This window comes from Acinetobacter sp. YH12241 (assembly GCF_013417535.1).
GTDB lineage: Bacteria > Pseudomonadota > Gammaproteobacteria > Pseudomonadales > Moraxellaceae > Acinetobacter.
Genome location: NZ_VPDQ01000004.1, coordinates 1 through 115,343, shown reverse-complemented (window position 1 = coordinate 115,343; position 115,343 = coordinate 1). Strand labels below are relative to the sequence as shown.

The following is a 115,343-nucleotide window of genomic DNA, read 5'->3' as shown; positions in this document are numbered from 1 at the left end:
AATAATATCTTTGGGGTTGGAGATCCCCACCAGAAAACCGGTTCGGAAGCCACCCTGTACTGGCTGCAAGCCTTGTGAACTGGTTGAACCCTGCCCTTGCCAGACTTCCCGGAAAATCTGGATTCCCAGCCAGGCAATATATAAACAGCCAAGCAGCTTGATGCCATTCAGCCAGTTTTCATTAATGACCAATAAGCCTTTTAAGCTAAAAATAGATAAGGTGATCAATACCAGAGAAGCAAAATTCGTCCCGAAAATGGTCTGCAAAGCATGCTTATAGCCACCTTTCAGTCCAGCACTAGCGACCAGCAACATCACAGGCCCAGGTGTGGCAATCATGATAACGACGGCCAGACAATAGAGAATATATTCACTGATATTCATGCCATTTCCTCAGCTATCATGATTTTACTAAATAAAAAAGAGGACTTAGTCCTCTTCCTGCATATGAATCAAATGCTGACTGATCCCATCCGCCCGTAAAAAAGCCAGGTCATAACTGGCTTTGGCGAGTGCCAGTACCCGACGTTCGAATTCATCCCAAAGCGGGCGCACCTGTTTGTAATGAATGCCTAAACCGCTTTCATCAGTAAAATGACGATTCTTTTCACAGAGTTTTAAGGCATGGTAAAGCTTACGACCTTTAGTCGCATCTTCACGTAGACGCACCCGTTTAGACAGGACAAATGTTTCCACTTTGGCCAGATTCGCCATCGGCAGCATCGGGACCAAAATCTGATCTAGCTGTGCATCCAGCCGCTGCCAGACCGCAGTATGTTGATCTGCGTTATAACTATTCCAGTGAATCACTTCATGATTAAAACGGCGGCAACCACGACAGACCGCATCACCAAATACGGTTGAGCAACGCCCTGCGCAAGGGGTCAAAGATGCAATACGACGATCCGAACTCAAAACTTACTCCAACTGTGCTGCAACTTCCAGCATCTGCATCATTGCATCAAAATCCTGGGTCGGCATGACTATACACGCTCTCCCTATCGATTTGAAGTCCGTTAAAACCCGGCCTTTTACTCGCTTATTCATTCAAATCACGTTAAAATATGCGCCTTTCAAATTATCATGCTACGTTGGAGTATTCCATGAACGCTACTGTAGAACAGCTTGCACCTGTAGAACAGCAAGCGACGACTGGTTGGGTTGTTGCCGCACTTTATCAATTCAAAGAAGTTCAAGATCCTGCGGGTCTGCAACAACGTCTTTTAGAGTTGGTAAAAACCATCAACCTTTGCGGTACTCTAATTGTGGCAGGTGAAGGCATTAACGGGACTGTTGCGGGTAACCGTGAAGCCATCGACAAAGTACATCAGTTTCTGCTTGATGAAGGCTTCAACGAAATGGAATACAAAGAGTCGCATAGCTCTGACAAACCATTCCGTAAAATGAAGATCAAGCTGAAAAAAGAGATTGTGACTTTAGGTGTACCGGTTAAGCCACGTGATCTGGTTGGCCATTATCTTGATCCTAAAGAATGGAACGAGCTGATTGCACGTGATGATGTGATTCTGGTTGATACCCGTAATGATTACGAGTACAAAGCTGGTACCTTCAAAGGCGCAATCGATCCAAAAACTGAAACTTTCCGTGAATTCCCTGAATATGTGAAAAAGAACCTGGAACAGCACAAGGATAAGAAAATTGCCATGTTCTGTACCGGTGGTATTCGTTGTGAAAAATCAACTTCTTTATTGCTTCAGGAAGGCTTTAAAGAGGTGTATCACCTGAAAGGCGGTATTCTGAAATACCTAGAAGAAACTCCAGCTGAAGAAAGTCTTTGGGAAGGTGAATGTTTCGTATTTGATGGCCGTACTGCAGTTACACATGGTGTGGAAGAAGGTCAAAATACCAAATGTCATGCGTGTGGCTGGCCATTAACGCCTGAAGAGGCAGCGCTGCCAAGTTATGAACACGGCGTATCTTGTGTGTACTGCATCGATAAAACTACCGAGAAACAAAAAGAAGGTTTCCGTATGCGTCAATCGCAAATTCTGGCTGCAAAACGTAAACGTCTCTAATTCCAGTTTTGTAACTAAAAATATCTAAGCCCTCTTCGGAGGGCTTTTTGTTTACATAAGCATTACATCTGCAATAAAAAACTTACCAATCCCTTACCAAGAACAGCATATTTTTACAGCTAAGCTTGATAGTCTTTATATCACATTACTTTGTTACCATAAGTCTTTCATTATTAATTAATTTTTTAAATGAAAAGGAAAACAAAATGGCCAATTCACTTGCTCGGGATCCAGATAATATTGTTAGATTCCAACCTAAAGAAAATACAAAACTGGAACGTATTACCCAACTGACAGATGAGCTAGAAGCAGAATCACATCTGTTTATTGTGATCTTGGGAACTATCATTGGTGCCATTCTTGCCCTGTTTATTGGCTACCATATTGAGGCTACAGCAGCACACTATTTACTGCTCAGTGCTCTGCCAGTTTGCCTGGCTTACAGCTTACGTAAAGTTTACATTTATACCTTAACCCATAGTTAATCCACACTTGGCCATTTATATAACTTAACTTTACCCTCTTAAAAATACTGCTTAGGATACAAGCAGTATTTTTTATTTTGCCAATTTTATGAATCTGACTGAATGGATTATTTCTGTCATGGAACAGCTGGGCTACTGGGGCATTGCCTTGCTCATGTTTCTTGACAATGTCTTTCCCCCGATCCCCTCTGAAATTATTATGCCTTCTGCCGGCTATTCCGCATCTCAAGGAGAATTACTGCTGGTTGGAGTCATTATTGCAGGCAGTATCGGTTCGTTATTGGCAGCGGCATTGCTCTATTGGATTGGCTATAAATTTAACCACGACAGTATTTTCAGATTCATAGACCGATATGGAAAATTCTTGTTTATCAAATCTGAAGACGTGAAAAAATCTCTGGAATGGTTCGAGCAGTATGGACACCGGATTGTATTCTTTGGCCGGATGGTTCCGGCAGTACGTTCCCTCATCAGTATCCCGGCTGGCATGAGCCATATGCCTTTCTGGAAATTCATGTTCTATAGTGGACTAGGTACTGTTATCTGGACCACGTTCCTGGCCTGTGTCGGTTTTTATTTTGGTGAAAATCAGGAATTGATGCACAAAATCTTCAGTCAGGTCAGTTATGTGATTATTGCGATTGTCGTGATCATCATGGGCTGGGTTTTATACCGTAGACATCAACGTAAAAATCGTCCATCCTGAAGAGACCTCAGCATAAGGAGGCTAAAACGATGTCGCACTATCTTAAATATTTTGCCACCGTTTATCTGACTCTGGTCTTAATAGTCGGCATACTCATCTACGTGTTCAATCTGGGCGCCATTCTGCTGATTCCTGCCCTGATTGCCTCCGCCTTTCTCAGCGCCCGATACTTTGTGAAAAAAGAACTCCGACTACCCACCCAGGAAGAGAAAAGCAGACTGGTCTGGGGTTCCACGATTATTGCCATGACCTTTGGATTTATCTTTTTGTTTATAGTGATCTGGCTGCATCCACAGACGGAGGAAATCTATAGAAGGATGCCTTATACAGGACGCGGGCCAAATTCGTTTCTGGTAGCTGCAAGTATTGCCTTACATGCCTTGCTGTTGCATATCGCCTACAATGGCTATGCGCGTTATAGCTTGAGCAAGCGTACGGGTGCCGATCATAAACCTTAGACTAGGTAATTAACTAGTCCAAACGTTGTACAAAACACCTGAGCTAAAAAAAGCACCTGACGGTGCTTTTTCATGGCGGGGCATGACTTATTCTGGTGTGTGGTACATCAGATATAATTCATTCAAGTTTTCTGGAATCTCTTCTGCAAGCTCATCCATTAACTGACCATTGCGACGGAAAGATTCCATTTGCGGATCTTCTTCATCGATGCCACTGAATACCATAATTGGCAGCGTTAAATCGACCAACTGTTCTTCAAATTCTTCTGTAAACCAGGCTTCTTCGTTCAGGAACATGGCATCTACAAAGCCCACACTCCAGTCACCTAGACTTGATTCGGTATCTGCTTCTTCAATTTCAAATGGGAAAGTGATCCCTTCTTCATTGGCCAAGCTTTGACGGATTGACTCTAACCATGCTTTAACCTGATTGATGATTTCTGCAGGCACTTTTTTCTGGTTGCCTTCAAAAAGTTCATCCATCCATTTGTCAAATTGCGGGCCTACTGCGATAGCACATAAGAAACCATGAGTTGCCGCAAAATCCAGACCATACTCATTTTGGTCGCCGTCCAGATATTCACTCAACAGGTCTAAATCTAAAGCACTCATTTAACATCCAAACTTAGAAAACCGAAAGGATTAGCATAGCATTTATTCAGGCTATGCTAAATCTGAATTCGTTAATCTTCGTCGTCAAAGTCGTCATCATCGTCGAAGTCATAATCAAAATCTTTGAGTTCGCGTTCCAGACGGCGTTGCGAGAGCAGATCATCAATTAAACGACGTTTTTCCAACGACTCTTTCGCACTTAGCTTACTCGATGCCTCATCGAAATTAACATCATCATCACCGTAGCTATCATCTAGTTCAAAATCTGTCGAAGACACTAAAACTACCTCGTAGTGAAAAATGTAAATGGGTCTAGGCGCTATTTATCTTGCCTTTAAAAACTTGTCAAGTTTTATTTATATATTTTGTATGTTTATACTAGTTAGCTCTTGTTTTTCTACAGCATAATTGTGTATTTATTAGCTGGTTAGATAGTGAACGCTTTTTATCCCATGGATGAGGGACGTTTCTAAAATTAGATTGGGAAATACACTTGAAAAGATAAACTTAGACCCAATATCGATATTCAATTGTTATTCAAACATATTTATAAAATCATGCTTGACTGATCAATTCCAAAACTATTTCAGGTGAATTGTGCTATCATGCACGGTTTTTCACTGCCACAGATTCAACGAAGAGTAAGCAAAGATGAGCGATATGACTTCCCCTACTTCTCAAGTAGCGGCTCTGATTAGCCGAGGCAAAGAACAAGGTTACTTAACCTTCGCTGAGGTTAACGATCATCTCCCGGACTCCATCACAGAAAGCGAACAGATTGAAGATATCATTCAAATGCTGAATGATGTGGGTATTCCTGTCCATGATCGTGCGCCTGAATCTGATGATGCAATGTTCGAGGATACTGCAGAAGCTGCTGATGAAGTTGCAGAAGAAGAAGCTGCGGCTGTACTTGCATCTGTAGAAAACGAACCAGGTCGTACGACTGACCCTGTACGTATGTACATGCGTGAAATGGGTACCGTTGAACTTTTAACGCGTGAAGGCGAAATTAGCATTGCAAAACGCATTGAAGAAGGTATCCGAGACGTTCTTCACTCTATTGCTTACTGGCCGAATGCTGTAGAAGTTGTACTACAAGAATACAAAGATTATGAAGCTGGCGAACGCCGCCTTGCTGACATTCTGTCAGGTTATTTAGACCCTGAATCAGATGAAGAAATTCCAGAAGTGCTGGAAGAAGTCGCTGAAATCGAAGAAGATGAAGAAGCAACGACCAAGTCAACCAAAGATGTAAAACTGGATGATGACGAGGAAGATGAAGAGTCTGATAGCGATGACGATTCTGAAGGTGACTCAGGCCCAGATCCAGAAATTGCCAAAGTTCGTTTTGCCGAACTTTCAGATGCCTGGAAAAATACCAAAGCGGTACTGGAAAAACACGGCCGTAACAGCAAAGAAGCAGAAGAAGCACTTCAAGCGCTTGCAACTGTGTTCATGATGTTCAAGTTCACGCCGCGTTTGTTCGATATCATTTCTGAAATGATTCGTGGTACACATGACCAGATCCGTGGTGCAGAACGTGAAGTGATGCGTTATGCCGTCCGTCGTGGCCGTATGGACCGTACCCAGTTCCGTACTACTTTCCCGGGTCAGGAATCGAATCCAGCCTGGTTAGATGAGCAAATTGCGAAAGCGACTGCTGATCAGAAAGCTTATCTGGAAAAAGTACGTCCTGACGTATTGGCCTTCCAGCAAAAAATTGCAGATATCGAAAAAGATCTTGATCTTAAAGTTCGTGACATCAAAGACATTGCCAAACGTATGGCAGTCGGTGAAGCGAAAGCGCGTCGTGCCAAGAAAGAGATGGTTGAAGCAAACTTACGTCTGGTGATTTCGATCGCGAAGAAATATACCAACCGTGGTCTGCAGTTCCTAGATCTGATTCAGGAAGGTAACATCGGTCTGATGAAAGCGGTAGACAAGTTTGAATACCGTCGTGGTTACAAGTTCTCGACTTATGCCACCTGGTGGATTCGTCAGGCGATCACCCGTTCAATCGCGGATCAGGCACGTACCATTCGTATTCCAGTGCATATGATTGAAACGATTAACAAGATCAATCGTGTATCTCGTCAATTGCTTCAGGAAATGGGCCGTGAACCGACACCGGAAGAACTGGGCGAACGTCTGGAAATGGACGAAGTGAAGGTTCGTAAAGTACTGAAAATCGCTAAAGAACCGATTTCGATGGAAACACCGATCGGTGATGATGAAGATTCGCATTTGGGTGACTTCATTGAAGACAGCAACATCACTTCACCAGTGGATGCTGCTACTTCAGAAGGCCTGAAAGAAGCGACTCGCGAAGTACTGGAAAACCTGACTGAACGTGAAGCGAAAGTCCTGAAAATGCGTTTCGGTATCGACATGCCAACGGATCATACTTTAGAAGAAGTCGGCAAACAGTTCGACGTAACCCGTGAACGTATCCGTCAGATTGAAGCGAAAGCACTGCGTAAGTTACGTCACCCTTCCCGTTCTGAACACCTGCGTTCATTCCTGGAAAATGATTAAGATTTAATACAATTTTGGAGACTTGAAATTTCATCTCTCGTCTCCATTTTGTATTGCAATACACCCAAACGCCTGCGCTATGCAGGCGTTTCGAATAGGGGGACTACATGTTAGACCGCACACCATCTCGTGAACTCCGCGAAGATCTTTGGGTTTTTCCAATGGATTACCCAATCAAACTCATTGGCCTTGCAGGTGAAGAACTGCTGAATGCGGTCGTTGAGATTTTCACCAAACATTTTCCTGACTTTGATGGCGATAGCGTAAGCATCACTCCATCCCGTACTGGTAAATATCATTCGATCACTGCTCAGCTACGCTTCCTTGAACTGGAACAGGTGCATGCCGTATATGCTGATCTTGCAGCTTGCCCACTAATCAAGACTGCACTTTAAGATTATTCTGCTCCAACCTTGGCAAATTAAAAAACACGCTTTCGGGCGTGTTTTTTATGTGTGTGACTAGCTCACCAACAATTACTACGAATCTCTCCCCTATCTATTGCTGAAATCATTATAATTATTTGCAGTATGATCTAATTTTCTAAGGACGCACACTGTGACAGCTGCGGTTCAAAAACCCTCCCTGATTATCCGTCAATATAATAACCTGACTCCCTACGAAGACCGTTTTCTGGAAATGAAAAGCTTCACGGAAAACCGTGATGAAAATACGCCTGATGAGTTATGGATTTTGCAGCACCATGATGTACTGACCCAAGGTCAGGCCGGTAAACCGGAACATATCCTGATTCCAACTGATATTCCTGTCATTCAAACCGACCGTGGTGGTCAAGTCACCTGGCATGGTCCTGGTCAGCTCGTCGCATACTTTATGTTTGACCTGAACCGTCTGGGCTGGAATGTCCGTACATTGGTGTCTTATGCCGAAAACCTGATGATTGAACTACTTAAAAAGCATGAGATTGAAGCCTATGCCAAACCCGATGCTCCGGGCGTCTATGTGAATGAACGTAAAATTGGTTCTCTCGGCTTTAAAATCCGTAAAGGCCGTAGCTATCATGGCTTATCTTTAAATATTGATTGCGACCTGACTGGTTTCCATACCATCAACCCGTGCGGCTATGCAGGCCTGGAAATGGTGCGAATTAATGACCTCGTCAGCAACCCGCCAAAGTTTAATGACTTGTGTGTTGAAATTATTGAAACTTTAAGCAGCAGCGGTTACTTTAAGCAGGTGAACGTCGAGCAAAGATAAAGCCTTTGCATTTTAACAATAAATAAATTAGAGTAATTACTCTAAACCAATAATATCAAGATAGGGATCATCACGTGATTGCGACAAAATCCGTAAAACCCGCTTTGCAGCTTGCCTATGTCAAACTGATGATGGATATCATTGGCCGTGGCCTGGTCATGGCAAGTCAGGTAGACCCAGAAATCAAACAGGAAGTTGCCCAGTTTCCCGCCAATTTTAGGCTTTCAATGAATGTTTTTCCACATGGCCCGGCCTTCGTTGCCCGGGTCACGGAACAACATCAGCTGGAACTGGTCAAAGAAAGCAATATCAAGCCAGACCTGACCATTACCTTTAAGCATCTGCATCATGCCTTTCTGGTGTTTTCCTTTCAGGAAAGCACGTCTCAGGCCTTTGCCAATGACCGCATGATTGCCGATGGTGATATTTCCTATGCGATCCGTCTGGTACGTTGCCTGAACAAAATGGAAGCGCTGATCTTGCCGAAAATGGTGGCGCAACTGGCAGTAAAAGAATACCCGAATAATCTGGGACTCAAAGATAAAATCATGGAAGCGAGCAGCATCTACTTAAAAGTCGCTCAATCTTATTTGAAACGGAGTGTATAACATGGCAAAACCTTATTATGAATTTTTCTGCCCAGTCAAAGTAATTGCTGGTCATGCCGCGTTAGAACACATTCCTTTTGAATTGGCCACTTTAGGTGCCAAACGTCCACTGATCATTACCGATAAAGGTGTACGTGCCAATAACCTGCTGGCGCCGATTGAAGCTGCTTTTGAATCGACCGATGCCAAAATTGCAGCGATTTTCGATGATGTACCGCCAGATTCCAGTTTAGGTACAGTGCGCAGCGCAGCACAGCTTTATCGTGATCATGATTGCGATGCCATTATTGCTGTTGGCGGCGGTTCAGTGATTGATACCTCAAAAGCGACCAATATTTTGGTCTCTGAAGGTGGTGACGACTTACTCAAATATTTTGGTGCGCATAACCTGCCTAAACCGCTGAAGCCATTTTTCGTAATTCCTACGACTTCTGGTACCGGTTCTGAAGTGACCATGGTTGCTGTGGTATCGGATACCGAAAAGAATGTGAAAATGCCATTCGCATCTTATTATCTGATGCCGCATGCAGCGATTCTGGATCCACGTATGACTCAGACCCTGCCACCGCATCTGACTGCCATGACAGCCATGGATGCGATGACACATGCTGTAGAAGCCTACACCTGTATGGCAGCCAATCCAATTTCAGATGCTTATGCCACAGCTGCCGTGAAAAAGGTCAGTGCCAACCTGTTTAACGTACTCGACAACCCAACTGATGCCCAAGGTCGTCTGGAGCTGGCTCAGGCCTCTACCATGGCCGGAATTGCCTTCTCCAATTCAATGGTGGGTCTGGTGCACTCCCTTGGACATGCTCTAGGTGCAGTCGCGCATTTGCCGCATGGCCTATGTATGAATCTGTTCCTGCCTTATGTACTGGAATACAACAAGGAAGTGAATGGCGACAAGATTGCCGAGCTGCTGCTGCCATTGGCGGGTGCAGACATCTATGCACAAACACCAGCACACTTACGTGCAGACAAGACCATTGCTACAATTTTAACCATGCGTGATCGAATCTATAGCTTGACCAAATTACCGCGCACATTAAGTGAAACAGGTAAGATTTCTGAAGCACAGCTGGATGAAGTTGCTGAAAAAGCATTAAATGATGGTTCCATCATTTACAACCCAAAAGAAGCCAGTTTGGAAGATTTGAAATCTATCTTAAAAAAGGCTTGGTAATTACTGAAAAATAAGCCAATATAGCGAAAAATTTAAGCCTGATGTTTTTTTAGACATCGGGCTTTTATCTTGCAGGAAATCGCCGTTTTTTGCTTCGAATGGCACATTTCGTGCAGGCCTAAATTCAAAAAATAGCTAGTAAAAGCCGTAATTTTAAAGTAGATTGGCGCGCTTTTATAGAAAATTGTAGGGGGGATCGTTCGTCTCAAACGATCCTTATTAAATATGACTGATCCTTGATCAACGATTAAGAGGATAACGCCGTTGACAAATTTCTCTGGGACTCAATCGGCAGCTAAACTGCAAAAAACGCTAGGGCTCTGGCACATCATTATTATTGGTTTAGCTTACATTCAACCAATGACCTTATTTGATACTTTTGGTTTGGTATCTGAAGAAAGTCATTTGCATGTTCCTACTTCTTACATCATTGCCCTAATTGCAATTTTGTTTACATCGATCAGCTATGGTCACATGATTCGCCGCTACCCTTCTTCGGGTTCGGCCTATACCTATGCCCAAAAATCGATTCACCCGAATATTGGCTTCATGGTGGGCTGGTCTTCCTGGCTGGATTATCTGTTATCACCAATGGTGAACATCATCCTGGCAGTGATCTATCTTGAAGCACTGTTTCCTGATGTGAACCACTGGGTCTGGGTAATCGTGCTGACTGCCTTCATGACCGGGGTAAACCTGCGCGGTGCACGCTTCGTGGCAAACTTTAACAGTTTGATCGTACTGGTACAGTTACTGGTGATCGGTATCTTTACCTGGATGGTCTTTACCAAACTGCAGGCCGGTTTCAATGCTGATGGTCCGATTACAGCTGAACAGCGTTACCAGCTTTGGAGTCTTGAACCGTTCTGGAATGAACTGACTTCGGTAGGCGCCCTGATTACTGGTGCGACCTTACTGTGCTTCTCATTCACCGGTTTTGACTCTTTAAGCTCTCTGGCAGAAGAAACCAAAGATACTGAAAACACCTTGCCTAAAGCGATTTTCTTGACTGCTTTAATCGCTGGTGTGATTTTCATTATCAGCACTTATTTCATGCAGCTGTACTTCCCTTCTACACCGGGTTCTTACTTCAAGAATATTGCTGAAACTCAGCCAGAAATTCTGCTTCTTGTAGGCGGCTCACTGTTCCAGTCTTATGTTCTGACTTTTGCGATCATTACCGTAATGGCGTCTGGTATCTCTGCTCATGCAGGTGTATCTCGTCTGATGTATGTCATGGGTCGTGATGGCGTGATCAACAAGAAAATCTTTGGTCATATCAGTCCGAAAAGCTATACGCCAAACTACAACATTCTGATTGTAGGTGCAGTGGCCTTAACTGCTGGCTTCATGGATCTGGATATCGTGATTTCGATGATCAGCTTCGGTGCCTTGACTGCGTTTACATTCGTGAACCTTTCAGTAATTTCACGTTATGCACTGCGTGATGGCCGTACTAAAACTGCGAAAGATATTTTCAGCTTTGTGGTCATCCCGATGCTTGGTTTTATCAGTATCTTTGCGATGTGGTTGGAAATTGAAGAAACTGCACTGAAATACGGTTTATGGTGGGCGATGTTCGGTATTTTGTACCTCGGTTATAAAACCAAGGGCTTTAAGCACCCTGCTCCACAACATAACGAGTTTGAATAATCGATATTGTTCATACCTAAAAAGGCGCTTTATGCGCCTTTTTTTATTTTCTTGGATAATAGACTGAGCTTATTGTAGGCGACAATCAAAACCCATCTGGGTATTTACCCGGTTATTCTGAAAGCCCAGTTTTTCAATAAACAGATCACGATTGGATAATAGTTTCTGATCTTCCGGACTGAGTCGAGCCTTGTTTTTCACTGCCATTTGATACATTTCATTCACCACGCCCTGAAAAATATCGCAAACTTCCTGACGTTTGGCAGGTTTCATCTGACGTCCACGCCAAGTCCACTCGAAATCATCACGGCTAAGGGTTTTACCCCACTGCTCAATGCGGCTATTCAAGCGCTGTTGCATCGCTGCCAGCCCTTGGCGGATTTCTTCCTGAGTAATGGGCTGAACTGTATCTTGTAATGATACTAATTGCTGTGGCGCTTCTTGAGCCTGTGTCATCATGCTGGCCAGCAACAACGTACTACAGCCTGCTAGAATCCATCCTATTTTCACATCTTGTTCCTTTTTTCTACATTCTCAAGAGCTTATCTGCTAGATTACCTGAAAGAACAAATATGTACCTGCATCTGTTACATAAAATAAAAAAGCTGCCCTTAGGCAGCTTTTTAAATCGGTACGATGAACTTAAAGCGGTTTAAAATCCTGCTGACGCCATGCTTCATAGACAATCACAGCAGTCGCATTAGACAAGTTTAAGCTGCGTGAATTCTCTGCCATTGGCAGACGAATCCAATGCTCTTTCGGGAACATCATACGGACATTTTCTGGCAAGCCACGAGTTTCTGGTCCCATCAACAAGGCTACAGAACGATTTAGATCTGAGGTATGCGGGGTTTCAAAACCTTTGGTGGTCAGCGGATAAACTGCATCTACACCTACGCCCTTAGTAGCCAGATCGGCCAGACAGTCATCAATATTTTCCCAAATCTGCATATTGGCATATTCATGATAATCGAGACCGGCACGTCTTAGTTTTTTATCATCCAGTTCAAAGCCAAGTGGCTTGACCAAATGTAACTGTGCTCCCGTATTTGCGCATAGGCGAATAATATTACCTGTATTGGCAGGAATTTCAGGTTCATATAAAACAACATGGATCACAGCTTTTCTCTACTTTTGGGAGTCCAATGGCCGTTTAGGACCACTTCAATTTTTCACGTAAACGCACCACTTCACCAATAATGGTCAAGGTTGGTGCCTGAATATGGTGCTCATTCACTTTCGATGCAATATCTTGGAGCGTTCCCACCACGACTTTTTGCTCTGGTGTGGTGCCTTTTGAGACTAGGGCTACTGGCATATCTGGACGCTGACCATGCTCAATCAATTGTGCACAGATTTTTTCCAGTCCAACCAGTCCCATATACAGTACTAAGGTCTGGTTTTCATAGACCAGTTCATTCCAAGGCAGCTCTGGTGAACCTTCTTTTAAATGACCTGTCAGGAAGCGCACGCTTTGCGCATAATCACGATGAGTGAGCGGAATACCAGCATAAGCTGAACAGCCTGAAGCTGCAGTAATGCCAGGCACGACCTGAAAGGCCACGCCAGCAGCAAACAGCTCTTCAATCTCTTCACCGCCACGGCCAAAGATAAACGGATCACCGCCTTTTAGACGACAAACGCGCTTGCCTTCGCTGGCATATTTCACCAGTAAGGCATTAATTCCTTCTTGTGGCACTGCATGATTAGACCGCGCCTTACCGACATAGATCTTCTCTGCATCACGGCGACAGAGATCCATGATTGGTGCAGAGACCAAACGGTCATAGATCACCACATCGGCTTGTTGCATCAAACGTAAGGCTTTTAGCGTCAATAACTCTGGATCACCCGGTCCAGCACCGACCAGATAAACCTCACCTTTTGGCTTTTGCCATTCATTTAAAGCTTGTTCAATCAGACGGTCAGCTTCAGCCAGATTGTCATTAAATACCTGTTCTTTCAAAGGACTGGCATATAAATCTTCCCAGAAGATACGGCGTTCATCGGGATTAGTGATCTTGGCTTTAACTGCACTACGCCACTTACCAGAGAACTCAGCCAGTTTACCCATACCATGCGGAATGGTAGCTTCAAGCTGAGTACGGATCTGACGGGACAATACCGGTGAAGTACCGTTACTCGCGACTGAAATAATCAGTGGTGAGCGGTCGATAATCGCTGGTACCATGAAACGGCAATGTGGTGGATCATCAACACTGTTGACCAGCACATTTTCAGCTTCACAGTCTTCAAACACCTGACGGTTGACTCGAGCATCATTGGTCGCTGCAATCACCAGACGGTAGGAACGTAGAGGAATTTCAGAATTGAAAGGTGCCTGAACATATTGACCGGCGGTCGCTTGAACAATCTCAAGCAGACTCGCTTCGATCTCAGGGGCAACCACCGAAATGACTGCCCCTGCTTTCTGTAGCAATACCGCTTTACGGTATGCAATATGTCCACCACCGACAATCAGACAAGGTTGCTGTTGCAACTTTAACGAGATTGGAAAGATATCCACAAAATGCCTCAAAAAGTTTTAAATCTGACTGTCTAAGCAATTTTCATGCACATTTTGGTGCATACACCGACATTTAGTCGATATAAGTTGCACCACCCATATACGGACGCAGTACTTCAGGGATCTCAATTGAACCATCAGCACGTTGATAGTTTTCCATGACCGCCAGTAAAGTACGACCTACAGCCAGGCCTGAACCATTCAACGTATGCACGAATTCAGTTTTTTTCTGGTCAGCACGGTAACGCGCTTTCATACGGCGTGCCTGAAAGTCCCACATATTTGAGCAAGATGAAATTTCACGATACGTATTTTGACTTGGCACCCAGACTTCAAGGTCATAGGTTTTGCATGCACCAAAGCCCATATCACCACCACACAGAATGATTTTACGGTATGGCAGACCTAATGCCTGCAAAATACCTTCTGCATGACCAGTCAACTCTTCCAGTGCCTGCATAGAGTCTTCAGGTTTTACAATCTGCACCATCTCAACTTTGTCAAACTGGTGCTGACGGATCAAACCACGGGTATCACGGCCATAAGAGCCAGCTTCACTACGGAAACATGGGGTATGTGCTGCATATTTTAGTGGCAGACGGTCAGCATCAATGATTTCATCACGCACGAAGTTGGTTACAGGCACTTCAGCCGTAGGGATCAGGTAGAATTCTTTCTCACCTTGCAGCTTGAACAGGTCTTCTTCAAATTTTGGTAATTGACCAGTACCACGTAGAGAATCTGCATTCACCAAATAAGGAACATAGGCTTCGGTATAGCCATTTTTAGTGGTATGCGTATCCAGCATAAACTGGGTAATCGCACGTTGCAGACGCGCTAAAGGACCTTTCAGAACGCTGAAACGTGAACCGGTCAGTTTGGTCGCAGTTTCAAATTCCAGACCGCCCATCATTTCGCCCAAGTCAGTATGGTCTTTGATTTCAAAATCAAATTCGCGTGGTGTACCCCATTTCAGGACTTCCACATTGTCATTTTCATCTTTACCTTCAGGTACAGATTCATCTGGAAGGTTTGGAATAGACAGTGATTTTTCTTCCAGTTCAGCTTGCAGTTCAGCCAGAGCAGCTTCAGCAGCCTTAATTTCATCACCAATCGCAGACATGCGTGCCATAATTTCAGAGGCATCGCCACCTGCTTTTTTGATCTGACCCACTTGCTTGGCACCGGCATTACGCTCAGCTTGCAAGGATTCAGTTTTGGATTGAATCTCTTTACGTCGAGCTTCTAATGATGCCCACTCCTCAACATTCAGTTGAACACCACGTTTTGCCAAGGCTAAATTTACAGCCTCAATATTATTTCTAAGTAATTTCGGGTCGATCATAGCCAATCTTTGGATAAGAAAAAAACTGGCTATAGTGTAAGCTCTTAACGTCAAAAAATACAGTGACTGACCTACCGGCTGGAGTTTATTAGCGCAATATTTAAAGGCTTGTTTGAGGCAGAAGCGATAAATATTCAGGCCGGATGATCTCGCTTAATGCTGTATAAGGTACTTTTAATTCTGCCATGTCACTGATTGGCTTACTCAACTCACCTGCCGGATAAACCAGTACCAAGCCCTGACCGTCAAAATAATAATTGTCGCTCAATGCTAATTTCTGCTGGGTGATTTGATAGCGATCTAGCCAGTCTTTATTTGCTTGATATAGAGCCTGTTTCAGTTTTTCATCTGTATTACCGCGCACAACCTGATGAAGAGCTAGACGTTTCTTCTGTTTTATATCTAGATTGACATATTCACTATGAGATTGTGACTGGGCACGTTCAGGCTGATGAGTAGTTTTGAAGATAAAAGTAGCTAGATGAGCATGCTGATTCAGGTAACTCACCTGAATGGAACGCTGATCAATAAATTTCGGCTCATCCTTTGCTTTAATTTTATTACTGGTCACTTTGCTAAAAGCGACCGGCTCAGTACGCTGGATCCGCTCCATAAAATACTGATCAATCCAGCTGATATTGGTATCTACAGTCTGCAAATCAAAACGCACACAACCTTCGATTTCACACACGACCTGATTAGCATCTTTAACCGGAATTGTTTTGGACTGAATTTGCCCCGTGTCTTCTGATTGCGCGGATGTAGTGACTGAAGAGGTTTGAGGCTGACAGGCAAATAGCCCAAGATTCAGACATAAGATACAATCGATCCAGCCTATTTTACATGAAGTCATTTTCATCCTGAGCTCCTAAAATTTTGCAATTTCATTGACTCAACTTTTGTTTATTCTAAAACGCCCGAACTTCCAGATATACGCTAACCTTGTAATGACTCCAAATCCATCCCGATCAGGAACAAAAAAAAGCAACCCGAAGGTTGCTTTTTTATTTAGGGTGTATTGATGCTTACTGATCAATAATGTCTGTGCCCTTTGGCGGAGTAAAGTTAAACGTAGATGCCGGAATCGTGGTATTCAGTTTTACATTACTAAATTTAATATTCGTAGTCTGGCCTAAGGAATCTTGCAAAATCATCAAGCTAGGCGCTTTGTTCGCACCAAAACTAATAGTCAGGCTTTCAAACACCCCATCGGTATTTTTCGGATAAAGCGTGTAATAGGTTTTAGCTTTATTCGGCTGAGTTACGCGATAAGATTGCATAATCTGGCTGGTATTGCCGGACAATAATAATGCCGGTGTATTTGCCACTTGATCGTCTAGACTCTGACGCACTGCTTGCTGCAAGTCTGGATCATAGATCCATACGGTTTTACCTGTAGTGGCAATGGTCTGTTTAGATGGACTAGAAGTTTCCCAGTAGAATTTACCTGGACGCGCCACCTTCATCACACCTTTAAAGGTCTGGTTCATGTGCTGGGCGGTTAAGCCTTTTTTCTGGGTCGCTTTCGGATTCGTGACTTTAGTGGTTTGTTCAAAATTTGCAGTTAAGCTACGGATATTGCTGAGCTGTTTCACCAGATTCGCAGTAGCTTGCTGCTCCGTCGCTGCAGTTGCGGCAAATACAGTCGTGCTCATGACAGGTGCCAGTGTCGCCGTACCGATTGTTATGGCACATACAGTTTTACGAAGCATACTCATAATCTCACCTTTTTGTATTTGCATATTGCTATTTATCTAATGGCTCATATTAAACCAATTTCTCGAACTAAGATGATAGAAAATAAGAAGTTTTGTATTGTTATTAATGCAGAATTCCTGTTTTTATTCATCATGATGAAGATTCAATAGTGATATTTACATTCGCTGTCACAGCTTTATAAGCCGATAAATCTTCATGCATAAAAAAACCCACAGAAACTGTGGGTCTTTTTTCTATTTCAGCAAATTATGCTTCAACAGATACGTAGCGACGGCCAAATTGACCTTTCACTTCGAATTTTACTACGCCATCAGCAGTAGCAAATAATGTATGGTCACGGCCCATACCTACGTTTTGACCAGCGTGGAATTCAGTACCACGTTGACGAACGATGATGTTACCTGCAGTTACAGTTTGGCCACCGTAAACTTTAACACCTAACATCTTAGGATTCGAATCACGACCGTTCTTAGTCGAACCACCGGCTTTTTTAGTTGCCATGTCTATTTACTCCTAGTAATTAGCCTGAGATACCAGTAATTTTCAACTCAGTGAACCATTGACGGTGACCTTGTTGTTTACGGTAGTGCTTACGACGACGCATTTTGATGATGCGGATTTTGTCGTGACGACCATGGCTAACTACTTCTGCAGTTACTTTAGCGCCAGCTACAACTGGAGCACCGATTTGAATGCTATCACCGTTTACAAGCATAAGTACGTCATCAAACGTAATTGTTGAACCAGTTTCAGCTTTCAATAATTCAACTTTAAGGGTTTCACCCTCAACTACACGGTGCTGTTTACCACCGCTTTGGATTACTGCGTACATAATGTACTCCAAACATGCCCGTGTCGACGTGCCGATAAAGGAATATATCGATCTTAAAACGCGCGCCACTGGGGGTTATACAAGGGCAAAGATTTTAAGGGATATTATAAGAAACAACAAGCCATTTTAAGGAAATAATCATGAACTCCATTACAAAGCCTATAAATCATTAAATTATTCATTCAAAATCAAAGATTAATACCGGATATACTGACCAAAAAACGCTGCTCAATTCCGAGTTTTCCAGCTGCCTGAGAATGTTTAGAAAAAAACTTTAGCGGAAAGATATTGTTCATTTTTTAAATGTCAAAATTTAGGCTAAACTCAAAGAAGTGCTATAAAAAGCTGATTTTTAGTGGAGTTTGTGCTTTTCTTAGCTTTCACTCATGTTATAAATTGTTAAACTACCCGCTGCGATTTACCAAACTAGAGGTTTTCTTTCACATGGCCATCGACTTTAAGCAAGATATTCTCGCTCCTGTTGCTAACGACTTTGCTGCGATGGACACATTCATTAACGAAGGAATTACCTCAAAAGTAGCGCTGGTGATGGCGGTCAGCAAGCATGTGGTTGAAGCTGGCGGCAAGCGTATGCGCCCCATCATGTGCCTGTTGGCAGCAAAAGCCTGTGGTGCCGTAGAACTGGAACAACATCGCAAACTGGCCGCCATTATCGAAATGTTGCATACGGCAACTCTAGTTCATGATGATGTTGTGGATGAGTCAGGCTTACGCCGTGGCCGTCCAACCGCTAATGCCACCTGGAACAATCAGACAGCTGTGCTAGTGGGTGATTTCCTAATTTCGCGTGCCTTTGATTTGTTGGTCGACCTTAACAATATGACCCTGCTCAAAGACTTCTCTACGGGTACCTGCGAAATTGCCGAAGGCGAAGTTCTGCAACTGCAATCGCAACATCAGCCAGAAACCTCAGAAGAAACCTATTTGAGCATTATTCATGGCAAGACTTCTCGCCTGTTTGAACTGGCGACCGAAGGTGCCGCTATTCTTTCCGACAAGACTGAGTTCCGTGAACCGTTACGTAAATTCGCCGGTCACTTCGGTAATGCTTTCCAGATTATTGATGACATTCTGGACTATACATCTGATGCTGAAACCCTAGGTAAAAACATCGGTGATGACCTGATGGAAGGCAAACCGACCCTGCCATTGATTGCTGCCATGAAGAATACTACAGGTGAATCACATGAAATTATCCGTCGCAGTATTGCAACGGGCGGAACAGATCATTTGGCAGAAGTCATCAAGATCGTAAATGATTCTGGCGCCTTGGATTATTGCCGCCAGCGTGCAACTGAAGAAACAGAAATTGCAATTCAAGCCTTGAATGCACTACCCGATTCAGAGTATCGTCAGGCCCTCGTTAATCTAGCCAAACTGGCTCTTCACCGGATTCAATAGCCGCTTACCTCGCCTATGCATATTAATTTTCTTGATATTTTTCAAAGCATGCAGCACCAGCTTGAACAACCACAAGCGGTGCTGGATGAGAATCTGCTCATCCAACTTGTAGAACGTATACGCCCAGAAGACAGCAGAAATACAGAAGAAATCGAAACAAAATTTAATGCATTTATCCGGGCTTTACTGCTCACTCCCAATGCAGTCTTAACCTTACAAAGTTTCACTTTAAGAGTTATCAATCGTTATAAACAAGCCAGCCTGTTTTCCGATACCGGGATTCTTTCTTTGGATGGTTTCTGGAACCAGCTGAATCAGCGAATCGGAGCGCATATCCTGCCGGTGATTCCAGATCATCTGCAGCTTCAGGAATTGTTCCGCAAAATTTTCTATTTACGCACCGATAAATACTGGCTGGATTATTTTGATGAAGCGGATTGGCAGCGACTTTTTGCTGTTGTGAATCAGGGTCATTCTAATCAGGTAGAAAAAACCCGAATCAAAGATCAGATCATTAAAGCACTAACCATTCTGTCCTACCGCGTGAGTGGGATCGGTTTGCATCCTGAATTTATCAATGCCCAGCCTGAGCTCATGGAATATGAATCACCTTTTCTGGTGCAAAACCGTGAGATTATTGAATTTATCCAGGAATATAAAAAACGCTATAACACTGTAGAACTGGTGGATGCGATTACACCGCCAGATGCCTCGCAAGCCCTGGTGATGCTGGAGCAGTGTCATGATGTTGTTGCCAAAATTCGCCGCTCTACCAAACGGATTGGGGTCAGTGTCAGCCTGACCTATATGCTGGCCTTGCTGGAACAGTGTCTGGAACGGATTGAAATCCTGCTGAATATGGTGCTGGATGACGATGACCTGCGTTACCAGTCCATTGGTCTGTTTATCGCAGATATTACCGAAGCGATTTATAGCGAACGCAGTGTACGTGCCTTACTGACTACCAATAGTGAACTCCTGGCTTTGCAGGTAACTGAAAATGCCAGTAAGACTGGTGAACATTACGTAAGTACCGACAAGCAAGGCTTTCTGGCCATGTACAAATCGGCAGCCGGTGCCGGTGTCATCATTGCTTTTATGGCTTCGCTGAAAGTTTTAATGGCGCGTGTCACCATGGCACCTTTAATGCAAGCCTTTAGCTATAGCATGAACTATTCGCTCGGTTTTATGCTCATTCATGTGCTGCACTTTACCGTTGCAACCAAACAGCCGGCGATGACCGCAGCTGCACTGGCTTCTACCGTACAACAGCGTAAGGGTTCGAAAACCGCCCAGATTGCTGAACTGGCTGCACTGATCGTGAATATCATTCGGACCCAGTTTGTCGCGATTCTTGGGAACATTTCAATCGCAATCCCGGTTGCAGCACTGATTGCCCTGATGTGGGAGTTTGCCCTACATGAGCCATTAATGACGCATGCCAAAGCAGCTAAAACCTTATATGACCTGAATCCATTTACTTCTTTGGCAATTCCTCATGCAGCAGTGGCTGGAGTATGTTTGTTCCTGTCAGGCCTATTAGCCGGTTATTTCGATAATATGGCAGTGTATCGGAAGGTTGGTCCTCGTCTGAGAGCTCATGTGCGCCTGTCGCAACTGATGGGACAAGAACGTTTACATCGATTTGCCGATTATATTGAACGTAATCTGGGTGCACTGGCGGGTAATTTTATTTTTGGGGTTATGCTGGGCAGTATGGGTACCATCGGTTTCATTCTCGGTCTGCCTTTAGATATTCGTCATATTGCCTTTGCCTCTGCCAACTTTATCCAAGGACTGATCAATATCAATGGTCCAGATATTGGACTCATCATTATCTCTTTCTTGGGTGTTCTGCTGATTGGCCTGACTAACCTTTTTGTAAGTTTTAGCCTGACCATTATTGTGGCATTACGCGCACGACGGGTGCGTTTCGAACAATGGAAACCGCTCGCTAAACTGGTCATGACCCACTTTCTTACTCGCCCAAGTGAGTTTTTCTGGCCGCCGAAGCAAACCATTGAAATTGACGAAAATCATACATCCACAAAACTGTAAAATTGCGAGAATATTTGGGCATTTAGGTACAAAATCCCATAAATAAAAAATGGAATTTGCATAAAATACGCACTCTTGAAAAAAAGTGTACTGGCAAGTACACTTTAGCGCAGACAGTTAACCGGTTGAATAACGGTTAAAAGGACAAGGATTTTTGGCATGCATTACTTGTTACTTATTGTCGGAATTTTATTTTTAATTTTCAGTGTGTTATTTCTTGATATTGCAACTTTAAGCCAGTTAGATGTGCTTGCAATAGAATGGATTAGCGGCTATCGCACAGAATTTTTAAATCAAATTAATCAGTCCTTATCAGTGATAGGTGGCATGCCATTTGTATTATTTTTATCCACACTATGGTGTATTTTTCTACTGTGGTATAAAAAGTATGCAAGCGTAATTTTTATATGTATCGGAATTATCGGAGGAATTCTCCTAGGCTGGCTTTTAAAATTCAGTATTGCCCGACCTCGACCAGCAGAGTCTTTTCATCTGGTTGAAAGCTATGGAAGCTCCTTCCCGAGTGCCCATAGCGTCTATGCAGCCTGTCTCGGCTGTCTGGCAATATTCATATATCGGCAACATCCCCGACATACCATCATCTGGATGGGTGCAGGTGCATGGATGCTGATTATGGGTATTTCAAGAGTTTATCTAGGTGTACATTTTCCTTCAGATGTCATATCCGGCTGGAGTATAAGTTTTATTTGGATTTCGTTGTGGTATATGGTCTGGATCAGATATTGCACGGCTCACAAATAAAAAAATTTAGATAAGAATCCAATTGAGGTGGAACAATGATGTCTGCAAAGCTTTGGGCACCCGCCCTGACTGCTTGCGCATTAGCAACAAGTCTTGCACTTGTTGGTTGTAGCAAAGATCCTAAAGAGGGCCAGCAAGCTGGTGCTCAGCAGCAAATGCCACCGACTGAAGTCGGTATTCTTGTTGCACAGCCACAAAGTGTCGAGCAGTCTGTAGAGCTCTCAGGTCGTACAACAGCATTTGAGATTTCTGAAGTACGTCCACAGGCTAGTGGTGTGGTGCTTAAACGCTTATTCACTGAAGGTAGCTATGTCCGTGAAGGTCAGGCACTGTATGAAATCGATTCAAGCACTAACCGTACTACTGTCGATAATGCTCGTGCTGCGATTGCCCGTGCTGAAGCGAATCTAGGTGTATTGCGTGTTAAAGAAGGCCGTTACCGTCAACTGGTCGGTACCAATGCCATTTCTAAACAGGAATACGATGACATTGCAGCACAGGTCAAACTGGCTGAAGCTGATTTGAATGCAAACCGTGCAACTTTACGTAATGCTGAAATCAACCTGGGCTATTCAACCGTACGTGCCCCGATTTCTGGTCAAACTAACCGTTCTTCGATTACGGCGGGTGCGTTAGTGACTGCAAATCAGACAGAACCACTGGTTACGATTCAGCGTCTAGATCCAATCTATGTAGATATCAACCAATCCAGTGCTGAACTGCTGCGCCTGCGTCAACAGCTAAGCAAAGGCAACCTCAACAGCTCAAACAACACCAAAGTGAAGTTAAAGCTTGAAGATGGCAGCATCTACCCTGTCGAAGGCCGTCTTGCATTCTCGGATGCCAGCGTGAACCCTGAAACAGGTACTGTGACTTTACGTGCAGTATTCCCGAACAAGAACCATTTACTTCTGCCAGGTATGTTTGCCACAGCGCAAATCGTACAGGGTGAAATTCCAAATGCCTTCATGATTCCACAAGCGGCGTTAACCCGTACGCCTACTGGTCAAGCCATGGCGATGCTGGTGGGTGCTGATAATAAAGTGACTCCACGTCCAGTAACGACAGTCGGGACTCAAGGCAGCAACTGGATCGTAACCGAAGGTCTTAATCCGGGTGATAAAGTGATTGTTGACGGTATTGCTAAGGTAAAACCTGAACAGCAAGTGGTGCCTAAACCTTATCAACCTCAAGCGGCTGCCCCACAAGGTGCTGCTCAACCAGCTGCACAGCAACCTGCAGCAGATGCAAAAAAGGCAGATGATGCAAAGAAACAACCTGAACAAAAACCTGCTGCAAATGCATAAGGAGTAATGGTTCATGGCTCAATTCTTTATCCATCGCCCGATTTTTGCATGGGTGATTGCATTGGTAATTATGCTGGCGGGTATTTTGACCATCAGCAAAATGCCAATTGCTCAATATCCGACGATCGCGCCACCGACAGTCACCATTTCTGCGACTTATCCGGGTGCATCTGCAGCGACTGTAGAAAATACAGTAACGCAGATCATCGAGCAGCAGATGAACGGTCTGGATGGCTTGCGTTATATTTCTTCGAACAGTGCCGGTAACGGTCAGGCATCCATCGCCTTAAACTTTGAACAGGGTGTCGATCCTGATATCGCACAGGTACAGGTACAAAACAAGTTACAGTCAGCGACTGCACTTTTGCCTGATGATGTACAACGTCAGGGTGTACGTGTTACCAAATCTGGTGCCAGCTTCCTTCAGGTATTAGCTTTCTATTCGCCTGATGGCAGCCTGACTGCAGATGACATTAAAGACTATGTGAACTCAAATATTTCTGAACCTTTAAGCCGTGTGGCCGGGGTTGGTGAAGTTCAGGTCTTTGGTGGTTCTTATGCAATGCGTATCTGGCTGGATCCAGCCAAAATGGCTAGTCTGCAAGTGACTCCAAGTGATGTGGCTCAGGCAATCCGTACCCAGAACGCTCAGGTGGCTGTCGGTCAATTAGGTGGTGCGCCACAGATTGAAGGTCAGGTGCTGAATGCGACGGTGAATGCGCAAAGTCTGCTGCAAACACCTGAACAGTTCGAAAACATCTTCTTGAAAAATACCACTTCAGGTGCTCAAGTCCGTCTGGGCGATGTCGCACGTGTAGAACTGGGTGCAGACAACTACCAGTTTGATTCTAAATTTAACGGTAAACCAGCTGGCGGTGTTGCGATTAAACTTGCAACTGGTGCCAATGCGCTGGATACCGCTGAAGCAGTTGAAGAGCGTTTAAAACAGTTACGTCCGAACTATCCTCAAGGGATGGTAGATACACTGGCATTTGATACCACACCATTCATTCAGTTATCGATTGAATCGGTGGTTCATACTCTCATTGAAGCGGTCATTCTGGTCTTCATCGTAATGTTCCTGTTCTTGCAGAACTGGCGTGCAACGATTATTCCAACCATGGCCGTTCCAGTGGTTGTATTAGGTACTTTTGCAATCATTAATATCTTCGGCTTCTCGATCAATACCTTGACCATGTTTGCGATGGTTCTTGCAATTGGTCTGTTAGTCGATGATGCGATCGTTGTGGTTGAAAACGTTGAACGTGTCATGGCTGAAGAGCATCTTGATCCTGTGAGCGCGACTGCAAAGTCGATGAAACAGATCTCTGGTGCGCTGATCGGTATTACCTCTGTACTGTCTGCAGTATTCGTACCAATGGCATTCTTTGGTGGTTCTACAGGGGTTATCTATCGCCAGTTCTCAATCACGCTGGTCACAGCAATGGTTCTGTCTCTGGTGGTGGCCTTAACCTTTACCCCTGCCCTGTGTGCGACCATTCTGAAACAGCATGATCCGAACAAGCCGCAAAGCAACAACCCGGCTGCGCGTTTCTTCCGCTGGTTTAACCATAGCTTTGACCGTGTTTCTGTGAAATATCAGGGCGGTGTCAATCGTATGACCCACCACAAGATTTTCTCCGGTATCATCTATGCGGTGGTGATCGGGATTATTGTGCTGATCTTCCAGAAACTTCCTTCTTCATTCTTACCTGATGAAGACCAAGGTGTCGTGATGACGCTGGTACAGTTGCCACCAAATGCAACCCTAGAACGTACCGATAAGGTCATCAATACCATGACCGGTTACTTCCTGGAAAATGAAAAAGATCATGTCCAATCTGTCTTCAGTGTGGCTGGTTTCTCATTCACAGGTGTAGGTCAAAACGCTGGTCTGGCATTTATTAAACTAAAAGACTGGTCTGAACGTACCACACCAGAATCACAGGTCGGTGCAATTATCCAACGTGGTATGGCACTGAACATGATTGTGAAAGATGCGTCTTACATCATGCCGTTACAATTGCCAGCGATGCCTGAACTGGGTGTGTCTGCCGGCTTTAACATGCAGTTAAAAGCAGCAAGTGGTCAAAGCCATGAGCAACTTTTAGCAGCGCGTAATACTGTTCTGGGTCTGGCTGCACAAGACAAACGTCTTGCAGGTGTCCGTCCAAATGGTCAGGAAGATAACCCGCAGTACCGTGTGATTGTCGATCATGCACAAGCCGGTGCTTTAGGTGTCAGCATTTCTGAAATTAACAGCACCATGAGCATGGCGTGGGGTGGTTCGTACATTAACGACTTCCTTGACCGTGGTCGTGTGAAAAAAGTGTACGTTCAGGGTGAAGCCAGCTCTCGTATGATGCCGGAAGACCTGAACCAGTGGTATGTTCGTAACAACCGTGGCGAAATGGTTCCGTTCTCGGCATTCGCAACCGGCGAATGGACCTATGGTTCGCCTCGTCTGGAACGCTATAACGGCGTATCTGCGATGAACATTCAGGGTACACCAGCACCGGGTGTGAGCTCAGGTGATGCAATGCGCGCAATGGAAGAAATCATTGCCAAGCTTCCTGAAATGGGCATGCAAGGTTTCGACTATGAATGGACTGGTCTGTCTCTGGAAGAACGTGAGTCTGGCGCACAAGCACCATTCTTGTACGCGCTTTCACTGTTGATCGTGTTCCTATGTCTGGCTGCATTGTATGAAAGCTGGTCAATTCCATTCTCGGTTCTTCTGGTTGTACCACTAGGTATCGTGGGTGCATTACTATTGACCTTTGGCGGTATGATTCTGTTTAAAGACCCGAACCTGTCGAATAACATCTACTTCCAGGTAGCGATTATCGCCGTAATTGGTCTTTCTGCGAAAAACGCAATCTTGATTGTGGAGTTCGCCAAAGAGCTGCAGGAACAGGGCGAAGAGTTGTTTGATGCGACCCTGCATGCGGCAAAAATGCGTTTACGTCCAATTATCATGACCACCCTTGCCTTCGGTTTTGGTGTACTTCCACTAGCACTTGCTTCAGGTGCCGGTGCGGGTAGCCAGCACTCTGTCGGTTACGGTGTCCTCGGTGGTGTAATCAGTTCGACGCTTTTAGGTATCTTCTTTATTCCTGTATTCTACGTGTGGATTCGAAGTATCTTTAAATACAAACCAAAACAACAAAATCAGGAGTACTAGTCGTAATGCAAAATATATGGTCTATTACAGGTCGTAGCATTGCGGTATCTGCCCTCGCGCTTGCTTTGACTGCATGTCAAAGCATGCGTGGCCCAGAGCCCGTTGCAGAGGCAAATATCCCAAGCAGTTATACCAATGCTTCAGGTACTTCTGTAGCAGAACAGGGTTATAAAGAATTCTTTGCTGACCAGCGCCTGTTACAGGTACTGGACTTGGCATTGACCAATAACCGTGATTTGCGTACTGCCGCATTAAACATTCAGCGTGCCCAACAGGCTTATCAGATTTCTGAAAATGACCGCCTGCCAACCATTGGTGCGAGCGGCAGCGTGTTACGTCAGGATACTGGCAGTAACAACCCGCAAAGCCGTGGCGCTGTAACGACTTATAATGTCGGTCTAGGCGTAACTGCATTTGAGCTGGATTTCTGGGGTCGTGTGCGTAGCTTGCGTGACAATGCACTGGATACTTATCTGGCGACTCAAAGTGCGCGTGATGCGACTCAGATTTCTCTGATCGGTCAGGTGGCCCAAGCATGGCTGAGTTACTCATTTGCCAATGCCAATCTGGCGCTGGCTGAGCAAACGCTGAAAGCCCAGCTTGAATCTTACAACCTGAACAAGAAACGTTTTGATGTGGGGATCGATAGCGAACTTCCAGTACGTCAGGCACAGATTTCTGTTGAAACTGCACGTAATGATGTTGCCAACTATCGCACCCAGGTGGCTCAGGCACAAAACTTGTTAAATCTGCTTGTAGGTCAACCCGTACCGGCCAACCTGTTACCGGCACAACGTGTTACCCGCATTACCTCTAATGCGGCCCTAGGTGCAGGCTTACCAAGTGACCTGCTGATTAACCGTCCGGATGTACGTGCAGCTGAATACCGTCTGTCTGCGGCAGGTGCCAATATTGGGGCTGCCCGTGCACGTCTGTACCCAACCATCAGTCTGACGGGTTCTGCAGGTTTTGCATCTGCGGATCTGGGTGATCTGTTCAAATCTGGCAGTTTTGCGTGGTCTATAGGCCCAAGTCTGGATATTCCAATTTTCGATTGGGGTACACGTCAGGCCAATATTCGTATTTCTGAAACAGATCAGCAAATTGCGCTGTCAGATTATGAAAAATCCATTCAGACTGCATTCCGTGAAGTGAATGATGCCCTGGCGGTACGTCAGAATATTGGTGACCGTATTGCTGCTCAACGCCGTCTGGTTGATGCGACTAACACGACTTACCGCCTGTCTCTAGCACGTTTCCGTGCCGGTATTGACAGCTATCTGACTGTACTGGATGCACAACGTGCTTCATATGCAGCGGAACAAGGTTTGTTATTACTTGAACAGGCGAATCTGAACAGCCAGGTTGAGCTGTACAAGAGTCTTGGTGGTGGTTTGAAAGTTAACACTTCAGACACCGTACCGTATCGCCCGTCTGTGACCGAACAGCGTCGTGCCGAACAGGCAAAATAAGCTTAATCTCTTTTTCAGAAAAGCTCACTTCGGTGGGCTTTTTTTATACGTTGGTCCAATAGCCGATATATTTTATTGAATCAAGAAATCTGTATACTCAATTGGATGAGACTTAACACTTTATAAAATGTAAATCGATGAAAAAAATATTGTTATCTGCCTTGGTAAGTTCAATTTTCTTAACCGCATGCCAACAAAAAAATACAGTAGATTCAAAACCTGAACCAACAGCGGAAACCGTCGCTGAAAAAGAAAGCTTACCGTTGATTAAGGCTAAAACTGAACGTGTACAGCTCAGTAAAAATGAAGTATGCCATCCAGCCAGTGAGGATGAGTTTGCCAGTTGCACTAAATATCATCTGCAAACAGTGAAAACGAATGTAAATTGGTTAAACCAATATTTTTTGGAGCGTTTACAAAAAGACCATGCTGAAGCTTTCGACAAATCACCTGCTGTAGAGGTCACTCTTGATCCTGAAATGCCATCAACCAACTACAGTACCACTGCTGTACGTTATATCGGTCAGCATTACAATATCGCAAACTTTACATACTTTTCCGAATATTACCCAGCAGGCGCTGCACATGGTATGCATCATAGTGACTACGTTATTTTTGATCTCAATACCAAGCAGCGTTTAAGCCTGAATGATATTTTGGCACCTGCAAGCAAAGAAAAACTCAAAACTGAACTTTACGAACATAATCGTGAGTGGCTTGAACAACATCATATTGAGCAAAATGCATTTGAAGTAAGTGATAATTTCTATTTCAATGCCAATGGAATTGTATTTGTCTATCCATTGTATGAATTGGCTTCTTATGCAGAAGGTATTACTGAACTTGAACTTCCCTATTGGTCAGCTCAAGGGGTGATCCAAACAAAGTATTTACCCCAGCTGCCTGAGTCATCTGAAGAAATTTATAATGACTAAACTATCTATTTTAAGTGTAATAATAATCAAAGTATTTTTTCTAATTTAGGGATATGAATGTTACTAAGCAATCTGGAATCTGTACCGGGACATACCATTCGCCAGCAAATCGATGTGGTCTATGGCAGTACTGTGCGCAGTAAGCATGTTGGACGTGATTTGCTGGCCGGCCTGAAAAATATTGTCGGCGGCGAGTTGACCGCTTATACCGAATTACTGGAAGAATCCCGTCAGGAAGCCATGAACCGGATGATTGAAAAAGCTCGCAGTATGGGTGCCAATGCGATTGTGGGTATTCGTTTTTCTACCTCAAATATTGCCCAAGGTGCTTCTGAACTGTTTGTTTATGGCACAGCAGTCATCGCTGATCCAGTCATGCCTAAACTGCCTGATCCATTTCCACAGGCGAACTAATGCATGGACGGATTGATTATACAGATTGTCATTTTTGCCATTCTGTTCAGCGTGGGTTTCGGTTTTGGTCGCTATAACGAGCGCAAGCATCTGCAATATCTGGATGAGCAGGAACAGCGTTTAGCTTATATCCGGGTCAATAATAGCCGTTTTAACGAATCTACATTCCCCGGTCATATGATCAGCAGCAATGTGGTCATTTCACATGATTACTTTAAATATGCGATTGCTAATGTGCAAAACATGTTAGGTGGTCGTTTGACCAGTTATGAGAGTGTCGTTGAACGGGCACGACGTGAAGCTATAGTACGGTTAAAACTGGAAGCAGAAAAAATGGGCGCTGACCAGATTATGGGAATCCGCCTCAGTACGACTGAACTTGGCATGCAAGGCGGTATGGTTGAAGTCTTTGCTTATGGCACTGCAATTCAGACCAAGTAATTATGCTTCTGCAAGCTTCTCTACAAATAGAATTCCATTCAGGTGGTCAATTTCGTGCTGTACAATTCGTGCCGGAAAGCCTTTGAACACTTGAACCATTTCATTTCCCTCTAACGTAAAATAACGTACCTGAATCTCTTCTGCTCGAACTACCCTCCCTCTTTGCTCGGGCACACTTAAACAGCCTTCCTCACCCAATACTTGTGTAGCTGAAGTACTGATAATCTCCGGATTGATCATGGTCACAGCTTCCATATACGGCGCGTCTGGATAACGTAAATTGGGCCGTGATGCGACAATAATAATGCGTTTAGAGACATAAACCTGCGGTGCTGCAATGCCCACGCCCTGACGTTGTTGCATGGTCTCCATCAAGGCGCTGTTAAATTGCCGCAACCAGTCACTGTCAAATTCAGCCTGTGTGACCGGACTGGCAATTAGGGTTAAAATGGCCTCACCTTGCTGTGCCACCGCCAAGGTATTTGTCATCGCGCTATCCTGTATTTTTTTCATTTAACTCTATCTTAGAGGGAAAATTACAGAATGAACATCATACTAAAATGAATAAATACGTCTAAAAAAGATAAGCTGTGTTTTAAGTAGTATGTCGAAATCCAGCTTATGGTTGCCTTAAAAACTTCACTTAACAGGAAAATAATTAATCAAAATATTCCAAATAATTTCGTTCGTTCAAATTTTAATAACTTTTAGTTTAGATTAAACAAAGAAAGATTGATTATTCAAGAAAATAACCCTTCTTTAAAATCAGCATTCAAGTCATGGATATTAAATAATGGAACGACCACATGAATGCACAACCCTATCTGAGCCGTGCTGATAAACGCACCCTCGGACTATCGTCCCTAGGTGGCGCACTGGAATTCTATGATTTTGTCATTTATGTGTTCTACGCCAAACTAATTTCCGAACTGTTCTTTCCAAGTACCCTGAGTCCATTTTGGGCCATGCTGAATACCTATGGCATCTTTGCTGCAGGCTATTTCTTCCGCCCACTCGGTGGTGTGGTGATGGCACATTTTGGGGATCTGATCGGTCGTAAACGTCTATTCAGTCTATCCATCTTGCTGATGGCGCTACCGACCCTCATGATCGGGATCATGCCAACCTTTGAAAGTATTGGTTATGCTGCACCATTACTGCTGCTATTGATGCGTGTTATTCAAGGTATTGCGATTGGCGGTGAAATTCCGGCTGCCTGGACCTTTGTGTCAGAGCATGTGCCAGAACGCCGAATTGGGATTGCCAATGGTTTGCTGACTGCCGGCCTATCGCTCGGGATTCTACTTGGTGCCCTAATGTCGTTATTTATTTCACTTCAGTTCACTGAAGCGGAAATCAAAGACTGGGCTTGGCGCGTTCCATTCATTCTGGGTGGGATTTTCGGTTTTATTGCCCTTTACCTGCGCAGTTATTTGAAAGAAACTCCAGTTTTTAAAGCCATGCAAGCTCGAAAAGAGCTTTCTAAAGAATTACCGGTCAAGCAAGTGCTGTTAAGCCACAAAACTGCTGTAGGCATCGGGATGTTATTTACCTGGTTCCTGACCGGCTGTGTGGTGGTCTTGATTCTGGCGATGCCGAATCTGCTGGGGGCTAGTTTTGGCTTCGAACGTGCTGATGCATTCAAAATGCAAAGTGCTGCGATCCTGATGCAAATGCTCGGTTGCATTATTGCGGGTGTACTGGCTGACCGTTTCGGTGCAGGCAAGGTCATTTTACTTGGCTCTATTTTTGTCGCGGCAATGGCCGGGATTTTTTATCACAGTCTGGGTCATGTTGAAGCGTCAACGGTGTTCATGCTTTACATGTTGCTCGGTCTAAGCTCAGGAACCGTGGGCATGGTGTCCTATAGCATGGTGAAAATGTTCCCGGCACAAATCCGTTTCAGCGGAATTTCATTTTCCTATAATCTGGCCTATGCGATTGCAGGTGGAATCACCTTGCCACTGGTGCAATGGTTGAGCCTGTATAGTAATATTGGTGCCCTGTACTATATCTGGACTGTGTGTCTAGTGACCCTATTCACTGCCCTGCTTTACCGCAGCAAATTTGAAAAAACAGCCTAAAATAAAAAAGAGCCTGACTCAAAGGCTCTTTTTCTAATCGTAAAAATACGAGCTTAAGCTGTCAGATTCTTGCGTAGCTCATCTTCCACGATGCTGATCTCGATTTCACTGAACTTACGGATTTCACCTTCGGCATGTTTTTCTAGCATGCCACCGACCAAAGGCACTTTCACATTCACCGTCCAGTTTAACTGGAACTGGATCTGCTGTTCATCACCTGTAACGGCACGCTGACATTTGGCTTCAATTGGCAGATTGGCACCTAGTTCCACAACAGAAGTCATTTCTTCTAAATTGCTGACATCGGTACGTTGCAAGCGAAATGCATCTTTTAGCAGTTTTTTGGCAATATCTGGGATTTTGACATCCAGATTGTAGGCACGTTTCAGGGTATACAGGTGTCCCTGCTTTTCTGAAACCAGAATTTCCATATTTTGAGCAGGGATCCGATGACAAACCGCTTCATGCAAACTGATGTCATTTGCCAGACGTTTAAATTCATCAATCGAAACACCGCGAATAATTGCATTTACGGTAAACTGGTGGGCCATATCTATTTTCCTTATTTTTATTAGGGGTTATGGACTCAAATTAAGTCAAATGAATCATCTGACAGAGAAGATAAGCTATTTAAGTCAATTTTACATCGGCTGTCATTATTTTTTTATTGAGAAAAATTGGCATTGAGGTCAATGTTTCCAGGCAATTTTTGCAGATATACAGGGTCCACAGCTGAGTAAAAGCTGAACTTCACGATACTCAATGACCGCATGAAATTCTTCTGCCCCATCATCTAGGCCGGAAGCATACCAGACCGTACCCGCAGGAAATTTCTTTAACCAGCTGGCCTTATAAAAATCAGAAACGGAATCAAACTGTAAATAGTGTTCCGGTTCTGCTTCAACCTGAGTCGCTAAAGCCATAAATTTCTGTAATTGTGCCTGATGAAAATCAATCAGCATGAGGCAGCCCTTCCTTTTGTATGAGGCGATTACATGCCATATAGGTAAGCATAGATGTCATTTACGACTCGTGAGTTTTGACATCATGGCTTAGATCAGATTAAAAATAATATAGATTCACCTCCCCTGATTCAATCCACGTATAAGGATATCCAGTATGCAACAAGGAAAAGTTCAGGTTGAAACCGTGCAGTTTTTGGCAGAAGATGGCTATACCTTAACCGGCAAGCTTTACCGCAGTGAATATGCCAAAGCCAATATTGTCATCGCCTGTGCGACAGGTGTTCCCCAAGCTTTTTACCGGCGCTTTGCCGATTATGCAGCACATGCAGGTTTTCAGGTACTGACTTTTGATTATCGCGGGGTGGCTGATTCTGCACCTAAACGGTTAAAGAATTTTAAGATGTCCTATCTGGACTGGGGGCAATATGATCTCAGCGCTGCGATTGATTATCTCAGCCAAACCGGTCTGGACATCTATATGATTGGCCATTCCTATGGCGGACAGGCCTTGGGATTAAGCAAATATCATGATCGCATTGAAGCAATGTACTGCTTTGGCACTGGTGCTGGCTGGCATGGTTATATGCCTTTAACTGAAAGAATCAAGGTTCAGGTAATCTGGAATATTGTTTTCCCACCGATGGTGGCAGTGACAGGTTATTTGCCATGGAACCGTTTAAATATGGGCGCTGACTTGCCACGTGATGTTTATCGTCAGTGGCGCAAATGGTGTAAAAATCCGACCTATTTCTTTGCCGATCCTGAACTGAAAGACCTGCATGCCCATTATGCCGCGGTAAAAACACCTATTTATGCCGTAGCCGCGCTTGATGATGCCTGGGCCTTACCTGAATCCAGACAAGCCTTTATGCAACATTATCGTCAGGCTCCGTTGCATTATATCAATATTCAGGCAGCTGATTATGGACTCAAGCATATGGGACATATGGGTTATTTCCGTCAGGGCGCAGAACAGCTCTGGGATGAAGTGCTTACCAAGTTCAGCGAATTACATCAACTCAAATATGCAGCTTGATTTTAGTTTCTAGAGCATTTAAGCATTTAGCTGCTTAAGCATAACGTGCCTGTTGAACATTGGTTCGGATTTCCTGACGGTGTTCCTCGCCGAAACGGTCGACATGGGCATAAAATACCCCATAACGGCCGACATAATACTCCAGTGACTGGTCATAAAAATTCCAGAAAATTGACCATTCGCCTAAATCCATCTGACGGATTTGTGTACCGGTATGCATCGGCATCTTACGGAGCAATTCCTGCTGTAACTGCTCTGCTTCATTGCGATCCTGAATCTGAACCTGATGTTGGAAAAATAATTGCGCCACGTCATCAAACAGTTCCAGCTCATAGGCATCGACCACATGCAAGGTTTCCTGAGAATCAGATTGATTCTCTTCAGCATTCCTGGAAATCGGGTCCGCTTTTTTGACACGTTTACTTTTTACATAACGCTGGGTTTTATAGATTTTCATGCCGATAAACCACATCGCATAAATTATCAGGGCTAGACATGAAAAAATCAGGAATTTAAGAATCATTGATCATCTCGTGTGGTTAATTTTATTTTTATCACGGTCTGCCAATTCTTGATTTGGCGATCTTCTTTTAACTTAACACAAGTCTATTTTTTGTACAGCAAACATGAGGATTTTTTTAGATCTTCTTGGATTTTTTCTTCGGTTGAGCCTTATTTCCCATTATTCAATTTGAAATGATAGTCTAAAATCTTGTTAAAAATTAGAATTAAACCAGAAGGCCAATATTGATCAAGATAAATAAATCAGACAAATCACTACAGAATCGATCATCAACTCTTGGTTCTTTAGCAAATGCACTCAAAAAGCTACACGATTGGTATTTGTTTTTCTGAGCATTTTCCTTCAAATAAAAGGTCCCTCTTTATGGTCGAGTAAATGAATAAAATTATGATTCGTGAAGGGAAGATTCAAGATATACCTCAAATAATTCAGGTCATCCACGACAGTATTCAATCCTGTATTTTGGATCATCAACGTGAAGACAGCGTGATCCAGCGCTGGCTGGAGCAGTTTAATCACGCCCAGTTAATTGTGGAAATGCTTTATAACGACTGTTGGGTGTATATTTTGAATGATCAGATTGTCGGCTTTTTGCTGGTCAGTGACACTGGAGAAATCCTGATGCACTATGTGGCTGCACGTTTCCAGCGACTCGGGGTTGGCACCCAGCTTTTTGATCAGATGCACAAATCCTTAGTGCGTAAAAATATCCATAAAATTAAAGTCCAATCGACTCAAACAGCTTTAAGTTATTATCAAAAAAATGGATTTTTCTCACCGAATCCTCAATCGGAAAATGAAGAAAATTATCATTTATATAAATACGCTTTTTAAAATTAAAACTTTTTTATGTCATTTTAAGTTGATCTCGCCCTGCCTGCTTAGCCGCATATAACTGTACATCTGCCGCTTTCATCAGTGCATGAATATCTGGATATGGATGTGTTTGATCCATCCAGGAAATGCCCATACTGACCGTGACATAGGATTTATCATCTGTGCGATTTAAATGTTCAAATTGCTGTTCGCGAATCTTGATTAAGACTTTTTCCAGAGATTGAAATGCTGGCTGGACAGGTACATCAGTAAGTAGAATCGCAAATTCTTCTCCACCATAACGGGCTAAATACGCGGATTCGGGGAGTACCGTCTGAATGACCTTGACCAGATTCTGTAAAATTTCATCTCCTTTTAAGTGCCCATAATAATCATTGTAGTTTTTAAAATAGTCGACATCGAGCATGGCAAAAATCAGTGTACTGTGTGGATGTTGCTGACAGTATAAAAACTGCTGCTGGATTTGGTCATTTAAAGCACGGCGGTTAAAGGCACCCGTCAAAGCATCAATATTCACCTGATGTTCGAGTTTGGCATTCAGTTCACGTAATTGCTCGGTACGTGCTTTGACTTTCTGATCGAGTGAATTATTTAACTCTTTCAGATTCATATTCAACTGCTCTGTCGCATAGGTTTGATGGGCATAATTTTGCGACTGCTGAAACATGATGATCACAGCATACAGACTGGTCGAGATAAAAGACAGATGCACACTTTCAATCACATTGATCAGCAATAAATAGTCATTTATAAAGGTCAGGCATAGAAAAATGACCGCATAGAGAGTCAAGCGCGAATAATTGTCTTTATGATGTAAAGTCTGATAAAAGCCATAGATAAAATTGACCACCACGACTATCCCGAAAATCGCACTATACAAGGCCAGACGTTGAAAATTTTCCGGATCGATCAACAGGGTTACGACACAGTTCAGTAGTAAAAGTCCTGCGGCAACACTATAAATAAATCGATGCAAATAGCGCTGATTAAACAGGTACATATAACTGAGGAAAAATAGAATCGCCAGGAAAGTGAACAGATATTCTAGGCGTGTTCCCCATAGCCAACCGAGCTTAGTCACGATCGAATAGGCATACGGCGCTGCAAAAAAGTTATGCAGGGCCAGAAAAATAATGAACAAGCCAAAGATAAAAATACTTTTGCTATTGCGTTCTGTTGAACCCCGAAACATTGAAAAAAGAATCGTAAAAAAACCCACCCCAAGCACCAGTCCACAGACTATACTGATGCTCATCATAAGCTGCTGATACTGACGGTTAATAGTTCCGGCTGTTCCAATGCGTATAGGCTGTTCAATCCCGCCATGCAGATGGGTATAGTTTGAGGCCTGAATACTCATGGTGAAATATTCACTCTCAGGAACAAAATAACCGATTCGAGGAGCCCTTTCATTTCTCTGCTCTTCCGCTGTTTTCGCAATTTCCCCATGCCGCAGAATAAATTTTCCATCGATATAGATTCGATAGGCACCATATTCAGCCGGAATATGCACGGCGATCCGACGTCCGATAAATTCTGATGGAATTTTGAAATGTCCGATAAAGGTTCCATAGCCAATATTTGAACCGGTCAGGTCTTTAAATGAAGCGGGTAATTGAACCTCTTGCGGAGTAAGTACGGAACTTGGTTCAGTAATAAACTGGTTTGGATAAAACTGCCAATTTTGGGGCAATTGGCTACTATGATCTTCAGTAAAGTGAATTTCGGAAATATGCGGTTGACTGTGCTGCGTGACAGAGGAAGATTCAAGAGATGCCTGGGCGAAAACTGGAATCATCACTAATAGGACCCAGCTAATGCTCCAAATCAATATTACAGAATAGACATTCCTTATCATGTTTTGCAAAGACAGTATTTTCCTGAAAAGTGCTTTATTCTTCTTATAATCTACGTCGAATAGCAGGGAGTGCAAAGCTTTTTTTGTAGCTCATCGGATGAAGTCCATCTAGCTATGACTTCACCCGTTCAACATTCACTCATCACAATGAATGAAGCTTATTTCAGTGAATCAATCACGTGTTTTAACATCATACAGTTCGATTTCAAAAATCAGGTTTGAATTGGCCGGGATGATATTCCCCATTTTACGTTCACCATAAGCCAAATGAGCAGGCACAATTAGTTTACGCTTACCGCCCACTTTCATACCGATAATCCCTTGATCCCAGCCCTTGATCACACGGCCAGTGCCAATCACGGTTTCAAAATAGTTACCACGATCCAGTGATGAGTCAAACTTGGTGCCATCTTCTAGCCAGCCAGTATAGTGAGTCGTAATAAGCGCGCCCTTAACCGCTTCTTTACCTTCACCCACTTTCAAATCAATAATTTCTAGCTCTTTGGTCATGACCAATATCCTTTCTCTGGCAAATACGCATAGTATAAACGGGATTAGACAGAATTCCTTTAGCTTTGAGGCTTAAAGGATTAAAAGCTGAGTTCCTGGATATTTGAATCATTCAGTAAATAGTTAGTCAATTTTTTATGATTTTCGGCGGAGCCAATTAAAATCCAGCGTCCACTAATACGGTGTTCCGTTTTATGCTGCACACTGCGAACGACTTTCATATTATAAGTTTTAAATAATTCTTCGTATTGCTCTAAGGTTTTACGTTGATAAGGACAGATAATTCGGTAGGTTCGTGCCTGACTTAAAGTTTCTATTCCCTCTTGGACATAGATCAGAAAAATCAGCACGATTAATACAATAAAAGTAGCAAACAGACTCAGCCATTCATAACCCGCGCCAGCTGCCATGCCCAGTGCTGCTGTCATCCAGATGGTTGTCGCTGTCGTAATGCCTGAAATCCGGTTTTCATCTTTAAAGATAACTCCCGCACCAACAAAGCCCAAGCCAGTAAGGATATTGGCTGCAATCCTATCCTGACTATCCAGACCAATTTTGATTGACATAATCGTGAACAAGCAGGAACTCAGACTGACCATGATCATAGTCCGCAAACCGGCAGACTTACTGCGATATTCGCGTTCTGCACCAATAATTGCACCAATACCGAGGGCAATGAGCAAACGATAAAGATCCGGATGCATATATTTATCCCTGTTTCATTTTTATTATTGTCAGGTATACGCAATTTCTGAATCAGGATACAAGCCGAGACTTGCATCCTTATTGGCTGTTATTGTAACTGTTCCCATTCAATTACAGCTTGGGCCTGATCACCGATCAAGGTCCATTCGCCATCCATGACATTCAGTTGCAGCTGCATGGTACGTTCACATAACTGTTGTACCGCTTCAGTGCTGGCGGTCGAGATTTTCCAGACCTCAACATTCGACAGCGTTTTCAGTTTGGAATTACGTTTATACCATTCATCAACTGAAGAACCATAAGCAACTACTGCGACCTGTTTGCAACGTGCGCTGGCTTTTTTGACTTTATCTTCGTCAGGACAACCCACTTCGATCCATTTCAATAATTGGCCAGTCAGGTCTTTTTCCCACAGCGCTGGCTCATCAGTCTCAAACAGATCCTTGGTAAATTCAAGCGCTTCGCCAGCAAAACGTGCATAAGCCAGAATACGTACCATCAGACGTTCAATGGTTTCCGAAGGATGTAGTGCCATCGTCAACTGATAGTCTTCATAACGATGGGTATCCATATCGGCAACGTTCAAATCTGCCTTATAAATTGTCGCTTTTAACGCCATAATACAATCCTCAAATTTGGCGCCTAGCATATAAGATTTATTGATTTTTTGCTGGACAGATTTCGTCTTATCTAGCTATTTTCTATACACAGATTCGAAGCTATTTTTCCTGCTCAATCCGGCATTGCATTAAAGCAGTTTCAAACTCCAGCCAGTCACGTGAGGTCTGGTAAATCACTTCTACCCGGTTATCAATGCCTTCTTCGGCAGACTGATAATTAAACTGATCAGGATTGAAATTAAAGCTTTTCCAGCCCTGATTGGTATTAAAAATCCCTTTGATTCTGAGCCAATCCTGCTGCTCACAAAGCAGATCCAGCAGATCATAAAAATCAAACTGCCAGCGTTTTGGCAATTTCCAACCTGCCACCTGATAGCCTTGTGCACTTTCAACATAATGATAAGGCAACTGATGTACGACAGCCGGCACCTCTCCCAACACTTGGCGCTGTTGCTTGAGCAGTGGCTGAATCTGACGTGAAGCACCCTGATAATCCTGTTTGATTTGCTCAATATCCAGCTGTCCGTTTTCTATCATCAGCCAGTGCTGGGCATATGGCTGATACTCAGACTTGAGTTCAGTTAAAGCAGCATGATCAGTTTCAGTCATCAAATCAGCATGGGAAATAACCACGATATTGGCAACTTTCAGCTGATCCGCATACAGGTTCTGATGCGTCCAGTCCCGATCATGTAAACGTGAACCATCGACTACCGTGACCAGAGCCTGCATTTTCAAATGACTCTGCCAATGCGGTTCGGTGAGCTGTTCCAGCAGTTGCCCGGGATGTCCGAGTCCTGTAGGTTCAATAAATAGCCGGTCCGGTTTGGTTTCTGACAATAGCCGGGATAAAGCAATCTGCATTGGCAACTGACTGCTACAACATAAACAGCCGCCCAGCAATTCTTTCACTGCATAGCCCTGATCCTGAGGCAGTAATTGCTGGTCGACGCCAATCTGACCAAACTCATTCATCAGCACAGCCCAGACTTCTTGCTCCGGTTTCTGGCTCAGTAAATATTTTAATAAAGTGGTTTTACCAGCACCCAAGAATCCGGAAATGATGTGTACAGGAATAGGCTGCTGAGCGGCAAGAACTTTCAAAATTGATTCTCTCTCAAAGATAGAATTAGAATGAGTAAACCTGACTATTATAGAACACTGGACTCTTGCAAAAATGTTCATTCTTGGATGATTAGATTCTATTTATCTCGGTTCAAATAAAAATAACAGTCTGTAGTAAGTACTTTTTAACCGTTAACTAGTTCACTTAAACGCTATATTTGAAATATTTACACACATTTCCAGCTAACAATTTCCTATACATTTAACAGAAGAAAACAAATTTCCAATGATTGTATTTGCTTGGTTAACAGCTTCGTGCGGCTTTTGTTAATTGCTTTGCTCCATAAAATTTTCATGCTTAGGATGACTTCCTGCCGGATTGATGTGATGGTCATTCGGCAGTTTATAAATGTAATAAAAAGGATGCTCAACATGAAATATACACAAATCTTACTTGCAACAACGCTTACTGCAGCCGCAGCTACCAGTTTTGCAGCAAACAACACCACTGACACGAAGACCACTGAGGAACAGAAAGTCACTGTGACAACTCAGGAACTTCCTGCAACGAATAACCCAAATCCAAATGTAACCACAGCTGGACCTGCTGACCAGCCTGCTGCGTCTGAAGCTGCTACAGAAGACAAAGATGGTAAAAAAACGACTAAGTCGACATCGACTCGTTAATCAGGTTTAAAGCAACATCTCGTGCAGTAAATCTCCAGTAGGTTTGACCTATGCTGCCGGATGTAGACTAAGGCTGAATCATGCAACTGCGTGATTCAGCTTTTTTATACCTTATAGGCTATTCACTATAGCCAGAAATGATCATAGGATTCATTCATCTTATGAATAAATTTAAATATTATTATTTATTATCAATAACTTATTAAAATAAAATTCTTTTCAACTAAATCTTTTTGATAGACATGACCTACTATGGACTAGCTTGTTTAGCGCTATTGATTGTTCCTTAATAGTCTCAATCCTGAATTGATGGAATGGACATTCGCGATGAGCAATACAAATTACACCACTGAAGTGGCGATTTTGGGGGCCGGCCCGGTAGGTTTAACAATTGCCAACTATTTAAGCAAACAGGGTGTACAGGTCACTGTGGTTGAACAGCTAGATAGTCTGATCGATTATCCGCGTGCCATCGGCATTGATGATGAATCCTTGCGTACCATTCAATCTTTGGGACTGGTTGATCAGGTCTTGCCGCATACGACCCCGAATCATGCCATGCGCTTCCTGACACCCAAAGGCCGTTGCTTCGCAGACATTCAGCCACTGACTCGTGAATTTGGTTTCTCCCGCCGTAATGCTTTCATTCAGCCACAAGTAGATAACGTTCTGCTAGAAGGCCTCAAACAATATAAAAAAACTGAAGTACTTTTCTCTCGCCATCTGACACATTTCAGCCAGGATGCTGAGGGTGTAACTTTAAATGTTCAGACTAAAAATGGCAGCTTAGAAACCATTCGTGCGCAATACCTGATTGCCTGTGATGGTGGAAACTCTTATGTACGCCGTACCCTCAACATTCCATTCGAAGGTGAAACTGCGCCAAACCAGTGGATCGTGATTGATATCGATAATGACCCATTGGCAACCCCACATATTTATCTATGCTGTGACCCGGTGCGTCCTTATGTATCAGCTGCCCTGCCGCATGGCATTCGCCGCTTCGAATTCATGGTTATGCCAGGCGAAACTCAGGAAGAACTCAGTAAACCGGAAAATATTGCTAAACTGCTTTCTAAAGTTTTACCGAATACCGATGGAATCGAAGTAATTCGTCAACGTGTCTATACCCACAATGCACGTATTGCAGATAAATTCCGTGCTGACCGTATCCTGCTTGCTGGTGATGCTGCGCACATCATGCCGGTATGGCAAGGCCAAGGCTATAACAGCGGTATGCGTGATGCCTTTAACTTGGCGTGGAAAGTCGCATTGGTGATCCAGGGAAAAGCAAGTCATGAATTACTGGACTCTTACCAAGTGGAACGTAAGGATCATGCCAAAGCGATGATTGATCTTTCAGTGATGGCAGGCCACGTTCTTGCGCCACCAAAAAAATGGCAAGGTTTTGTTCGTGATGGTATTGCTTATGCATTGAACTATATTAAGCCAATCAAACAGTACCTGCTGGAAATGCGCTTTAAGCCTATGCCGAAGTATCATGATGGTGCCCTGCTGGCCAATACTCAAAAAGACTCTCCAGTCGGCAAGATGTTTATTCAGCCGCAGGTGAAACTGGAGTCTGGTGAAACTGTATTACTCGATGAAGTGATTGGCAATGACTTCGCCATCATTGCCTGGGGGGTGGATCCGAAATGGGGCTTAAGCAAGGAAACGATACAGCAATGGAAAAACCTTGGCGTGAAATTTATCCAAGTCATTCCTGCGGTTCAGTTGTCTAATCAACATCGTAAGCAATACGAAGATGTGATCACCATTGGTGATATCGGTACGGACATTCGTACCTGGTTCGGCAAGACCAAGGACTCTATCGTCATCCTGCGTCCAGACCGCTTCGTGGCAGCCTTAGCGATTCCTCAATCTATAGAAAGCACAAGTCAGGCGCTATTTAACAAGCTCCATGTCAAATAATTGACCTCAGTCAAAAAAACCACGCTACGGCGTGGTTTTTATTTATAGATGAACATAAAAGCTAAGTTCGGTATTGCTCAAACCATGAAATATCTTTGAGAGAATCACGACGTGCCATTTGCTGTAGGAAAGGTTTAAATTCTTCCAACGGCGGCAAAATTTTGGTACTAATTGCGAAGATCAGACAATAGGCCACATATAGATCTGCAGCAGAAACTTTTTCACCTAAAAGATAAGGCTTGGCCTGCGACAAACCTCGTTTAAAAAAATCAAATACCGCGGCTTCGTTACCAAAACTTAAACTGGTTCGGACCTTTTCAATCTGTTCTTGAGATACTTGTAAATTTTTTACATCAATATATTCAGTCAGTGGCCCATGACAGAAGAAAATCCATTTTAAATAAGTACCACGCTTGGGATCATCTAAAGCGGGTGCCAATCCTTTGTCCTGATACTTATCTGCCAGATAGATGATAATAGCCGCCATTTCTGAAATTACGACGCCTTGATCAACCAGACAGGGAACTTTACCCATCGGATTGATCTGAAGATATTCAGGTTGATGCATATCTTTAAAAGGAACTTCCACCTGCTCAAGCTGGTCTTCAATCTGTAGTTCTTTAAGGATAGGCAGCAAGGTCATGCCGCGTGACTGAGGGTTGTTATAGAGCTTCATCATTCTGCTTCAACCGATTTCTTATTTTTTGAATTTCAGTATAAAGCGATTTTCCTCTGCGATTAAAAAGCATGTGCTACAGATCATTTCTGTAGCACATTTCATTTATGGAAGATCAATAATTTACTTAAAAAGGTCTACACAAAACTTTTCTTTAAGCACTTTCAGAATCAGTTCAATCGCAGGATGCTGGTTATTTTTACGGTAACTGACATAGAGAGCAATCATCGGTAAAGGTTCCAGCGTTTTCTTCACCACAATATTATCGCCGAGTAAAGGAATCACATAGGCTGGTACCAGACTCCAGCCAACCCCCATGCCGACCAGATTGACATTCAGCAGAATATTGGTGGAATACTGCACCACATTCACGTTCAGTTTCGATTGCCTAAAAAAATCATCAATAATCTTATGCAGCTGTGGTGAAGCCTGCTCATCACTAATCACAAAGTCCTGATTTTCAAACTTCTTGATGCTGACATAGGGCATTTCTGCGACCGGAGAATTTTTCGGCACAATCAGCGTCAGTGGCTCATCAAAAATCTGAACGGACTCAAACTCATCCGACTGATCTCGGTAGCGGGTAAAGGCAATATCAATACTGCCCTGTCTCAGCGCGCTAAACTGTTCTGCATCGGTCAGGCTATGAAACAGTGCTTTCAGTTCAGGAAAATGTGCACGGATATTCGGCATGATATAAGGAAAAATTTTCATTTCCGCGACCGGTACGAAGCCGATATTCAGCTGACCCTTATGTGCATGGGCGATCTGACGGGCTGCCTGCACGGCACGTTCCGCATGTTCTAAGCTCAACAGAGCTTCCTTTAAAAAAGCCTGTCCAGCCTCGGTCAGCTCAACCTTGCGGTTATTCCGCTCCAGCAATTGCGCATCCACTTCACGCTCCAGATCCTTAATCTGCTGACTGAGTGAAGGCTGAACAGTATTCAGTTTTTCAGCTGCCCGAGTGAAATTCAGCTCTTCAGCCACTGTAACAAAATAGCGTAAATGTCTTAATTCCATTTTATTCTTCCGGTAAGGATGCTGAAATCGAAGGTCGCTTCCTGGCCACATATTGACGGTAGATCAATAAAGTGAAAATCACCATCACTGCACAGAACATATAGGTCTTTTCAAAACCGTATTGCGCAATGATCATACCCATCACTACTGAACCCACTGCCAGTCCAATATCAAACAGGGTAAAAAAGGTAGAAATTGCATAGCCCATACGCTGTTTTTCGACAGATTGAATCGCTAGAGTTTGTAAACATGGAAATAATGAACCGTAACCAATTCCGATAAATACCGCAGACAACCACATAGTCCATTGGCTGGACATGACACTGACAATCATCATGCCAATCGCAAAGAAAATAAAGGAAGGATAGATAACTGCACTTGGTCCTTTACGGTCGTAAATTTTGCCCACCCAAGGCCGTACCAACAACATTGAGGCCGCAAAAACAATAAAGAAGATGCCGGTATAAGCCAGTAGTTGCTTGGTTTCACTAAAGGGCGTGATAAAACTCATGATACTGGAGTAAGCAAAAGCCGTGAGCAGTGCCACAAAACTCACCGCCAGCACTTTGACTTCAATAATGTCATGCAGGCTGAATTTTGATTTTTCGACCACTGTAGCTTGAGGTTTTGCTAATTCGGTAATTTTCAGCATGAAGGAAAAGATCAAGCCGATAGAGATAATCACGGCAAGCAAGCCAAACAGCACTTTAAAGCTGGTGAACTGAACTACGGTTAAGGCCAGTAATGGACCAAATACCACACCCAGATTAGTCGACATGACAAAATAGCCCATGCCCTCACCCTTACGAGATTCCGGAATAAACTCATTTGCAACGGGAACGGTGACCGTCGTCAGGATGCTGAACCAGATCCCATGTAAGAAACGCACTGCCAATAATGACCACATGCTATCGACCAGCAGATAACCAAAGGAAAATAAGGCAAAAATAACTCCGGCTCCGCGCATTGCCAATTTCTTGCCGAGTTTCTCGATGATCATGCCAGAAAAAGGTCGAACAGCGATGGAGGAAACTAAGAACAGGGTCAAAGCTAAACCTGCTTCTTTGACTGATCCGCCCAGATCTTTCATGATATAAACCGGCAGAATGGTCAGTAAGGCAAAGTAATAGACAAACAGGAACAGATTGTTCAATAAACACAGAATAAAGGAGCGATTCCATAAGCGCTCAGGACTAGCAGACATAACACGCAACTTTTAAAAACAAATTTAAGAACTGACTAAACTCAGGGAGAAATCAAAGCTGGGCTTAAGGCCAGATCTACCAGATTCTGGATATATTGATCATCCGGCATGCGGTTGAAGAAAATGATCTGGTAATGAATCGGCCCGTATAAGGTGTCCAGCATCAGATCAAAAGGATAATCCGCACGTAATTCCCCACGCTCGATGGCCTGTTGAATCAATTGGTGGGTTTGTTTTCGACGTGGTAATAGATACTGCTGAAAAAAGTCTGCAGCCAGCTCCCGATGATTGGCCATAACGACCAGCAAAGCTCGGCCTACCGGATGATTAAGCGCCAGAACCAGCAGAGTTAGCTGTTGAACCAGATTGCTGCGCAAGCTTTGTGAAGCATCCAGTTCAAATACCCCTGCTGTGCGCTGCTTAAACGCATCTAGTACCAGTTCAGATTTATGTTTCCACCAGCGGTAAATCGTAGATTTGCCAACCCCTGCCCGTGCAGCCACATCTTCAATCGTTAGCTGATGATATTCACCTTCTGCCAGTGCATCCGAAACCGCCTGTAGAATACTGTGCTGGCGCCGTGAACATTTTTCTTCTTCACTCATGCTTAAAACCAAAAAAACAAAACGATACGTATCGTTTCATAGTAGATTAAAAAACAAGCTTAAGCCAGAGTTAAATGAATTTTATAGGCAAAAAAAAGACCTCTCATTGAAGGTCTTTTTAATAAGCAAATTAAGTTTAGTTCTTAGCTATGCGCTGATTTTTTATAGATACTGCATGAAGGATGATGATTTTCCTGCAGACGGGCAACTTTACGTTGTTCAGCTGCTTCAAAACGGCAACGTTTCCAGTCATTGTCCAGATTCAGCGGTGGAATCTGTTTAGGCTTACCATTTTCATCAACAGCGACCATCGTGAAGTAGCAACTATTGGTATGGCGTACAGTACGTTTCTGAATATTTTGCGCTTCTACACGAATGCCAATTTCCATTGAAGTACGACCTACATGGTTCACACTTGCCAGGAAAGTCACCAGCTCACCCACATGAATCGGTTCTTTGAAATTTACTTTGTCCACAGACAGGGTTACGACATAACTACCCGAATAGCGACTCGCACAAGCATAAGCAACCTGGTCCAATAATTTCAGAATTGTTCCACCATGTACATTTCCTGAAAAGTTCGCCATATCTGGCGTCATAAGGACCGACATCGTTAACTCTGACTGGTCATCCGATGCTGTTGCAATTTGATCTAAAGGGGCCATCGTTTTCTCTGAACTCTTTGAATGACAATGATATAGACCATTATTATAGCGTTTTTGGCCTAAATAAAATGTTCAATTCGGCAAATAAAACATCATAATTCTTGATATGAAATTTTTCTCCATACAAAAAAAAAGATATTCCTCTGAGGATCCATAGAAATCATCAGAAAGTTATTTTCAGTAACTATAAAATAAACAGGAATTTATCCACTAGGGCTTGTTGAGAATTAACAAAGGCTACTGATTAATTTATAATAGTACTATGGATAGATACATACTTACTGATGCCCAATGGGCAAAAATGGAACCTTTTTGCCTAGGTAAAGTGACCGATCGAGGTCGTAGTGGAAAAGATAATCGATTATTTTTAGAAGCAGTCCTATGGATTGCCCGTACAGGCAGTCCATGGCGTGATCTACCTGCTCATTTTGGTAAATGGAATACCGTCTTTAAAAGATACCGTGATTGGGTGAAAGCTGGTGTATTTGAAACTATTTTTGCATCTGTAAATGAAGATGTTGATTTGGAATACGCCATGATTGATGGAACGATTGTTAAAGTTCATCGACATGGGCAAGGTGCAAAAGGGGGACTTTCAAACAGTCTATAGGTAAATCTCGAGGTGGAATGACCTGTAAAATTCTTGCCTTAGTGGATAGTCTAGGCAACCTCATTAAGTTTCGATTAATGCCTGGTCAATATCACGATTTAGTAGAAACCAAACCTTTAATTGAAGATGTTGATTTTCAAGCATTACTAGCGGATAAAGCATTTGATGCAGATTGGCTCATCCAAGAACTCAATGAACGTAAAGTGAAAGTGGTGATCCCACCCAAATCTAATCGAAAAGTAATGAGAGCCTTTGATACGATTATGTATAAATGGCGTCATCTCATTGAAAACTATTTCTGTAAGTTAAAAGAATTTAAACGTATAGCGATGCGTAGTTGTAAAACAGATACGAGTTTTGAAGCCATGATTCAATTGTGCGCGAGTTTAATTAACTCTCGGTAATTCTCAACAGACCCTAAAGTATTTTCTTGAATCAATGCACTGCAATGAAGAAATTTTCTATTAAGCATGCAGAACTCGGTTTAAGAAAACTGCATGTATTAACAAAAAATAACCTCGAATTAAGCAGGCACCTGCCTCAACATTTCTCGCGCCACATTCTCATAACTTAAAGTCTGCTGGCCATGCAATATAGTTTCAACGGTAAAAGAACCATCGGGATGAACTTTAGTTACAGTAAAAATCGTATTTTCAAACTGAGCTAATGTGACTTGCTGGCCAATTTCGATGTGATTCATATGGCTTTTACATTTATTAATCTGTCGATTTTTATTCTGTCATGATCTTCTAAGCTTTTGAACAGTTGTTTAACTTAAGTCTGTGAATAATTTTGTTAAAATCAAAAAATAGCCTTAAAATATTTTCATAAAATCACTATATTTTTATAATTCAAAGATTTATTTCCCATTAAAACTTGGGCTTTAAGTGACTTTCAATAGGTAGAAAACATCAGCTCATCTCTAAAAACGATGAGCAAAAATGAGCCGCTTTTCACCTATATGAGGAAAGTGGTGAATATCTTTATACATCTATTTGAAAAATAAATACTTTATTCAAAATCTTAGAACAAACTATTGTTGCTGAGCCAAGAGCAATGGAATCTGATGACCTTGACTATAATTATGCTTCTGATAGACCTGAGCAATTTCTGGTAGCTTGAGTTTAGCCGCCTCAATCCCAGCATCCATGGTCAACTCCCTGCCACGCACGTCAAAGATATGACCTTTTTCGCGTAAGTCTGGTTGAATCACTACATCGGCGTATTGCAGTTCCTCAGAAGCTAGACGTTGCTGCATGATATTGATGTTCTGGTTGAATAGGCCCCAGACATTGGTGGTTTCGGTATGGATCGGCTGTGCCAGAATATCGACAGCAATCACAATATCAGCGCCCAACTCACGAGCCACTTTGACCGGCACCGGACTGACCAGCCCTCCATCCACATATTCCTTTTTCTGGATAACAGTCGGAATAAACATGCTTGGAATAGAAACGGATGCACGCACTGCCTGACCGGTATTACCATAATTAAAAACTACGCGCTTGCCCTCTTTCAAGGCTGTGGCTACCACAAACATCGGGATTTTCATGGCTTGCAGAGGCGTCTGATCAACCTGTAAATTCACATAATTTTCAACTTTTTTGCCATCAAAAAAGCCTTTGCGGTCTAGCTTGATGTCGCGAACATCAGTGGCTTTCATGCTTAATGCAATATTACGCAGTTCAATCGCTGGTTTACCACTGGCATAAATGGAACCTACGATACTGCCAGCACTGGTTCCCACAATAAAGTCAGGTTGTATGCCTGCCTGCTCCAATACTTCAATTGCACCGATATGCGCATAGCCACGCGCACCGCCACTGCCAAGAACGAGTGCAATCACCGGACGGTTTTCTGTTTGCTTGATCTTGCGGAAATTGATCTGGTTTGGACGTGCCTGGGCTTCTGCTACTGAACTGGCAGATTTGATATGACTAGAGTTAGATGGATTAAAACCGGATGTCGTTTGGCAGCCGCTCAAACCTACCATTGTCATCGCCAATATACTCAGTACATATTTCTGCATGCAGAGCACGTCCTCATTTTGTTAAAGCAGCATAGTGTATAAACACATGCTTAAATAATCTGTAGAATTTCGTAAAACTGTCATACAGTTGCACTAATGTCTTTCAATTTTCAGCCACTGTATGAATACACCTTCACTGTACCGGATCTTTCTCACTTTCCTGCAACTGGGCTGTATGGCATTCGGTGGACCGGCAGCGCATCTGGTGTTTTTTCACCGTAAATTTGTCGACCAGTTACAGTGGTTAAATGCGACACAATATGGTCAGCTGGTTGCATTAGCGCAGCTTTTGCCCGGCCCAAGCAGCAGCCAGGTAGGCCTTTCAATTGGCTATCTGCAAAGGGGTTATGCTGGAGCATTCATGGCCTGGCTTGGGTTTACCTTACCTTCAGCGCTTTTGATGAGCTTGATCGCCGTACTTGGTCAGTACTATTTCCATATTCTAAACTCAAACAGCTTTCATAGCATTCAATTGATCGTTTTTTCTGTAATCGTCTGGGCATTCTGGCAAATGCTCAATAGCTTCTGCAAGAGCATCTGGCAATATGTACTGGTCTTCATTTCCGTCCTGATTCTGAGCTTCATTAGTATCAGTTTGAACCAGCTACTGGTCATTATTTTAGGGGCAGTTTTTGGCCTCATAATGGCAAAATTTTCCAATTCTCCTCAGGAAAATAAGCCTGCTTCAAATTCATCTACCATTCACTCAAGCTATATTCGGCCACGTCATGCACCTTACTGGTTCATCGCATTTTTATTACCATTTTTTCTGATTCCTATACTAGTCAAATCTGGTTCTTGGCCTGAACTCGCATTTTTTGCTGATTTCTATCAAACTGGCTCATTGGTCTTTGGTGGCGGGCATGTCATTCTGCCTTTGCTGCATCAGGACTTTGTGGCGACCAATTTACTTTCGCCCCAATCTTTCGATCTAGGTTATGCATTTGCCCAATTGATGCCGGGTCCATTATTTAGTTTTTCCAGCTATGTCGGTGCTCTGTTGCCTTGGACAGGTTCATCCTGGATTAATGCACTGTTAGCAACCTGTGCCATTTTCCTGCCTTCGTTTTTTCTGATTTTTGCTACTTTGCCTTATTGGTCATGGTTAATGCAGCAACGTATTATTTTTCAGGCGGTAAGCGGGATTAATGCGGCAGTGGTCGGACTACTTTTATATTTGCTGATTGATCTCTCTCAGGCATATTTTCGTTTCTGGTCTGATCTGGTTTTTGTCATCGTGATGATTCTACTGTTACGCTCGAAATTACCAGTCTGGTTCAGCCTGATTGCCGGATTTATCCTATATCAAAGCTATCTTAATTTTGTGTCATTCTAACCATTTAAACCCATAAAAAAGCCCCGAACCAGTCGGGGCTTTTGCTCAAGTCTTACCAGATATCTGATTTAACTTTATCTTTAAATTTCGGATGATCATCGAGCTTAAACTCTGGTTGCTCGATGCCACGTTTCAGCTGACCGGTATAGTCCTTGAGCAGCATCAAAATAAATGGCATCAGCAGCACAATCGCAATCAGGTTAATACTGGCCATGACACCCATGAACAGGTCCGCCATATTCCAGATCAACGGCACACTAGCAATCGAGCCGAAATACACCATAAACAATACCAGCAACCGGAAAATAAACATGACCTTGCTGTTATTATTGATGAACTGAATATTTCCTTCTGCATAGGCATAGTTACCAATGATAGAAGAATAGGCAAACAGGAACAGAATCAAGGCCAGGAAGTCATCGCCCCAAGCACCAATCTGGCTTTCAAGCGCCATCTGGGTCAAGGTCACGCCTTCAAAACCGGCATTTTCATATAGGCCAGAAACCAGAATCACGATAGCGGTACATGAACACACAACGAAGGTATCTACAAATACGCCAAGCATTTGAACCAGACCCTGATTCACCGGATGTTTCACGTCAGAGGCAGCCGCCGCATTCGGTGCTGAACCCATCCCCGCTTCATTCGAAAATAAACCGCGCTTAATCCCCATCATCATGGCCATCGAGATCATGGCACCGAAGAAACCGCCTGCAGCTGCTTCAAACTCAAATGCTTTGCTAAAGATCAGCTGAAAAATAGACGGCAACATATCGTAATTGATGACGGCGATATATAAAGCTACACCCAGATAAAGAACTGCCATGAAAGGGACCACCCCTTCAGCAACTTTTGCAATCCGTTTGATCCCGCCAAAAATAATCATGGCCGTAATCAAGACCAAGACCAGACCAATCCAGGAAACTTCCAGATCGAAACCACCTAATGGCAACATCAGATTGGCTTCATTCCAGCCCCAGGCATGTGAGGTTGCACCAGTAATCGCATTGGCCTGCACGGCATTGAACACAAAGCCGTAAGTCGTAATCAGCGCAATTGCAAAGACAATTCCCAGCCATTTCTGTTTAAGACCCTGAGTGATGTAATAGGCAGGTCCACCGCGGAATTGCTGGTTCTTGTTATCACGAACTTTAAATAACTGTGCTAATGAGGATTCTACAAAAGCAGAACTCATTCCCAGAAATGCAGTAAACCACATCCAGAACACAGCACCTGGACCACCGACAGCAATCGCAATGGCGACGCCTGCAACATTACCCACACCGACCCGGCTGGCCAGGCCTGTAACAAAGGCCTGAAACGGCGTAATACCATGGTCATCATCGACCTTGCTACGGCTGCGTTTCATGACTTTGATACTGTGCCAGAATAAACGGATCTGTACTGCACCGGTCATGATCGTATAGCAAATACCAACAGCGACCAGGAACACCACTAAAAAGTCCCAGAGTGGACCATTTAAGGCATCAACCCAGCCCAGTAAGGTTTCATTTAGCTGATCATTCATGTCATATCCTTATGAGCTTATGACTCATTATCAAGCCTAAAATTAGACGAAAAATTTCAAGATCATCTGGATGATCGTGGCATTAATCAAGTCAACGAAGAAAGCACCACATAATGGAACGATCAGGAAAGCTTTATGCGATGCACCATACATATTGGTAATCGCCTGCATATTGGCGACTGCCGTTGGGGTTGCACCCATCCCGAAACCACAGTGACCTGCAGCCAGTACTGCGGCATCATAGTTTTTGCCCATTACCCGGAAAGTGACAAATGCTGCATATAAAGCCATGGTCAAGGTCTGTGCACCGAGAATCACCATCAATGGTCCTGCAAGATCCGCCAGTTGCCATAGTTTTAATGACAGCAACGCCATGGCCAGATAAAGCGACAATGAAGCATTACCAAACACATCAATCGCACGGTCGAAGATCTGGATTTTCAGGATACCTTCCAGCACGTTACGCAGAATCACGCCGCCTGCCAGTGCCCATACAAATGTTGGCAGTTCAAATACTGTATCTTTACTGAAGCCAGTCATCAGCTCCGCAAATGCTAGACAGCCTGCAAACAGACCAAGTGTGGTAATGGCATTATCGGCAGTGATCAGACGGACACGATGTGGATATTCAAATTGCACATATTCATCTGTCGTGCTGTCCATTGGCGTGTTGTCACGTTTTTCGATCTGCTGATCGGTACGTGCCACAGCAAGATTATGACGGTTAATCAACAGTTTCGCCAAAGGCCCACCGATAATTCCCCCAATAATCAGACCGAAGGTCGCACTTGCCATACCGAGCGCCAAAGCCCCCTGAATACCATGCTCAACTTCCATAATTTCACCCCAGGCGCCAGCAGTACCGTGTCCACCAGTCAAGGTAATCGAACCGGCAATCAGACCGATCAGAGGATCAATACCCAGTAAACTTGCCAAGCCCATACCCACTGCATTTTGTAGGGCAATAAATGTTGAGATGGCAACCAGGAAGATCACCAGTCCGATCCCGCCTTCGCGTAATTTAGCGAAGTTCGCACTCAGACCGATCGAAGCAAAGAAAATCAGCATAAAACTGGTTTGCAGTTCCGCGCTCGTGGTAATGCTGTAGCCCCAGAACGAATGAACCAGCAGAGAGATAACCGCTGCAACCAAACCACCTGCGACAGGTTCAGGAATGTTGTAACGTTTTAGAAAATCGATTTTATCTACCAGAAACCGGCCCAGTAATAGCACAATTACTGCAGCGATCAGGGTATAAAATGCGTTAAAAGTAAAATCCATAATTTTTTTGTCCAAGATGGTTCTGAATTTTTGTCATTCTAAAAGTCGTGTTGCGATTCATTTCCACAGAAGAAAACCTTACATTACCCCATGTAATTGTCATCTACTTCATTCATCCATCGCCTTTAGAATCAACAAAGCATTCCGCATCTGTTTCAAACTTATGAATATCATCGTGATGATCATATTCAGTGAGAGATTTATAAAAGCGAAAAACAGCCTTTTGCTGATTGCATAAGCTACGCCAGATGCATAAATTCATCTAAGCGTGCAACTCATAGCGATAACATCCAGCCTATATTTTTTACTTCTCAACCAGCATGAATTGCTGCATGAGTGCTTTTAACCTAACTGAGTTCATCAAGTCATTTGCAATAAGATATTTCAAATAGAGCTTGACCATGCAATCTTCATTATTTCTTCAAAATGCATGTATTCAACTGAAAAGTCGCACATTATGCTGTTTCTTTGTATAAAGTTTTATTGTTTTTTATTAACTATAGTTAGTGAATATATAAAAAATAATTATAACTTCTTATTTTTTATAGTTTACTACCCCCAAATTTTAATCGAAATAAAATATTAATTGAACGTAAAAACGGATATTTAATTTTATTTTTAAGATTGAATTTTAATCATTCTATTTTGTTCTTAACTTTCCTTTTAGTTCCAGCCATCGATGTTAATTGCTCAAGATATCAGCATCTAAAATATCGGTTGCATTTTTAGAAGGAGTTTTGTTTAAGCATTCAATAAATTTCTTAGGCTATTTATATAACTTCTATATCTCTTAAGTGCATTCTCATTCATGTGATTTTTATTAATCATCATAATTCACTGTGAAACTAAAATTCCCCCTGCCCGACAGAGTTTGTTTGGTTTATAGTCAGTTCACCATCATTAAGGATATGAGATTGGAAATTAGAATGGATCAAAACCTCGTTCATGCTGTAGATCAAACCATTACTTCCCGGCATTCGGTTCGTGCTTTTCTGGATACGCCGGTCAGTACCGGCATGCTCAAAGACATTTTGACTGTGGCCAGCCGCGCCCCTTCAGGGACCAATACCCAGCCATGGAAAGTATATGTGCTGACAGGGAAAAAGCGTGATGAGCTGGTGCAGCGTGTCTGTCAGGCGCAAATGGAGCTTTACCAGAATCCGGCACTGGCCGAGCAATATAAAGAAACCTTTGCCTATTATCCCGAACAATGGTTCTCTCCTTATATCGACCGACGCCGTGAAAATGGCTGGGGCTTATATGGTTTGCTGAATATCCAGAAAGGCGAAAAAGAAAAAATGGCGCGCCAGAACCTGCGTAATTTTGAACTGTTTGATGCACCAGTGGGGCTATTCTTCACCTTACATAAAGATTTGGGCGTAGGTTCAAAAATGGATATTTCCATGATGATTCAAAACGTGATGCTGGCTGCCAAGGCACGTGGTCTGGATACCTGTCCGCAGGCTGCCTGGAATCATTTTCATAGCATTGTGCTAGATGTACTGGGAGCAGGTGAAGATGAAGAGCTGGTCTGTGGCATGTCACTAGGCTATGCAGATCCAGACCATATCGTAAATACCTTTATCACCCCACGTGTCCCGGTAGAGGAATTTGCCGTTTTTGTAGATGAATAAGATTTGATAAGCCATGATCCAAGCATCAACTTTGAGCTGCTTGGATTGTCTGACAGAGATATAGAGTTCTTGCAGCTCCTTATTTCTGTTTAACTCTAGGCAGTTCTAATTTCAATACAGATCTAAAGGCTATAACTACAAAGATCGCCATTACCAAGGCCATATTGAATAAAGCATCCCACAGCATAAAGTTCAGCAAAACCCCACCCAACAAACCGCAGGCAAATTGCATACTGCCCATGATCGCACTGGCGGTTCCCGCACGCGCGCCCTGCTCTGCCATGGCCAGCGCCATCGCATTCGGTCCCACAAAACCAATCGAGGCCACAACGACAAATAAGGCCGCCATAACTAGGACAACAGATTCAATATTCAGATAGCCTAAAACCAGTAAAGCCAGGACACCGATTCCCTGTAAAGAAGCACCTAGTTTTAAACGACTTAATACTGAAAGATATTGAGCCAGATGCTTATTCAGGGTCGAGAACAGCATGATTCCAACGGCATTCCCCCCGAAAGCATAAGCAAACTGCTGTTCAGTGAGATGATAATGATCCATCAGAATGGCTGAAGAAGCGCTGATATAGCAGAACATCACCGCCCCAGAAAAACAGCCCACCAGCATCGGTCGTCTGAAACTTTCATCCTGAAAAATGGTTCGGTATAAACTCAATACCTGTTGCAAATTCAGTTTAAGACGGCGTTCCGGGGGCAAGGTTTCCTGAAAGAAAAAATGCACACAGACCAGACTAAACAAACCACAGCCCATCAGCACCAAGAAAATAATATTCCACTCAAAGAACATCAGTACCCATGCGCCGAGACTTGGCGCAATAATCGGTGCAATGGTCGTTACAATCATCATGCTGGCAAAGGCCTGGGCAGCCGCCTGCATATCCAGCCGATCACGAATGGTTGCTCGGGCAACCACGACTCCTACACATCCTCCTAAGGCTTGTAATACCCGTGCTGCAATCAGGCTCCATTCATTCTGTGCAAACATACATAACAGGCTGGCCAGAATATACAGACTCAATCCAAAATAAAGCGGTGGCTTACGTCCAATCCGGTCACTGATCGGGCCATATAGCAACTGCCCAACCGCCAGTCCAAGGAAATAAGCTGGCAGACTATTGGAGACCATCTGGGTACTGACACCAAAATCCGCTGCCATTTCTGGCAAGGCAGAGAGATACATATCAATGGATAAAGGACCAAGTGCAGTCAGTGAAGCCAGCAAAATAATCCAGGACATGGCATAAGGTCGTGGTGCTGTCGTATTGGAGTTCATGTAATTAAAGATTTTAATGCGCAGTAGGCAGACAAATTAACATAGCGCATAGTATGATTTACATGGAAATTAAAAGTTATAAATATACTTTTTCTCATATGTATATTCAGCTTTGCAGCAAAGACTGCAAGAGAAAGGATCACCGTTGAAATCTTGGCTCAATCGTCTTAAGCACGCGACTTATAACACGACCCTGATGTATAACCTGCGTATGCTGATCGCTTTTGCAGGCACTGCCTTTGTTCCCTATTTCATGGGACAGCAGTTAATGACTATTCCACTCACCCTTGGAGTGGTGGCCGCAGGTTTAAGCGATATTGATGACCGCTTTTCCGTACGTATCCTGAATCTGTTCTATACCTATTTAGGCTTCTTCATTACCGCAGTGGCAGTCTATCTGTTATTTCCTTATCCGCTGCTGTTTGCTTCTGCCCTCATTGTTTCTTGTATTGTCCTGATTCTGCTTGGCTCTCTCGGCCGGCGTTATGCCACGATTTCCTATGGCTGTCTGGTGATTTCTGTCTATTCCATGCTGGGGGTTGAACTTTTTGATGGATGGTATCAGCAGGCAAGCTTGCTGCTGATTGGTGCGGTCTGGTATGGCTTTTTGTCGACCCTGAGCTTTCTACTGTTTCCTGCGCGACGTGCACAGGATAATCTGGCCAAATGCTATGCCTCATTGGGTGATTTCCTGTATGCCAAATCGAATCTGTTCGATGTCGATATGACGGCAAAAAGTTATCAGCAAAGCATGATCGAGCTGTCACTGGAAAATGGCAAACTGATTTCAATTTTTAATGAAATGAAGACTGTCCTTCTGACCCGCCTGAAAGGTGACCGGGGTCAGAAAGATACTCGTCGTAGCCTGCAATACTATTTTGTAGCGCAAGATATTCACGAGCGTGCCGATTCTGCGCATATTGATTATCAGAAACTGGCCAAGATTTTTGAACACAGCGACGTTTTGTTCCGTTTTCAGCGCATCCTGTCGATTCAGGGCAAAGCCTGTAAAGACCTGAGTGAAAGCATTCAGCAGCGCAAAACCTATAAACATAATAAACGCTTCAAACATGCCTTTGAAAACCTGAGATTGTCCCTGGAAAAATTGCGTACAGAACAGCAGTATGATCAGGTCTGGATCAATGCCCTATTTGCTTTATTCCAGAATCTGAAATCCATTGATGCGCAGTTACGCAACCTGGAAACTGAACGTAATATCAAATTTGATCGTGCTAAACATATTGAAAACCAGCTCAAAGATGACGACCTGAAAGGCTGGGAAGATATCAAGATTCGGGTCAAGCAGCATTTGACGCCTGAATCCGTGTTGTTCCGTCATGCTATTCGCCTGTCGATTGTGCTGCTGATCAGTTATATCATTGTCCAGCTGACCGATATTCAATATGGCTACTGGATTCTACTAACTGCGCTTTTTGTCAGCCAACCTAACTTCAATGCCACCAAACGCCGCTTACGTTTACGCATCGTAGGAACATTGGCAGGTATTCTTTTGGGATATGCCATTTTGTACTTCATTCCTTCCGTTGAAGGGCAATTATTACTGTTAATTTTGAGTGGAATTCTGTTCTTTGAATTACGTAGTAAACAGTATGCACAGGCCACTGCCTTCATTACCATTCTGGCCCTGATCAACTTTAACTTGGACGGTATGGGCTTTGCCGCAGCTATCCCCCGTATGATTGATACCCTGATTGGCTGTGCGATTGCCTGGTTTGGCGTGAGCTTTATCTTCCCGGATTGGAAATTCCGTCGCTTGCCGCGCAGCATTAGCCGTAGCCTGCAGGCAGAATGTGACTACTTGAGTGAAGTGATTGAACAGTATAAATCTGGACGGAATAATGGTCTGACCTATCGCGTAGTACGTCGTGCAGCCCATAATACGGATGCTGAAGTGGCTTCCCTGATCTCGACTTTGGCCACCGAACCTGATTTTGATCCTGTGCAAAAATCACAGGCTTTCGAGTTCCTGTGCCTGAATCATACTTTTATCAGTTATATTGCCGCGCTGGGTGCGCATCGTGAAAAAATTCAGGATCAGGATGTGCTGGACTTGCTGGATCAAGCCCTAGAAAATATTCGTGGTGCCCTGCTCTATGATGAAGTCCCTGACCTAAGCACCCAGAATATGATCCAGAATATCCGTCAGCGTCTGTCACAACAGCAGGAAGAAGACCAGAAACCATTGATCATTTTGCAGCAACTGTCTTTAATGTTTAGTATCTTGAAGCAATTGAGTCAGTTAAAGCAAAGTTTAAGTCACGAACGTGATGAACAGGCCACTGAATTGGCTTCATTATAATTTGGCCGATTTTGGAACAATATACTCACTGAATCAGCACAATTAATGCTAAACTTTTTACAGTTTTAAATCTGTTAATTTCATTATGACCGCGAAAAATTTATACGCTTATACCTTACAGCCTGTGAACTATGAAATTTCAGAAGCTGAGCAGCGTCATGCTCAGCTGATGATCTGGCGTAGTACCAATAAAATTGGCATGAAAGCCTGGCTGATCATGGGTGCTATTGTTGCCTTATCTATTTTGGGAATTATCCTGATCAAGAACTACTCGACTGTCATCTGCTGGGTGGCGATTGTCTGTGTAGTATTGTATTACCTGATCCGTACTTTCGGTCTGGAATGGTATGTTAAACGCAAGATGAATGAATTTCCGGTACAGGAAATTAAAGGCATCCGTCTGGGCGTGCAACCGCATGGTATCGTGATGCGCCAAAAAATGGGCATGCAGGAAGGTGTAGGTGCTATTGGCTGGAAAGACATCTATGAATGGTATAACACGCCGGAATTCATGCTGATCAATTTTAAAGTCAAAGGTCAGCAAGGTGCTTATATCCTGCCTAAACGTTTAGACAGTAAAAACTTCTCTTTCGCGACCATTCGCAAGCATCTGCAAGAAGAAGTGGGCGCACCAAAAGAAATCTAAGATATATCCCGGTTTTGAAAGACCTCCTGTTTCGACATGGAGGTTTTTTTACGTCTACCTTTTATCCAACTCATCGACACAAATGATAATGAGAATAAATATTATCATCATAATCTATAATTTGTTCTAATTCTTCAGTTATAATTTGCCTACTTTTACACATACCACCATAAATCTGACCATCATGTTTAAAAAGACATTTTTCCAAATCCACTGGTTTCTGGGGATTACTGCAGGTTTGATTCTCTCAATTATGGGAGTCACGGGTGCTATTTATTCTTATGAGCCGCAAATCTTAAAATGGATGAATAGCGACAGTTATACTGTACAGGTTCAAGAGCGAGACAAGCTTAGCCCTGCCCAACTGTATCAACATTTCCAGACCCAAAACCCTGAAATGAAAATTAACAGTATTACCGTGGCACAGGATCCAAGTGCATCCAGTACGGTCAATATTGTAAAAGAGGGAGCACGTCGTGGTTATAACATGATGGTCAACCCCTATACGGCTGAAGTCTTACCTGAAATTAAAGGCCGTGAATTCTTCCAGTTTGTACAGCAACTACATCGTAATTTGACTGTAGGACCCGTCGGTAAGCAGATTACCGGTGCCTGTACCCTGATGCTGATCTTTTTCGTCTTGTCTGGCCTGTATTTACGCTGGCCAAAACGTCATTCGATCAAGCAATGGCTGGCAGTGAAGCCGCAACTGAAAGGCCGTAACTTTATCTGGGATCTGCATGCAGTGGTGGGTACCTGGGTGGTAATTTTCTACCTGATTCTGGCTTGTACCGGTCTTACCTGGTCTTATGGCTGGTGGCGTGATGGTATGTATAAAGTTCTGGGCGTAGAACGTCCACAACCAGAAATGCAGGCCAATGGCGGTCGCGGCGAAGGTGGGCCACGTGGTGAACGCGGACAACGTGGCGATGGTGAAATGCGAGGTGAAGGTCGCCAAGGTGGTGAACGTGGACCTCGCGGTGAAGGTGAAATGCGTGCCGAAGGTCGTCCAGATGGCGAACGTGGACCTCGTGGTGAACGCGGACAACGTGGTGAAAGCCTTGAAGAAGCTGGCATGAGTCCAGAAAGTATTTTACGTGCGCTGGATCAGAGCTGGACTGGCTTCAGAACTCAATTCGCAGGTAAATATTCGACTGTGACATTTAACCTGCCGAAAAAACCGGATGGTGAAATGCAGTTGAGTTTTGTTGACCCTGTGGCACAACATGAACGTGCCCGCAACAATGCGACTTATAATTATCGCAGTGCTGAATTTACCGAAGTCCAGCTCTATGAAGATAAAAAGCTCAATGAAAAAATCATGAGCAGTATGTTACCTGTGCACCGTGGCAGCTTTTTTGGTCCTATTTACCAGTTCCTGGTCATGATTGCTGCATTATTAATGCCATTGTTCTTCGTGACCGGCTGGATGCTCTATCTGAAACGTCGTAAGCAGAAAAAACTTACTCTGGCTGCACGCCAAGGGGCAACTGCCCTGCCTCTGGATCCAAATGCCAAGCCTTGGCTGATTGCGTATGCTTCACAAACGGGTGTCTCTGAACAACTGGCATGGCGCACAGCTACTGCCTTACAGGAAGCACGTCAACCTGTCAGCGTTAAAGCAGTACAGCAACTAAGCCTTGAAGATCTGCAACAGGCAGAACAGGTTCTATTTGTAGCCAGTACTTATGGCACAGGTGAAGCACCTGACCTAGCCTCCTCTTTTGAAAAGAAAATTTTGTCTGCCAAAGCGGATCTTAATCATCTCAATTATGCAGTTTTGGCTCTAGGCTCCCAGGAATATCCTGATACCTATTGCAGCTTTGGTCATCGGATCGACCAGTGGTTACAACAGAGTGGTGCCAAGCAGCTCTTCAAGACCATTGAAGTGGATAATGCCAATAATGAGCATATCCAGCAATGGACCAATGCCCTTGCCCATGTGACCCAGTTTGAATTGCAGGATATGGGTATCGATAAAACCTTCGATCAATGGACTTTGAGCAAACGTGAATTGCTGAATCCAGACAGTCTTGGTGCGCCTGCGTTCAATATTGAACTGGTTCCACAGCATGAAGCCGTCTGGCAGGCAGGTGATATTGCCGAAATCCAGCCAGGAAACAGCCCTGAACGTATCCGTGCATTTATAGAGAAATACCGTATTGCCGCGGGTACACAAGTGCCTTCTCTGAAGCAAAGTATCGAACAGGCACTTTGGAATCGTGATTTGACTCAGGTTGATCCTTTTGATTCAGTAGATGAGCTGTTACAGCAATTACCAACTCTTGCTACACGTGAATATTCAATCGCCAGTATTCCAAGTCAGCAAGTGCTACGTCTGGTCGTGCGTCAGCAATCTGATGCACAAGGCCAGTTAGGTCTGGGCTCAGGCTGGTTAACACAGCATACTGCCCTAAATTCACCGATTGCCCTGCGTATTCGCAAGAATCAATCTTTCCATCTGATTGCAGATAACCGTCCGATTATCTGTATTGGTAATGGTACGGGGATCGCAGGTTTGATGAGCTTGCTGAGTGCGCGTAACCGTCAGGACTATACTCAGAACTGGCTCATCTTTGGTGAACGTCAGCGTGCCCATGATTTCTTCTTTGAAGAAACCATTCAGGCCTGGCTGCAAATGGGTACATTAAAACGACTGGACCTTGCTTTCTCTCGTGACCAGCAGGAAAAAGTTTATGTGCATCATAAATTGCGTGAGCAAGCTGAAGAATTGAAACTCTGGGTCGCTCAAGGCGCCGTGATTTATGTGTGTGGTAGCATTAATGGCATGGCCAGCGATGTCGATCAGGCTCTGATTGAAATTCTCGGTGAAAGCACAGTGGATCAATTACGTCTGGATGGTCGTTATCGTCGTGATGTATATTAAGATCAGCTGATCTATAAAAGACCGGGCTTCATGCCCGGTTTTTTATTAATAAGATAGAAGAAAAGATAAAAAGATTAATAAAAATATGAGTATCCAAATATCCAGCCAACTTAAACGAAGTCTCAGCCTGATCTTTGGTTTGATCCTTGGCATAAACAGCCTCTGGTTAATAAGTCAGGGACAAAGACATTTCGGTGTTCTTTTGCCAATTTTCATTAGCGTAGCACTGATCCTGTATGCTCTGCTCTTTTCAGGCATTCAACGCTGGAAACAGCATTCCAGATTTAGAATCTGGTTCTGGAATAGCCTCTGGGCCGGATTTCTACTATGGATGATCAGTGTCGTAATCTTCTTTGCTTATATCCAGATGTCTATTCGTACAAATGAATCTACACAACCTCCTGCCGCTATTCTGGTTTTAGGCAGCGGGATTACGAATGGACAGCCCTCACCCATCTTAAAAAGCCGTCTGGATACCGCGGCAAAATATGCAGCACACTATCCAGATACTTTAGTGATTATGACAGGTGGGCGTAATTATCGGGAAAGGCAAAGTGAAGCTGAAGTCATGCAGCACTATATTAACACTACCTATCCAGAACTCATCAACCCCATTCAACTTGAAGATCGAAGCAGAAGTACTGCTCAAAACCTGATGTATTCTCAAGTAATATTGGAACAACAAAATATAAGTCAAAATGATCCGATTGCGATTGCAACCAGTGATTTTCATAGTCCCCGTGCACGCGCCATTGCCAGACACCAAGGTTATCCGCAAGTGATTAGTTTGAGTGCCAGCACTCCTCTTTATCTGCGCTATAACTCCTGGTTAAGAGAATATTTTGCCTTTTTGAGTGGCTGGTTGCTCAATGAATATTCACTATCTGAATAAGTGACTTAAGCATTAAATTAATTTAAACGGATATGCCTTGGCGAAGGAATCGCTGGATTTTTGAATAGTTCAGGTTTCTGTACATAGACCTGATACAGGTAATTTTTAAGATCCAGCAAAAGTTTTTCAGGCGCGACCAGAATATTCTGCCCTTCCGGTGTCAGATCCAATGACACAATAGTGCTTTCCTGACGTAAGAAAGGAATGACCTTTTCAACAAAATCTTTGAGGGTAATTTCCTGAATCTGGTAATTGGCCCAGTTATCTTTAATGAGTAGTCTGGCCAGACCTTTGCTTTGCCAGGTCGCGAAAGCACGCTGTCCTGTCGGCGTGGCACATAAAGCCCAGCCCTCTTGGTAAAGTGCAAAAATGCCACCTTGGGCAACAATAGCTTCAATAAAATTTTTATAAACTTGTAGCGGATCGTAGGCGGTATTTTGCGATTTGATCGCTGCCTTGCGCTGATATGGATTTCTCATAGTCTGAAATCTTCAAATTATTATAGACTTCGAATTCTATGAAATATTCAGGATTTAGGCAAGAAAGATATGGTGGGCGCTGACGGGATCGAACCGCCGACATTCTGCTTGTAAGGCAGACGCTCTACCAACTGAGCTAAGCGCCCTGAAGAATAAAATAGCAGTGCTATTTTATGATGCAAGACAAGCGAAGCGCGTAGTCTTGAATTTTGAAACACATTTTCCACATCAGGGAATGAAAAATGGCGCAGCGGACGGGACTCGAACCCGCGACCCCCGGCGTGACAGGCCGGTATTCTAACCAACTGAACTACCGCTGCATCGCGTATATCTTTAGAAGATATGGTGGGCGCTGACGGGATCGAACCGCCGACATTCTGCTTGTAAGGCAGACGCTCTACCAACTGAGCTAAGCGCCCTTAAAGGGTCAAACTGTTTGATTCTTAGGATGGCGCAGCGGACGGGACTCGAACCCGCGACCCCCGGCGTGACAGGCCGGTATTCTAACCAACTGAACTACCGCTGCATCACAAAAAATCTGGTGGGCGCTGACGGGATCGAACCGCCGACATTCTGCTTGTAAGGCAGACGCTCTACCAACTGAGCTAAGCGCCCTCAAAAGGTCTATCATGTAAATGGCGCAGCGGACGGGACTCGAACCCGCGACCCCCGGCGTGACAGGCCGGTATTCTAACCAACTGAACTACCGCTGCACTTACACAATGTCGCTATTGTGGCAAACGATTTATCAAGAACTTAAAGTGGCGCAGCGGACGGGACTCGAACCCGCGACCCCCGGCGTGACAGGCCGGTATTCTAACCAACTGAACTACCGCTGCACTATAAGTGTCTCAACTTTGAAAGAAGCTTGGTGGGCGCTGACGGGATCGAACCGCCGACATTCTGCTTGTAAGGCAGACGCTCTACCAACTGAGCTAAGCGCCCTTTCAAATCGACTTCATCGCTTGATGAGGTGCATTATAGAGAATCTTCACAGACTGTCAAACGCTTTTCTGACTGTTTTCTGCTTTTTCGGTGTGAGTGATTAAAAAATAGGTTGATTGTTAAAAAAAACAACACTTTTTGTTTATTTTTTAAGTCTATACCGATTTTTTAAAGATACTCTGTGAAACTAAAAGCCGGATTTTTACGGTTTTACTCATGAAAATTGAGACCAGAACATGCAACAGACTTCAGTATTGCTGAAAGATTATACAAAGCCCAACTCACTGCAACGTTGTGATCCTGTAATCTTTATTTTAAGAGCTTGCAGCCCTCTAAAAACAAATCGATGACTTTTATTGGCGGGCTATAAATCCTGTTTCTAACTCTATTTGTCTATAAAAGTAGAGTACATAGATGATCGATGACCTCATCTACTTTCCCTTATTTAAATAGAAGATATTTCAATTAATTTTAAATCATCCACAAATTTTCTTATGTCATTTAAGTCATTTAAACAGTCAGATTCAAAGGCTGTTCTGAAATATAGACCAGTGCATCTTCATTCACCAGTTCAAACAGCTCGGCCACATCCGTATTCCGCATGCGGATACAGCCATGTGACATTGCAATACCCATCGGCTCAGAATCAGGCGTACCATGAATATAGATATAACGTTGGTAAGTATCACAACCCTCGCCCTGGTTAAAACCTTCTTCAAGCCCACTTAGCCATAAGATCCGGCTGAGAATCCAGTCTCGCTGCGGGAATTGCTGTGCCAGTTCTGCATTATAAATTTCACCTGTCGCTTGACGGGCAATAAACACACTATTTAAAGGTGTCTGCTGGCCAAACTTTTCAGCGACTTTATGCCATCCACGAGGCGTCTTGCCACTATTTTCTGCTTCACCTATGCCATTCTTACCCGTAGAAATCAGGTACTGCTTATTATATTTTGGCAAATATAGTTTTTGTTGGGCGAGATCAATCAGGATTTCTGCCTGATCCAGCTGCAAATGGCTCATGACTTCTCTTTCTCTGTCTTGATAGTTTCTAGTTCTACTTTCTTTGTGGCCATGTGTTCTGGATGGATTATGTCCTGAACTGGTTCGGGTCGACGCCATAACCAGATCGCCACAATCAGCATGGTCACATCAGTAAAGATTTTGACTGCCAGCGGTGCTGTCGTAAATAACATGATAATGCCACTGATGAACATCATGATACTGGCCAGCCATTTGGCCTTGCGTGGCACAGTACCATTGGCACGCCAGGCTCTTAAAGTCGGACCATATTTTGGATGATTCAGCAGCCATGCATCCATCTGTGGCCAGCCTTTGGATGCCGCCCAAGCCGCCAGAATTAAAAATACTGTAGTTGGCATGCCGGGCAAGATTGCGCCGATAAAACCCAGTACGACAAATAGTACGACCAGGCTTCGCCAAAACAATATTTTCATAAATCGGTCCTACCCACAAAATTAGGGGTAGTATAAAGTGTTTTTAAAATCTGTCCGTTGTATTTGTGCACTTTTCACAGGATGTGCTATGCCCTTTTCCAGTCTAAATCATCATCTTGTAGAAGCATGGCAATATTATCAGCATCCTTTGGTGCGGCAACTGGCATTTGCTGTCGGTAGTCCAAACCTTCTGTCTCAAATTCCAGACGAACTTGAAGTCGTCCATGCTTTTGACTTACATGATTCTGAGACTTGGCAACATCACCTGCAAAATTATCATCCACGTCTGAAATATCTGGACCGGCATCCAGAAGAGCTGGAGCAATTCGTGCAGCAGCTTAAAAGCACCCGGCTGGGTTTGCGCTTTGAAATGCTTGTCTGGTTCTGGCTGCTGGATGATGCCTATCATCCTTATAAGCTTTTAGGTCATAGCATTCAGAAAATTGACGGCGCTAAAACACTGGGTGAACTGGATTTTCTGTTATTCAATACAGAGGCTGGTCTGACTGAACATTGGGAAGTGGCGCTGAAATACTACCTCGCAGAAGCCGATTTTAGCCTGCCAAACTGGTATGGCCTAAACCGCACCGATACTTTAATCCGTAAAATGAAGCATTTTACCCAGAAACAGTTTCAGTTTGATGAGGCTCTGGATCAGCAGATTGAGCAGCGTTTCTGCATGTTAAAAGGCCAGCTTTATCTTCCAGTACATCGTGCAGATCAGACCTTACCTGACTGGGTCAATACCCAACGTCGCATAGGCTTATGGGGTCAGCAGATTCCCGACCCAGCGGCTAACTTCTATCGTTTACAACGTCATGAATGGATTTATCCTAATGCGCAGATCAGCAGTTCAAGTCCCTATTGGTGGACAAATGGACTTTATAAAAAGGCTGATCAAGAGGATTTTTATATGTATCGCAGCCCGCTTCTACTACCCTTTCCTGCGCATAAACCCTTTTAAAACATTACATTTATTAACCGAAGCACTATGAAAACCACATATTTTTTATGTCGTATATTTTCTAATCTTAGTTCCACATCATAATAATTTTATTATCGATAATACGGAGATGATGATGAAAAAAATTCTTGCTGCTTCATTGGTAATGGCTTTTGTTTTAACTGGCTGTAACACTGTCAAAGGTGTGGGTAAAGACGTTTCTAAAGCAGGCGAAGCTGTAACAGGCACTGCAGAAAAAACTTCTGAAGAAATCCGTCAAAACTAAACTCTTTCTAGCTTCTCCACAAACCCTATCTCAGATAGGGTTTTTTTATGCAGAACATTCACATTACAGGCCATATTCGCCTATCATAGAGCCGACAAATTTATCGACTTATGAATCCATCGTATGACATCTTCCGCGACTCTTGATTTAAGCCTGCAATTATTACGTCAGCCTTCTGTGACCCCTATTGATCATGACTGCCAGAATATCATGGCAGAACGTTTGAAGAAGGTGGGTTTCAATATTGAATCAATGCGCTTTGAAGATGTTGATAATATTTGGGCGCGTAAAGGTACTGAAGGCCCGGTTTTCTGTTTTGCTGGCCATACCGATGTTGTGCCAACCGGCAACCTGGATGCCTGGAACTCTGACCCATTTGCGCCAGAAATTCGTGACGGCAAGCTATATGGCCGTGGTAGTGCCGACATGAAAACCGCCTTGGCTGCGATGGTTGTAGCCACTGAACGTTTTGTCGAAAAATATCCGAATCATAAAGGTTCAATTGCCTATCTGATCACTTCAGATGAAGAAGGTCCATCGATCAATGGTACGGTAAAAGTGATTGAAACTCTGGAAGCCCGTAACGAGAAAATTACCTGGTGTCTGGTAGGTGAACCATCAAGTACCAACAAACTGGGTGATATTGTCAAAAATGGCCGTCGTGGTTCATTGAATGCCAACTTGACTGTAAAAGGCAAACAAGGTCATGTAGCTTATCCGCATCTTGCAGTGAATCCAATTCATACAGCATCTAAAGCCATTGCCGAACTCTGCGAAACAGTCTGGGATAATGGCAATGAATACTTCCCTGCGACGTCTTTCCAGATTTCAAATATCAATGCCGGTACCGGTGCAACCAACGTTGTTCCAGGTACGATGAACCTGCTCTGCAACTGGCGTTATTCAACTGAAGTGACTGCTGAAGAACTAAAAGCACGTATGCTTGAAATTCTGGATCGTCATGGTGTGGACTATGATATTTCATGGACTTTATCTGGCCTGCCATTCCTGACACCAGTAGGTGAGCTGGTGAATGCCGCTAAAGATGCCATTTTAACTGTGACTGGTACTGAAACTGAATTATCAACTTCAGGCGGCACCTCAGATGGTCGTTTTATTGCGCCTACCGGTGCACAAGTCCTAGAACTCGGTGTACTGAATGCCACAATCCATCAAATTAATGAGCATGTCGATATTGCAGACCTTGAACCACTGGCTGAAATTTATGAGCAGATTCTGGTGAACCTGTTAGCCAATTAATCACCAGATGTAAAAAAAGGAACTCAGAAGAGTTCCTTTTTTTATGTGCTTTGTAATGAATTACAAGCCAATTGAAGACTGAATATAACCCATTTGCGGGATGTGAAATAACTGATCCCCCATACGCACATACTGGAATACTGCGGGGTCAGTCACTTGCTGATCAGCATCGACGACTTCAGAAATACGCAGACGAATGGTTTTCGGCATTTCATTACACATCAGGGCAAAACGCTGATGCACCTCATCTCCTTCAATCACCAGCGCCACACCACTTTTACGTGTAGGATCATTAACTGCATAAACCGGTAATTGCGCATCATGCCACTCAACCACTTTAACCTGGGTATCACTATCCAGTGCAGACAGGACAATATTTTGTGGTAACAGCATTGGATCTTTGCCGTGACAGTCAATAATATAAGCATCAATAAATCCGGTAGATACCGTAATTAAATGCTGAAGTTCCTGCTGACTTATCTGATCAGCCATTTTGGCATTAGTCGTATTCTGACTCATTTATGACCCCTGTTTTTCAGCAATTAACTGTTGAATATTCGCCAGTAATTCAGCTTCCTGGAACGGTTTGCCCATGTAGTGGGTTACGCCCAGACTGAAAGCACGTTCACGGTGTTTTTCACCAGTACGTGAAGTAATCATGATGATTGGCAGTTCACGGTGAATATCGTGGTGACGAACCAGGTTCGTGACCTCAAAACCATCCATACGCGGCATTTCAATATCCAGCAGCATCAGATCCGGACGGACATTTTCAAGCTGCTCAATCGCATCTACACCATCTTTGGCGGTGACTATATCATAGCCCTGACGCTCAAGTAGACGCGAGGTCACCTTACGTACAGTCACCGAGTCATCCACGATCATTACCAGACGGCGAGCATTGCCAGAACGTGAACCATCGCGTTGATCCTGCATGTGTTTCACACGCTGCGTACCATGGATCTGACGGGCAATATTCTGACCATCCAGAATCAGACAAACCTGACCATCACCAAGAATCGTCGCACCAGTGACTACACCAATATTGGCGAACTGATGGCCGATTGGTTTCACCACGATCTGTGCACGTGAACCTACTAACTGATCCACAAGTAAGGCAATGGTTTGACCACTGTTGCCTTTAATCAGCAATACTGGCAGTGAATGCGCTACGTTGTTCAGACGAGGAATTGGCTGATTCGATACGAACTCAGACAGGTAACGCAATTTGTAATTGACGCCATCAATCTTGAAGAAATCGTCTTTACTGTTGAAGTAAGTTTCCAGAGTAGATGGTGCAATACGTACAATACGGTCGATTTGCGCCAGAGAAACGGCGTATTGCTGATCGCCCACTTTTACCATCAAGGCATCGCTGACCGCTACAGTCGTCGGTACGCGAATGGTGAAGGTTGTGCCTTTGCCAACTTCAGAGCTGACAGATACGTGACCACCCAGAGACTTGATCTCGCTTTGTACTACATCCAGACCCACACCACGACCTGAAATCTGGGTTACAGATTTAGCAGTACTGAAGCCTGGGTGGAAAATGAATTGCAGTAGCTCTTCCGAATCCAGTGTCTGATCTTCTTTGATCAGGCCTTGGCTGAGTGCTTTTTCACGAATCTTCTCAGCATCAATACCTTTACCATCATCACTAAATGAGACGATGACATCTGTACCCTGACGGCTGATATTTAACAGGATTGAACCGACTTCCGGTTTGTTCAAGGCAATACGATCTGCTGTATCTTCCAAACCATGGTCAATCGCATTACGCAGCATATGCTCGAATGGCGTTACCAGACGCTCCAGAATATTACGGTCTAATTCACCTTCACTATTCTGAATAATCAGTTCGGCTGGACGGTTCAAGGTCGTAGAAGTCTGACGTACGATACGCTGTAAACGTGGCAACATCCGGTCAAACGGTACCAGACGGGTACGCATCAGGCTTTCCTGAATCTCGGCCTGAATCCGTGATTGTTGCAATAACAAACCTTCAGTTTCACGAATCTTGTCGGATAAGGTGCTCTTGAAGTCAACCAAGTCCGAAGCAGATTCCGCTAGCGACTTGGACAACTGGTTCAGGGACGAATATTGGTCCATTTCCAGCGGGTCAAAGTCTGCATAACGCGAGTTTTCTGAACCGTGTTTGGCAATAATCTGTGATTCCAGCTCACCTTCCATTCGGCGCAACTGGTCCGCCAGACGTTTGATTGCCAGTTCCATTTCGTTCAGGGTATTGCCAAGTTGGCCTAAGTCCATCTCGATACGCGAACGGTTAATTGCATTCTCGCCTGACAGGTCGATCATCTTCTCAACCAGATCAGCAGAGATACGGATCATCTCATGGCTGGTATCGGTATTACCGGTATCGATCCACTCACCCATCATACGTGGTGGCTCAGTACCATCACCTTCGACAAACTCGAAGCTATTTTCTGTGACCAGCGTTTCTGTTTTAGCCAGACGTTCTGGCAGCTGCGCAGTAACATCCACATACGCAATCTTTTTCAGGCTGCTTTGGATCTGTTCAAAATTGCTATAGTCACGCTGGAAGATCGCTTGTCTTAACCAGGCCAGTGTTTTTTGCAGCAAGCCATCATAAGCATTCGAGTTAAAGTGATATACCGCAAACTGCTCGAAAGTGGTTTCCAGTTCATACGCAATGCTGGCCACCTTTTCGTTTTCAACCATGCGCGCACCACCCTTGATACTGTGGGCAGCACGTTGTAATTGAAGCAATAAGCTACGGTCACTACGCTGATCAAACCATTGGTTCAGCAGTTTTTCAGTATTGTCGAGAATCTCTTCTGACTCTTCAAGGAAAGTCTCTTCAACAATTGACTTCAGTTCATCTTCTTCAGAGCGCTCTTCTGCTACAATTTCAACTGGCTCAGTCAAAGTTTCTGTTTCAGTCAGCTCAACTTGTTCATCTTCTAAGTTTAGGGCCGGTTCTAGATCTGAACTTGTATCTTCTAATGCAATCTCTTCCGATGCTTCATCCGCTGTTTGTTCGGAATCAGCACTAGCTTCTGCATATTCAAATTCGACAACAGGAATCGATGTTTCTACCGGAGCTGCAACAGCTTGACCAGCCACCAATGCCTGAATATTTTGCAGAATCGAAATTGCTTCAACAGCCGGATAATCGATACCTTCATCACGGATCGACTGGATACGGTCAGAAACGTTATCTTGCACCAGACGAATGATTTGAATCAGCGCTGGAGTAACAGCGATCTGCTGACGGATGATTCGCTCATAAATACTTTCTAGTTCGTGCGAAATCGAACCGATATGAGAAGCGGTAATCATGTTTGCACCACCTTTTAAGGTGTGCAAGTGACGCATCAGGTTATTCAGTGAAGTCGTATCATCCTGCTTTTTACTCCAGGTATTCAGATCTTCATCAATACCTACCAGTAATTCATCCGCTTCTTCCAGGAAGATATTCAGTAGATCCTCATCGAAATCACGCTGAGTTTCTGCGCTGTCGATGTATTGGCGGTCAGAGGCAATACGCTGGCTTAAAGCAGCGAAGTCAATGCTGGCTGTGGTTGCAGCTTCAGGAATAGAAATTTCTTCTGATACTTGTTCAGCAGGAACATTGTCTTCAGCAAAGATTTCCAGGTCCTGCTGTACAAATGCAGCCAGTTCACTCAAGGTTTTTTGCGTATCATCATTCAGAATGACACGCTGGCCTGCTGCCAGGGTATCGAATAAATGAATGAATTCCTGATGTGCCTGGGCAAACAGCTCATAAGCATAATCACTATTCAGCAGTACCGGTTTTTCCAGCAAGGCATCATAAGCAGATTTTAAATCTGTCGTAAACTCATGAATACCCAGTGCGGCACGGTTATCTGTATGTGCAAGCAGCTCGGCAGCCTGCTCGCTTAAAGCCTGAATATATTCCGGATAATCGACTTTAGCCCGTTTATCGAATTCAAATTCGGCATCCAGCAACAGGTCAATCTCCAGTTCAACCAGCTTGGTCACCAGACCTTGGGTTTCAACTGTTTCCGTTTCAGTGGCTGCGAAGCCATAATCATTCCAGACACGCTCAAAAGTCGCATACACTGCTGCCAGTTTGCTGCTATCACCCTGACGTAACAAATGCAGATAGTCGCTGACAAATTCAGCATACTGAATTAATACAGCAGTTTCTTTTGAGGTGGATGCAATTTCATCCTGAAGCAGTGTTTTAAACAGATGTTCTACTTTAGAGCTGGCCTCGAAGATTTCTTCGATCTGTGCCATGGACGAACTGCCGCGCAAAGTATGAATAGCACGAATCAATGCATTATAATCCTGCACTTTTTCATTTTCGCTACGCAGGAACTTGGCAATCGTTTCGAGATGCTCTTCCGCTTCCTCGATAAAGATCGCCACGGTTTCTTCTACATCACTACGTGCAGCATCTTCACTATCAGCTTCTTCAAGCTCAAATTCTGTTGTGCTTATTTCTATTGCTGCAGTTGTATCTTGATCTTCAGCCGAATCACCTAGCTCAAGACCTGTGATCTGACCCTCGGCAGTCAGACTGTCTGCTAGTTGCAAGAGTTCTTCTAAAGCCGGTTCAGGTGTTATTTGTTGTTGTAATTGCTGACCTAAAAGCACGACTGGGCGTAGGTCAACATCGAGTTCCTGCACCTGTTTGAATTTTGGATATAAAATAAACTGGTAAATATTCAGTACAGCTTTGGCATACTGTTGAATTGTAGGCGTTAACTGGATTGAGCCTGAAAGTACCCGATTTAAGGTATCTTCCACTGCCCAAGCAATTTCACCCGCAGATTTAGCCCCCACCATACGGCCTGAACCTTTCAGGGTATGAAAATGGCGGCGAATGGTTTTCAGGTTTTCCTGATGAGCCGGATCACTCAACCATTCTGGAAATAAAGCATTTAACTCAACGAAAATCTCTTCGATTTCCTCGACAAAAATTTCAAGAATTTCTGCATCTTGATCAAGATAACTGTCTTCAGGAAGCGTTGTCGTTTCAACTAAATTTTTTAATATTTCTTTCATAGCTAATGCTTCTTACGTTGTGCCGCCAAGAAGGGCGCTCAAACTTAATTGTGACCGTCACGCGAGACCTAACCTTATGTAGTCAAGTCCATCTTGTCGAGGCTTTATCTGTATTTCTGAATGTGCCTCAACCTAGGTTAAGGCACACTCCCCTCATACTTTCTGACTTTATTCTGGTAGTTTAAAGTCAGATACAGATTCACGTAATGCATCGGCCATGTTCGCCAATTCAGATACCGAACGTGCTGTATCGAAGGTTGCACTCGTAGTTTGTGAAGTAATTTCCTGTACGACATTCATCGTGGTCGCAATATGACCCGCAGATGCAGACTGAAGTTTCGCAGCATCGGAAATGTTCGCAATCAGTTTTGCCAGGTTATTCGATACCGTTTGAATCTCATCCAGTGCCACACCAGCGTCTTTAGACAGGTTCGCACCACGTACAACTTCGGCTGTGGTTTGTTCCATTGAAATTACGGCTTCGTTGGTATCCGTTTGAATGGTTTTTACCAAGCCTTCAATCTGTTTGGTTGCAGAGGCAGAACGTTCCGCAAGACGCTGGACCTCATCCGCTACCACGGCGAAACCACGACCAGCTTCACCCGCCATCGACGCCTGAATCGCTGCGTTCAATGCCAAGATGTTGGTTTGGTCGGCAATATCGTTAATCAGGGCTACGATGTTACCAATTTCTTGTGAAGATTCACCCAGACGTTTAATACGTTTAGAGGTTTCCTGAATCTGTTCACGAATCGTATCCATACCTTCAATAGAACGGTGTACAACGTCTGCACCATTTGCAGCAATTTGTACTGAACGTTCCGCAACGACTGCAGATTCTTCCGCGTTGGCAGATACCTGGTCAATGGACATTGCCATTTCGTTAATCGCAGCAGATGCACCCGCAATCTCTTGTGCCTGGTGTTCAGATGCTTCAGCTAACTGGTTGGTAATGCTTTGAGTTGTCGCTGTATATTGCGCAACTTCCTGAGAAGTTTCGGTAATACGAGATACCAAGTCACGCAACTGGTCGATCGCGAAGTTAATCGAGTCGGCGATCGCACCGGTAAAGTCTTCCGATACTGTTGCATATGAACGTAAGTCACCATCCGCAAGGTCGGCAATCTCGTCTAGTAAACGTAAAATCGCATTCTGGTTACGGTCATATTCTTCTTGAAGACGGGTTACACGCTGTTTATCCGATGCACCACGTAGGGTTAACAGGCGGAATACACAGAGTAGGAAGCCGATCAATAACAGAATTAACAGTACCGCTGGAACGATTGTTTTCAGACCAGAGTTACCAGACAGTTTGTTTAGGTTATCGAGCAGGGCATCCGATTGCGAGAAAATTGACGCAGATGCCTGACGTACTTTTACGATTTGCGCAGAGTTTTTCAGGATTGTCGCAGATGCTGATTCAAGTACATCATCATATTCTGCTTTAATGCCTTCAAGAGACTCGCGCAGGTTTGGATCAGTAATACGTTGTACACCCAGTTCAGCAGAACCGTTTAACTGTGCATTTAAGTATGAACCGAAAGTTTCGGTATCGGCACTGAAGTCGTCCGCTGATTCACGTGAACCGTCGTTACCGGTCAATACCAAGCTGATCGAACGTAAAATACGTTCCGCAATAAATACCTGGTTTTTCGCAATGACCACCTGGTTAGACGGCATGTCTTGACGCGCCATCTGGTCGACCATCAAGTTATATTCGGCCTGAATTCCCGGGATCGCTTCACCAATCGCAATGTTGGTGTCATATAACTGGTTAATGATTTTTTGTTGCGATGCAATCAGGTCAATACTAGAAGATACTTCTGTCCACTGTTTATCTACTGCTTGCAGCGCTTCATTATTGGAATGGATATTTTTTACAGTCTCAAGGTTTTCAGCAAAAGCTTTTTGAGAATCTGTCAGATTTTTCATCGCCTCAGGTGTACCAGAAGCCGTTGCTTCAGTTGCCTGACGTGAAATGGTTTGTGAAAGCAGACGTAAATCACCCAGACTTTGTGTCAGCTGGTTGGCACGTGGCACACTGTAGAAAAGATACAATAAAGTGATGGTTGCCGCTAACAGACAGCCGGCTGCACCATAAATAAACGGTTTAGACTTTTCACTATCACCAAATACACGTGACAACTGATCTGTTTGTGATTGAATCTTGGATAAAAAAGTATTGCCACTTTTGCGGCTACCTTCACCTGTATTTTTCTTTTTAAGTTTAAAGCCCATGCAGCCTCTCCCCGATTTACGTCTTTATTACTTTCGTGCGCGACGTTTAATTTATAAATTTTATAGATGCGTTCATAAATTTTGGATTTTGCAACAGACGACTGAATAAGAACACATGCCATTGCTGGTTATGCTGGTGGAAAAATCCCTGACAGTATTCTTGTAAGTTATTATCCAATTCAGTTGTTTTAGAAAAAAAACTTTTCTTATTAAAATGTTGTATACCCAAAACTTGATCAACAACCAAACCGACATATTGGTCATTATGGTGAATACATAATACTTTTTGAGTCGGTGAAAACTGGCTACTCTGTCCTGATACATATTGAGTCAAATCAGAAACTGATAATAACCTTCCCCGAATATTGGCCAACCCTAAAACCCATGATTGAGTATTAGGAACTGGCGTATATTTTGGAGGATAGATCACTTCGGATACTTCCCCCAGCGGGGCAACAAAATATTGCCCCATCATCTCAAAAGCAATGCCTGACCATCGGTTGACTTCATTTTCATTAGAAACGTAGTTTTTATTTCCCCGTTTCGCAATGCGAAGCAATTCGATAAATCCATTTGCTGCCATAGAGCTTATCCTGCGTTGAGGTGGTGCTTAATCACTTCAATCAACTGTTTTTCATCTACCGGTTTTGTAAGATAATCTGCGGCGCCCTGACGTTTACCCCAAACGCGGTCAGTGGCCTGATCTTTGGTACTTACAATCACAATCGGAATATGCTTGGTGGTTGCACCACGTGCAATTTGACGTGTTGCCTGGAAGCCATTCACGCCTGGCATGACCACATCCATCAATACCAGATCTGGCAACTCAGCCTGAGCCATGGTTACCCCATCTGCACCATTGGATGCTTCAATCACCTCAAAGCCATGTTTAGAAAGAATCTCTCTAAAACGGAATGTTTCTGTCGGTGAGTCATCTACGATTAAGATACGCGCCATGCCAATTCCCCTAAAAAATCAATTATTAAGCACTAATATGGTTACGGATTGCGTTAAGCAATTCATCTTTACTGAAAGGTTTAGTCAAGTATTCGTCCGAACCAACAACACGACCTTTGGCCTGATCAAATAAGCCATCTTTACTCGAAAGCATAATCACAGGAATATTCTGATAATTTTGAGAATTTTTAATCAATGCACAAGTTTGATAACCATCTAGACGAGGCATCATGATGTCTACAAATACGATATCCGGATTGGTTTCTGCGATTTTTGACAAAGCTTCAAAACCATCTACCGCAGTCACGACTTCATATCCTTCGCGCTGTAGAAGAGTTTCTGCTGTACGACGAATGGTCTTTGAGTCATCAATGACCATAACTTTTAGATTTTGGAATTTATCGTCCATTTTGACCCTTCCCATTTTAGAAACGATGCGCCATAAGGCTCATAGGATTATTTTATTACGATCGATAAACATTTTTAACACAAATCCACTTGTATTATCAATGAACATTTTCTACACAAGTGTGCATAAATGGCGGATTTTCATTAACCATTTCACATTTTTATTTTGTCATTGCTTTTTTTTTGACTGATGGTAGTTTTTAATTCGTGAATTTGAGTCTAATATAGCATTATTATTACTTTAAAATAAGTAATTTAGTCAACTTTCAATTGGGGAGCCAATGATGAGTCAGTTTTCAGAAAAACTTGCTTTCATTGATAAAAATAAAATGACTGGCCGATTCATATTTGCAGTGACACTTTTTCTTCAGGTCACCATTTCTTATGCCTCAACTAACCAGCCACCAAAAGCCACCTGGTACCGCTATTATGATAATAAAGGTGTGGCCAATATCAGCACTAACGTTACCCCCAACCATATCCGCTATGGATATGAGGCACTTGACCAGAATATGCAGGTCATTAAACGTGCACGTCCTTATAATGTCGATAAAGATATTAAACAGGCGCCGCAACGTGCCCAGCAGGCTCAGCGCATTGCAGAAGACCAGAAACTGAAACGTGCCTATACCAATAGCCATGTTGCTCTACAAAAAAAGAATGAAAGTCTGAGCCAACTTAAAAAACAGATTGCCTTTCAGCAAGAGCAGATGAAACAGTTGCAGCAAGACCGGGTTATGTTTTTACGCCAAGAACGTGAATATTTACGTAAAGGCAATAATCCCCCGGCATCTTTGAAAGCCAACCTTGAAAACAACCAGAAAAACCTGATTTCTCAAAAAGAAAATATTCAATCTTTACAAACTCGCTATCGAAATATGGAAGCGGAATACGACAGAATTATTGCCCGTTTAAAAGCACTTGAATAAACACAAATAACTTGTTGTTGCTTTAAACGACCACAAGTGAAAAGGATTAATATGCCATTTGCACAGCATTTTCATATTTCAAAGACCCCTTCTTCGCGCTCTGTATTGATGGTGAGTGCACTTTGCTTAAGTCTTTTTCTAAGCGGCTGCAATAAAAATGAATCTACACCGCAAGCCGAAAGTCCCAAAACAATTGAACTAATTCTTCAGGATCTGGTAGCTGTAAAAACAGGTACTTCAATCCAGAAATCCGCATTTACCGGCACTATTCGCGCAGTCAACCAAAGCAGTATTCAAGCGCAGGTTTCGGCCACTGCCACCAGTGTTAATGCTCAGGTCGGTGACAATGTAGCTAAAGGTCAGGTACTGGTTCGCTTAAATAATCAGGACAATGCCGCACGTCTGGCTCAGGCCCGTGCCAATCTGGCATCTACCCAGGCACAGGCCAATCAGGCGCGTAACATGATGCAGCGCAAAAAGCGCCTGCTCGACCAAGGCTTTATTTCTAAAGTTGAATATGAGCAAAGTCAGGTTGACTATCAGGCCCAGGTTGAAAATGTCCGCGCACAGCAAGCCAATGTCGATATTGCCGTAAAAGCCGATCGTGATGGCATTATCACCAGCCCGATTAGTGGCGTGATCACCCAGCGTCAGGTTGAGCCCGGTCAAACCGTGGCGATCGGACAAACCCTGTTTGAAATCGTAAATCCAAATCAACTGGAAATTCAGGCCCGTGTCCCGAGTGAGATGCAGTCCAGTCTGCGTTTAGGTAGCAAAATTGAATACCAGATTCAGGGCAATCCAAACACATTTACCGCTGCTATTAGCCGGGTATCTCCAATTGCTGATCAGGCTAGTCGCCAGATTGAATTCTTCGCCAGACCAAATGAAAGTATTCCCTCTTTAAGTATTGGCTCTTTTGTTGAAGGCAATATTCTGAGTTCTCAACAAGTTTCTGGTCAGATTATTCCCCTCGATACCATTCAGGATATCCAGAATAAACCTTATGTCTGGGTTATTCGCCAGAACAAAATTATTAAAGTGAATGTTCAGGTTCTGGAACAGCGCTATAACCAGAATACTGCAGTGATCCAGGGTCTGGAAACAGGTGATCAGGTCAGTCGCATTCCATTTACCGAGGCAGATCTCAACAAGCCAGTGACAGTGCGTTCCAACTAATCAGACAGGATCATTAATATGTGGTTTACCCGAATTAGTGTGAAGTATCCCGTCTTCACTATTATGATGATGTTCTGTTTGATGGTACTTGGACTGGCTTCCTGGCAGCGCATGGGTGTGGAAGAATTTCCGGATGTCGATTTCCCCTTTGTCGTAATTTATACGAATTATCCAGGTGCTTCTCCAGAAACTGTTGAATCGGAAATTACCAAAAAACTCGAAGACCAGATCAATACTATTTCCGGTTTAAAACAGGTGATTTCACAATCCAGTGAAGGCCTGTCGATGATTACGGCCGAATTCAATCTGGAAGTGCCTTCAACCACGGCAGCACAGGATGTCCGTGACAAAATTGCTTCAGTCACCGCTGAATTCCGTGATGAAATTCAGGAGCCAGTCGTCGAGCGTTATGATCCGACTGCCAATGCAATCATGTCGATCGTATTTGAATCTGACAATATGGGCTTAAAAGCACTAAGCTCCTATCTGGATCAGCGCATTGTTCCACAACTACGGACTGTTCCGGGTGTAGGTACAGTCAACCTGCTCGGTGATGCACAGCGCCAGATTCGTATTCAGGTTGAACCACAGAAACTGCAAGCTTTTGGCATTGGCGTGGATAGCGTCATTAATACTCTGAAATCTGAAAATATCGAAGTTCCGGGCGGTACATTAAAATCTGGCAACTCGGAACTGGTGATTGAGATCAATTCCAAAGTCCTGCATCCCCTCGCCTTTGGCGATCTGGTCATTGCCAATAAAAATGGTGCACCGATCTTTCTGAAACAGGTCGCAGAAATTGAAGATAGTCAGGCAGAACTTGAAACTGGTGCATTTCTGGATGGCAAGGCTGCAGTGGCTGTCGACATTCTGCGTAGCTCTGATTCTAATGTTATTGAAGTAGTAGACAGTACCTACAAAACTCTTGAAAGCATTAAAGCCCAATTGCCACAAGGAACCACCTTAAAAGTTGTGGTGGATTCTTCAAAAAGTATCCGCGGCACCATTGGTGATGTTGCGCGTACCATTATTGAGGGTGCGGTTCTTGCTGTGCTGATTGTTCTATTATTTTTAGGTTCTTTCCGCTCAACGGTCATTACTGGCCTCACTTTACCGATTGCATTGCTCGGAACTTTGACCTTTATCTGGGCTTTTGGTTTCAGCATCAATATGATGACCTTATTGGCCCTGTCTTTAAGTATCGGTTTGCTGATTGATGATGCAATTGTAGTACGGGAAAATATCGTACGGCATACCGATATGGGTAAAGACCATGTCACTGCCGCGCTGGACGGCACCAAAGAAATTGGCCTTGCCGTTCTGGCAACAACACTGACCATTGTCGCGGTATTCTTGCCTGTTGCCTTTATGGGCGGAATCATTGGCCGTTTCTTCTATCAGTTCGGTGTAACGGTGAGTACCGCCGTTCTGATTTCCATGTTTGTTAGCTTCACTCTAGATCCAATGCTATCTGCGCATTGGGCAGAAAAGAAAAAAGATCCCAATAAAAAGCCAGGTCGAATTAAACGTTTCTTTAACTGGATTTCAGGCAAATTAGACAATTTAAGTCATGTCTATGAAAAGCTATTGAAACTAGCTTTACGCTTTAGATTCATTACTATTGTAATTGCAGTGGCGTCTTTGTTTGGCGCTCTAGCCCTGTCGAAACTGATTGGTACCGAGTTCGTACCTGTCCCGGATAAGGGTGAAATCCGGATCAAGTTTGAAACTCCAGTCGATGCTTCACTGGAATATTCACAAGCCAAACTGCAGCAGGTCGATAAAATTGTACGTCAGCATCCTGATGTACGTGCAACTTACGGCGTAATTAATGGTGTGACCGATCGCGGTAAAAACCATGTCAGCTTACGTGTCACTGTGACTCCGCGGACTGAACGCGAGAAAAGCTTGAATGATCTCAATAATGAATTCCGTCAACGTTTACAATCTGTGGGCGGCATTACCATTACCTCAGTCGCTTCCGCGGATGAAACCGTATCGGGTGGCCAAAAGCCGATTATGATTTCAATCAAAGGCCCTGATTTGAATGAACTACAGAAGATTTCCGATCGCTTTATGGTCGAGATGGCTAAAATTGATGGCATTGTCGATCTTGAATCCTCACTGAAAGAGCCAAAACCGACCTTAGGTGTACAGATCAATCGCGTTCTGGCCAGTGATCTTGGTTTGTCAGTCAATCAAATTGCCAATGTGGTTCGCCCACTGATTGCCGGCGATGATGTCACCACCTGGCAGGATGAAAAAGGTGAAACTTATGATGTTAACTTACGCCTGACCGAAGACCGACGTACCTTGCCAAGTGATCTGCAAAATATGTATATCACTTCATCTAAAATGGATGGCAATAATCAGCCGATTTTGATCCCGCTTTCTAGCGTCGCGAATTTTGAAGAAAAACTGGGAGCTTCTCAGATTAATCGTCGAGATCTGGCGCGTGAGGTGCTGGTTGAAGCAAATACCTCTGGACGCCCTGCAGGTGACATCGGTACTGACATTAGCAGACTTCAGGATAGTTTCGACATGCCGCCGGGTTATAGTTTTGATACCCAAGGCGCCAATGCAGACATGGCAGAATCCGCAGGTTATGCGCTCACTGCGATTACCCTGTCGATTGTATTTATTTATATCGTATTGGGTTCACAGTTCAACAGCTTTATTCACCCTGCTGCCATTATGGCTTCATTACCCTTGTCATTAATTGGTGTATTCCTGGCGCTATTCCTGTTTAATTCGACCATGAACCTGTTTTCAATTATCGGTATTATTATGCTGATGGGCCTGGTGACCAAAAATGCGATTCTGCTTATCGACTTCATCAAGAAAGCCATGGATCGGGGTGAAGCCCGTTATGATGCGATTCTGAATGCCGGCAAAACCCGTTTACGTCCAATTCTGATGACCACCAGTGCCATGGTCATGGGAATGGTGCCGCTCGCTCTGGGCTTAGGTGAAGGTGGTGAACAAAGTGCACCGATGGCACATGCCGTGATCGGCGGGGTAATTACCTCCACCCTGCTGACATTGGTCGTGGTTCCAGTGATTTTCACTTACCTGGATGACTTTAAGAATTTTATGCTGCGCCAAGCCCGTAAAATCATGGCATAATTTAAACCATCACAATGAGGTGACATTCACGAATGTTCACCTCATTTTTTATTGTATAATCTCTGCTTTAACGCTTAATTTTTTTAGGACAGTTTCCATGCGCGCGAGTCGCTTTTTATTTGCAACGTTGAGAGAAACCCCGAACGATGCTGAAGTTATTTCACATCAGCTGATGCTTCGTGCCGGTATGATTCGTAAGTTGGCTTCAGGTTTGTACACCTGGCTGCCGATGGGCGTTCGCGTATTAAATAAAGTTGCAGCGATCGTTCGCGAAGAGATGAATAACGCGGGTTCACTCGAAGTCTTGATGCCTGTGACCCAACCAGCTTCTCTTTGGGAAGAATCTGGTCGTTATGTGCAATACGGTCCTGAACTATTACGTTTTAAAGATCGTCATACCAATGACTTTGTGCTTGGCCCAACACATGAAGAAGTGATCACTGATCTGGCACGTAATGAGCTAAAAAGTTACAAACAACTGCCTGCAAACTTCTACCAGGTTCAAACCAAGTTCCGTGACGAAATTCGTCCTCGTTTTGGCGTAATGCGCTCACGTGAATTCATCATGAAAGATGCCTATTCTTTCCATGCGGATCAGGAATCTCTGCAAGAAACTTACGACAAAATGTACGAAGCGTACTGCAAGATCTTTACCCGTTTAGGTCTGGATTTCCGTCCAGTACAAGCGGATACCGGTTCAATTGGTGGCTCAGGTTCACACGAATTCCACGTCTTGGCTTCAAGTGGTGAAGATGATATCGCCTTCTCAACTGAATCTGATTATGCGGCTAACATCGAAATGGCTGAAGCGATTCTGGTGGGCGATCGTGCTGCTCCAACTCAAGAACTGAAAGTGGTTGATACCCCAAATCAAAAAACGATTGCTGATGTATCAAGCTTCCTTGGCACTGACCCTGCACATTCAGTGAAGGCATTACTGGTTCAAGGCGTTGCAGCTGAAGAAGGTAAAGCAGCTCCTGTCGTTGCCCTGTTCCTTCGTGGTGATCATGAACTGAATGAAATTAAAGCCGAAAAGCATCCAAAAATTGCTGCGCCTTTGGCTTTTGCTACTGAAGCTCAACTTGCTGAACTAGGTTTGACTGCTGGTTTTGTAGGTCCGCAAGGTTTAGTAGAGAAAGGCCTAACAGTGATTGTTGACCGTGCTGCTTCTGTACTTTCTGACTTTGTTGCAGGTGCAAACGAAGCAGACAAGCACTCAACTGGCGTGAACTGGGAACGTGATGCGCAGTTTAGCGAAGTTTATGACCTGCGTAATGTGGTTGAAGGCGATCCTTCTCCAGATGGTAAAGGTACACTTCAAATCAAACGTGGTATCGAAGTAGGTCATATCTTCCAGTTAGGCAAAAAATACTCTGAAGCTTTAGGCTGTAAAGTCTTAGGTGAAGATGGCAAACCATTCACTGTAACCATGGGTTGTTATGGTATCGGTGTGACACGTGTCGTAGCATCTGCAATTGAACAGAATTACGATGAAAAAGGTATCATCTGGCCGGCTGCGATCGCTCCATTTGAAGTGGCAATTGTGCCAATGAATGCGCATAAATCACCTCGCACTTTAGAAGCAGCTGAAAGCTTATATGCAGAACTGCAAGCTGCTGGTTTTGACGTATTGCTTGATGACCGTAACGAGCGTCCAGGTGTGAAATTCTCTGATCTTGAATTGACTGGTATTCCACATCGCATTGTGATTGGTGAAAAAGGTCTGGATGCAGGTACTTTTGAATATAAAGGTCGCCGTGATGCAGAATCAGTAAATCTTTCGAAAGAAGAACTACTGGCAAAAATTGCGAAATAATATTTTCTAACGAACACAAAAAATCCCGCCTAGAGCGGGATTTTTTATGTCTCTAACTTAGCAGAACTTATGCCCGCCAAAGCAGTTTGAGGTCACATTCTGGTTCTGTAGCAGCTTGTCCATTAAGGTTAAAGTTGCAGGAGTACCATCTACATAGTTAGTAAATTTACCTACATCAATATTCAATTTACGTACCACCGCGACATTCGCCAGAGACCCTAAAGCCTCGCCCACACTGACATCAATCAAGTTTTCAGGACGTAAAAGAAATTCAGAAATAGCAGTTGCTACCTGAGGTAACACGAATGAAATATCAACTTCATCTGTAGTTTTTAATACACCCAGTTGAATCGGGTCTTTAAAAGATAGCCACCAACCTGGTTTGGCAATATCAGCCGCGTCCGCACCTTGCCAATGCACATTCTGACTCTGTAAAGACAAATAACCGCCTGTACCATTTAATGGAATATTATGGATCATATTCAGAGCTTGGACAAAGGTGATGTCCATATTCAGGTTATCCAGACTTGAACCAGCACCCATTTGAAAGAAAGAATGTGTTCCTAAATTAAGAAATCCAATTAATGGATCAAACTCTACATACAGCTTATCTTTTGAAAAATCTGGTGTACCAATCACATCACTTGGCAAAGTTGAACCCGTTAAAGCCTTTGCTAATGGAATCGAAGCAATAGTAGAACGGATATTACTTACAGTCGCTGACTTTAAGCGTTGCCCAGTCACGACAGTTTCTGGCATAGTAAAGTCTACCCGCATGGAAGGCACTGTAATCCCGGTATGGCCATCAGCACCTGGCTTACTGGTAAAAGTACGTGTTTGTCCTAAAGCCTTTAGATTCCCTGAGATTTTTTCATCATTTGCAATACCAAAGGTTCCCGCTTTTGTAACAGACTCACCAGTGGTTTGCGCCATTTTCATATAACCACTAAAACTTTTGAGGCCATCATTCGGATTTTCGATGTTGTCAGTCCCCATGGTTAAGAGTCCGACAATTTTATCTGCACCTAGACGAAAACCGACCACTTCACGGGTAGAAGCACTTCCACCATTTTTAATTGCAAACTCAACAAAGGGATTACTCACACTGGCACTGGTATTAGCACGGTCACCTGAAAAGACAGGGTTACCCTTATCATCAAGACTGGTATTTAAGCCACTCAATGCCAAGTTAGAAATATCAATATCACAGCCATTAGTATTCCCAATACTGTTATTCGTTCCACCACAACCGAGCTGCAAAGTTTTGATATTAATGTTCAGTTCCATTAAAGCTTCAATACTTAGCTTATGGAAGTTAATCCCTTGTGATGAATCATAAGCATTTTCCAAATTTAATAAGGCCTGTGCATCAACTGCAGATAAAGCCTCATCGTCTAAGGCTGTCATTGCCATCGCCTGTTGACTAAGGCCCATTAAAGTGACAATCAAGCTATTCAATATTATTTTTTTCATGAAATCATCCCTTATTTCAGCGCGGTGTAATGCCAAGCGTACTGCGCATGGTTCCGCCTGTGAGTGCAATTGTTGCTATATTCTGCATATTGCCATTTGTGGTCATGGCCATGTTGGTTCTAAACGGCTCGATAATCTTCTGATCTTTATTAAATTTAATTTGATTATCTAAAGTAACAGTATCTTCACTCACGCCTATTTTGGTGATTAATCCTAAATTCCCTTCCATACGATTAAAGTTAATCGCAGAAGTATGAACTGCACCTGTGCTATCTACATCTTCATTAATCAGACTAAAATAACTACCAAGATTATTAACATCACCTTTTTCTGTAGAAGTTAATGTTCGGAACTTAAAGTTTGCATCCAACGATAAATAATTTTCGCCTGCTACATCCAGTCCCGGAATAATCATTAACTCACCACTACCATCAAGCATCATGGCAATTGTTGTTAATACATCATCGCGTTTAGAAAAGTTGTCATCAGGAACAAACTGATCACATTTATTGCCTGATACACAGTTATATTTAGATCCCGGTAATTGGCCAATTGCCACTTCAGCTTTAGCTGCGATCAGCAATTTATCAGCTTTTACATAGATGCCTTCATCTTCATAACCAATCACCCCTTTGGATTCAATAAAGGCATCAATATTTCGAAGGCCAGCATAATAGTTTCGCGCATGGCCATTCTCTACACCACCATCAATTAAAAGAATTGAAGTTGTACTTGGTGCTCCAGTTTTGGCATCCTTTCCATAACCTTCAGTTGATGCCATCACGTTATAGGCAATACCATTCTTGTCACCGTCATATTTTGTACCCGACAAAGCAACATTGGCATTCAGGTTGTAAATTGGAATACCAATTCCCCAAGAACCACTATTCCCGGAAATAATACCAGTATCATTAGAAATAAAATTTGCTTTGGCTGCAATCGACTGGAAATCCATACCCCGTATGGCGATTAGTGCAAAATCCTGATTAGCAGACGTACTGCTTAAAGTTTGCTGCAAAATCGGATTACTTTGTCTAAGTGTTGACTTAATATTGTCATTAACTAAAAATTCTAGGCTCTGCGCCTGAATTGTATTGATATAAATATCGCCAAAATCGATATATGCATTATTTTTTCCAGTTAATGAACGTAATTCATTAAACTGAACTGCATAGCTTCCTTTACCCGTATGACCAATTTCCAAAGTCGTTGGTTTTAAACCCTGTGCTGCTGCCACTTCCTGATTGGTAAAATCAGCTGATAAACCAAGATGCAAGCCGCCTTCACCTGCGTTATAGCTTGAAACACTGCGATCTTGTCGCGTCAGCACACCACCAACTTTATTACTTATATCAAAAGAGTTCAGTTTTGACTGATCAGCACCTAACGACAAACGTGCATTACTCACTGCACCCGAAATACCATAGCGCATGATATTTTTTAAATCGCCATCTCCATTCTGATAGCGTAAATCAAAGTTTAATCCAGCTGTTTGCGCACCAGTTGTTCCTACAGCCACTGGTTTTAAATTAATTAGATGGTCTTGTGTGCCACTTTTACTGGCGAGTACGACGCCTTGTATCGGGTCTATATACATATAGCCCGTACCAGCGAAGTTAAAATTAAAGTTATCTAGAACTAAGCTATTTGTACCTAAAGTATGTTTGATCGTGGCATCTTGCAAATTGAAATCGATAGTAGCTGTTTCATTCTTATTGAATAAACCTGCTGTCGTATGAAGCACCATTTTAAATGGACTATCAATCGCAAGACCTAATTTGCCCAAATTTTGATTGTTTTCGACACAGCTTGTTCCAACACAATCCTTACTCACAAGTTTAAAATCTGCATTGGCACTAAAGGGAGCTACGCTTGCTTCTAGACGGATCCCTGCACCAGCATCGGTCGCACCGACATCAAACTTAAGCTGGCTTAAAATCGCATTTTGATCTTTGCCTAAGATTTCTACTTTATGCAATCCCAGTCCCATCTTGGTATTTACATCAGCATTCGGGTCATACCAATTGAGCTGTTCAACTTCTACTTTTGATACCTCGTGTGTAATCGTAATACCGTCTTGACCAGTGATATGACCCAATTCTTGTTCTTCAATCAGCTCTAGTGCATAACTATGCTGTGCTAAACAGACACATGCCGTTAATAATTTAATTTGTGATTTTATTTTTTTCATTCTTTCATCCCTATACTGCATCCATGCAGTTAGCAACGGCTTTGTGCACTCCCAGCTGAGCAGTTAAAGCCAAATATTTTTAAGTTTCCTGACATGTGCATGTTGCCGTGCATATTGAGACCCATAAACCCCTTCTCACGCCCCCGGTCAAATTCCGGAACATCTGCTGAGGCAGTGGTATATGTACCGTCCGCTTTATAAACACGATTGGTGAAGGTCGTATACCTCTCTGAATTGGCATAGCCTTCTTTATCGCCCTCACCGGTTCCGGTTTCAATAGCCAAAGTATTAAAACCCAAGTTTCTGATTTTTAAAGGTTTATCATCATAAAAAGTGATTTTCATGGCTGTTTGAGGATCGCCTGCCACATTAGTAATTGTAGTGCCATCGATAGAAAACTTATCAATTTGCAGGGTGCCTTGTATGCCTTTAAATACCAGCCATTTTTTATTGCCTTGAGCATCAACATGATTGTTCGGAGAAATAGCCAAGCGACAAAACAAGGTGTTAATTCCACAATCTGTTGTTGGCTTGTAATACACCTCTAACTTATTAGCGACCGTTTCAGAAATTTGAGATTTCGTTAAATCAGTAGCGTATTGATGGTTGAGTGACAAGGTCCAGCTTAAATCTGCTCCGCCTTGACCCGTTTCCGCTGTCATTTGCTGCGGATCAAGACTGACCAAGCCGGCTTGTGTCGCAAAAGAAATCCCAAGAACTGTAGCAAGCATTAACTTTTTCAACATTGCCCTATTCCTTTATAGACCTGTAGTTTTTATTTTTAGATGTTGAATCAACACACCATCAATCACTGCTGAACCAAAATTCCTCATTGAGTTATCAGTAGCCCCCCTAAATACCACACCAGTAGCATTATTATCATCTTTTGCCTTCAGCATATTAGTATTGGCAATACGTTCAACAGAACCAATGGCGATACTACTGTGAGTTGCATCGCGTCCTTGATACAAGGCAATGCTATCTGAAGCTTGAGCTTTAATTTCAGTACCACACGTATATACATTACATGTAGAGCCTAAAAGTGCTTCTGATCCTAAAAAACCACCTTTTCCATCTGGATAACGCTGATAAATCCGGTTGTAAATATCTGGAATTTTAGGAATACGTGTCACTTCCAAAATAATATTATTTCCTTCCGAACCCACAACAAAAGGCTGATACATACTTCCTAGTACCAAATTGATATTCGGGCTATATAAATACAATCCCTCGGTATCATGAAATATAGGAGCTGCAGAGCCATTTAAAGCAGGAGTCGGACCATCTCCATCAAGATTATTCTCTTTTGCTGCACTACTAATACGAATCCCTTTACTGTTCAAATTGTTTGAATCACTGGTCAAAGTAGAGGGATCATCATTAGTATTGAGTCGGATCAGACTCGCCAGGCCCAAGGTTTGACTATATGCAAGATCAGGCGATGTAAGGGTTTGAAATAATCGGACTTGCGAACCGTTCATGCTCAAGCCATTAGCAATAAACTGTGCACGAAAACGTTCAGAAATATCTAAGCCTGAAGTAGGTGCTCCAGTAGCATAATCTACGGTATTACTTGAATTTAAAGAACGTGAGAAAATATCAGTCCAAAAACCAAGCTTAATATTATTATCTGCTTCATTTGCAGCAACTGTTGCAAGAGGTGCTTCTAAAGCTAGATAGCCCACTTCTTTTCCCGTATCCGTAAACTGTTTTACTGTTTCGGCTCCGGCATGAAATAACCAAGGATTGCTGGCTGTTCCCCAATTAAACCCCTGATTGCTATAGCGGCTACTGAGTGAATTATCACTTTTTGATAAAGCTAAACCATAGATAAATACATCAGCCTTCGTACGTAGCGTACTGACTGAGGCACCCATTGCAGCTTCTTTGGCCGCTGTTGTTGCGCTCGCTTTAACCGCCTGCTCCATAGCAGTCACTGCATTTTTTGCCTGAATCAGTGCATACCTATCAGCTTCAATTGCTAATTTTTCTTGTGTCGCATTCTCTACAACTGTAGTAACTCTTGAATCAATAGCATTGGTTCGGGTACCCGCTTGTTGAGTCCAAGTATTATTTAATGGAGTGGTTACCTTGTTTCCATATAACAATTCGATCATTTCATAGGTATTTTTTAATGCATATTCGACAGATTTATCTTTTTGCCATGCAGTTAAAGTATGAGATGTTGTTCCGTCACTTTTTAATCCTGTAATAATTGTACCGTCATAATAATCCTCATAACGCTGCTGATAATATTGCTGCATTAATGTCGAATTACGATATTCTTCCACAATACCACTACGCGCACTTGCACCAATTTCATTACGGATTGCAGTTAAAGTCGCATTATAGTTTTGAGTTTTATAGGTACTAACACTATTGTCATAAGTCGTTTGATAAAGATTGGCATTTGCACTGATACCATTTAAATAGCTACTTGCATACACTCGATCATAGACTTTGTTATAGGCACGCTCACCTAACTGAGCATAGTTCTCTCCAGTCGGAATAATACGAATAAAGCCAGTGTCTGCCTGACCTGGATTGGCAATACCTCGTGCATAGCTTGAACCACTGGAAGCATCATTCGGTGCCTGAAAAACCATTTTAAAGTCATCAAGTACCAGGGCAACACCTTCACCGGTAGTATCAGAAAGAGAAGAATCAGTTAATTCCTGCATTGCATGTGCAGATGGCAATAATCCTAAACCGATCATCATTGCCAAATAGCTTTTACGAAATTGAAATTTAGCTTTTATTTGAGCCATCTCGACCTATCCTTCTTATCTGATGCTCCGCATCTTTATCCTTCAGCTTCCCAGCCTTCAATTTTTGATTTTTATGATGCTTGGCACATCTTTTTTATATATTCATTCTTCATTATGCTTATTTTTAGCAGGATTACCAAAGCCAAAAGACTAAAAACCCCGAGTTTCCGATGAATGAAACAGCAAAAAAATAAGCGAGGCATTAGCCTCGCTTATTAAATGCTTTAAAACTATTAAGCTTTAGGCAAAGTAACGCCTGTCTGCCCTTGGTATTTACCACCACGATCTTTATAGGAGGTTTCACAAACTTCGTCTGATTCGAAGAACAGCATTTGAGCCACACCCTCACCCGCATAAATACGTGCAGGCAGGTTAGTTGTATTTGAAAACTCCAGCGTGACATGACCTTCCCACTCAGGTTCAAGTGGAGTCACATTCACGATAATGCCGCAACGTGCATAAGTCGATTTACCCAAGCAAACGGTCAGTACATTTCGTGGAATACGGAAGTATTCTACTGTACGCGCTAAAGCAAATGAGTTGGGTGGAATGATACAAACATCCGATTCAATATCGATAAAGCTTTTTTCGTCAAAGTTTTTCGGATCGACAATTGCAGAGTGAACATTGGTGAATACTTTAAACTCACGCGCACATCGCACGTCATAGCCATAGCTTGAAACACCATAAGAAATCAGCTTTTGACCATTTTCATCCAGACGAATCTGGTTTTCTGCATACGGTTCAATCATGCCGTGTTTTTCGCTCATTTCGCGAATCCAACGATCAGACTTAATTGCCATTGATATAATCCAAAAATCTTAAAAATAAGTAATTGCGACGTACTTTAACTGAAATTGACACCAATGAAAATAAGCGAAATTCTGACAGCTAAATTTCAGGAAATTTAGCTGCTTTTTCAGGTTTAAAGACTGAGGAGTGCTGAATAGGATAAAGGTACAGAAAAGCTCATTAAAATAATGGAAGCGGTCTTTTGTAAGTTCTTTTGATTCAGCCAGCGATTGTTTTTTCTGGCCAATAAGCTACCTAAAAAAGTCCAGAAAAATGCGATAGGAATAAGTAATGCCAAGAATGCCAGCATATAAGTCACATAATATTGACTGCTTTTCCACACAATGACCGGGAAAATAGCCGAAGCAAATAATAATGCCTTAGGATTCAGCAAAGTCGCCAAAAATAGTTCCCGTGCCCGAATCGAAATACATTGAAAATTTTCACCAAGTTCTGCGGTACGCCATAATTTTAAAGCTAAAAATAGAATGTAAGCAGCACTACAGAGTTTGAGGATATGAGGTAATTCCGGTAAATAGACCGAGATTTTACCAATCAAAAAGCCCCAGAATGTAATTGCGATGAGATAGCCGAAAGCTTCTGCGGGAATAAGGCGAAAAGTTTTTCTAAATCCAACTTGAATACCTGACGATGCCAATAAAGTATTGGTTGGGCCCGGTGTTAATAGAATGGCTGCCACTAAACCAATAAATAACCATGAAATCATAGTTTGACCTCGCTCTTAGGTATTAAGCATAAAATAATCCGGTCAAATCTGCCAAAAAATAATTGTAAGAGAACATATTAAAAATTTTTATATTTTCTTATTTTTTAATTAATTTCATATAATTAGATAGAAATACAAGAAATTTTCTTTTCAGTCAATTTTGTCAATTTATAAAGCTATAAGCTCATCATAAAATTGCTATAAAAGTAGAAGTTTCAATAGAGTATTCGGACTTAAAATTCCTGAAATACTAGTCTCTATACCATGAATGGAAAACTATCCAAAACTTTGAAATCATTATTTCCGGTAACCTTTGATTGAATTTTAACTAACTAAAATCCCTGCTCTTGCGTATGAACTTTGGACACCTCTCTAGAAAAATTTGGTGATGGGAGCAACTTTTACCTAACTCCTAATGATTAAATTTCCACTCTCCATTTAAGATGTCTATCTTGCTCAATTTGTTCAACATATTGATAAAGCAAAATTTCGAAAAAAATGTTATTAAAGGTATTCAGACAAAATAATTGCTGTTAAATTGTACAAGGACAACAATTGATAATTCACATTTTTTAACATCCAGACGGTTTAGTATATTGTTGTTTTAATTATATTTTAAGAACTACAGAATAATATCAGGAGTCATATATGAATAAATGGATCAAACTTTCAGTCATGAGTTTAGCGCTATCAGGTGTAGTTGCTTGCTCGAATGATAATGCACAAAATAAATCAGATAATCAGGCTGCATCTGGCGAGAGCGTAGCTGCAGATAAACTGCAAACCCGATTTGTCAATATTGCGACAGGCGGTGCCTCAGGCCCTTATAATGTCATCGGAACAGGATTGGCTGAAATCTATAACAAGACCTACGGCGTAAGTTCCAAAACCCAGACCACAGGGGCTTCTGTCGAAAATCTAAATTTATTAAAACAGAACAAAGTTGAAATGGCCTTTGTCATGAGCGACAGCTTAACTGAAGCAATTAATGGTCAAGGCAGTTTTAGTTCTAAAATTGACAACGTGCAGCAGATCGCTGCGCTTTATCCAAACTATGTACAGATTGTCACTTCAAAACGTTCTGGTATCAAAAATATTGAAGATCTCAAAGGCAAACGTATTGCAGTGGGCGCCCAGAATTCAGGTGTAGAAGTGAATGCCCGTACTCTATTGAACGGTTTTGGTATCACTTATAAGGATGTCAAAGTAGATTACTTAGGTTATGCCGAAGCAGCTGATGCCTTGAAAGGCGGTAAACTGGATGCAGCCTTCCTGACCAGTGGTCTTCCAAACTCTTCACTGATGGAGCTGCAACAGGGCTTTGATCTACAACTGGTGAGTATTAATCCAGATAAAGTGAAAGCGATTGCCAAAGATCAGGCGTATTTCCTGCCAATGACCATTCCTAAAGGGACCTATGGCAATGCTGAAGATATTCCTACAGCTGCGATCATGAATGCGCTGGTGGTTCGCTCAGATTTGTCTACCGATGATGTATATAAGCTAACCAAGACGTTCTTCTCCAGCTTGGATCAACTCGCCAATTCACATCAGGCTGCTAAAGAAATCACTTTAGAAGGTGCACAAAAAGGTCTGGTTGCTCAACTGCATCCGGGCGCGCAAAAATTCTATGATGAGAATAAAGCGAACTGATGAAATGGATACAAGGTGCAGCGATTGCTGCACTTTTTAGTTTGGCTGCTTTTTTTATTAGCTGTGTTTGGATGACATTTCCGTATATTTTTGTGGAAGTGAAAGAGCAAAATTTTCAGTGCAAAATTGACCAGAAATCCTTTCAGCTCAGCTGGATGCATTCGGTAGAAAGAACACAGTGGAAAGAACGTTATCTTCTAGACAAGGACCATTTCATTCTGACAGATACTCAGTTCATTTCATTTGGTGCGGGTACACCTGATCAAGGTACTATTACTCGACAGGATGATGGCAACATCCATATGCAAATCAACCGAGAGATGAAAGAACTCAACTGGGTCATTTCACGCAGAATGCAGGGACAAATTGAGAGTGCTGATCGGATCTGGAATATTTATCAGGATTTTCCCGACTACAGCACGGTACAACTTTCTATAAGAAAAGACAGCCTATGGAAAAAAAGAGGTTTAAATGATTGCCTATGAATCCACAAGAAACAAGAAATGTGACCGAAGCACTGGATGATCAACAGCAACAAGAATTATTAGAAAAATTTGACCGTGAATCTGTCACTCGCAATCCGATCAACAAATCGGTTCGCTGGTTTATTGCTGCCTTGGCAATATCCTATTCGTTATTTCATCTTTATATTACTTTTAATCCCTTACCCGAACTGATTCAACGTGCAGCCCATGTATCCATTGGTCTGGCGCTGATTTTCTTGTTGTATCCAGCACGTCAGGCCAGTAGCCGGCAAAAGGTAGCATGGACGGACTGGATTTGGGTGATCGCCTCTTTTGCTTCTTTCTTTTATTTATTTAAAGAGTATCAAGCGATTATGACCACTCGGGGAGGCATTCCCAATACGCTGGACATTGTCTTCTCGATTATGACAGTAGTATTGGTGGTTGAGGCTGCTCGAAGGGTAATGGGCTGGATGTTGCCGATCTTAGGACTGATTTTCTTAAGCTATCCATTTGTCAGTCATTTTGAATGGATGCCGGATCGCTTGCTCACTCGCCCCTATACATTCAGTGATATTTTCGGACAAATGTATCTGAAGACTGAAGGTTTATATTCTTCAGCCATTGGTGCTTCAGTCACCTTTATTTTCCTGTTTATCCTGTTTGGTGCCTTTCTGGCGAAATCAGGAATGGGAAAATTATTTAATGATCTCGCCATGGCACTTGCGGGACATAAGCAAGGTGGACCAGCCAAGGTCGCGGTGATTTCCAGCGGTTTTATGGGCAGTATCAACGGGACGGCGGTTGCCAATGTCGTAGGAACAGGTTCATTTACCATTCCTTTAATGAAGAAAATTGGCTATCACAAAAACTTTGCCGGTGCAGTGGAAGCCAGTGCTTCTGTCGGCGGGCAGATCTTGCCGCCAGTAATGGGTGCCAGTGCCTTCATCATGGCAGAAACCACGGGTGTCAGTTATGGCACGATTGCCTTAGCTGCGGTATTACCTGCCCTGCTGTATTATCTCGGTGTGATGGCACAAGTCCATTTCAGAGCTGGTCGGGATCATCTGAAAGGCGTTCCCAAAGCTGACCTACCACGAGTCAAAGAAGTCCTGAAAGAACGAGGACATTTATTATTTCCAATCGTTGCTTTGGTATTCTTTTTATTCCAGTCGATTCCAGTGAGTTATGCCGCTGTTTATACAATTTTGTTGACCATTGTGGTGGCAGCATTCAGAAAATCTACCCGTATGGGACCTAAGGAAATTCTGGAGGCTTTAGCTGATGGCGCCAAGCAGTCACTTTCAGTGATGGCTGCCTGTGCGGTCGTGGGTATCATTATTGGTGTGGTGAGTTTGACTAGCTTTGGTTCTGTCATGACTTCTTCAATCATGAGTATTGGTGCTGGCAGTCTGTTCCTCACCCTGTTCTTCACCATGATTGCATCGATGATTCTGGGCATGGGTCTACCATCGATTCCTGCCTATATCATTACCGCGACGATGGCAGCACCTGCTTTGGCCAACTTTGATATTCCAATCCTAGTCGCACATATGTTTGTGTTTTATTTTGGCCTGTTTGCCAATATTACCCCACCAGTTGCCTTAGCCGCCTTTGCTGGTGCCGGGATTGCAGGTGGTGACCCAATGCGGACTGGATTCCTGGCCTTGCGCCTATCCCTAGCCGGATTTATTGTGCCCTTCCTGTTTGTCTATAACCCGGCGATGCTGATGATTGATACAACAGATATTGCCGTGAATGCCAAAGAATTTGCCTTACCGGCATGGAATGTCATTTTAAGCATTACCGTAACATCCATTGTCGGCATTCTGGCACTTGGCGCTGCAGTAGAAGGCTACTTTAAAACCGCGATGAATTGGTTCTGGCGCATCTTCCTAGGGGTTGGCGCTCTCATGATGATTGTGCCTGAGACCATGACCGATATTATCGGCACCATCATGGTGATTATTGCAATTGGCTTTAATATCATTCAGGCAAGAAAAGAAAATACAGCTACGACTAAAACCTCATAAAAAAAAGAGAGCTTAAGCTCTCTTTTTTTATTATAGAATCTTAGAAAATACGAGTTTTATCTTTTTCTGCTTTTGGCAATTTTGCTGCAATTTTCTGAGCAATGGCCATATAACTTTCAGCAGCATCATCTCCAGCAATCACTGAAGGCTTACCGGCATCGGCATTTTCACGAATCACTGCATTCAAAGGCAAGCGGCCGAGCAATGGAATATTGTATTGCTCTGACAGTTTATCACCGCCGCCTGTACCAAAGATCTGTTCTTCATGACCGCAGTTCGAGCAGATATGGGTCGACATATTTTCGACTACACCCATCACTGGAATCTGCACACGGTTAAACAGTTCAATACCTTTAGTTGCATCCAGCAATGCCACATTTTGCGGTGTGGTCACAATCACTGCACCCGTTACCGGAATACGCTGAGCGAGCGTTAACTGGATATCACCTGTACCTGGTGGCATATCAATCATCAATACATCCAGATCTGGCCATAAAGTTTGATTGAATAGCTGCATCAAGGCACCTGTTGCTTTCGGACCGCGCCAAGCAACTGGCGTATTATTATCACCCGTTAGGTGGCCAATCGACAGCACTGCCATACCATAGGCATCGAGTGGGACAAACTGCTCGGCTTCGATCATCGGGGTTTTGCCGGCATTGCCGAGCATCGTCGGAATACTTGGACCATAAATATCCGCATCCAGTACACCCACTTTCAAACCTAATTTTTGCAAAGCCAAAGCCAGATTCACAGTTGTGGTTGATTTACCTACACCGCCCTTACCTGAAGAGACCAGAATGACATTCTGAATGCGTGGATGCTTCGGCACATCACGTTGCTGTGGAGCAGCTTTCTGGATCGGCGGATTATTTGGGTCAGCTTCTGCTTGAGCTGCATGACCTGAAGCATCAACCACAGGTGGCAGATTCGATTTTGGAGCAGCAGTTTGCGGCTGGCTGGAACAGCTCTCGCCTTCTGCATGATGATGTCCACAACCGCCTTCTTTTTTATGACCCGTCTTTTGCTGAATCACATGCAGGTTCAGTTCTTTAATACCGCATTTCTCTAGCGCATCCGCCAGTTCATCATGAATCTGCTGTAACTGCTCTTTTTCTTCCGGATAGGTATTAATGGTGATCTGTAGTATCTCACCTTGCACATTGACCTGAGTAATCCGGTCTTTCAGCGCATTGCTAGAATTTGGCAAGATATAGTTTTGCAGTACGTTCTGCACAGCTTCTTCGTTCACCTCCTTGGAAGGCGAAAAAACCGATTTAAGCGAAGAAAGCCAGGACATAGGTTACTCCAAAAATATAGATAGACATCTGAATAGCTTAGTTTAACGAGGTTTTAGTCTCAGGTTAAGCAATCTGTATTCAGAAGCCTGAAAGACAAATATAATTTCCAACTATTTTACTTGGTTTTAAAGAGTTACAGGGAAGAAAATTTATAAAGTCAGCATTACATCTTATTTATTGTTTTATATTATTGATATTTTAAAATTTTAAATAAAATTAACTAGATAGTATCCATTAAAAAGCCACTTCATTCAAAAATTAAATGAAGTGGCTTTCAACATGAAATGATTATTTATGATTTTTATCTTGATCGGTCTTGTTTTGCCCAGATTGATCAGCCTTATCCTGATCCTTTTTAGCATCATCTTTATTATTGGTCTGATCTGAATTTTGATCCTTATCCGTAGCATCCTTAGAAGAAGAATCCTGATCCTGCTTTTTAGAATCACCTGACTGAGGCTGGTCATCGCCTTTCATTTTAGTCATGGTTTCAGCCGCCATCTGTTTCAACTCATTCAGTTTCGTAGCAGCTTCATTCACCAACTCACTAATTTTGACCTTAGTATCTTCAAACTTGTGTAGCGCTTCATCTTTTAAATTTGCCATGCGATCCTGGTCAGCCTGATTTGCTGATTTATCTCCAGAACTTTGATCCTGTGCCTTTTTCGAATCATCTGAACCTTGCTCGCCGTTTTTCTGGCTGTCTGATTTGCCATTTTTTAACTCATTCAGAATCTTTTCGCCTTTTTGCAACAGCTCTTCACCAATTGCGATGGCTTTCGCTTTTAAGTCATCCATTTTGGTACTTTCAGCTTTTTTATCTGATTCATCACCATGATTAGATTGGTCATTTTTAGACGCATCTTTTTGCTCTGATTGCTGATTATCTGATGCTTTAGAGTCTTGCTGTTTATCAGAATTTTCATCAGCACCATTTTTTTGGGCTTCTAGGACTTCTTCATGCTTCTGCTTATGCTGTTTATCAATCTTGTTCTGCTTCTGCTCTTGTTCAATCTTGTCATGCAGTTCTCGTGCATGTTGTTCTTTATCTTGATTCTGTTTTGAAGTACTTGTCTGGTTATTCTGAGTCATGAGTACCCTCCTAAGGCGTCATAATAAAAATGATCAGCCAAATTTTTAGCACAAAGCATGCAATGACGTGGGTGAATTAAGCAAACTGCAACAAAGCCTGTACATGTTGTTGCTATTGCTTGCAGGAAGTAGCATCAACTTATCTCAATCGAATTTTTAAGGGTCAATTACCTGTCTATAGCCTGTTTTTGTATTCTGAATATTCGGCCTGATTTATTCCTTGTGCTTCTGTAAAAGCATTTCTTTGTAATCCCTTCTGCATCATGTAAAATTATGGCCCATTGCATAATGAATACGAATGAGAGAGTGAATCCGTGCGTAAAATCCTAGTCACCAATGCCCTTCCTTACGCCAATGGCCCGATTCATATGGGTCACTTACTCGGCTATATCCAGGCTGATATATGGGTACGTGCGATGCGCGCGATGGGTCATGACGTGACGTATGTCTGTGCGGATGATGCTCATGGTACAGCGATCATGCTGCGTGCTGAGGCAAATGGCATTTCACCTGAAGCACAGATTGCCAATGTGCAAAAAGAACATATTCGTGACTTTGACGGTTTCGGTGTGCATTTCGATCATTATGACTCTACCCACAGTGATACTAACCGCGCCCGTGCTTCAGAAATCTATATCAAAAACCGTGAAGCCGGTAATATTGCAGTTCGCCCTGTAACCCAGTTATTTGACCCTGAAAAAGGCATGTTCCTGTCAGACCGTTTCATTAAGGGTACATGCCCAAAATGTAAGGCGGAAGATCAATACGGCGATTCATGTGAAGTTTGCGGTACAACTTACAACGCGACTGAATTATTAAATCCAAAATCGACTTTAAGCGGCGCGACTCCTGTTGAGAAATCTTCGGACCATTACTTCTTTAAACTGCCAAATTTTGGTGAATACCTGCAAAAATGGACCCGTGACGAAGGCCGTCTACCCGTATCTATCGCCAACAAATTAGATGAATGGTTTGACAATGGCTTGAACGACTGGGACATCTCACGTGATGCACCGTATTTCGGCTTTGAAATTCCTGATGCGCCAAACAAATATTTCTATGTGTGGGTGGATGCGCCAATCGGCTATATGTCGAGCTTCGAGAATTACATCAAAACTAAACGTCCTGATTTAAGCTTCGATGATTTCTGGAAAAAAGATTCTAAAAATGAAGTCTATCACTTCATTGGTAAAGACATCGTTTACTTCCATGCCCTGTTCTGGCCTGCAATGCTGGAAGGTGCAGACTACCGTACACCAACCGGTTTATTCGTGAATGGCTTCCTGACTGTAAATGGTCAGAAGATGTCTAAATCTCGCGGTACCTTCATTAAAGCTGAAACTTATTTACAGCATTTGAACCCTGAATACCTGCGTTATTACTTTGCTTCTAAACTTTCTGACAAGGTTGAAGATTCTGACCTGAATCTGGATGACTTCGTTCAGAAAGTGAATTCGGACCTAGTGGGTAAAGTAGTGAATATCGCCAGCCGTTGTGCAAAATTCATCAATACCAAGTTTGACAACAAGCTAAGTGCAACTTGTGCCGAGCCTGAACTGGTTCAAAGCTTTATTGATGCTGGCGATTCAATTGCCAAAGCTTATGAAACCCGTGAATTCTCGGCAGCGATCCGTGAAATCATGGCACTTGCAGATAAAGCCAACCAATACATTGATGAGAAAAAACCTTGGGCTTTAGCGAAAATTGAAGGCGAAGAACAACAGGTTCACGATGTGTGTTCTGTCGGTATTAACCTATTCCGTCAATTGGCTGTGTATTTAGCTCCAGTGTTACCAACATTGGCTGCTCAGGTTCAGGCCTTCCTAAAACTAGCTTCTTTCGACTTTGCTTCACGTACAGAAATCTTAACAGGTCATGAAATTGCATTGTTCCAGCCATTGATGCAACGTGTTGATCCGAAAGCTGTGGCTGCGATGGTCGATGCATCTAAAGATTCTTTAGCTGCACCTGCTGCTGAACCAGCAAAAGCTGAGAAGAAAAAAGAGAAAGCCAAAGAGAAGAAAGCTGAGCCTAAAGTCGGTGAAGCTGAAATCATCACCATTGATGACTTCATCAAAGTTGACCTGCGTGTAGCGGAAGTTCTGGATGCTGCAACGGTTGAAGGTTCTGACAAGCTTTTACAACTCACGTTAAATGTCGGTGAAGCTGAACCACGTAATGTCTTCAGCGGTATCCGTGAGTTTTATAAACCGGAAGACCTGAAAGGTAAACTGGTGGTGATGGTTGCGAACCTTGCTCCACGTAAAATGCGTTTTGGTATTTCAAACGGTATGGTACTTGCGGCTGGTAATGGCGAAGGCGTTTGGGTGATTTCACCTGAATCTGGTGCTAAACCGGGTGATAAAGTTTCTTAAGATTTAGGTCTTAGATAGAAGAAAAGCCTCTACTGATGTAGGGGCTTTTTACTTAGTCTAATAAAATAATACTCAGCCAATAAAAGTTCTTCATCTTTAATTTTTTTACCATTTATACAATATATTTTCTTGTTTTTAAAAAATATATCTATAGAATTTAAACGCTTTTTTATTTTTAGAATTATTCGGGGTAAACATGAAAAAATTACTAGTTTCAGCTTTAGCAGCATCAACAATTGTATTCACAGGATGTTCAGTTCGTATGGCTGATATGACTGTAGCTTCAACGAAAAACTTCAACCTAAACTCAACTCAGTTCGTTAAAGGCGAACGCGTTAAAGGCGAAGATAAAGTTCCAGTAATTTTATTCCCTTTAGGTATTCCTAATTTCAAAACAGCAGTAGATCGTGCAATTGAAAAAGATCGTTGTGCAGTAGCACTTTCTGATGTAGTCATCACTCAACTAAATCAAGCATTTCTTGTAGGCCAAATTGGCTATCGCGTAGAAGGCACTCAAATTATTGACCGTTCTCAGCCTGAATGCAGTAAATAATTGCTTATTAAAAAAGCCTCTATCTTTAGAGGCTTTTTTAGGTCGATCTATAAATCAGATAGCACTTATTTATCAAGGAAAAATTCCCAGATGACATAGCCAATGCCGAAGCCCAGCAATGAATATAAGGTAATAATGAAAAATACAAATGCTGCATTATTTTTCTTTTTCCAAAAACTCATAGTGATACCCAAGGCTGTTTGCAATGCCCCATGTTAACGGGCTTTTTTATAAAAGTGAAATTTATCTAAGTAATTTATTTATAAAAATATTTTTAGAAAAAAACTTTTATTTTCTTAAAAAATCAATATACAGATTCAAACTGAATGCCTAGTACAGATATTCAATTCCTCTTCTCTCTTTTAAAAAAGGTAAATATTTTTATATTCTATTTTCATGCTTTACATGCTAATACATAGCATAAACTTCACAACCATAAGAATTGCCATGAATATTTTAAAGACCTCCCTCCTCACCTCTCTACTTTCATTTTCTGTTTTGGGTGTAAGTGTGAGTCAGGCTGCTGAACCTGCAACAATTGCTTTACAAAAACAAGTCGCCGGCTACTATCATCACCAAATTGGTAATACTCAGATTACTGCCCTGCTGGATGGCACAAACTACTTAAATCCATCGATGTTTAAAGGCCTAAATGATGCAGAAAAAACTGAGATTTTGAAGAAATATCATGCCGATCAAGCCAAAGGCATACAGACTTCAGTCAATGCTTTCCTGATTAATACAGGCAATCAACTGCTCATGGTGGATAGCGGTGCTGCAAGCTGCTTTGGTGCACACTTAGGGTCAATTTATAACAACCTCAAGGCATCAGGTTATCAGCCTGCTCAAGTGAGTGGTATTTTCCTGACTCATCTCCACCCTGATCATGTTTGTGGCATTTCAAATAACGGCGCAGCAAATTATCCAAATGCCACCTTACATATTTCTAAAACCGAATATGACTACTGGCTAAGTCCAAATACCGTTAAAAAACTACCGAAAGACCAGCAGGAGGGTTTCTTAGGCACCGTAGAGAAAATTAAAGCAGCCCTTGCACCCTATGAAAAAGCTAAAAAAGTGAAAGTCTTTTCTGATAAATCTTTAGCCTTTGGTGGGATCGAGTTTAAGCCATCCTTTGGTCATACCCCAGGGCATTACAGCTTTAAACTCAAAGCAGATGGTCAAGAAGTCGTATTTGTCGGTGACATCGTCCATTCACATACCTTGCAATTCGACAAACCTGAAACAGCCATAGAATTCGATGTTGATCCTAAAACTGCGGTGCAAACCCGTTTAAAGCATTTTGCTGAATATGCCAAGCAAGGCCAGACCATTGCAGCACCACATTTACCATTCCCAGGGATCGGTCATATTTACTCAAAAGATGGAAAGAGCTATCAATGGATTCCCGTACATTTTAAAGATTAATTGAATACTTCAGATTTTAGCTCCGGATGAAACCCTAATTTGTTAGGGTTTTATTTATTGGAAATATAGCTAATCAATAGCCTATATGACTTCTAAAATTTAAAACCATGATCTACTTTTGCAATTCAAAATCATCTTTCACTTATTTTTTTTAAATTTTTTCTTAAAAATCCTTTTACTTTTCATGTGCACCTTTAACACACATTTTTAACATGCCATTTTCCCGTGATAAAGCTAAATATCTAAAAAACAAAATATAAATTTAAATTTTATCTTTTCTTATGATGTCTTAGTTTGGTGCATAAAATTCTATTGTGCTTTATATCGAGTCTTGTCAGTTTCAAGAAATTCATTATCAAAATTTCCCTTGTTAGTAACTCTTTTCGAATCAGTTTGCCTCTATATACTGGATTTCTTTTGTGATTCTATGCACTAAATTGGAACGCACAATGCAAAATATAGACTTATTATTTCTCCTTCTCGGTGCAGTTCTAGTGCTCGCTATGCATGCAGGATTTGCGTTTTTAGAACTAGGGACAGTTCGCCATAAGAATCAGGTCAATGCCTTAAGTAAAATTCTCACTGACTTTTCCCTCTCCGCCATCGCTTACTTTCTGGTGGGCTACTATATTGCCTATGGTCAGCATTTTTTCCACGATGCTTCTACTCTAGCAGCCGATCATGGTTATAACCTGATGCGCTGTTTCTTCCTGCTAACCTTTGCCGCAGCTATTCCTGCGATTATCTCGGGAGGCATTGCTGAACGGGCCAAAATGCGTTCGCAGGCTTTAGCGACTTTATTTCTGGTGGCTCTGATTTATCCATTTTTTGAAGGGATGATCTGGAATGGCAACTTTGGTTTTCAGGACTGGTTGGCAGATACCTTTGGTGCCAGCTTCCACGATTTCGCCGGCTCTGTGGTCGTGCATGGCATGGGAGGCTGGATTGCTCTGGCCGCGGTCGTTTTACTTGGTGCACGTAATGGACGCTATAAAAATGATGGCCGGATTACTGCACATCCCCCTTCATCTATCCCTTTCCTTGCTTTAGGCTCATGGATTCTGATTGTCGGCTGGTTTGGCTTTAATGTGATGAGTGCACAGCGCCTGGACGCCATTTCCGGACTGGTTGCAATTAACTCTTTAATGGCAATGGTCGGTGGAACTATTGCGGCAAAAGTAGCCGGTAAAGATGACCCGGGCTTCTTGCATAATGGTCCATTAGCCGGACTAGTTGCCATCTGTGCAGGTTCTGATGTGGTACATCCACTGGGTGCATTATTTATCGGAATCAGCGCAGGCGTAATTTTTGTGAAACTCTTTACCTATACCCAAAATAAACTTAAAGTTGATGATGTATTAGGGGTCTGGCCTTTGCATGGCGTATGTGGTGCTTTCGGTGGAATTGCTGTCGGTGTATTCGGTCAGCAATGGCTAGGAGGTATGGGCGGTGTTTCTATCATTTCACAATTATTCGGTACCGTACTGGCGATTGTAGTGGCTCTGGCAGGTGGATTCCTGGTTTATGGTCTGCTGAAAGTGTTGATCGGTATTCGTCTGAGTCAGGAAGAAGAATTTACCGGTGCGGATTTATCTATTCACCGGATCTCGGCAAATTCGGAAGAAAATATTTTTTAAGAACCAAATTAAAAAAGCCCCGAATCATTGGGGCTTTTTTTATGGTCTGCGATAATTGGAAAATTACTTCATCCCAAAGATCAGCTTTAATCCCAGCACGGTCATGACCGCCCCTGCTGCACGGTCAAAACCGGCTTTAAACTTCAAATATACTCGACGTGGCTTTTCAGCAGAAAGTGCAACGGCCACCAGCGAGCACCAGCCTGCATCAATAAAGAAACATAAAACCGGTAATACAAAATAAAAGTAAGTTGGAATTTCTTTTGGCAAAAGCGCAGTAAAAATACTGGCCAATACAATGGCAATTTTTGGGTTAGATAATTGAGTAATCAAACCTGTCATATAAGCACGACGTAAGGACATCTGAGTTTGACTGTCATCGCCTGCATCGATTGGTTCTTTGGCATGCTTGATAATTTTAAAAGCCAACCAGAGCAGATATAAACCACCACAAATTTTAAGCGCCAGATAGGCAGATGGCACAGCCAGCAAAAATGCCTGCAAACCTAAAACTGCAAGCAGACCAAAAATCGCCGCCCCTGTTCCGGTACCTAAAGCTGTAAATAGGCCATGCTTACGTGAGATCGCAATTGAATTTTTCGCTACATAAATAGAAGTCGGTCCTGGGCTCATTGCACCTAACATGAGGGCAAAGGCAATTGAACCTAAAATCCAAAATGATTCCACGTGACCATCCAAACTTAAAATGAATGGCTTATTTTAAGTAAAAATAATTTATTTTGCTTTAATATTTCTACACAAATGATGCAATATTTGTGCGAAATCCGGCTATTTCTTCAATTGGTCTTGAGCGGTGAGGGATGAATCAAGCATCTTATAATCATGGTCATACACCGGAACTCCGCCAATGATCATGCTTCGTGTATCAGTTTTAGGTTTATTCAGCGGATCATCACAGCCAGATAAGCCTACTAAGAACAATACACTTAAAATCGTACAGGATAGTATTTTCATTATTCTATCCTCCTCTAAGTTCCCTATAAGATTCAGATTAGCAAATTTGTTTAAATTTTCAGCATATGAATTGTGACAATCTACGAAATTTTATTCTTAGTTTAAGGAGCTCATGATTCTGCCATCCTGCTGATTCTATTTCGCTATAATTTGCTCATTCTTAGCTTATGAAAATACCATGTTTGAAAAAATCGCCCAGCATATTCCAGACCAGCGCATCTGGCTGAAAAACAGGTTTGTAACCATACGCCGTCTGGATCTGGTGCATCCACAAATATCAGGCAACAAGTTTTTTAAACTGAAATACAATTTTCTGGAAGCACAGCAACTTGGCTTTAAAAAGCTGCTGACTTTTGGGGGCGCTTATTCCAATCATATTGCCGCAACGGCATTTGCAGCACAGCAGTTTGGCTTTGAGAGTGTCGGCATTATTCGGGGTGAAGAACTGGCTCATCAGCCTTTAAACCCCACTTTAGCGTTGGCACAACAATACGGCATGCAACTGCATTTTGTGAGTCGTGAAGAATATCGACGTAAACAGGACGCTAATTATCTAACAGCGTTAGCACAAAATTTTCCTGCACATTACATCATTCCTGAAGGCGGTACTAATACATTAGCGATTCGGGGATGTCAGGAGATTCTAAAGGACGGCGATGCACAATTTGACGTGATCTGCTGTGCTGTAGGCACTGGTGGCACGATTACAGGTTTGATTGAAGCCAGCCAGCCTCATCAACAGGTATTAGGATTTTCTGCCTTAAAAGGCAACTTCCTGAATGAGGAGGTGGCTAAGCTGACCAAGAAAAGAAACTGGTCCATTCTCGATGATTATTGTTGCAGTGGTTATGCCAAAACCACTCCTGAACTGATCCAGTTTATACAGCACTTTGAAGCTGAATATGATATTCCCTTAGAGCAAATTTATACTGGAAAAATGCTGTTGGGAATTTCAAATCTGATTGAAAAAGGCTGCTTTCCACCAGAAACAAAACTGCTGATCCTGCATACTGGTGGACTACAAGGTCGAAATATTTAAATCGCTTAAAGTTCTGATCGAAACTTAAATGCCTATCGGATTATTTTCATTGAGTGCAATTAGCCCTTTGACCAGCCGATAGACGTGCCAGACAAAGACAAGAAAAATAATCACAAAACCGATTAGAATTACGGTGAGCAGACCACCCAGAATATAGCCCAGTAAGCTGAACCAGAAGGTTTTAATCTGCCAATCCACATGACTTTCTAGCCAGGTGCCTCGCATTTCATCACGTTTAATATAATTCATGATAATGGCGATTAATGGGGTTATTCCCAGGAAAAAACCCAGTAGATGAAGAATATAGCTGATCAGATTATATTGTTTGTATGCTGCCGTATCCGTCATAAATTATTCCTTTCATTGTGATTATTTTTTAGGCATGACAAAACTATGCATGAATCCGCCAGCTGCTTCAAATTATTTATGATAAATATTCGCTAACACGCTGTAATTCGGGTAGCCCCTTTCAGGAATAGACAAAGCTGAAATAAAATTGTCTATAATGCTCCCCTTTCTTCTCCCTTGAGTGTGTCATGTCTGTTCAGCAATACGATGTTTTGGTCATAGGTGCAGGTGCATCAGGTTTAATGACGGCCTATATGGCAGCACAACGTGGTCGTAAAGTCGTAGTCGTTGAAAAAGCCAATAAGGTGGGTAAGAAAATCCTGATGTCCGGTGGTGGCAAATGTAATTTCACCAACCTCTATGTCGAACCTGAAAATTTCATCTCGCACAATCCGTATTTCGTGATTTCAGCACTGACCCGCTATACCAATTGGGATTTTATTGGCATGGTCTGTGAATATGGCATCGAGTATGAAGAACGTAAACACGGACAGCTATTCACCTTAAATGGTGCCAAAGAAATTCTGGCGATGCTGCTGTCCGAATGTGACAAAACTGGTCTGGTCGAGATCAAAACCAACTGCGAAGTGAAAGCTGTCAATACTGTGGACGATCAAGGATTTCAGGTAGCCACTTCTTTAGGATATTTTGAAGTGGAATCTGTTGTGGTTGCTTCAGGTGGCCTGTCAATTCCAACCTTAGGCGGTTCAGGCATCGGCTATGAGATTGCCAAACAGTTTGGACATCATGTCTATCCAACCCGTGCCGGTCTGGTGCCGTTTACTTTCTCGGATAGTTTCAAGGAAGTCACCACCCGTCTGAGCGGTAATGCAGTTGAAGCCACGCTGTCCAATGATTTAAACAGTTTTACTGAAGCTTTACTGTTTACCCATCGTGGTCTGAGCGGCCCTAGCTCCCTACAACTGTCAAATTACTGGGATGTTGGCCAAAGCTTTAAGGTTGATTTTCTACCAAGTGTCGACCTGTTTGATTTCTTTAAATCTAAAAAACAGAGTCAGCCTAAAGTTCTGCTACGTACACTATTGACCGAATATTTACCGAAGAGCGTAGTACTAGAATTACAGAATCTGATCTGGCCTGAAGTGGCTGAAACATTCATCGGCAATATTAGTGATGACAAGCTGGAACAGATTGCCAAACGTTTAAGTGGCTTTGAACTGAAGCCTTCTGGAACTGAAGGTTACCGGACAGCTGAAGTGACTTTGGGCGGCGTAGATACAACCGAAGTTTCATCTAAAACCATGGAAAGCAAAAAGCAGAAAGGCTTGTATTTTGTGGGCGAGATACTGGATGTGACTGGTCATTTGGGAGGTTTTAACTTCCAATGGGCATGGTCATCAGCACATGCCGCATCGGAATATGTTTAATACAGAGATGATCTGGGAAGAGAAAATACTTCGCTTATTCCAGATAATCCGTTTTAAACAGGTTGAGATTGGCCGTATTTTCTAAACGGTCAATCGTCAGTTGCATTTTCTGAGCCGCTTCCTGCAGATGTAAGGGTACTTGATCTGCCATAGGTGCCATGAATTTATGCTGAAATGTTTTCCACATCTTATTGATCTCCTTTTTCTTTATATTTTTAATGCAAGAAAAATACCAAAATCATTTTAGTATTCACTTGAATATTCTATATTTTTTAAAAAAGAAATTCTATGTATAGTGACTAGGCAGTATTTCGACTTAATTAAATTCGTCTGGATCAGGTATTTTCTTATCCAGCTCTTTTTTGGCCTGCTCATCCTGTTTGCTTTTCACAAAGACAAATCGATAAGCAGCTGTAAAAAAGCCAATGGTAATGCCTGCTATCACTAAGGGTGCTAACAGATTATTCGGTTTCTTGGCATTCATTCAGATTTCCTCATAATTAAAAAAATCGACCACTCAAGCGTGGCCGATTTTGTTTAAATAGAACAGGTTAATTCGGGTCATCTTTTTTTGGATGACTATCGACATCCGGTTCTTCTTCACCTGTAGAACCAAATGGATTATTCGCTGGCGGATGAGTTGGATCAACTTGAAGAGAATCCGGTACAGCCTGATCGACATCTGGTGTTACCTGGTCTACACCTGAAGCTTCATCATCCTGTGGTGCAGTGGTCAAGGTCGCTGGCGTACTATTGGATAAATTGGTACGCATTGGCGCATTGTCATCTTGTGATTGATCTTGATTCGGCACAATATTTTCTCCTGTAGTTGAACTGCCTGCACCTGTAGTACCACTGACATCAGCACCTAAACCTGAAGTCATGATATTAGTTTCATTTTTCAAAGGATTTGGTTCTTTAGCTTCTCGTTTAGCTTTATCGATCAAATCAGTCAGTACACGTTCTGCTGGTTGACGGCCACCGAGACCAAAGGCCAAGGCAAAAGCCACTGCAACAGCACCCAGAGTTAAACCGAAGGCCAGATTCACAATCGAGTCAGCAATGCCCATGGCACGTAGACCCATCGCAATGACCAGACCCATGATCAGTACACGAACCAAGTTCGCTAACCAGCGTGAACTGTTGTATTCACCACGTTGCACAATATTGGCAACTACATTGGCCAGCCAGAAGCCGATCACCAGGATTACAGCACCTAGCAGGATGTTTGCACCGAAGTAGATGAACATCGCGATCAGGCCACTCACCTGTTCAAAGCCTAAACGGTCCGCAGCTTCAGAAACTGCAAATAGCATGGTGAACAGTACAATCAGGTAACCCACCAGACTTGATAGTTTGGTTTTGCCCAGGAAGCGTTGTAGATCCAGTTTAGCTGGAACCTCATCTACACCTGTTCCGGCAACGACTTCAGTCACCAGACGTGCTACCAGTCTAGACACCACATAAGCCAGAATCAGGATCAGTGCAGCTGCAATGATATTTGGAATGGCATTCATGATCTCATATAGCATTGCAGTTGCTGGCTGAGAAATGGCTTCAATACCCAGTGCTTCAAATGCAATGATTAATGACGTAATAATTACGACTGCGAAGATGAATGAACCAATCAGTTGAGCGACATTTGAGTTTTTGAAAATGCCGACTTTCTCAGCTTGATGTTGAATATTCAAGCTGTTGAGCAAACCTTCAACTATACCGCGAACGATTTTTGCCAGAATGTATCCGACAAATACAATAACTGCAGCAATGAAGATATTAGGCAGATAACTTACGACATCAGTTAGCATGTTCTGCACAGGTAGTAGTAAACCGTGTAGACCTAGAATCGACAAGACAATTGGCAAGAACAGCAGTAAAATCAGCCAGTAAACAATTTCACTGATATTTTGGCTAATCGGGCTGACACCGACTTCAGCACTCAGCTTTTCATCCAGCTGGGTGCGATCAAGCATTTTTTGCAAGCCGACTTTGACCAGATTCGCCACAATCCACCCGACAAAGGCCACAGCAACAGCCGCCAGCAATTGTGGAATAAAGAGCAGGAACTGCTGGATCATATTACTGAACGGTCCGCTCACTGCTGTCAGATTCAGTACGTTAAGTGCACCGATAACCGCAATAATCAGAATAATCCAGAACACAACACGAGCGATAATACTCTCGACATTAGAGCGATGTCCTGTCGCTGCATTTAAGTGTGTATTGGTCCCTAGTTTTTGCAAGATTTTTTTAACACCTGCCGAGACGAGTAATGCAATAATCCAACCTAGGACTAATATGGCAATTGCACTAAGAATTGGATGAAACTGATCCCAGTAGTACATGGCATCATAGCCACCACGTGGGCCTCTCATATAATCATTCATGTTTTCTGCCCTCTTTGTTATTACGCTATTTATCTGAATTCACGAGCTTATTTTTGAAATCTTCAGCTCTTTCCGATTGTTTATAAAGTTTGGACTTCCTGTGCTTAGCTTGCCTGGAGATACAGAGCTTTGAAAAACATCACCACCTATTGCAAAAAAGCCCTAGTCATGAACCAGAGCTTTTTTTAACAATCTCAATTATTGGGTGGCCTGTTGAGCATCAGTTGCAGTGGCTTCTGCTGTATCTTGTGACATTTCGCCTACAGTGGCTGTTGCTTCTGTCATCGCATCATCTGCAGTAGCCATTGCTTCATTGCTTTCACCGCCTGGAGTAGCCGCCGGACTACCATTATTGGCAGGGGCTTCAGTCGCTGGTACTGGTGTATTAGGCTGGGTCGCAGGCGCATCTGGCTTCACATCTGCAAACATATAGAACAGGACTGCCAGTAAAAAGATACCGACCAAAATCAGGATATAGACAGGAATGCGCTTCTTCTGCGTAATTGCTGCCTGATCATGCAAAGGTGGTTTTTTATTAAAATCATCAACCATGACCATTCTCACTCTTTCTTATTCATAAGTAGATTTTTATCATAACAAGCAGTTATCACAGCTTCTGTGACAAAAGATGGTGAGATAGTGAATGGATGTAAGTTATATGTATGAGTCTGATGAACTTGGTATTAGTTTCAAAAAAAGGCATTTTCTAGCCTGAACATACTATGGTCTTATGGTTAGAAACTCTCTTCCGAGACAATTGATACTGGCAGTTTTTAGCTGATTTATCAGGAATTGAATTATCTATAAAATAAACAATATACCACTATGATTTTATTAAATTTTAAGCACATTTTAAGTGGGCTAAAACATGCTGTAAAAATACCGTTTTTCAATATACCTGCTACTTTGCGCAAAATACGTTATAATTATCCACCTTATTTTTCATGCACCCGAGTTTTATGGCGTACCGTCAACAGAGTGTATCGCTTGATCTTGACACTGACGTCACACATCAATGTGCTTTGCACTACACTCGTGATCAGCATCTGATTGGAATCATTGAATTTAGCAAACCGAGCTTTATGCTACGCTGGCAAGATCTGGAATATTTCCGCCGCCGTACTGAAGAAATGTCGGTAATGCCTTTTCCGGACTGCATTAATGCCATGGTCATTGATGTACGGAATGTTGCGGCCTGGCTAGATAATGACGTTCCGATTATTCCATGGCGCCTACTGGAAGAAGATTGCCCGGTACGTCTAGTTGTGCATGCGGATCGGATCGAGCATTATGCCGGTTTCTTTGAGCCGACCTGGTTAACGACCGATACAGATACTGCCATTCAGGAAATCCGTGACTTTATGGATATGTTTGTTCACTAATATGACAGTATGAAAAAAACCTCCATGACGGAGGTTTTTTTGTACCTAAAAAAATAAAAGTCCCCCTTTAACAAAGGGAGATTTAGGGGGATTCTTTTTAACTTTAAAATATTTTCAGTTTTAATCCATTTCTAATTTAAAGAAGGATGTAACTCCCTTTCCTTTTAAGCGATGAGCAGCACTGCTGCGCAAGGGAGAGGTAAAAGCCCCTCCTTTGCAAAGGAGGGGTTGGGGAGGATTCAAGAACTGACAAATAATCTAACTTTAATCCCTCCTAACCTCCCTTTTAGAAAGGGAGAAACTCTAAAGAAATTACCAATAATTCTCTACCGCAATATTTCCTTCACCACGACGGTTCATAGTCAGGCCACGTGCTTTTAGCGCTTCTTTGGTATCTTCAACCATTTCCGGATTACCACAGAGCATCACGTGACTGGTTTCAGGATTAAGCTGAAGTCCTGCTGCCCGTTCAAGTTTCCCATTTTCAATCAGGATCGGTAAACGATGGTGAAGTGCTGCTTCAGGATCACGAGTAATGATTGGAATAAATTTAAAGCCAGTATGATCTTCGCCAAAGGTCTCGGCAATTTCCTGAATACGGTCGACATAAGCCAGTTCGTCTTGCGTACGGACGCTATAAACCAGGTTAATATGTTTATATTTATTCCAGATTTCAAAGTCTTGCAGCATGGATAAAAATGGTGCCAGACCTGTACCTGTGCCAAGCAGCCATAAATCTTGTGGCAATGGCAATTGATAACGTGCCAAAGTCAGATAACCATAGGGAATTTTCTCTAAGTAGAGTTCATCGCCTACTTTAAGATGTTGTAAATTCGAAGTAAATTTCCCTTCCGGAACCACAATCGAAAAAAATTCCAGCGTTTCATCAAAAGGCGATGACACGACTGAATATGCCCGAACGACCAGTTCATCCCCCACTTTCAAGCCAATACGCGCAAACTGTCCTGCCGTAAACTTGAAATGCGCAGGTCTGGTCATGGTGAAACTAAACAGCGTATTGGTCCAACGGTGTACAGATAAAACCTTTTCTAAGCTAAATTTTTCAATAGACATGATTCAAACGTGGCATCAAAGACTATGCTCATGGTAGCATGACAGCATAATTTATTAATATTTTTTAAATGTTAAGGCTCTATTCATGCGCATGACTTTACGCCAGTTGGCTGTTTTTGTAGCAGTTGCTCAAGAAGGCACCGTCACCAAAGCCAGTGATGCAGTCAAACTCACCCAAAGTGCGGCGAGTATGGCTTTAGCAGATTTAGAAGATGGTCTTGGCGCGCCTTTATTCGACCGTCTTGGTAAGCGTTTACAGCTCAATGACTTAGGTCGTTTTCTTCTCCCGCAAGCTCTTGAAATCCTTGGCCGCTGTGAAGCTTTCGAGCAGGCAGCCAAAGGTGAACTGCAAAGCATTGACCTTCGTCTCGGTGCGACGCTGACCATTTCCGACTATCTGATGCCAGATCTGATGGCGGATTTCCTGAAAATCCAGCCACAGGCTCACTTGCAACTGCAGGTCGGCAATACCCGTCAAATGATCGAAGCCGTAAATCAGTTCCAGCTAGATTTGGCCCTGATTGAAGGTTCTTGCCATTTACCACAACTGCAATGTATTCATTGGCGCGATGATGAACTGGCAGTATGCTGTGCGCCGGATCATCCTCTAGCTCAGCTAAACCGTCCGCTCACTGCTGAAGATTTTAAATCGGTTGAATGGATTTTACGTGAAGAAGGTTCAGGAACTCGTGAAGTCTTTGATAATGCCATTTTAAAAGATGTACCTGATGCCAATATTCGTCTGACTCTAGGTCATAATGAAGCGATTCTGAAGATTGTGGCAGGTGGTTTAGGGATGTCCTGTATTTCCAAGCTGGCGATTGAACCTTTGCAGGAAAAAGGTCAACTGGTCATTCTGAATACTCCATTCTGGTCACTCACCCGTCCTTTATTTATGCTGGTACACCGCCAAAAATATCAAGGACCAGGTCTTAAAGCCTTTATGAAATTCTGTGAAGCATAAATTTCACTTTCAATAAAAAAAAGCGCCTTTTGGCGCTTTTTTTTATTTACCGATGTCCAAATTGGCTTTCACATGGGATCCCATCGCCATCACCATCCATTTTGGTATTTGGACAATTTCTTAAAAAGTATAAAGCTTCTTCATATGAACTCATTTGACTACAATGCTGTCGTCCATCACAGCTAAAATTCTGCTGTACTTGTGGTTCTTCAACTATACGTTGCACTTCTACTGGCTGTATTCTGCTGCTTTGCCAATCCTGATATTTGTTATAAACCGCATAGGCTAAGCCAATCATAATCAGAAATCCAATGTAAGTGCTAAAGCTACTTTTCTTCTCTTGAGATTGTTTTCGTTGAGTAATACGAGGCTTATTTTCTAATGCTCGTGACTGAGGCGTATGTCGAGGGGTTTCCGTTTTGAGATCCAAACGCACAATATTGTCTGCTTTAAACTTGCCTGCATCCTGTACTTTGAGAAACTTTAACCTTTCCCCAACTTTTGGTGGCACATTCTTATTTGGAAAGTCTTTAATATGGAAGAATAAATCTTTTGACTCACCCGCTATCTCAATAAAACCAAAACCTCGTTCTTCGTTATAGGTCTTGATCTTCCCCTCTAAAAACATAATTCACTCTATTGTTTGATATTTTTAACTATTGTATTCAAAAAGCGTTTTTAATTCTAAAAATAAAAAAGCACCGTAAGACATTGCTGTCCCACAATTTTTCACAAGAGGAAGCTCAAATGAGCTTCCTCTTGTTTTATGGGTATTTTATCGGGTGAAAATAAAGCTTTTAAAGTTCTTCTTTCAAACAAATTCACTTGAATTATTCTGAGTAAACGTTGAACTGTCCAACCTGTTTTTCCTAAAT

108 protein-coding genes, 8 tRNA genes and 1 pseudogene (1 of these 117 running past the window's edge) are annotated in these 115,343 nt (G+C 42.9%); 49 read left to right on the top strand and 68 right to left on the bottom strand.

What is annotated here, in order from left to right:
* The 3 genes in view from FTV18_RS03905 to FTV18_RS15675 are tightly spaced (at most 45 nt apart) and all read right to left on the bottom strand, a layout consistent with a single transcriptional unit that may run on beyond the window.
* Window positions 1-384, bottom strand: partial view of a LysE family translocator gene (locus tag FTV18_RS03905; protein WP_180010584.1) — the 5' portion only. 228 nt of this gene lie to the left of the window's left edge; 384 of the gene's 612 nt are visible here — the first part of the coding sequence; the start codon lies at window positions 382-384; its stop codon lies off the left edge, out of view.
* 45 nt (window positions 385-429) lie between these two features.
* On the bottom strand, window positions 430-915 hold the full coding sequence (locus FTV18_RS03900) for a DUF1289 domain-containing protein (protein ID WP_179992824.1): 486 nt from the start codon (window positions 913-915) through the stop codon (window positions 430-432).
* Window positions 916-918: 3 nt separating this feature from the next.
* Complete coding sequence (locus tag FTV18_RS15675) at window positions 919-1,047, bottom strand: hypothetical protein (RefSeq protein ID WP_257218376.1); 129 nt, start codon at window positions 1,045-1,047, stop codon at window positions 919-921.
* A 56-nt stretch (window positions 1,048-1,103) separates the two neighbouring features.
* Here FTV18_RS15675 and FTV18_RS03895 point away from each other — a divergent pair, with 56 nt between their 5' ends.
* From FTV18_RS03895 to FTV18_RS03880, 4 genes are all read left to right on the top strand, one after another.
* A complete protein-coding gene (locus FTV18_RS03895; RefSeq protein ID WP_159123453.1) occupies window positions 1,104-2,036 on the top strand; it encodes a rhodanese-related sulfurtransferase in 933 nt (310 codons plus the stop codon).
* Between the two features lie 206 nt (window positions 2,037-2,242).
* On the top strand, window positions 2,243-2,521 hold the full coding sequence (locus tag FTV18_RS03890; RefSeq protein WP_159123452.1) for an FUSC family protein: 279 nt from the start codon (window positions 2,243-2,245) through the stop codon (window positions 2,519-2,521).
* Window positions 2,522-2,609: 88 nt separating this feature from the next.
* Window positions 2,610-3,227 (top strand): DedA family protein, encoded by a 618-nt coding sequence (locus FTV18_RS03885; RefSeq protein WP_159123451.1) that lies wholly within the window; start codon window positions 2,610-2,612, stop codon window positions 3,225-3,227.
* 29 nt (window positions 3,228-3,256) lie between these two features.
* On the top strand, window positions 3,257-3,685 hold the full coding sequence (locus FTV18_RS03880) for an ABZJ_00895 family protein (protein ID WP_166137855.1): 429 nt from the start codon (window positions 3,257-3,259) through the stop codon (window positions 3,683-3,685).
* Between the two features lie 87 nt (window positions 3,686-3,772).
* On the opposite strand, the gene FTV18_RS03875 is transcribed toward FTV18_RS03880, so the two are convergent.
* Together FTV18_RS03875 and FTV18_RS03870 are read right to left on the bottom strand one after the other, a co-directional pair.
* A complete protein-coding gene (locus tag FTV18_RS03875; protein ID WP_004784868.1) occupies window positions 3,773-4,297 on the bottom strand; it encodes a YecA family protein in 525 nt (174 codons plus the stop codon).
* Window positions 4,298-4,368: 71 nt separating this feature from the next.
* On the bottom strand, window positions 4,369-4,575 hold the full coding sequence (locus FTV18_RS03870; RefSeq protein ID WP_004784869.1) for a PA3496 family putative envelope integrity protein: 207 nt from the start codon (window positions 4,573-4,575) through the stop codon (window positions 4,369-4,371).
* A gap of 373 nt (window positions 4,576-4,948) precedes the next feature.
* Between FTV18_RS03870 and rpoD the strand changes: the two genes are divergently transcribed.
* The 6 genes from rpoD to FTV18_RS03840 all read left to right on the top strand — a co-directional run bounded on the left by rpoD (window position 4,949) and on the right by FTV18_RS03840 (window position 11,500).
* A complete protein-coding gene (gene rpoD / locus FTV18_RS03865) occupies window positions 4,949-6,835 on the top strand; it encodes an RNA polymerase sigma factor RpoD (RefSeq protein WP_004784872.1) in 1,887 nt (628 codons plus the stop codon).
* Window positions 6,836-6,942: 107 nt separating this feature from the next.
* A complete protein-coding gene (locus FTV18_RS03860; protein ID WP_004784874.1) occupies window positions 6,943-7,230 on the top strand; it encodes a YbeD family protein in 288 nt (95 codons plus the stop codon).
* Window positions 7,231-7,393: 163 nt separating this feature from the next.
* The gene (gene lipB / locus FTV18_RS03855; RefSeq protein WP_159123448.1) at window positions 7,394-8,053 is read left to right on the top strand and encodes a lipoyl(octanoyl) transferase LipB; all 660 of its coding nucleotides are present in this window, start codon (window positions 7,394-7,396) and stop codon (window positions 8,051-8,053) included.
* A gap of 74 nt (window positions 8,054-8,127) precedes the next feature.
* On the top strand, window positions 8,128-8,661 hold the full coding sequence (locus tag FTV18_RS03850; RefSeq protein ID WP_159123447.1) for a hypothetical protein: 534 nt from the start codon (window positions 8,128-8,130) through the stop codon (window positions 8,659-8,661).
* Window position 8,662: 1 nt separating this feature from the next.
* The gene (locus FTV18_RS03845) at window positions 8,663-9,847 is read left to right on the top strand and encodes an iron-containing alcohol dehydrogenase (protein ID WP_180016895.1); all 1,185 of its coding nucleotides are present in this window, start codon (window positions 8,663-8,665) and stop codon (window positions 9,845-9,847) included.
* A 264-nt stretch (window positions 9,848-10,111) separates the two neighbouring features.
* Window positions 10,112-11,500, top strand: coding sequence for an APC family permease (locus FTV18_RS03840; RefSeq protein WP_004784881.1), 1,389 nt, complete (start codon window positions 10,112-10,114; stop codon window positions 11,498-11,500).
* A gap of 69 nt (window positions 11,501-11,569) precedes the next feature.
* Here the strand turns inward: FTV18_RS03840 and FTV18_RS03835 are convergent, their stop codons facing one another.
* The 8 genes from FTV18_RS03835 to rplU all read right to left on the bottom strand — a co-directional run bounded on the left by FTV18_RS03835 (window position 11,570) and on the right by rplU (window position 17,923).
* The gene (locus FTV18_RS03835; protein WP_171521858.1) at window positions 11,570-11,959 is read right to left on the bottom strand and encodes a hypothetical protein; all 390 of its coding nucleotides are present in this window, start codon (window positions 11,957-11,959) and stop codon (window positions 11,570-11,572) included.
* Window positions 11,960-12,142: 183 nt separating this feature from the next.
* Complete coding sequence (locus FTV18_RS03830) at window positions 12,143-12,619, bottom strand: tRNA (cytidine(34)-2'-O)-methyltransferase (RefSeq protein WP_166137859.1); 477 nt, start codon at window positions 12,617-12,619, stop codon at window positions 12,143-12,145.
* Window positions 12,620-12,653: 34 nt separating this feature from the next.
* Complete coding sequence (gene cysG, locus FTV18_RS03825) at window positions 12,654-14,027, bottom strand: siroheme synthase CysG (RefSeq protein ID WP_166137861.1); 1,374 nt, start codon at window positions 14,025-14,027, stop codon at window positions 12,654-12,656.
* Between the two features lie 73 nt (window positions 14,028-14,100).
* Window positions 14,101-15,372 (bottom strand): serine--tRNA ligase, encoded by a 1,272-nt coding sequence (serS, locus tag FTV18_RS03820; RefSeq protein WP_005236894.1) that lies wholly within the window; start codon window positions 15,370-15,372, stop codon window positions 14,101-14,103.
* Window positions 15,373-15,472: 100 nt separating this feature from the next.
* Window positions 15,473-16,231 (bottom strand): DUF3298 domain-containing protein, encoded by a 759-nt coding sequence (locus tag FTV18_RS03815; protein WP_166137863.1) that lies wholly within the window; start codon window positions 16,229-16,231, stop codon window positions 15,473-15,475.
* Between the two features lie 166 nt (window positions 16,232-16,397).
* Window positions 16,398-17,090, bottom strand: coding sequence for an outer membrane lipoprotein chaperone LolA (gene lolA, locus FTV18_RS03810; protein WP_004784895.1), 693 nt, complete (start codon window positions 17,088-17,090; stop codon window positions 16,398-16,400).
* A gap of 247 nt (window positions 17,091-17,337) precedes the next feature.
* Window positions 17,338-17,592, bottom strand: a complete 255-nt coding sequence (gene rpmA / locus FTV18_RS03805; protein ID WP_004784896.1) for a 50S ribosomal protein L27 — start codon at window positions 17,590-17,592, stop codon at window positions 17,338-17,340.
* A gap of 19 nt (window positions 17,593-17,611) precedes the next feature.
* Window positions 17,612-17,923 (bottom strand): 50S ribosomal protein L21, encoded by a 312-nt coding sequence (gene rplU / locus FTV18_RS03800; RefSeq protein ID WP_004784898.1) that lies wholly within the window; start codon window positions 17,921-17,923, stop codon window positions 17,612-17,614.
* Between the two features lie 444 nt (window positions 17,924-18,367).
* Here rplU and sdsA point away from each other — a divergent pair, with 444 nt between their 5' ends.
* From sdsA to FTV18_RS03755, 9 genes are all read left to right on the top strand, one after another.
* Window positions 18,368-19,345, top strand: a complete 978-nt coding sequence (gene sdsA / locus FTV18_RS03795; RefSeq protein ID WP_004784900.1) for an All-trans-nonaprenyl-diphosphate synthase — start codon at window positions 18,368-18,370, stop codon at window positions 19,343-19,345.
* Between the two features lie 15 nt (window positions 19,346-19,360).
* The gene (locus FTV18_RS03790) at window positions 19,361-21,403 is read left to right on the top strand and encodes a site-specific recombinase (RefSeq protein WP_159123405.1); all 2,043 of its coding nucleotides are present in this window, start codon (window positions 19,361-19,363) and stop codon (window positions 21,401-21,403) included.
* Between the two features lie 159 nt (window positions 21,404-21,562).
* Window positions 21,563-22,165 carry a phosphatase PAP2 family protein gene (locus tag FTV18_RS03785; RefSeq protein WP_159123404.1) on the top strand — a complete coding sequence of 201 codons (603 nt, stop codon included), beginning with the start codon at window positions 21,563-21,565 and terminating at the stop codon, window positions 22,163-22,165.
* 35 nt (window positions 22,166-22,200) lie between these two features.
* On the top strand, window positions 22,201-23,472 hold the full coding sequence (locus tag FTV18_RS03780) for an efflux RND transporter periplasmic adaptor subunit (protein ID WP_179992619.1): 1,272 nt from the start codon (window positions 22,201-22,203) through the stop codon (window positions 23,470-23,472).
* Window positions 23,473-23,485: 13 nt separating this feature from the next.
* Window positions 23,486-26,656 carry an efflux RND transporter permease subunit gene (locus FTV18_RS03775; protein ID WP_159123402.1) on the top strand — a complete coding sequence of 1,057 codons (3,171 nt, stop codon included), beginning with the start codon at window positions 23,486-23,488 and terminating at the stop codon, window positions 26,654-26,656.
* A 5-nt stretch (window positions 26,657-26,661) separates the two neighbouring features.
* A complete protein-coding gene (adeK, locus tag FTV18_RS03770; RefSeq protein WP_103799675.1) occupies window positions 26,662-28,128 on the top strand; it encodes a multidrug efflux RND transporter AdeIJK outer membrane channel subunit AdeK in 1,467 nt (488 codons plus the stop codon).
* 137 nt (window positions 28,129-28,265) lie between these two features.
* A complete protein-coding gene (locus FTV18_RS03765) occupies window positions 28,266-29,063 on the top strand; it encodes an RsiV family protein (RefSeq protein WP_159123400.1) in 798 nt (265 codons plus the stop codon).
* A gap of 57 nt (window positions 29,064-29,120) precedes the next feature.
* A complete protein-coding gene (locus FTV18_RS03760; RefSeq protein WP_004784911.1) occupies window positions 29,121-29,477 on the top strand; it encodes a YbjQ family protein in 357 nt (118 codons plus the stop codon).
* A gap of 3 nt (window positions 29,478-29,480) precedes the next feature.
* Window positions 29,481-29,918 (top strand): YbjQ family protein, encoded by a 438-nt coding sequence (locus FTV18_RS03755; RefSeq protein WP_159123399.1) that lies wholly within the window; start codon window positions 29,481-29,483, stop codon window positions 29,916-29,918.
* On the opposite strand, the gene def is transcribed toward FTV18_RS03755, so the two are convergent.
* Window positions 29,919-30,407, bottom strand: coding sequence for a peptide deformylase (def, locus tag FTV18_RS03750; protein ID WP_180010582.1), 489 nt, complete (start codon window positions 30,405-30,407; stop codon window positions 29,919-29,921).
* Between the two features lie 317 nt (window positions 30,408-30,724).
* Between def and FTV18_RS03745 the strand changes: the two genes are divergently transcribed.
* A complete protein-coding gene (locus tag FTV18_RS03745; RefSeq protein ID WP_180010580.1) occupies window positions 30,725-32,002 on the top strand; it encodes an MFS transporter in 1,278 nt (425 codons plus the stop codon).
* Window positions 32,003-32,055: 53 nt separating this feature from the next.
* Here the strand turns inward: FTV18_RS03745 and FTV18_RS03740 are convergent, their stop codons facing one another.
* Both FTV18_RS03740 and FTV18_RS03735 read right to left on the bottom strand, forming a co-directional pair.
* Window positions 32,056-32,553, bottom strand: coding sequence for a DUF2505 family protein (locus FTV18_RS03740; protein WP_159123396.1), 498 nt, complete (start codon window positions 32,551-32,553; stop codon window positions 32,056-32,058).
* A gap of 138 nt (window positions 32,554-32,691) precedes the next feature.
* Window positions 32,692-32,964, bottom strand: a complete 273-nt coding sequence (locus FTV18_RS03735; protein ID WP_004784921.1) for a hypothetical protein — start codon at window positions 32,962-32,964, stop codon at window positions 32,692-32,694.
* A gap of 157 nt (window positions 32,965-33,121) precedes the next feature.
* On the opposite strand from FTV18_RS03735, the gene FTV18_RS03730 reads away from it, so the two are divergent.
* Window positions 33,122-34,003, top strand: coding sequence for an alpha/beta fold hydrolase (locus tag FTV18_RS03730; protein ID WP_180010578.1), 882 nt, complete (start codon window positions 33,122-33,124; stop codon window positions 34,001-34,003).
* A gap of 34 nt (window positions 34,004-34,037) precedes the next feature.
* Here FTV18_RS03730 and FTV18_RS03725 read toward each other — a convergent pair whose 3' ends face one another.
* The gene (locus tag FTV18_RS03725; protein WP_180010727.1) at window positions 34,038-34,523 is read right to left on the bottom strand and encodes a hypothetical protein; all 486 of its coding nucleotides are present in this window, start codon (window positions 34,521-34,523) and stop codon (window positions 34,038-34,040) included.
* A gap of 390 nt (window positions 34,524-34,913) precedes the next feature.
* Between FTV18_RS03725 and FTV18_RS03720 the strand changes: the two genes are divergently transcribed.
* Window positions 34,914-35,360, top strand: coding sequence for a GNAT family N-acetyltransferase (locus FTV18_RS03720; RefSeq protein WP_180010725.1), 447 nt, complete (start codon window positions 34,914-34,916; stop codon window positions 35,358-35,360).
* A 13-nt stretch (window positions 35,361-35,373) separates the two neighbouring features.
* Here FTV18_RS03720 and FTV18_RS03715 read toward each other — a convergent pair whose 3' ends face one another.
* The 5 genes from FTV18_RS03715 to FTV18_RS03695 all read right to left on the bottom strand — a co-directional run bounded on the left by FTV18_RS03715 (window position 35,374) and on the right by FTV18_RS03695 (window position 40,160).
* Window positions 35,374-37,161 (bottom strand): diguanylate cyclase, encoded by a 1,788-nt coding sequence (locus FTV18_RS03715; RefSeq protein ID WP_257218385.1) that lies wholly within the window; start codon window positions 37,159-37,161, stop codon window positions 35,374-35,376.
* Window positions 37,162-37,392: 231 nt separating this feature from the next.
* A complete protein-coding gene (locus FTV18_RS03710; RefSeq protein WP_159123393.1) occupies window positions 37,393-37,731 on the bottom strand; it encodes an FKBP-type peptidyl-prolyl cis-trans isomerase in 339 nt (112 codons plus the stop codon).
* An 80-nt stretch (window positions 37,732-37,811) separates the two neighbouring features.
* Entirely contained in the window at window positions 37,812-38,435 is a 624-nt protein-coding gene (locus FTV18_RS03705; protein WP_103799665.1) for an MgtC/SapB family protein, read from the bottom strand.
* 89 nt (window positions 38,436-38,524) lie between these two features.
* Window positions 38,525-39,055, bottom strand: coding sequence for a YaeQ family protein (locus FTV18_RS03700; RefSeq protein ID WP_103799664.1), 531 nt, complete (start codon window positions 39,053-39,055; stop codon window positions 38,525-38,527).
* A 100-nt stretch (window positions 39,056-39,155) separates the two neighbouring features.
* Window positions 39,156-40,160: a GTP-binding protein gene (locus tag FTV18_RS03695; protein ID WP_180010566.1), complete on the bottom strand. Its 1,005-nt coding sequence runs from the start codon at window positions 40,158-40,160 to the stop codon at window positions 39,156-39,158.
* A gap of 393 nt (window positions 40,161-40,553) precedes the next feature.
* Between FTV18_RS03695 and FTV18_RS03690 the strand changes: the two genes are divergently transcribed.
* Both FTV18_RS03690 and FTV18_RS03685 read left to right on the top strand, forming a co-directional pair.
* Complete coding sequence (locus tag FTV18_RS03690) at window positions 40,554-40,808, top strand: hypothetical protein (protein WP_004784941.1); 255 nt, start codon at window positions 40,554-40,556, stop codon at window positions 40,806-40,808.
* 327 nt (window positions 40,809-41,135) lie between these two features.
* On the top strand, window positions 41,136-42,740 hold the full coding sequence (locus FTV18_RS03685; protein ID WP_180010564.1) for a bifunctional 3-(3-hydroxy-phenyl)propionate/3-hydroxycinnamic acid hydroxylase: 1,605 nt from the start codon (window positions 41,136-41,138) through the stop codon (window positions 42,738-42,740).
* 61 nt (window positions 42,741-42,801) lie between these two features.
* On the opposite strand, the gene FTV18_RS03680 is transcribed toward FTV18_RS03685, so the two are convergent.
* The 5 genes from FTV18_RS03680 to FTV18_RS03660 all read right to left on the bottom strand — a co-directional run bounded on the left by FTV18_RS03680 (window position 42,802) and on the right by FTV18_RS03660 (window position 46,910).
* Entirely contained in the window at window positions 42,802-43,416 is a 615-nt protein-coding gene (locus FTV18_RS03680; RefSeq protein ID WP_171505579.1) for a glutathione S-transferase family protein, read from the bottom strand.
* A gap of 123 nt (window positions 43,417-43,539) precedes the next feature.
* The gene (locus FTV18_RS03675) at window positions 43,540-44,436 is read right to left on the bottom strand and encodes a LysR substrate-binding domain-containing protein (RefSeq protein WP_159123387.1); all 897 of its coding nucleotides are present in this window, start codon (window positions 44,434-44,436) and stop codon (window positions 43,540-43,542) included.
* Between the two features lies 1 nt (window position 44,437).
* Window positions 44,438-45,640: an MFS transporter gene (locus FTV18_RS03670; protein WP_180010562.1), complete on the bottom strand. Its 1,203-nt coding sequence runs from the start codon at window positions 45,638-45,640 to the stop codon at window positions 44,438-44,440.
* 41 nt (window positions 45,641-45,681) lie between these two features.
* Window positions 45,682-46,245, bottom strand: a complete 564-nt coding sequence (locus tag FTV18_RS03665; RefSeq protein ID WP_180010560.1) for a TetR/AcrR family transcriptional regulator — start codon at window positions 46,243-46,245, stop codon at window positions 45,682-45,684.
* Window positions 46,246-46,388: 143 nt separating this feature from the next.
* Window positions 46,389-46,910: an acyl-CoA thioesterase gene (locus tag FTV18_RS03660; RefSeq protein ID WP_004784949.1), complete on the bottom strand. Its 522-nt coding sequence runs from the start codon at window positions 46,908-46,910 to the stop codon at window positions 46,389-46,391.
* Window positions 46,911-47,172: 262 nt separating this feature from the next.
* Between FTV18_RS03660 and FTV18_RS03655 the strand changes: the two genes are divergently transcribed.
* A protein-coding gene (locus tag FTV18_RS03655) for an IS5 family transposase (protein WP_103270875.1) occupies window positions 47,173-47,924 on the top strand; the annotation gives its coding sequence in 2 pieces (ribosomal slippage) (window positions 47,173-47,509 and window positions 47,509-47,924; 753 coding nt in all).
* A 119-nt stretch (window positions 47,925-48,043) separates the two neighbouring features.
* Here the strand turns inward: FTV18_RS03655 and FTV18_RS03650 are convergent.
* On the bottom strand, window positions 48,044-48,220 hold the full coding sequence (locus FTV18_RS03650; RefSeq protein ID WP_162835329.1) for a hypothetical protein: 177 nt from the start codon (window positions 48,218-48,220) through the stop codon (window positions 48,044-48,046).
* Window positions 48,221-48,553: 333 nt separating this feature from the next.
* Window positions 48,554-49,549, bottom strand: a complete 996-nt coding sequence (locus FTV18_RS03645) for a patatin-like phospholipase family protein (protein ID WP_159123384.1) — start codon at window positions 49,547-49,549, stop codon at window positions 48,554-48,556.
* A 121-nt stretch (window positions 49,550-49,670) separates the two neighbouring features.
* Here FTV18_RS03645 and chrA point away from each other — a divergent pair, with 121 nt between their 5' ends.
* Complete coding sequence (gene chrA / locus FTV18_RS03640; RefSeq protein WP_180011974.1) at window positions 49,671-50,885, top strand: chromate efflux transporter; 1,215 nt, start codon at window positions 49,671-49,673, stop codon at window positions 50,883-50,885.
* Window positions 50,886-50,937: 52 nt separating this feature from the next.
* Here chrA and FTV18_RS03635 read toward each other — a convergent pair whose 3' ends face one another.
* Window positions 50,938-52,413: a sodium:alanine symporter family protein gene (locus tag FTV18_RS03635; RefSeq protein WP_180011976.1), complete on the bottom strand. Its 1,476-nt coding sequence runs from the start codon at window positions 52,411-52,413 to the stop codon at window positions 50,938-50,940.
* Between the two features lie 42 nt (window positions 52,414-52,455).
* Window positions 52,456-53,694, bottom strand: coding sequence for a sodium/glutamate symporter (gene gltS / locus FTV18_RS03630; protein WP_004784955.1), 1,239 nt, complete (start codon window positions 53,692-53,694; stop codon window positions 52,456-52,458).
* A 926-nt stretch (window positions 53,695-54,620) separates the two neighbouring features.
* Between gltS and FTV18_RS03625 the strand changes: the two genes are divergently transcribed.
* A complete protein-coding gene (locus FTV18_RS03625) occupies window positions 54,621-55,328 on the top strand; it encodes a nitroreductase (protein ID WP_180014575.1) in 708 nt (235 codons plus the stop codon).
* A 79-nt stretch (window positions 55,329-55,407) separates the two neighbouring features.
* Here the strand turns inward: FTV18_RS03625 and FTV18_RS03620 are convergent, their stop codons facing one another.
* Complete coding sequence (locus FTV18_RS03620; protein ID WP_159123380.1) at window positions 55,408-56,619, bottom strand: multidrug effflux MFS transporter; 1,212 nt, start codon at window positions 56,617-56,619, stop codon at window positions 55,408-55,410.
* 145 nt (window positions 56,620-56,764) lie between these two features.
* Here FTV18_RS03620 and yccS point away from each other — a divergent pair, with 145 nt between their 5' ends.
* The 4 genes from yccS to FTV18_RS03600 all read left to right on the top strand — a co-directional run bounded on the left by yccS (window position 56,765) and on the right by FTV18_RS03600 (window position 63,364).
* Window positions 56,765-58,939 (top strand): YccS family putative transporter, encoded by a 2,175-nt coding sequence (yccS, locus tag FTV18_RS03615; protein ID WP_180011980.1) that lies wholly within the window; start codon window positions 56,765-56,767, stop codon window positions 58,937-58,939.
* 85 nt (window positions 58,940-59,024) lie between these two features.
* Window positions 59,025-59,585 (top strand): YcxB family protein, encoded by a 561-nt coding sequence (locus FTV18_RS03610; RefSeq protein ID WP_004784963.1) that lies wholly within the window; start codon window positions 59,025-59,027, stop codon window positions 59,583-59,585.
* Window positions 59,586-59,769: 184 nt separating this feature from the next.
* Complete coding sequence (locus FTV18_RS03605; protein ID WP_180011982.1) at window positions 59,770-62,472, top strand: sulfite reductase flavoprotein subunit alpha; 2,703 nt, start codon at window positions 59,770-59,772, stop codon at window positions 62,470-62,472.
* 97 nt (window positions 62,473-62,569) lie between these two features.
* The gene (locus FTV18_RS03600) at window positions 62,570-63,364 is read left to right on the top strand and encodes a YdcF family protein (RefSeq protein ID WP_180012021.1); all 795 of its coding nucleotides are present in this window, start codon (window positions 62,570-62,572) and stop codon (window positions 63,362-63,364) included.
* 17 nt (window positions 63,365-63,381) lie between these two features.
* Here the strand turns inward: FTV18_RS03600 and FTV18_RS03595 are convergent, their stop codons facing one another.
* From FTV18_RS03595 to FTV18_RS03545, 11 genes are all read right to left on the bottom strand, one after another.
* Window positions 63,382-63,843 carry a DUF2750 domain-containing protein gene (locus tag FTV18_RS03595; protein WP_004784968.1) on the bottom strand — a complete coding sequence of 154 codons (462 nt, stop codon included), beginning with the start codon at window positions 63,841-63,843 and terminating at the stop codon, window positions 63,382-63,384.
* A gap of 70 nt (window positions 63,844-63,913) precedes the next feature.
* Window positions 63,914-63,989, bottom strand: a tRNA-Val gene (locus FTV18_RS03590).
* A 97-nt stretch (window positions 63,990-64,086) separates the two neighbouring features.
* Window positions 64,087-64,163 (bottom strand) — tRNA-Asp (locus FTV18_RS03585).
* Between the two features lie 23 nt (window positions 64,164-64,186).
* Window positions 64,187-64,262 (bottom strand) — tRNA-Val (locus tag FTV18_RS03580).
* Window positions 64,263-64,292: 30 nt separating this feature from the next.
* Window positions 64,293-64,369 (bottom strand) — tRNA-Asp (locus FTV18_RS03575).
* Between the two features lie 13 nt (window positions 64,370-64,382).
* A tRNA-Val gene (locus FTV18_RS03570) sits at window positions 64,383-64,458 on the bottom strand.
* A gap of 21 nt (window positions 64,459-64,479) precedes the next feature.
* Window positions 64,480-64,556: transfer RNA gene (locus FTV18_RS03565), tRNA-Asp, on the bottom strand.
* A gap of 49 nt (window positions 64,557-64,605) precedes the next feature.
* Window positions 64,606-64,682 (bottom strand) — tRNA-Asp (locus FTV18_RS03560).
* Window positions 64,683-64,712: 30 nt separating this feature from the next.
* Window positions 64,713-64,788: transfer RNA gene (locus FTV18_RS03555), tRNA-Val, on the bottom strand.
* Window positions 64,789-65,298: 510 nt separating this feature from the next.
* Window positions 65,299-65,811 (bottom strand): cell wall-recycling L,D-carboxypeptidase ElsL, encoded by a 513-nt coding sequence (elsL, locus tag FTV18_RS03550; RefSeq protein ID WP_159123377.1) that lies wholly within the window; start codon window positions 65,809-65,811, stop codon window positions 65,299-65,301.
* Window positions 65,808-66,245 (bottom strand): YbaN family protein, encoded by a 438-nt coding sequence (locus FTV18_RS03545; RefSeq protein WP_125278257.1) that lies wholly within the window; start codon window positions 66,243-66,245, stop codon window positions 65,808-65,810. Before FTV18_RS03545 ends, elsL begins: the two co-directional genes overlap by 4 nt.
* Window positions 66,246-66,333: 88 nt before the next feature.
* On the opposite strand from FTV18_RS03545, the gene FTV18_RS03540 reads away from it, so the two are divergent.
* The 3 genes from FTV18_RS03540 to dapE all read left to right on the top strand — a co-directional run bounded on the left by FTV18_RS03540 (window position 66,334) and on the right by dapE (window position 68,734).
* Window positions 66,334-67,209 (top strand): DUF1853 family protein, encoded by an 876-nt coding sequence (locus FTV18_RS03540; RefSeq protein ID WP_004784973.1) that lies wholly within the window; start codon window positions 66,334-66,336, stop codon window positions 67,207-67,209.
* Between the two features lie 115 nt (window positions 67,210-67,324).
* Window positions 67,325-67,474, top strand: coding sequence for an entericidin A/B family lipoprotein (locus FTV18_RS03535; RefSeq protein ID WP_004784975.1), 150 nt, complete (start codon window positions 67,325-67,327; stop codon window positions 67,472-67,474).
* Between the two features lie 123 nt (window positions 67,475-67,597).
* Window positions 67,598-68,734 (top strand): succinyl-diaminopimelate desuccinylase, encoded by a 1,137-nt coding sequence (dapE, locus tag FTV18_RS03530; RefSeq protein WP_004784977.1) that lies wholly within the window; start codon window positions 67,598-67,600, stop codon window positions 68,732-68,734.
* 60 nt (window positions 68,735-68,794) lie between these two features.
* Here dapE and FTV18_RS03525 read toward each other — a convergent pair whose 3' ends face one another.
* The 6 genes from FTV18_RS03525 to pilG all read right to left on the bottom strand — a co-directional run bounded on the left by FTV18_RS03525 (window position 68,795) and on the right by pilG (window position 77,375).
* A complete protein-coding gene (locus FTV18_RS03525; RefSeq protein ID WP_004784978.1) occupies window positions 68,795-69,253 on the bottom strand; it encodes a hypothetical protein in 459 nt (152 codons plus the stop codon).
* Window positions 69,254-73,771: an Hpt domain-containing protein gene (locus FTV18_RS03520; RefSeq protein ID WP_180011984.1), complete on the bottom strand. Its 4,518-nt coding sequence runs from the start codon at window positions 73,769-73,771 to the stop codon at window positions 69,254-69,256.
* Between the two features lie 168 nt (window positions 73,772-73,939).
* On the bottom strand, window positions 73,940-76,009 hold the full coding sequence (locus FTV18_RS03515; protein ID WP_004784982.1) for a methyl-accepting chemotaxis protein: 2,070 nt from the start codon (window positions 76,007-76,009) through the stop codon (window positions 73,940-73,942).
* A 46-nt stretch (window positions 76,010-76,055) separates the two neighbouring features.
* Window positions 76,056-76,592, bottom strand: a complete 537-nt coding sequence (locus FTV18_RS03510; protein ID WP_159123371.1) for a chemotaxis protein CheW — start codon at window positions 76,590-76,592, stop codon at window positions 76,056-76,058.
* 5 nt (window positions 76,593-76,597) lie between these two features.
* Window positions 76,598-76,966 carry a response regulator gene (locus FTV18_RS03505; RefSeq protein WP_004784985.1) on the bottom strand — a complete coding sequence of 123 codons (369 nt, stop codon included), beginning with the start codon at window positions 76,964-76,966 and terminating at the stop codon, window positions 76,598-76,600.
* Between the two features lie 25 nt (window positions 76,967-76,991).
* Window positions 76,992-77,375, bottom strand: coding sequence for a twitching motility response regulator PilG (gene pilG / locus FTV18_RS03500; RefSeq protein ID WP_180011986.1), 384 nt, complete (start codon window positions 77,373-77,375; stop codon window positions 76,992-76,994).
* Between the two features lie 283 nt (window positions 77,376-77,658).
* Between pilG and FTV18_RS03495 the strand changes: the two genes are divergently transcribed.
* The 4 genes from FTV18_RS03495 (at window position 77,659) to FTV18_RS03480 (ending at window position 84,424) form a co-directional block, all read left to right on the top strand.
* Window positions 77,659-78,303 (top strand): hypothetical protein, encoded by a 645-nt coding sequence (locus FTV18_RS03495; RefSeq protein WP_159123370.1) that lies wholly within the window; start codon window positions 77,659-77,661, stop codon window positions 78,301-78,303.
* A 51-nt stretch (window positions 78,304-78,354) separates the two neighbouring features.
* Window positions 78,355-79,482, top strand: a complete 1,128-nt coding sequence (locus FTV18_RS03490; RefSeq protein WP_166139290.1) for an efflux RND transporter periplasmic adaptor subunit — start codon at window positions 78,355-78,357, stop codon at window positions 79,480-79,482.
* 18 nt (window positions 79,483-79,500) lie between these two features.
* Window positions 79,501-82,608 (top strand): efflux RND transporter permease subunit, encoded by a 3,108-nt coding sequence (locus tag FTV18_RS03485; protein WP_180016892.1) that lies wholly within the window; start codon window positions 79,501-79,503, stop codon window positions 82,606-82,608.
* A gap of 97 nt (window positions 82,609-82,705) precedes the next feature.
* Window positions 82,706-84,424 carry a proline--tRNA ligase gene (locus tag FTV18_RS03480; RefSeq protein ID WP_180011990.1) on the top strand — a complete coding sequence of 573 codons (1,719 nt, stop codon included), beginning with the start codon at window positions 82,706-82,708 and terminating at the stop codon, window positions 84,422-84,424.
* 57 nt (window positions 84,425-84,481) lie between these two features.
* Here FTV18_RS03480 and FTV18_RS03475 read toward each other — a convergent pair whose 3' ends face one another.
* The 6 genes from FTV18_RS03475 to FTV18_RS03450 all read right to left on the bottom strand — a co-directional run bounded on the left by FTV18_RS03475 (window position 84,482) and on the right by FTV18_RS03450 (window position 92,375).
* Complete coding sequence (locus tag FTV18_RS03475) at window positions 84,482-85,897, bottom strand: hypothetical protein (protein WP_166139297.1); 1,416 nt, start codon at window positions 85,895-85,897, stop codon at window positions 84,482-84,484.
* Between the two features lie 16 nt (window positions 85,898-85,913).
* On the bottom strand, window positions 85,914-88,088 hold the full coding sequence (locus tag FTV18_RS03470; protein WP_159123365.1) for a DUF6160 family protein: 2,175 nt from the start codon (window positions 88,086-88,088) through the stop codon (window positions 85,914-85,916).
* A gap of 29 nt (window positions 88,089-88,117) precedes the next feature.
* Complete coding sequence (locus FTV18_RS03465) at window positions 88,118-88,834, bottom strand: hypothetical protein (RefSeq protein ID WP_166139299.1); 717 nt, start codon at window positions 88,832-88,834, stop codon at window positions 88,118-88,120.
* Window positions 88,835-88,846: 12 nt separating this feature from the next.
* Complete coding sequence (locus FTV18_RS03460) at window positions 88,847-90,856, bottom strand: hypothetical protein (protein ID WP_180011992.1); 2,010 nt, start codon at window positions 90,854-90,856, stop codon at window positions 88,847-88,849.
* 233 nt (window positions 90,857-91,089) lie between these two features.
* A complete protein-coding gene (dcd, locus tag FTV18_RS03455) occupies window positions 91,090-91,659 on the bottom strand; it encodes a dCTP deaminase (RefSeq protein ID WP_004785008.1) in 570 nt (189 codons plus the stop codon).
* A 122-nt stretch (window positions 91,660-91,781) separates the two neighbouring features.
* Complete coding sequence (locus FTV18_RS03450; RefSeq protein WP_034701986.1) at window positions 91,782-92,375, bottom strand: LysE family translocator; 594 nt, start codon at window positions 92,373-92,375, stop codon at window positions 91,782-91,784.
* 648 nt (window positions 92,376-93,023) lie between these two features.
* Here FTV18_RS03450 and FTV18_RS03445 point away from each other — a divergent pair.
* Genes FTV18_RS03445 through FTV18_RS03435 form a run of 3 tightly spaced genes read left to right on the top strand, consistent with a single transcriptional unit; the run spans window position 93,024 to window position 96,525 of the window.
* Window positions 93,024-94,028, top strand: coding sequence for a TAXI family TRAP transporter solute-binding subunit (locus FTV18_RS03445; protein ID WP_159124389.1), 1,005 nt, complete (start codon window positions 93,024-93,026; stop codon window positions 94,026-94,028).
* Window positions 94,028-94,513 carry a DUF1850 domain-containing protein gene (locus FTV18_RS03440; RefSeq protein ID WP_180011994.1) on the top strand — a complete coding sequence of 162 codons (486 nt, stop codon included), beginning with the start codon at window positions 94,028-94,030 and terminating at the stop codon, window positions 94,511-94,513. Before FTV18_RS03445 ends, FTV18_RS03440 begins: the two co-directional genes overlap by 1 nt.
* The gene (locus FTV18_RS03435) at window positions 94,510-96,525 is read left to right on the top strand and encodes a TRAP transporter permease (RefSeq protein ID WP_166139308.1); all 2,016 of its coding nucleotides are present in this window, start codon (window positions 94,510-94,512) and stop codon (window positions 96,523-96,525) included. Before FTV18_RS03440 ends, FTV18_RS03435 begins: the two co-directional genes overlap by 4 nt.
* Window positions 96,526-96,565: 40 nt before the next feature.
* Here the strand turns inward: FTV18_RS03435 and apbC are convergent, their stop codons facing one another.
* Window positions 96,566-97,825 carry an iron-sulfur cluster carrier protein ApbC gene (gene apbC, locus FTV18_RS03430; RefSeq protein WP_180011996.1) on the bottom strand — a complete coding sequence of 420 codons (1,260 nt, stop codon included), beginning with the start codon at window positions 97,823-97,825 and terminating at the stop codon, window positions 96,566-96,568.
* Window positions 97,826-98,114: 289 nt separating this feature from the next.
* Entirely contained in the window at window positions 98,115-98,918 is an 804-nt protein-coding gene (locus FTV18_RS03425) for a hypothetical protein (RefSeq protein ID WP_180011998.1), read from the bottom strand.
* A gap of 314 nt (window positions 98,919-99,232) precedes the next feature.
* Here FTV18_RS03425 and metG point away from each other — a divergent pair, with 314 nt between their 5' ends.
* Together metG and FTV18_RS03415 are read left to right on the top strand one after the other, a co-directional pair.
* Window positions 99,233-101,293, top strand: coding sequence for a methionine--tRNA ligase (gene metG, locus FTV18_RS03420; protein WP_166139312.1), 2,061 nt, complete (start codon window positions 99,233-99,235; stop codon window positions 101,291-101,293).
* Window positions 101,294-101,489: 196 nt separating this feature from the next.
* A complete protein-coding gene (locus FTV18_RS03415) occupies window positions 101,490-101,846 on the top strand; it encodes a hypothetical protein (RefSeq protein WP_034581100.1) in 357 nt (118 codons plus the stop codon).
* Between the two features lie 65 nt (window positions 101,847-101,911).
* On the opposite strand, the gene FTV18_RS15845 is transcribed toward FTV18_RS03415, so the two are convergent.
* Complete coding sequence (locus FTV18_RS15845; RefSeq protein ID WP_373683639.1) at window positions 101,912-102,028, bottom strand: hypothetical protein; 117 nt, start codon at window positions 102,026-102,028, stop codon at window positions 101,912-101,914.
* A 265-nt stretch (window positions 102,029-102,293) separates the two neighbouring features.
* Here FTV18_RS15845 and FTV18_RS03410 point away from each other — a divergent pair, with 265 nt between their 5' ends.
* Together FTV18_RS03410 and FTV18_RS03405 are read left to right on the top strand one after the other, a co-directional pair.
* Window positions 102,294-103,274 (top strand): MBL fold metallo-hydrolase, encoded by a 981-nt coding sequence (locus tag FTV18_RS03410; RefSeq protein ID WP_180012001.1) that lies wholly within the window; start codon window positions 102,294-102,296, stop codon window positions 103,272-103,274.
* Window positions 103,275-103,723: 449 nt separating this feature from the next.
* Window positions 103,724-104,911 carry an ammonium transporter gene (locus FTV18_RS03405; protein ID WP_180012003.1) on the top strand — a complete coding sequence of 396 codons (1,188 nt, stop codon included), beginning with the start codon at window positions 103,724-103,726 and terminating at the stop codon, window positions 104,909-104,911.
* Between the two features lie 63 nt (window positions 104,912-104,974).
* Here the strand turns inward: FTV18_RS03405 and FTV18_RS03400 are convergent, their stop codons facing one another.
* Together FTV18_RS03400 and FTV18_RS03395 are read right to left on the bottom strand one after the other, a co-directional pair.
* Window positions 104,975-105,598, bottom strand: a complete 624-nt coding sequence (locus tag FTV18_RS03400) for a LysE family translocator (RefSeq protein ID WP_004785033.1) — start codon at window positions 105,596-105,598, stop codon at window positions 104,975-104,977.
* Window positions 105,599-105,700: 102 nt separating this feature from the next.
* Window positions 105,701-105,886 (bottom strand): NF038215 family lipoprotein, encoded by a 186-nt coding sequence (locus tag FTV18_RS03395; protein WP_180012005.1) that lies wholly within the window; start codon window positions 105,884-105,886, stop codon window positions 105,701-105,703.
* Between the two features lie 178 nt (window positions 105,887-106,064).
* Here FTV18_RS03395 and FTV18_RS03390 point away from each other — a divergent pair, with 178 nt between their 5' ends.
* Window positions 106,065-106,925 carry a 1-aminocyclopropane-1-carboxylate deaminase/D-cysteine desulfhydrase gene (locus FTV18_RS03390; protein WP_180012008.1) on the top strand — a complete coding sequence of 287 codons (861 nt, stop codon included), beginning with the start codon at window positions 106,065-106,067 and terminating at the stop codon, window positions 106,923-106,925.
* 24 nt (window positions 106,926-106,949) lie between these two features.
* Here the strand turns inward: FTV18_RS03390 and FTV18_RS03385 are convergent, their stop codons facing one another.
* Window positions 106,950-107,273, bottom strand: a complete 324-nt coding sequence (locus FTV18_RS03385; protein ID WP_004785040.1) for a hypothetical protein — start codon at window positions 107,271-107,273, stop codon at window positions 106,950-106,952.
* 188 nt (window positions 107,274-107,461) lie between these two features.
* Between FTV18_RS03385 and FTV18_RS03380 the strand changes: the two genes are divergently transcribed.
* Entirely contained in the window at window positions 107,462-108,661 is a 1,200-nt protein-coding gene (locus tag FTV18_RS03380; protein WP_180012010.1) for an NAD(P)/FAD-dependent oxidoreductase, read from the top strand.
* A 34-nt stretch (window positions 108,662-108,695) separates the two neighbouring features.
* Here FTV18_RS03380 and FTV18_RS03375 read toward each other — a convergent pair whose 3' ends face one another.
* From FTV18_RS03375 to FTV18_RS03360, 4 genes are all read right to left on the bottom strand, one after another.
* Window positions 108,696-108,848 carry a hypothetical protein gene (locus FTV18_RS03375; RefSeq protein ID WP_180012012.1) on the bottom strand — a complete coding sequence of 51 codons (153 nt, stop codon included), beginning with the start codon at window positions 108,846-108,848 and terminating at the stop codon, window positions 108,696-108,698.
* 129 nt (window positions 108,849-108,977) lie between these two features.
* Window positions 108,978-109,145: a hypothetical protein gene (locus tag FTV18_RS03370; RefSeq protein WP_180012014.1), complete on the bottom strand. Its 168-nt coding sequence runs from the start codon at window positions 109,143-109,145 to the stop codon at window positions 108,978-108,980.
* A 67-nt stretch (window positions 109,146-109,212) separates the two neighbouring features.
* On the bottom strand, window positions 109,213-111,048 hold the full coding sequence (locus FTV18_RS03365; RefSeq protein WP_180012016.1) for a mechanosensitive ion channel: 1,836 nt from the start codon (window positions 111,046-111,048) through the stop codon (window positions 109,213-109,215).
* A gap of 198 nt (window positions 111,049-111,246) precedes the next feature.
* Window positions 111,247-111,600 carry a hypothetical protein gene (locus tag FTV18_RS03360; RefSeq protein WP_034702043.1) on the bottom strand — a complete coding sequence of 118 codons (354 nt, stop codon included), beginning with the start codon at window positions 111,598-111,600 and terminating at the stop codon, window positions 111,247-111,249.
* A 407-nt stretch (window positions 111,601-112,007) separates the two neighbouring features.
* Here FTV18_RS03360 and FTV18_RS03355 point away from each other — a divergent pair, with 407 nt between their 5' ends.
* A complete protein-coding gene (locus FTV18_RS03355; RefSeq protein ID WP_180016890.1) occupies window positions 112,008-112,430 on the top strand; it encodes a hypothetical protein in 423 nt (140 codons plus the stop codon).
* 312 nt (window positions 112,431-112,742) lie between these two features.
* Here the strand turns inward: FTV18_RS03355 and FTV18_RS03350 are convergent, their stop codons facing one another.
* Entirely contained in the window at window positions 112,743-113,504 is a 762-nt protein-coding gene (locus FTV18_RS03350; protein ID WP_180012018.1) for a ferredoxin--NADP reductase, read from the bottom strand.
* Window positions 113,505-113,589: 85 nt separating this feature from the next.
* On the opposite strand from FTV18_RS03350, the gene gigC reads away from it, so the two are divergent.
* Window positions 113,590-114,468, top strand: a complete 879-nt coding sequence (gene gigC, locus FTV18_RS03345) for a LysR family transcriptional regulator GigC (RefSeq protein WP_159124400.1) — start codon at window positions 113,590-113,592, stop codon at window positions 114,466-114,468.
* A 46-nt stretch (window positions 114,469-114,514) separates the two neighbouring features.
* Here gigC and FTV18_RS03340 read toward each other — a convergent pair whose 3' ends face one another.
* On the bottom strand, window positions 114,515-115,096 hold the full coding sequence (locus tag FTV18_RS03340) for a cold shock domain-containing protein (RefSeq protein WP_159124401.1): 582 nt from the start codon (window positions 115,094-115,096) through the stop codon (window positions 114,515-114,517).
* Window positions 115,097-115,197: 101 nt separating this feature from the next.
* Window positions 115,198-115,343, bottom strand: a pseudogene (locus FTV18_RS03335) (IS4 family transposase); the annotation flags it as partial.

Excerpts from the sequence above, each read along its gene's own strand:
- FTV18_RS03445 (WP_159124389.1), top strand. The coding sequence starts at position 93,024 with ATGAATAAATGGATCAAACTTTCAGTCATGAGTTTAGCGCTATCAGGT.
- dapE (WP_004784977.1), top strand. The coding sequence starts at position 67,598 with ATGACATCTTCCGCGACTCTTGATTTAAGCCTGCAATTATTACGTCAG.
- apbC (WP_180011996.1), bottom strand. The coding sequence starts at position 97,825 with ATGTCCTGGCTTTCTTCGCTTAAATCGGTTTTTTCGCCTTCCAAGGAG.
- FTV18_RS03685 (WP_180010564.1), top strand. The coding sequence starts at position 41,136 with ATGAGCAATACAAATTACACCACTGAAGTGGCGATTTTGGGGGCCGGC.
- FTV18_RS03380 (WP_180012010.1), top strand. The coding sequence starts at position 107,462 with ATGTCTGTTCAGCAATACGATGTTTTGGTCATAGGTGCAGGTGCATCA.
- FTV18_RS03405 (WP_180012003.1), top strand. The coding sequence starts at position 103,724 with ATGCAAAATATAGACTTATTATTTCTCCTTCTCGGTGCAGTTCTAGTG.
- FTV18_RS03670 (WP_180010562.1), bottom strand. The coding sequence starts at position 45,640 with ATGTCTGCTAGTCCTGAGCGCTTATGGAATCGCTCCTTTATTCTGTGT.
- FTV18_RS03705 (WP_103799665.1), bottom strand. The coding sequence starts at position 38,435 with ATGCATCCGGATCTTTATCGTTTGCTCATTGCCCTCGGTATTGGTGCA.
- FTV18_RS03755 (WP_159123399.1), top strand. The coding sequence starts at position 29,481 with ATGGACGGATTGATTATACAGATTGTCATTTTTGCCATTCTGTTCAGC.
- FTV18_RS03410 (WP_180012001.1), top strand. The coding sequence starts at position 102,294 with ATGAATATTTTAAAGACCTCCCTCCTCACCTCTCTACTTTCATTTTCT.
- FTV18_RS03350 (WP_180012018.1), bottom strand. The coding sequence starts at position 113,504 with ATGTCTATTGAAAAATTTAGCTTAGAAAAGGTTTTATCTGTACACCGT.
- FTV18_RS03715 (WP_257218385.1), bottom strand. The coding sequence starts at position 37,161 with ATGATTCCAGTTTTCGCCCAGGCATCTCTTGAATCTTCCTCTGTCACG.
- FTV18_RS15675 (WP_257218376.1), bottom strand. The coding sequence starts at position 1,047 with ATGAATAAGCGAGTAAAAGGCCGGGTTTTAACGGACTTCAAATCGATA.
- FTV18_RS03860 (WP_004784874.1), top strand. The coding sequence starts at position 6,943 with ATGTTAGACCGCACACCATCTCGTGAACTCCGCGAAGATCTTTGGGTT.
- FTV18_RS03440 (WP_180011994.1), top strand. The coding sequence starts at position 94,028 with ATGAAATGGATACAAGGTGCAGCGATTGCTGCACTTTTTAGTTTGGCT.
- FTV18_RS03760 (WP_004784911.1), top strand. The coding sequence starts at position 29,121 with ATGTTACTAAGCAATCTGGAATCTGTACCGGGACATACCATTCGCCAG.
- FTV18_RS03635 (WP_180011976.1), bottom strand. The coding sequence starts at position 52,413 with ATGAATGATCAGCTAAATGAAACCTTACTGGGCTGGGTTGATGCCTTA.
- FTV18_RS03740 (WP_159123396.1), bottom strand. The coding sequence starts at position 32,553 with ATGGCCCACCAGTTTACCGTAAATGCAATTATTCGCGGTGTTTCGATT.
- FTV18_RS03450 (WP_034701986.1), bottom strand. The coding sequence starts at position 92,375 with ATGATTTCATGGTTATTTATTGGTTTAGTGGCAGCCATTCTATTAACA.
- FTV18_RS03675 (WP_159123387.1), bottom strand. The coding sequence starts at position 44,436 with ATGGAATTAAGACATTTACGCTATTTTGTTACAGTGGCTGAAGAGCTG.
- FTV18_RS03355 (WP_180016890.1), top strand. The coding sequence starts at position 112,008 with ATGGCGTACCGTCAACAGAGTGTATCGCTTGATCTTGACACTGACGTC.
- FTV18_RS03665 (WP_180010560.1), bottom strand. The coding sequence starts at position 46,245 with ATGAGTGAAGAAGAAAAATGTTCACGGCGCCAGCACAGTATTCTACAG.
- FTV18_RS03540 (WP_004784973.1), top strand. The coding sequence starts at position 66,334 with ATGCCCTTTTCCAGTCTAAATCATCATCTTGTAGAAGCATGGCAATAT.
- FTV18_RS03735 (WP_004784921.1), bottom strand. The coding sequence starts at position 32,964 with ATGCTGATTGATTTTCATCAGGCACAATTACAGAAATTTATGGCTTTA.
- FTV18_RS03645 (WP_159123384.1), bottom strand. The coding sequence starts at position 49,549 with ATGCAGAAATATGTACTGAGTATATTGGCGATGACAATGGTAGGTTTG.
- FTV18_RS03680 (WP_171505579.1), bottom strand. The coding sequence starts at position 43,416 with ATGAAGCTCTATAACAACCCTCAGTCACGCGGCATGACCTTGCTGCCT.
- FTV18_RS03720 (WP_180010725.1), top strand. The coding sequence starts at position 34,914 with ATGATTCGTGAAGGGAAGATTCAAGATATACCTCAAATAATTCAGGTC.
- FTV18_RS03505 (WP_004784985.1), bottom strand. The coding sequence starts at position 76,966 with ATGGCGCGTATCTTAATCGTAGATGACTCACCGACAGAAACATTCCGT.
- gigC (WP_159124400.1), top strand. The coding sequence starts at position 113,590 with ATGCGCATGACTTTACGCCAGTTGGCTGTTTTTGTAGCAGTTGCTCAA.
- def (WP_180010582.1), bottom strand. The coding sequence starts at position 30,407 with ATGACAAATACCTTGGCGGTGGCACAGCAAGGTGAGGCCATTTTAACC.
- FTV18_RS03880 (WP_166137855.1), top strand. The coding sequence starts at position 3,257 with ATGTCGCACTATCTTAAATATTTTGCCACCGTTTATCTGACTCTGGTC.
- FTV18_RS03375 (WP_180012012.1), bottom strand. The coding sequence starts at position 108,848 with ATGTGGAAAACATTTCAGCATAAATTCATGGCACCTATGGCAGATCAA.
- lolA (WP_004784895.1), bottom strand. The coding sequence starts at position 17,090 with ATGAGTATGCTTCGTAAAACTGTATGTGCCATAACAATCGGTACGGCG.
- FTV18_RS03395 (WP_180012005.1), bottom strand. The coding sequence starts at position 105,886 with ATGAAAATACTATCCTGTACGATTTTAAGTGTATTGTTCTTAGTAGGC.
- FTV18_RS03340 (WP_159124401.1), bottom strand. The coding sequence starts at position 115,096 with ATGTTTTTAGAGGGGAAGATCAAGACCTATAACGAAGAACGAGGTTTT.
- FTV18_RS03485 (WP_180016892.1), top strand. The coding sequence starts at position 79,501 with ATGTGGTTTACCCGAATTAGTGTGAAGTATCCCGTCTTCACTATTATG.
- FTV18_RS03885 (WP_159123451.1), top strand. The coding sequence starts at position 2,610 with ATGAATCTGACTGAATGGATTATTTCTGTCATGGAACAGCTGGGCTAC.
- FTV18_RS03360 (WP_034702043.1), bottom strand. The coding sequence starts at position 111,600 with ATGGTTGATGATTTTAATAAAAAACCACCTTTGCATGATCAGGCAGCA.
- FTV18_RS03510 (WP_159123371.1), bottom strand. The coding sequence starts at position 76,592 with ATGGCAGCAAATGGATTTATCGAATTGCTTCGCATTGCGAAACGGGGA.
- FTV18_RS03535 (WP_004784975.1), top strand. The coding sequence starts at position 67,325 with ATGAAAAAAATTCTTGCTGCTTCATTGGTAATGGCTTTTGTTTTAACT.
- dcd (WP_004785008.1), bottom strand. The coding sequence starts at position 91,659 with ATGGCAATTAAGTCTGATCGTTGGATTCGCGAAATGAGCGAAAAACAC.
- FTV18_RS03370 (WP_180012014.1), bottom strand. The coding sequence starts at position 109,145 with ATGAATGCCAAGAAACCGAATAATCTGTTAGCACCCTTAGTGATAGCA.
- FTV18_RS03605 (WP_180011982.1), top strand. The coding sequence starts at position 59,770 with ATGTTTAAAAAGACATTTTTCCAAATCCACTGGTTTCTGGGGATTACT.
- FTV18_RS03385 (WP_004785040.1), bottom strand. The coding sequence starts at position 107,273 with ATGACGGATACGGCAGCATACAAACAATATAATCTGATCAGCTATATT.
- FTV18_RS03690 (WP_004784941.1), top strand. The coding sequence starts at position 40,554 with ATGAAATATACACAAATCTTACTTGCAACAACGCTTACTGCAGCCGCA.
- FTV18_RS03660 (WP_004784949.1), bottom strand. The coding sequence starts at position 46,910 with ATGGCCCCTTTAGATCAAATTGCAACAGCATCGGATGACCAGTCAGAG.
- FTV18_RS15845 (WP_373683639.1), bottom strand. The coding sequence starts at position 102,028 with ATGAGTTTTTGGAAAAAGAAAAATAATGCAGCATTTGTATTTTTCATT.
- FTV18_RS03785 (WP_159123404.1), top strand. The coding sequence starts at position 21,563 with ATGCATTACTTGTTACTTATTGTCGGAATTTTATTTTTAATTTTCAGT.
- FTV18_RS03390 (WP_180012008.1), top strand. The coding sequence starts at position 106,065 with ATGTTTGAAAAAATCGCCCAGCATATTCCAGACCAGCGCATCTGGCTG.
- rpoD (WP_004784872.1), top strand. The coding sequence starts at position 4,949 with ATGAGCGATATGACTTCCCCTACTTCTCAAGTAGCGGCTCTGATTAGC.
- FTV18_RS03435 (WP_166139308.1), top strand. The coding sequence starts at position 94,510 with ATGAATCCACAAGAAACAAGAAATGTGACCGAAGCACTGGATGATCAA.
- FTV18_RS03700 (WP_103799664.1), bottom strand. The coding sequence starts at position 39,055 with ATGGCGTTAAAAGCGACAATTTATAAGGCAGATTTGAACGTTGCCGAT.
- chrA (WP_180011974.1), top strand. The coding sequence starts at position 49,671 with ATGAATACACCTTCACTGTACCGGATCTTTCTCACTTTCCTGCAACTG.
- FTV18_RS03780 (WP_179992619.1), top strand. The coding sequence starts at position 22,201 with ATGATGTCTGCAAAGCTTTGGGCACCCGCCCTGACTGCTTGCGCATTA.
- FTV18_RS03835 (WP_171521858.1), bottom strand. The coding sequence starts at position 11,959 with ATGATGACACAGGCTCAAGAAGCGCCACAGCAATTAGTATCATTACAA.
- FTV18_RS03595 (WP_004784968.1), bottom strand. The coding sequence starts at position 63,843 with ATGAGAAATCCATATCAGCGCAAGGCAGCGATCAAATCGCAAAATACC.
- FTV18_RS03790 (WP_159123405.1), top strand. The coding sequence starts at position 19,361 with ATGCATATTAATTTTCTTGATATTTTTCAAAGCATGCAGCACCAGCTT.
- pilG (WP_180011986.1), bottom strand. The coding sequence starts at position 77,375 with ATGGACGATAAATTCCAAAATCTAAAAGTTATGGTCATTGATGACTCA.
- FTV18_RS03365 (WP_180012016.1), bottom strand. The coding sequence starts at position 111,048 with ATGAATGATTATATGAGAGGCCCACGTGGTGGCTATGATGCCATGTAC.
- FTV18_RS03495 (WP_159123370.1), top strand. The coding sequence starts at position 77,659 with ATGAGTCAGTTTTCAGAAAAACTTGCTTTCATTGATAAAAATAAAATG.
- FTV18_RS03620 (WP_159123380.1), bottom strand. The coding sequence starts at position 56,619 with ATGAACTCCAATACGACAGCACCACGACCTTATGCCATGTCCTGGATT.
- FTV18_RS03490 (WP_166139290.1), top strand. The coding sequence starts at position 78,355 with ATGCCATTTGCACAGCATTTTCATATTTCAAAGACCCCTTCTTCGCGC.
- FTV18_RS03415 (WP_034581100.1), top strand. The coding sequence starts at position 101,490 with ATGAAAAAATTACTAGTTTCAGCTTTAGCAGCATCAACAATTGTATTC.
- FTV18_RS03730 (WP_180010578.1), top strand. The coding sequence starts at position 33,122 with ATGCAACAAGGAAAAGTTCAGGTTGAAACCGTGCAGTTTTTGGCAGAA.
- FTV18_RS03460 (WP_180011992.1), bottom strand. The coding sequence starts at position 90,856 with ATGGCTCAAATAAAAGCTAAATTTCAATTTCGTAAAAGCTATTTGGCA.
- FTV18_RS03895 (WP_159123453.1), top strand. The coding sequence starts at position 1,104 with ATGAACGCTACTGTAGAACAGCTTGCACCTGTAGAACAGCAAGCGACG.
- FTV18_RS03470 (WP_159123365.1), bottom strand. The coding sequence starts at position 88,088 with ATGAAAAAAATAAAATCACAAATTAAATTATTAACGGCATGTGTCTGT.
- FTV18_RS03875 (WP_004784868.1), bottom strand. The coding sequence starts at position 4,297 with ATGAGTGCTTTAGATTTAGACCTGTTGAGTGAATATCTGGACGGCGAC.
- serS (WP_005236894.1), bottom strand. The coding sequence starts at position 15,372 with ATGATCGACCCGAAATTACTTAGAAATAATATTGAGGCTGTAAATTTA.
- FTV18_RS03480 (WP_180011990.1), top strand. The coding sequence starts at position 82,706 with ATGCGCGCGAGTCGCTTTTTATTTGCAACGTTGAGAGAAACCCCGAAC.
- FTV18_RS03845 (WP_180016895.1), top strand. The coding sequence starts at position 8,663 with ATGGCAAAACCTTATTATGAATTTTTCTGCCCAGTCAAAGTAATTGCT.
- elsL (WP_159123377.1), bottom strand. The coding sequence starts at position 65,811 with ATGAGCCATTTGCAGCTGGATCAGGCAGAAATCCTGATTGATCTCGCC.
- FTV18_RS03765 (WP_159123400.1), top strand. The coding sequence starts at position 28,266 with ATGAAAAAAATATTGTTATCTGCCTTGGTAAGTTCAATTTTCTTAACC.
- FTV18_RS03625 (WP_180014575.1), top strand. The coding sequence starts at position 54,621 with ATGGATCAAAACCTCGTTCATGCTGTAGATCAAACCATTACTTCCCGG.
- FTV18_RS03610 (WP_004784963.1), top strand. The coding sequence starts at position 59,025 with ATGACCGCGAAAAATTTATACGCTTATACCTTACAGCCTGTGAACTAT.
- sdsA (WP_004784900.1), top strand. The coding sequence starts at position 18,368 with ATGGCCATCGACTTTAAGCAAGATATTCTCGCTCCTGTTGCTAACGAC.
- FTV18_RS03745 (WP_180010580.1), top strand. The coding sequence starts at position 30,725 with ATGAATGCACAACCCTATCTGAGCCGTGCTGATAAACGCACCCTCGGA.
- FTV18_RS03890 (WP_159123452.1), top strand. The coding sequence starts at position 2,243 with ATGGCCAATTCACTTGCTCGGGATCCAGATAATATTGTTAGATTCCAA.
- FTV18_RS03425 (WP_180011998.1), bottom strand. The coding sequence starts at position 98,918 with ATGACTCAGAATAACCAGACAAGTACTTCAAAACAGAATCAAGATAAA.
- FTV18_RS03520 (WP_180011984.1), bottom strand. The coding sequence starts at position 73,771 with ATGAAAGAAATATTAAAAAATTTAGTTGAAACGACAACGCTTCCTGAA.
- adeK (WP_103799675.1), top strand. The coding sequence starts at position 26,662 with ATGCAAAATATATGGTCTATTACAGGTCGTAGCATTGCGGTATCTGCC.
- rpmA (WP_004784896.1), bottom strand. The coding sequence starts at position 17,592 with ATGGCAACTAAAAAAGCCGGTGGTTCGACTAAGAACGGTCGTGATTCG.
- FTV18_RS03465 (WP_166139299.1), bottom strand. The coding sequence starts at position 88,834 with ATGTTGAAAAAGTTAATGCTTGCTACAGTTCTTGGGATTTCTTTTGCG.
- FTV18_RS03475 (WP_166139297.1), bottom strand. The coding sequence starts at position 85,897 with ATGAAAAAAATAATATTGAATAGCTTGATTGTCACTTTAATGGGCCTT.
- FTV18_RS03525 (WP_004784978.1), bottom strand. The coding sequence starts at position 69,253 with ATGAGTCAGAATACGACTAATGCCAAAATGGCTGATCAGATAAGTCAG.
- gltS (WP_004784955.1), bottom strand. The coding sequence starts at position 53,694 with ATGGATTTTACTTTTAACGCATTTTATACCCTGATCGCTGCAGTAATT.
- FTV18_RS03775 (WP_159123402.1), top strand. The coding sequence starts at position 23,486 with ATGGCTCAATTCTTTATCCATCGCCCGATTTTTGCATGGGTGATTGCA.
- FTV18_RS03650 (WP_162835329.1), bottom strand. The coding sequence starts at position 48,220 with ATGAATCACATCGAAATTGGCCAGCAAGTCACATTAGCTCAGTTTGAA.
- rplU (WP_004784898.1), bottom strand. The coding sequence starts at position 17,923 with ATGTACGCAGTAATCCAAAGCGGTGGTAAACAGCACCGTGTAGTTGAG.
- FTV18_RS03710 (WP_159123393.1), bottom strand. The coding sequence starts at position 37,731 with ATGACCAAAGAGCTAGAAATTATTGATTTGAAAGTGGGTGAAGGTAAA.
- FTV18_RS03515 (WP_004784982.1), bottom strand. The coding sequence starts at position 76,009 with ATGGGCTTTAAACTTAAAAAGAAAAATACAGGTGAAGGTAGCCGCAAA.
- FTV18_RS03545 (WP_125278257.1), bottom strand. The coding sequence starts at position 66,245 with ATGAAAATATTGTTTTGGCGAAGCCTGGTCGTACTATTTGTCGTACTG.
- FTV18_RS03815 (WP_166137863.1), bottom strand. The coding sequence starts at position 16,231 with ATGAAAATGACTTCATGTAAAATAGGCTGGATCGATTGTATCTTATGT.